Annotated in this window: 89 protein-coding genes; 49 read left to right on the top strand and 40 right to left on the bottom strand. The window is 69.7% G+C overall.

Translation table 11 applies throughout. The annotated features are described in order from the left end of the window. Window positions 1-160: 160 nt before the first annotated feature. The 8 genes from rplS (at window position 161) to dprA (ending at window position 7,076) form a co-directional block, all read left to right on the top strand. Window positions 161-514, top strand: coding sequence for a 50S ribosomal protein L19 (gene rplS / locus ABT352_RS31870; RefSeq protein ID WP_350948693.1), 354 nt, complete (start codon window positions 161-163; stop codon window positions 512-514). Window positions 515-670: 156 nt separating this feature from the next. After that, window positions 671-1,537, top strand: a complete 867-nt coding sequence (gene lepB, locus ABT352_RS31865) for a signal peptidase I (RefSeq protein ID WP_350948692.1) — start codon at window positions 671-673, stop codon at window positions 1,535-1,537. Window positions 1,538-1,546: 9 nt separating this feature from the next. Next, a complete protein-coding gene (gene lepB, locus ABT352_RS31860; RefSeq protein WP_350948691.1) occupies window positions 1,547-2,140 on the top strand; it encodes a signal peptidase I in 594 nt (197 codons plus the stop codon). Between the two features lie 64 nt (window positions 2,141-2,204). After that, the gene (locus ABT352_RS31855; protein ID WP_350948690.1) at window positions 2,205-2,891 is read left to right on the top strand and encodes a ribonuclease HII; all 687 of its coding nucleotides are present in this window, start codon (window positions 2,205-2,207) and stop codon (window positions 2,889-2,891) included. A gap of 39 nt (window positions 2,892-2,930) precedes the next feature. Then, complete coding sequence (locus ABT352_RS31850; RefSeq protein ID WP_350948689.1) at window positions 2,931-3,254, top strand: DUF2469 domain-containing protein; 324 nt, start codon at window positions 2,931-2,933, stop codon at window positions 3,252-3,254. A gap of 251 nt (window positions 3,255-3,505) precedes the next feature. Next, window positions 3,506-3,865 carry a YraN family protein gene (locus tag ABT352_RS31845; protein ID WP_350948688.1) on the top strand — a complete coding sequence of 120 codons (360 nt, stop codon included), beginning with the start codon at window positions 3,506-3,508 and terminating at the stop codon, window positions 3,863-3,865. 77 nt (window positions 3,866-3,942) lie between these two features. Further along, window positions 3,943-5,589 carry a YifB family Mg chelatase-like AAA ATPase gene (locus tag ABT352_RS31840; protein ID WP_350948687.1) on the top strand — a complete coding sequence of 549 codons (1,647 nt, stop codon included), beginning with the start codon at window positions 3,943-3,945 and terminating at the stop codon, window positions 5,587-5,589. Continuing rightward, window positions 5,586-7,076 carry a DNA-processing protein DprA gene (gene dprA / locus ABT352_RS31835; protein WP_350948686.1) on the top strand — a complete coding sequence of 497 codons (1,491 nt, stop codon included), beginning with the start codon at window positions 5,586-5,588 and terminating at the stop codon, window positions 7,074-7,076. The genes ABT352_RS31840 and dprA overlap by 4 nt, the downstream gene beginning before the upstream one ends. 85 nt (window positions 7,077-7,161) lie before the next feature. Here the strand turns inward: dprA and ABT352_RS31830 are convergent, their stop codons facing one another. Next, on the bottom strand, window positions 7,162-7,548 hold the full coding sequence (locus tag ABT352_RS31830; RefSeq protein WP_350948685.1) for a murein hydrolase activator EnvC family protein: 387 nt from the start codon (window positions 7,546-7,548) through the stop codon (window positions 7,162-7,164). Between the two features lie 491 nt (window positions 7,549-8,039). On the opposite strand from ABT352_RS31830, the gene ABT352_RS31825 reads away from it, so the two are divergent. Next, window positions 8,040-9,392: a CoA transferase gene (locus ABT352_RS31825; RefSeq protein ID WP_350948684.1), complete on the top strand. Its 1,353-nt coding sequence runs from the start codon at window positions 8,040-8,042 to the stop codon at window positions 9,390-9,392. 44 nt (window positions 9,393-9,436) lie between these two features. On the opposite strand, the gene ABT352_RS31820 is transcribed toward ABT352_RS31825, so the two are convergent. Then, a complete protein-coding gene (locus ABT352_RS31820; RefSeq protein ID WP_350948683.1) occupies window positions 9,437-10,783 on the bottom strand; it encodes an MFS transporter in 1,347 nt (448 codons plus the stop codon). Window positions 10,784-10,901: 118 nt separating this feature from the next. On the opposite strand from ABT352_RS31820, the gene ABT352_RS31815 reads away from it, so the two are divergent. The 6 genes from ABT352_RS31815 to ABT352_RS31790 all read left to right on the top strand — a co-directional run bounded on the left by ABT352_RS31815 (window position 10,902) and on the right by ABT352_RS31790 (window position 16,289). Then, window positions 10,902-11,522, top strand: a complete 621-nt coding sequence (locus ABT352_RS31815; RefSeq protein ID WP_350948682.1) for an ArsR/SmtB family transcription factor — start codon at window positions 10,902-10,904, stop codon at window positions 11,520-11,522. Between the two features lie 228 nt (window positions 11,523-11,750). Continuing rightward, window positions 11,751-12,683: a 30S ribosomal protein S2 gene (gene rpsB, locus ABT352_RS31810; protein ID WP_350948681.1), complete on the top strand. Its 933-nt coding sequence runs from the start codon at window positions 11,751-11,753 to the stop codon at window positions 12,681-12,683. A 111-nt stretch (window positions 12,684-12,794) separates the two neighbouring features. Beyond that, window positions 12,795-13,628, top strand: coding sequence for a translation elongation factor Ts (gene tsf / locus ABT352_RS31805; protein ID WP_350948680.1), 834 nt, complete (start codon window positions 12,795-12,797; stop codon window positions 13,626-13,628). Between the two features lie 50 nt (window positions 13,629-13,678). Continuing rightward, window positions 13,679-14,446: a UMP kinase gene (gene pyrH / locus ABT352_RS31800; protein WP_386201145.1), complete on the top strand. Its 768-nt coding sequence runs from the start codon at window positions 13,679-13,681 to the stop codon at window positions 14,444-14,446. Between the two features lie 359 nt (window positions 14,447-14,805). Next, entirely contained in the window at window positions 14,806-15,363 is a 558-nt protein-coding gene (frr, locus tag ABT352_RS31795) for a ribosome recycling factor (RefSeq protein ID WP_350948678.1), read from the top strand. 56 nt (window positions 15,364-15,419) lie between these two features. After that, window positions 15,420-16,289: a phosphatidate cytidylyltransferase gene (locus tag ABT352_RS31790; RefSeq protein WP_350948677.1), complete on the top strand. Its 870-nt coding sequence runs from the start codon at window positions 15,420-15,422 to the stop codon at window positions 16,287-16,289. 108 nt (window positions 16,290-16,397) lie between these two features. Here ABT352_RS31790 and ABT352_RS31785 read toward each other — a convergent pair whose 3' ends face one another. Beyond that, window positions 16,398-17,489 carry a suppressor of fused domain protein gene (locus ABT352_RS31785; protein ID WP_350948676.1) on the bottom strand — a complete coding sequence of 364 codons (1,092 nt, stop codon included), beginning with the start codon at window positions 17,487-17,489 and terminating at the stop codon, window positions 16,398-16,400. A 72-nt stretch (window positions 17,490-17,561) separates the two neighbouring features. Between ABT352_RS31785 and rlmN the strand changes: the two genes are divergently transcribed. After that, window positions 17,562-18,686: a dual-specificity RNA methyltransferase RlmN gene (gene rlmN, locus ABT352_RS31780; protein ID WP_350948675.1), complete on the top strand. Its 1,125-nt coding sequence runs from the start codon at window positions 17,562-17,564 to the stop codon at window positions 18,684-18,686. Window positions 18,687-19,198: 512 nt separating this feature from the next. Here rlmN and ABT352_RS31775 read toward each other — a convergent pair. The 3 genes from ABT352_RS31775 to ABT352_RS31765 form a co-directional block, all read right to left on the bottom strand. Then, on the bottom strand, window positions 19,199-19,870 hold the full coding sequence (locus ABT352_RS31775; protein ID WP_350948674.1) for a hypothetical protein: 672 nt from the start codon (window positions 19,868-19,870) through the stop codon (window positions 19,199-19,201). Then, window positions 19,867-20,754, bottom strand: coding sequence for an ABC transporter ATP-binding protein (locus ABT352_RS31770; protein WP_350948673.1), 888 nt, complete (start codon window positions 20,752-20,754; stop codon window positions 19,867-19,869). The genes ABT352_RS31775 and ABT352_RS31770 overlap by 4 nt, the downstream gene beginning before the upstream one ends. Before the next feature lie 199 nt (window positions 20,755-20,953). Beyond that, complete coding sequence (locus ABT352_RS31765) at window positions 20,954-21,448, bottom strand: Lrp/AsnC family transcriptional regulator (protein WP_329091340.1); 495 nt, start codon at window positions 21,446-21,448, stop codon at window positions 20,954-20,956. A 193-nt stretch (window positions 21,449-21,641) separates the two neighbouring features. On the opposite strand from ABT352_RS31765, the gene ABT352_RS31760 reads away from it, so the two are divergent. The 9 genes from ABT352_RS31760 to ABT352_RS31720 all read left to right on the top strand — a co-directional run bounded on the left by ABT352_RS31760 (window position 21,642) and on the right by ABT352_RS31720 (window position 32,495). Then, window positions 21,642-23,099 (top strand): gamma-aminobutyraldehyde dehydrogenase, encoded by a 1,458-nt coding sequence (locus ABT352_RS31760; RefSeq protein ID WP_350948672.1) that lies wholly within the window; start codon window positions 21,642-21,644, stop codon window positions 23,097-23,099. Window positions 23,100-23,124: 25 nt separating this feature from the next. Then, window positions 23,125-24,273, top strand: a complete 1,149-nt coding sequence (locus tag ABT352_RS31755) for an ABC transporter ATP-binding protein (RefSeq protein WP_350948671.1) — start codon at window positions 23,125-23,127, stop codon at window positions 24,271-24,273. 7 nt (window positions 24,274-24,280) lie between these two features. Then, window positions 24,281-25,525: an ABC transporter substrate-binding protein gene (locus tag ABT352_RS31750; protein ID WP_350948670.1), complete on the top strand. Its 1,245-nt coding sequence runs from the start codon at window positions 24,281-24,283 to the stop codon at window positions 25,523-25,525. A 42-nt stretch (window positions 25,526-25,567) separates the two neighbouring features. After that, window positions 25,568-26,419 (top strand): ABC transporter permease, encoded by an 852-nt coding sequence (locus ABT352_RS31745; protein WP_350948669.1) that lies wholly within the window; start codon window positions 25,568-25,570, stop codon window positions 26,417-26,419. Continuing rightward, on the top strand, window positions 26,416-27,276 hold the full coding sequence (locus ABT352_RS31740; RefSeq protein WP_350948668.1) for an ABC transporter permease: 861 nt from the start codon (window positions 26,416-26,418) through the stop codon (window positions 27,274-27,276). The genes ABT352_RS31745 and ABT352_RS31740 overlap by 4 nt, the downstream gene beginning before the upstream one ends. A gap of 270 nt (window positions 27,277-27,546) precedes the next feature. Further along, complete coding sequence (locus ABT352_RS31735; protein ID WP_350948728.1) at window positions 27,547-28,941, top strand: NAD(P)/FAD-dependent oxidoreductase; 1,395 nt, start codon at window positions 27,547-27,549, stop codon at window positions 28,939-28,941. Window positions 28,942-29,118: 177 nt separating this feature from the next. Then, on the top strand, window positions 29,119-30,006 hold the full coding sequence (locus tag ABT352_RS31730; protein WP_350948667.1) for an alpha/beta hydrolase: 888 nt from the start codon (window positions 29,119-29,121) through the stop codon (window positions 30,004-30,006). A gap of 5 nt (window positions 30,007-30,011) precedes the next feature. Next, complete coding sequence (locus ABT352_RS31725; protein WP_350948666.1) at window positions 30,012-31,067, top strand: N-acetylglucosamine kinase; 1,056 nt, start codon at window positions 30,012-30,014, stop codon at window positions 31,065-31,067. A 267-nt stretch (window positions 31,068-31,334) separates the two neighbouring features. Then, window positions 31,335-32,495, top strand: coding sequence for a DUF418 domain-containing protein (locus ABT352_RS31720; protein WP_350948665.1), 1,161 nt, complete (start codon window positions 31,335-31,337; stop codon window positions 32,493-32,495). 76 nt (window positions 32,496-32,571) lie between these two features. Here ABT352_RS31720 and ABT352_RS31715 read toward each other — a convergent pair whose 3' ends face one another. The 10 genes from ABT352_RS31715 to ABT352_RS31670 all read right to left on the bottom strand — a co-directional run bounded on the left by ABT352_RS31715 (window position 32,572) and on the right by ABT352_RS31670 (window position 51,142). After that, entirely contained in the window at window positions 32,572-34,845 is a 2,274-nt protein-coding gene (locus ABT352_RS31715) for a WD40 repeat domain-containing serine/threonine protein kinase (protein WP_350948664.1), read from the bottom strand. Between the two features lie 89 nt (window positions 34,846-34,934). Then, complete coding sequence (locus ABT352_RS31710; protein WP_350948663.1) at window positions 34,935-36,821, bottom strand: propionyl-CoA synthetase; 1,887 nt, start codon at window positions 36,819-36,821, stop codon at window positions 34,935-34,937. Between the two features lie 79 nt (window positions 36,822-36,900). Then, window positions 36,901-37,206 carry a hypothetical protein gene (locus ABT352_RS31705; protein ID WP_350948662.1) on the bottom strand — a complete coding sequence of 102 codons (306 nt, stop codon included), beginning with the start codon at window positions 37,204-37,206 and terminating at the stop codon, window positions 36,901-36,903. A gap of 327 nt (window positions 37,207-37,533) precedes the next feature. After that, window positions 37,534-38,232: an HAD family hydrolase gene (locus ABT352_RS31700; protein ID WP_350948661.1), complete on the bottom strand. Its 699-nt coding sequence runs from the start codon at window positions 38,230-38,232 to the stop codon at window positions 37,534-37,536. A 322-nt stretch (window positions 38,233-38,554) separates the two neighbouring features. Continuing rightward, the gene (locus tag ABT352_RS31695; RefSeq protein WP_350948660.1) at window positions 38,555-39,115 is read right to left on the bottom strand and encodes a hypothetical protein; all 561 of its coding nucleotides are present in this window, start codon (window positions 39,113-39,115) and stop codon (window positions 38,555-38,557) included. A 155-nt stretch (window positions 39,116-39,270) separates the two neighbouring features. Further along, window positions 39,271-39,897 (bottom strand): hypothetical protein, encoded by a 627-nt coding sequence (locus tag ABT352_RS31690; protein WP_350948659.1) that lies wholly within the window; start codon window positions 39,895-39,897, stop codon window positions 39,271-39,273. A gap of 105 nt (window positions 39,898-40,002) precedes the next feature. Beyond that, window positions 40,003-45,489, bottom strand: a complete 5,487-nt coding sequence (locus ABT352_RS31685; protein WP_350948658.1) for a ThuA domain-containing protein — start codon at window positions 45,487-45,489, stop codon at window positions 40,003-40,005. Between the two features lie 220 nt (window positions 45,490-45,709). Continuing rightward, window positions 45,710-46,999: an ROK family protein gene (locus ABT352_RS31680; protein WP_350948657.1), complete on the bottom strand. Its 1,290-nt coding sequence runs from the start codon at window positions 46,997-46,999 to the stop codon at window positions 45,710-45,712. A 443-nt stretch (window positions 47,000-47,442) separates the two neighbouring features. Further along, window positions 47,443-49,812, bottom strand: coding sequence for an alpha/beta hydrolase (locus ABT352_RS31675; protein WP_350948656.1), 2,370 nt, complete (start codon window positions 49,810-49,812; stop codon window positions 47,443-47,445). A 373-nt stretch (window positions 49,813-50,185) separates the two neighbouring features. Beyond that, window positions 50,186-51,142, bottom strand: coding sequence for a carbohydrate kinase family protein (locus tag ABT352_RS31670; RefSeq protein ID WP_350948655.1), 957 nt, complete (start codon window positions 51,140-51,142; stop codon window positions 50,186-50,188). 414 nt (window positions 51,143-51,556) lie between these two features. Here ABT352_RS31670 and ABT352_RS31665 point away from each other — a divergent pair, with 414 nt between their 5' ends. Next, window positions 51,557-52,579, top strand: a complete 1,023-nt coding sequence (locus ABT352_RS31665) for a LacI family DNA-binding transcriptional regulator (protein WP_350948654.1) — start codon at window positions 51,557-51,559, stop codon at window positions 52,577-52,579. A gap of 176 nt (window positions 52,580-52,755) precedes the next feature. Here the strand turns inward: ABT352_RS31665 and ABT352_RS31660 are convergent, their stop codons facing one another. Then, complete coding sequence (locus tag ABT352_RS31660; RefSeq protein WP_350948653.1) at window positions 52,756-55,542, bottom strand: PEP/pyruvate-binding domain-containing protein; 2,787 nt, start codon at window positions 55,540-55,542, stop codon at window positions 52,756-52,758. After that, window positions 55,514-55,996 carry a MarR family winged helix-turn-helix transcriptional regulator gene (locus ABT352_RS31655; RefSeq protein WP_350948652.1) on the bottom strand — a complete coding sequence of 161 codons (483 nt, stop codon included), beginning with the start codon at window positions 55,994-55,996 and terminating at the stop codon, window positions 55,514-55,516. Before ABT352_RS31655 ends, ABT352_RS31660 begins: the two co-directional genes overlap by 29 nt. A gap of 187 nt (window positions 55,997-56,183) precedes the next feature. Between ABT352_RS31655 and ABT352_RS31650 the strand changes: the two genes are divergently transcribed. Continuing rightward, complete coding sequence (locus ABT352_RS31650; RefSeq protein WP_350948651.1) at window positions 56,184-56,762, top strand: GNAT family N-acetyltransferase; 579 nt, start codon at window positions 56,184-56,186, stop codon at window positions 56,760-56,762. A gap of 234 nt (window positions 56,763-56,996) precedes the next feature. Here ABT352_RS31650 and ABT352_RS31645 read toward each other — a convergent pair whose 3' ends face one another. After that, on the bottom strand, window positions 56,997-58,607 hold the full coding sequence (locus ABT352_RS31645; protein WP_350948650.1) for an NsdA family TPR-like regulatory protein: 1,611 nt from the start codon (window positions 58,605-58,607) through the stop codon (window positions 56,997-56,999). Between the two features lie 325 nt (window positions 58,608-58,932). Here ABT352_RS31645 and ABT352_RS31640 point away from each other — a divergent pair, with 325 nt between their 5' ends. Then, window positions 58,933-59,634: an ATP-binding protein gene (locus ABT352_RS31640; protein ID WP_350948649.1), complete on the top strand. Its 702-nt coding sequence runs from the start codon at window positions 58,933-58,935 to the stop codon at window positions 59,632-59,634. Window positions 59,635-59,791: 157 nt separating this feature from the next. On the opposite strand, the gene ABT352_RS31635 is transcribed toward ABT352_RS31640, so the two are convergent. Continuing rightward, the gene (locus tag ABT352_RS31635) at window positions 59,792-60,424 is read right to left on the bottom strand and encodes a hypothetical protein (RefSeq protein WP_350948648.1); all 633 of its coding nucleotides are present in this window, start codon (window positions 60,422-60,424) and stop codon (window positions 59,792-59,794) included. Between the two features lie 106 nt (window positions 60,425-60,530). Between ABT352_RS31635 and ABT352_RS31630 the strand changes: the two genes are divergently transcribed. Beyond that, the gene (locus ABT352_RS31630; protein ID WP_350948647.1) at window positions 60,531-61,790 is read left to right on the top strand and encodes a hypothetical protein; all 1,260 of its coding nucleotides are present in this window, start codon (window positions 60,531-60,533) and stop codon (window positions 61,788-61,790) included. 9 nt (window positions 61,791-61,799) lie between these two features. On the opposite strand, the gene ABT352_RS31625 is transcribed toward ABT352_RS31630, so the two are convergent. Continuing rightward, on the bottom strand, window positions 61,800-62,498 hold the full coding sequence (locus ABT352_RS31625) for an alpha/beta hydrolase (RefSeq protein ID WP_350948646.1): 699 nt from the start codon (window positions 62,496-62,498) through the stop codon (window positions 61,800-61,802). Between the two features lie 74 nt (window positions 62,499-62,572). Then, on the bottom strand, window positions 62,573-63,475 hold the full coding sequence (locus ABT352_RS31620) for a hypothetical protein (protein ID WP_350948645.1): 903 nt from the start codon (window positions 63,473-63,475) through the stop codon (window positions 62,573-62,575). A 186-nt stretch (window positions 63,476-63,661) separates the two neighbouring features. On the opposite strand from ABT352_RS31620, the gene ABT352_RS31615 reads away from it, so the two are divergent. Then, window positions 63,662-64,429: a group II truncated hemoglobin gene (locus ABT352_RS31615; RefSeq protein WP_350948644.1), complete on the top strand. Its 768-nt coding sequence runs from the start codon at window positions 63,662-63,664 to the stop codon at window positions 64,427-64,429. A gap of 199 nt (window positions 64,430-64,628) precedes the next feature. Here the strand turns inward: ABT352_RS31615 and ABT352_RS31610 are convergent, their stop codons facing one another. Together ABT352_RS31610 and ABT352_RS31605 are read right to left on the bottom strand one after the other, a co-directional pair. Next, a complete protein-coding gene (locus ABT352_RS31610) occupies window positions 64,629-66,551 on the bottom strand; it encodes a TOMM precursor leader peptide-binding protein (protein WP_350948643.1) in 1,923 nt (640 codons plus the stop codon). Between the two features lie 191 nt (window positions 66,552-66,742). Further along, window positions 66,743-66,940 carry a thiazolylpeptide-type bacteriocin gene (locus tag ABT352_RS31605; protein ID WP_350948642.1) on the bottom strand — a complete coding sequence of 66 codons (198 nt, stop codon included), beginning with the start codon at window positions 66,938-66,940 and terminating at the stop codon, window positions 66,743-66,745. A 267-nt stretch (window positions 66,941-67,207) separates the two neighbouring features. On the opposite strand from ABT352_RS31605, the gene ABT352_RS31600 reads away from it, so the two are divergent. The 7 genes from ABT352_RS31600 to ABT352_RS31570 all read left to right on the top strand — a co-directional run bounded on the left by ABT352_RS31600 (window position 67,208) and on the right by ABT352_RS31570 (window position 81,252). Further along, window positions 67,208-69,391 carry a TOMM precursor leader peptide-binding protein gene (locus ABT352_RS31600; RefSeq protein WP_350948641.1) on the top strand — a complete coding sequence of 728 codons (2,184 nt, stop codon included), beginning with the start codon at window positions 67,208-67,210 and terminating at the stop codon, window positions 69,389-69,391. After that, window positions 69,384-71,327 (top strand): TOMM precursor leader peptide-binding protein, encoded by a 1,944-nt coding sequence (locus tag ABT352_RS31595; protein ID WP_350948640.1) that lies wholly within the window; start codon window positions 69,384-69,386, stop codon window positions 71,325-71,327. Before ABT352_RS31600 ends, ABT352_RS31595 begins: the two co-directional genes overlap by 8 nt. A 39-nt stretch (window positions 71,328-71,366) precedes the next feature. After that, on the top strand, window positions 71,367-72,986 hold the full coding sequence (locus ABT352_RS31590) for a SagB family peptide dehydrogenase (RefSeq protein ID WP_350948639.1): 1,620 nt from the start codon (window positions 71,367-71,369) through the stop codon (window positions 72,984-72,986). A gap of 189 nt (window positions 72,987-73,175) precedes the next feature. Further along, window positions 73,176-75,770: a lantibiotic dehydratase gene (locus ABT352_RS31585; RefSeq protein ID WP_350948638.1), complete on the top strand. Its 2,595-nt coding sequence runs from the start codon at window positions 73,176-73,178 to the stop codon at window positions 75,768-75,770. 19 nt (window positions 75,771-75,789) lie between these two features. Continuing rightward, window positions 75,790-76,890 carry a lantibiotic dehydratase C-terminal domain-containing protein gene (locus ABT352_RS31580; RefSeq protein ID WP_350948637.1) on the top strand — a complete coding sequence of 367 codons (1,101 nt, stop codon included), beginning with the start codon at window positions 75,790-75,792 and terminating at the stop codon, window positions 76,888-76,890. 191 nt (window positions 76,891-77,081) lie between these two features. Next, entirely contained in the window at window positions 77,082-78,236 is a 1,155-nt protein-coding gene (locus ABT352_RS31575) for an acyl-CoA dehydrogenase family protein (RefSeq protein WP_350948636.1), read from the top strand. 820 nt (window positions 78,237-79,056) lie between these two features. After that, the gene (locus ABT352_RS31570) at window positions 79,057-81,252 is read left to right on the top strand and encodes an AfsR/SARP family transcriptional regulator (RefSeq protein WP_350948635.1); all 2,196 of its coding nucleotides are present in this window, start codon (window positions 79,057-79,059) and stop codon (window positions 81,250-81,252) included. Window positions 81,253-81,321: 69 nt separating this feature from the next. Here ABT352_RS31570 and ABT352_RS31565 read toward each other — a convergent pair whose 3' ends face one another. From ABT352_RS31565 to ABT352_RS31555, 3 genes are all read right to left on the bottom strand, one after another. Further along, window positions 81,322-82,311 (bottom strand): AraC family transcriptional regulator, encoded by a 990-nt coding sequence (locus ABT352_RS31565; protein WP_350948634.1) that lies wholly within the window; start codon window positions 82,309-82,311, stop codon window positions 81,322-81,324. Window positions 82,312-83,011: 700 nt separating this feature from the next. Then, entirely contained in the window at window positions 83,012-83,509 is a 498-nt protein-coding gene (locus ABT352_RS31560; RefSeq protein ID WP_350948633.1) for an IS3 family transposase, read from the bottom strand. A 285-nt stretch (window positions 83,510-83,794) separates the two neighbouring features. Then, window positions 83,795-85,006, bottom strand: a complete 1,212-nt coding sequence (locus ABT352_RS31555; RefSeq protein WP_350948632.1) for a LacI family DNA-binding transcriptional regulator — start codon at window positions 85,004-85,006, stop codon at window positions 83,795-83,797. A 54-nt stretch (window positions 85,007-85,060) separates the two neighbouring features. Here ABT352_RS31555 and ABT352_RS31550 point away from each other — a divergent pair, with 54 nt between their 5' ends. After that, entirely contained in the window at window positions 85,061-86,440 is a 1,380-nt protein-coding gene (locus ABT352_RS31550) for an MFS transporter (RefSeq protein ID WP_350948631.1), read from the top strand. Between the two features lie 310 nt (window positions 86,441-86,750). Here the strand turns inward: ABT352_RS31550 and ABT352_RS31545 are convergent, their stop codons facing one another. Together ABT352_RS31545 and ABT352_RS31540 are read right to left on the bottom strand one after the other, a co-directional pair. Continuing rightward, complete coding sequence (locus ABT352_RS31545; protein ID WP_350948630.1) at window positions 86,751-87,485, bottom strand: SDR family oxidoreductase; 735 nt, start codon at window positions 87,483-87,485, stop codon at window positions 86,751-86,753. Next, complete coding sequence (locus ABT352_RS31540) at window positions 87,482-87,748, bottom strand: Atu4866 domain-containing protein (protein WP_350948629.1); 267 nt, start codon at window positions 87,746-87,748, stop codon at window positions 87,482-87,484. The genes ABT352_RS31545 and ABT352_RS31540 overlap by 4 nt, the downstream gene beginning before the upstream one ends. Before the next feature lie 190 nt (window positions 87,749-87,938). Between ABT352_RS31540 and ABT352_RS31535 the strand changes: the two genes are divergently transcribed. From ABT352_RS31535 to ABT352_RS31525, 3 genes are all read left to right on the top strand, one after another. Further along, window positions 87,939-88,784 carry a helix-turn-helix transcriptional regulator gene (locus tag ABT352_RS31535; RefSeq protein ID WP_350948628.1) on the top strand — a complete coding sequence of 282 codons (846 nt, stop codon included), beginning with the start codon at window positions 87,939-87,941 and terminating at the stop codon, window positions 88,782-88,784. A 183-nt stretch (window positions 88,785-88,967) separates the two neighbouring features. Then, on the top strand, window positions 88,968-90,203 hold the full coding sequence (locus tag ABT352_RS31530) for an MFS transporter (RefSeq protein WP_350948627.1): 1,236 nt from the start codon (window positions 88,968-88,970) through the stop codon (window positions 90,201-90,203). Window positions 90,204-90,395: 192 nt separating this feature from the next. Next, window positions 90,396-90,995 (top strand): dihydrofolate reductase family protein, encoded by a 600-nt coding sequence (locus ABT352_RS31525; protein WP_350948626.1) that lies wholly within the window; start codon window positions 90,396-90,398, stop codon window positions 90,993-90,995. Between the two features lie 407 nt (window positions 90,996-91,402). On the opposite strand, the gene ABT352_RS31520 is transcribed toward ABT352_RS31525, so the two are convergent. The 8 genes from ABT352_RS31520 to ABT352_RS31485 form a co-directional block, all read right to left on the bottom strand. Beyond that, on the bottom strand, window positions 91,403-92,335 hold the full coding sequence (locus ABT352_RS31520) for an acyl-ACP desaturase (RefSeq protein WP_350948625.1): 933 nt from the start codon (window positions 92,333-92,335) through the stop codon (window positions 91,403-91,405). 122 nt (window positions 92,336-92,457) lie between these two features. Next, a complete protein-coding gene (locus ABT352_RS31515; protein ID WP_350948624.1) occupies window positions 92,458-93,180 on the bottom strand; it encodes a DUF998 domain-containing protein in 723 nt (240 codons plus the stop codon). A gap of 118 nt (window positions 93,181-93,298) precedes the next feature. Further along, window positions 93,299-94,519: a glycosyltransferase gene (locus ABT352_RS31510; RefSeq protein WP_350948623.1), complete on the bottom strand. Its 1,221-nt coding sequence runs from the start codon at window positions 94,517-94,519 to the stop codon at window positions 93,299-93,301. Window positions 94,520-94,541: 22 nt separating this feature from the next. Continuing rightward, the gene (locus ABT352_RS31505; RefSeq protein ID WP_350948622.1) at window positions 94,542-95,360 is read right to left on the bottom strand and encodes a DMT family transporter; all 819 of its coding nucleotides are present in this window, start codon (window positions 95,358-95,360) and stop codon (window positions 94,542-94,544) included. Between the two features lie 317 nt (window positions 95,361-95,677). Beyond that, window positions 95,678-96,328: a DedA family protein gene (locus ABT352_RS31500; RefSeq protein WP_350948621.1), complete on the bottom strand. Its 651-nt coding sequence runs from the start codon at window positions 96,326-96,328 to the stop codon at window positions 95,678-95,680. A gap of 263 nt (window positions 96,329-96,591) precedes the next feature. After that, window positions 96,592-97,065, bottom strand: a complete 474-nt coding sequence (locus tag ABT352_RS31495; RefSeq protein ID WP_350948620.1) for a TspO/MBR family protein — start codon at window positions 97,063-97,065, stop codon at window positions 96,592-96,594. 197 nt (window positions 97,066-97,262) lie between these two features. Then, entirely contained in the window at window positions 97,263-97,961 is a 699-nt protein-coding gene (locus ABT352_RS31490; protein ID WP_350948619.1) for a response regulator, read from the bottom strand. Then, complete coding sequence (locus ABT352_RS31485) at window positions 97,943-99,151, bottom strand: sensor histidine kinase (protein WP_350948618.1); 1,209 nt, start codon at window positions 99,149-99,151, stop codon at window positions 97,943-97,945. The genes ABT352_RS31490 and ABT352_RS31485 overlap by 19 nt, the downstream gene beginning before the upstream one ends. Window positions 99,152-99,262: 111 nt before the next feature. Here ABT352_RS31485 and ABT352_RS31480 point away from each other — a divergent pair, with 111 nt between their 5' ends. After that, window positions 99,263-100,015: an ABC transporter ATP-binding protein gene (locus ABT352_RS31480; protein ID WP_350948617.1), complete on the top strand. Its 753-nt coding sequence runs from the start codon at window positions 99,263-99,265 to the stop codon at window positions 100,013-100,015. Next, a complete protein-coding gene (locus tag ABT352_RS31475) occupies window positions 100,009-102,402 on the top strand; it encodes an FtsX-like permease family protein (RefSeq protein ID WP_350948616.1) in 2,394 nt (797 codons plus the stop codon). Before ABT352_RS31480 ends, ABT352_RS31475 begins: the two co-directional genes overlap by 7 nt. A gap of 126 nt (window positions 102,403-102,528) precedes the next feature. Here ABT352_RS31475 and ABT352_RS31470 read toward each other — a convergent pair whose 3' ends face one another. Further along, the gene (locus ABT352_RS31470; RefSeq protein ID WP_350948615.1) at window positions 102,529-103,188 is read right to left on the bottom strand and encodes a VC0807 family protein; all 660 of its coding nucleotides are present in this window, start codon (window positions 103,186-103,188) and stop codon (window positions 102,529-102,531) included. Between the two features lie 292 nt (window positions 103,189-103,480). Between ABT352_RS31470 and ABT352_RS31465 the strand changes: the two genes are divergently transcribed. From ABT352_RS31465 to ABT352_RS31440, 6 genes are all read left to right on the top strand, one after another. Further along, on the top strand, window positions 103,481-103,828 hold the full coding sequence (locus tag ABT352_RS31465; RefSeq protein WP_350948614.1) for a luciferase domain-containing protein: 348 nt from the start codon (window positions 103,481-103,483) through the stop codon (window positions 103,826-103,828). Window positions 103,829-104,609: 781 nt separating this feature from the next. Continuing rightward, complete coding sequence (locus ABT352_RS31460) at window positions 104,610-106,448, top strand: cellulose binding domain-containing protein (protein WP_350948613.1); 1,839 nt, start codon at window positions 104,610-104,612, stop codon at window positions 106,446-106,448. A gap of 117 nt (window positions 106,449-106,565) precedes the next feature. Then, window positions 106,566-108,125 carry a cellulose binding domain-containing protein gene (locus ABT352_RS31455; protein ID WP_350948612.1) on the top strand — a complete coding sequence of 520 codons (1,560 nt, stop codon included), beginning with the start codon at window positions 106,566-106,568 and terminating at the stop codon, window positions 108,123-108,125. A gap of 270 nt (window positions 108,126-108,395) precedes the next feature. Next, complete coding sequence (locus ABT352_RS31450) at window positions 108,396-110,423, top strand: carbohydrate binding domain-containing protein (protein WP_350948611.1); 2,028 nt, start codon at window positions 108,396-108,398, stop codon at window positions 110,421-110,423. 208 nt (window positions 110,424-110,631) lie between these two features. Next, a complete protein-coding gene (locus ABT352_RS31445; RefSeq protein ID WP_350948610.1) occupies window positions 110,632-112,023 on the top strand; it encodes a putative hexosyltransferase in 1,392 nt (463 codons plus the stop codon). Window positions 112,024-112,140: 117 nt separating this feature from the next. Continuing rightward, window positions 112,141-112,980 carry a PhzF family phenazine biosynthesis protein gene (locus tag ABT352_RS31440; RefSeq protein WP_350948609.1) on the top strand — a complete coding sequence of 280 codons (840 nt, stop codon included), beginning with the start codon at window positions 112,141-112,143 and terminating at the stop codon, window positions 112,978-112,980. A gap of 54 nt (window positions 112,981-113,034) precedes the next feature. Here ABT352_RS31440 and ABT352_RS31435 read toward each other — a convergent pair whose 3' ends face one another. Then, window positions 113,035-113,757, bottom strand: a complete 723-nt coding sequence (locus ABT352_RS31435; protein ID WP_350948608.1) for a DUF6597 domain-containing transcriptional factor — start codon at window positions 113,755-113,757, stop codon at window positions 113,035-113,037. A 4-nt stretch (window positions 113,758-113,761) separates the two neighbouring features. Continuing rightward, window positions 113,762-114,868 carry an AI-2E family transporter gene (locus ABT352_RS31430; RefSeq protein WP_350948607.1) on the bottom strand — a complete coding sequence of 369 codons (1,107 nt, stop codon included), beginning with the start codon at window positions 114,866-114,868 and terminating at the stop codon, window positions 113,762-113,764. Between the last annotated feature and the right edge of the window lie 475 nt (window positions 114,869-115,343).

Genomic DNA, 115,343 nt, shown 5'->3' with positions numbered 1-115,343 from the left:
GCCGCCGACTGCCCATCCGGTCCCCAGACCGGTTTCATCGCGGCCGGTCGGCCGGCCAGTCCCGAGACATAGTCCACTTCAGCACGCGTGTCCATCGCGACGCCGCTCCGCCGCGGCCGGATGGACCTCCGGGTGCGTTCGTAAATGAGGTACCACTGCCATGCACACGCTGATCAGCGAGCTTGAGAAGTCCTCGCTCCGCACCGACGTCCCGGACTTCCGGCCCGGTGACACTCTTGAGGTCCACGTCAGGGTCATCGAGGGCAGCCGGTCCCGTGTCCAGGTCTTCAAGGGTTTCGTCCTGCGCCGTCAGGGCGGCGGCTCCCGTGAAACCTTCACCGTCCGCAAGGTCAGCTACAGCGTGGGCGTCGAGCGGACCTTCCCGGTGCACAGCCCGGTCATCGAGAAGATCGTCCTGGTGACCCGTGGCGACGTCCGCCGCGCCAAGCTCTACTACATGCGTGACCTGCGCGGCAAGGCCGCCCGCATCCGCGAGAAGCGCGAAGCCCGCTAGGCGCGTCAGCGCCCGTCGGCCTGGCCCGTGCCCCCTTCACCGGGGAGCGGGCCAGTCGCATGTAAGGAGGTTTGACCTCCTATGGCAATACGCATGGCTATGCGGTACCCCGTCACTCAAGCACTTGGTACCGCCCATCATCTAGGCTCGTCAGCGATGACTAGCGAAGACCGGGAGTACGGCGCGGTTTCGCGTCGACCTGTCGAGGACGAGGTGGACGTGGTCGCCGAAGACACTCAGAAGAGCGCCGAGGACGGCAAAGGCAAGAAGAAGGGCTCCTTCTGGAAGGAGTTGCCCGTCCTGGTCGTCGTGGCGTTGGTGCTCGCCCTCGTCATCAAGACCTTCGTGATCCAGGCGTTCTACATCCCATCGGAGTCGATGGAGAACACCCTCCTCACGAACGACCGGGTGCTGGTCAACAAGCTCGTCTACCACGTCCGTGACATCGAGCGCGGCGACGTGGTGGTCTTCTCCGGGGTCGACTCCTGGGACCCCGAGGTTTCCATCGAGGAGCCGTCCAACCCGGTCGCGGGGTTCTTCCGCTGGGTCGGCACCGCCTTCGGGGTGGTTCCCGGTGAGAAGGACTACATCAAGCGGGTCATCGGCGTCCCCGGTGACACCGTGAAGTGCTGTGACGACAAGGGCAGGGTGACGGTCAACGGGGTTCCCCTCGACGAGGACTACCTCTACCCGGGCGACGTGCCGTCCCAGAGCTTCTTCGAGGCCAAGGTCGGTGCGGGCCGTCTGTGGGTGATGGGCGACCACCGGATGGTGTCCCTCGACTCCCGCTCCCACCTCGGCGACCCCGGTGGCGGGACGATCCCGGTGGACAAGGTGATCGGCCGGGCCTTCGTGATCGTGTGGCCGTTCTCCAGGGCCACGACCCTTCCCATTCCCGACATCTTCGGCCAACCGGCCCTCAAGGCGGCCGCGGCCGTGGGAGGGGCGACACCGCTCCTCGCGGGTTTCGCGGGAGCCGTGCCGCTGGTGCTGTGGCGTCGTCGCCTGCTCTCAAGGCGGTAGCGGGATCTCATGACCGTCGAACCCGAGGCTGAGAAGAAAAAGAAGAACGGTAAGGGCGGTGGCCTGCGCGAGTCACTGTTCCTGCTGGTGTGCGGGGTGGTGGTGGCGCTGCTGCTGCAGGTCTTCGTCTTCCAGTCGTTCTACATCCCGTCCGAGTCGATGGAGAACACCCTTCTGGTGGGCGACCGGGTGGTCGTCAACAAGTTGCACGGTGACTCCGAGCGCGGCGATCTTGTCGTTTTCAAGGGCTGGAACAGCGAGGACACCATCAAGCGGGTCATCGCGGTCGGCGGTGACACGGTGAAGTGCTGCGACGCCAAGAAGCGGATCACGGTCAACGGGGTGCCGCTCGAAGAGGGTTCCTATCTCCACCCTGACGACTTCCCCTCGGGGGAGTCGTTCGAGAAGGTCGTTCCCAAGGGGCGGCTGTGGGTGATGGGCGATCACCGCACCGCCTCCGCCGACTCGCGTGCCCACGAGGAGAGGCTGGGGGAGGGGACGGTCGCCGAGAGTGACGTCATCGGCCGTGCCGTCGCGATCTACTGGCCGTTCTCCAGGGCCGCCGTTCTCAGCAGACCGGACAGCTTCCTGAAGGTGAGATAGCGGTACCGAATGCCCCGTAGGGGGCGTACTCTCTGGTCATGGTCGCTGTGCTACCCGTGGTGCCATGACGGTCGCGTTTCGCCCCAGACCCAGCGTGGTCCGGCGGGATTCGGGACTGTACGGCTATGAGCGGGCTCTCGGCCGCCGCGGGCTCGGTCCCGTGGCGGGGGTCGACGAGGCCGGTCGAGGCGCCTGTGCGGGGCCGCTGGTGGTCGCCGCCGTGGTGCTGGGCGGCGGGATCGACGGCCTGGACGACTCCAAGCTGCTCACGGCCTCCCGGCGCGAGTCGCTGTACGAGCGGATCACGGCGACCGCGCGGGCGGTGAGCGTGGTGGTGATCCCGCCGGGTGAGATCGACGCCCAAGGGCTGCACAGATCCAACATCGGAGGAATGCGCAGGGCGGTGGCGCGACTACCCTGTCACCCCGGCTACGTTCTGACCGATGGGTTTCCCGTCCCCGGCCTGCCCGCACCGTCGCTGGGCGTGTGGAAGGGAGATCAGGTGGCGGCCTGCATCGCCGCGGCCTCGATCGTGGCCAAGGTGACGCGGGACGAGATGATGGTGGCGCTGCACGAACGCCATCCCCGGTACGGCTTCGCCGTGCACAAGGGGTATGGCACCGCCGACCATCGCAGGGCTCTCAGAACCTACGGCCCGTGTCCGGATCACCGCTTCTCGTTCTCGACGGTGGCGCGGTCAGGAGCGGGCGAGGTGATGGGTGAGAATGAAGTGGGGGCCGGTGCCGTCTGATCGGGCGGGCCGGGGTGGGCGTTTAACAGGAGGACCGGTATGAGCGCAGAGGATCTCGAAAAGTACGAAGCCGAGATGGAGCTGCAGCTTTACCGTGAGTACCGCGACGTTGTCGGCCTCTTCACCTATGTCGTGGAGACCGAGCGGCGCTTCTATCTCACCAATTCCGTCGATCTTGACGTGCGCACCGCCGAGAACGGTGACGTGTTCTTCGACGTGAAGATGCAGGACGCCTGGGTCTGGGACATGTACCGCCCGGCGAGGTTCGTCAAGAACGTCCGTGTGGTGACCTTCAAGGACGTGAACGTCGAGGAGCTCGCCAAGCCCGACCTGGAGATGCCGAAGGAGGGTTTCTCCTCCTGAGCGGCTTTCCTCGACGGCCTTGAGGGGGTTCGCCCACGAAAGGTCGAGGGCTCCAGGGGGCTCCTGAGGCTCAGAGGGCTCTTGAGGACAGATGAGGGCAGCCGAGCGGCCTGAGGCGCCGTACGTGACCGAGCGGACACGAGAGGTTGTCCACAGGCGTGCGCGCTGCCCGGCCGGTTTTCCACAGATCCGCATTCGGTTCTTCGACGGTGCGGTGAGCTGAGCGAAGGTCTGGAACCGGAGGTGGTTCCATGGCCGCGAAGGACGAGCTCGGCAAACACGGCGAACAGCTCGCCGTCGACTATCTGCTCGCACACGACCTGCAGATTCTGGATCGCAACTGGCGGTGCCCCGACGGGGAGATCGACGTCGTCGCCCGAGAAGGGGACACGCTCGTCGCGGTGGAGGTGAAGACCCGCTCGGGTCGCAGTCACGGAACCGCCTTCGAGGCGGTCACGGACGCGAAGATCTCCCGCCTGCGCAGACTCGCGGCCAGATGGCTCGCCGAGTGTGAGGACCGGTGCCGGTTCGAGGCGATCCGCGTCGATGTCGTCGCCCTGGAGCGGTTCGCCGGGGATTTCGTCGTCCGCCACGAGCGGGGGGTGTGCTGATGCCTCCCCGACTCTCAGGGGCTCCGGAGGCTCCCGGCCTGTCATGGATCGTTCGCTCCCCTCGGGGGGTGAGGTGAGTGGCCGTCGCGCGCACGCGCTGTGTGGCCCTGGTCGGGGTGACCGGCCGTCTCGTCGAGGTCGAGGCCGATGTCGGCAGCGGAGTGGCGGGTCTCCACCTCATCGGGATGCTCGACACCGCGCTGAGCGAGGCCCGCGACCGGGTCCGTTCCGCGCTGGTCAACAGCCGATACGCCTGGCCAGACTCCCGGATCACGGTGAGCCTGTTCCCCGCCAGCCTGCCCAAACGCGGAAGCCTGTTCGATGTCGCGATCGCGATGGCCCTGCTCGCGGCGGCGGGATTCGTGCCCGCGGCGAGGGTCGCCGAGCCGTTCTTCCTGGGCGAGCTGGGCCTGGACGGCTCGATCAGGCCGGTGCGGGGCGTGCTCCCCGCCGTGCTGGCGGCCGTCGCCGCCGGTGCCCGCACCGTCGTCGTTCCGGCTCGTAACGCCGCCGAGGCCGGTCTCGTGCCGGGGGTGACCGTGGTTCCGGCGACCACGCTGAGCGCGCTGGTGAGCTGGTTGCGGACCGAAGGGCCGGTAGGGGGCCTCCCGCCCGGTTCTGGAGGAGCCGGTTCCGGTGGGGGCGGGGGAGGCGGGGCCGGTGCCACGGATCGCGATTCGAGGGCCGGGGGTCCTGCCCCGCGGGGACTTCCCGGAGCGGCGGGCCCCGAAGACGCCTGCGGTGCGGGGGAGGAGTCCGGTGACGTCCCCGATCTGGGAGACGTCGCCGGGCAACCTCTCGCCCGTCGCGCGCTGGAGATCTGCGCCGCCGGCGGGCACAACCTCTGGATGCTCGGTCCTCCGGGGACGGGAAAGACCATGCTCGCCGAGCGGTTGCCGACTCTGCTTCCCACCCTGGAGCGGGACCAGGCGCTGGAGGTGACCGCGATCCACTCGGTCGCCGGTGTGCTGCCCAAGGACCGTCCCCTGCTGGTCCGCCCGCCGTTCGTGGCGCCCCACCACACCGCGACCGTCGCGTCCGTCATCGGCGGGGGCAGTGGGATGATCCGCCCTGGGGCCGTCTCGCTGGCTCATCGGGGGGTGCTCTTCCTGGACGAGGCCCCCGAGTTCTCGACGACCGTTCTCGACGCGCTCAGACAGCCGCTCGAATCGGGGCAGGTGACGGTCTCCCGGGCGCTGGCCACGGTGACCTTCCCCGCCAGGTTCGTGCTGGTGCTGGCGGCCAACAGGTGCCCGTGCGCGCGGCCCTCCACCCCGGACGACCCGTGCGCGTGCGCTCCCGCGGCCCGCCGCCGCTATCTCGCCCGGCTCTCCGGCCCGCTGCTCGACCGGGTGGACATCAAGGTCGGCCTGTTCCGTTCGACCAGGCGCGAGCTTCTCGCCGACCGCCGGTTCATCGAGCCGAGCCGGGTGGTGGCCGAGCGGGTGCTGTTCGCGCGTGAGCGGGCCGCCAAGCGGTTCGCGAACACGCCGTGGCGCTGCAACGCGGAGATGCCCGCCCGTGCCCTCCATACCGAATACCGGCCACCGGCAGTGGCGATGTCCCCGCTGCTCGGGCATCTCGACAGCGGCCGGTTGAGCGCCCGGGGCCTCGATCGGATTCTCCGGGTGGCCTGGACCCTCGCCGATCTCGCGGGCAAGGATCGGCCGGAGCTCCACGAGACCCAGTCCGCGCTCGGGCTCTGGCTGGGGGAGGAACGATGAGCGACAGACTGGCACGACTCACCCTGATGCGCCTGGCCGAGCCGGGCGACACCGTGATGGGCGCCCTCGTGGCCCTACGCGGTCCCGAGGCCGCCGTCGCCCTGATCCGCGAGGGCGCCGCGGGCGCGGATCTCACCCGATGGTTCGCCGGCGCCCACGGCCGCCCGGCCGGAAACCCCGGTCCACCGGTCGGAGACCTCGGTGCGTCGGCCGGAGACCTCGGTTTTGGAGTTCTCGGTCCATCGGTTGCAGAGCCCGGCTCGGCTTTTGGAGGCCCCGGTTCTGGAGGCCCCCGCTCACCTGCCGGCAACCTCGGCTCGCCGGGTGGGGTCACCGGCCTATCGGTCGGGAGGCTCGATCCATCCGGCGGTGCCCCATCCGGCTGTGTCCCGTCCGGCGGTGTCCTGTTCGGCGGTCGCTCCGAATGCGGTCGCCCCGAAGGCGAGTGCTCTGAGGCGGGTGACGGCTCGGGGGCGGTGCGGGATGGGCGGCTCGCGGCCAGGATCGACAGGGCGGTCGCCTCCTGGGCGGCCAGGCTGAGGACGGCCGACCCTGGGCGCGACCTGGCCGAGGGCGAGCGGATAGGGGCGAGGCTGGTGACTCCCGGTGATTCCGAATGGCCGACCCAGCTGGACGACCTGGGAGACTCCCGGCCCCACGCCCTCTGGCTCCACGGTGACGCCGACCTGCGGTTCTCCTGCCTCAGATCCGTCGCGGTCGTCGGTTCCCGAGCCGCCACGCCGTATGGCGCGCACGTGGCGGCGGAGCTCGGAGCGGGGCTGAGCGAGCGAAGGTGGGGGGTCGTCTCCGGCGGTGCGCACGGCATCGACGGGGCCGCCCACCGGGGTGCCCTCGCCGGTGAGGGGCCGACCGTCGCCGTGCTCGCCTGCGGCGCCGACGTCGCCTATCCCAGCGCGCACCAGCAGTTGTTCGCCGCCATCCGGTCGCAGGGGGTGCTGGTCAGCGAGTGCCCCATGGGCGCGCACCCGACCAGGCCGAGGTTTCTCATCAGAAACCGCCTCATCGCGGCCCTGACCAGGGGCGCCGTGGTCGTCGAGGCGGCCGTGCGAAGCGGGGCGCTCAACACCGCCGGACACGCGATCGCGCTCAACCGTCATCTGGCCGCGGTGCCGGGCCCGGTGACCTCGGAGTTCTCCGTGGGGTGTCATCGGCTGATCCGCCAGGGCAGGGCCACCTGCGTCACCGGTCCCGAAGAGGTGATCGAGCTCGTCGGAACGATGGGCACCGACCTGGCCCCGGAGCCGCGCGGCCCGGTGCTTCCCCGAGATCGGCTCGACCCCGAGAGCCGGAAGGTCGTCGAGGTCATGCCCACCCGGGTCGGTGTGGGGCCCGCCACGATAGCCGTCGCCGCGGGCGTCGACCTGGAGACCGTGCTCTCCTGCCTCGGAGGTCTGGCCGCCGCGGGTTACGTCGAACGCGTCTCCCGGGGCTGGCGTCTCCGCCCCGACCGCCCTCCCGGCGGGTGAAGCCCTCTTCTCGGTGGGGTCATGGGAGCGGGGTGGGCCGGGTGGCTTCCGGCCGATGGTGACGGTCAGCGCGGTCTCGGTGGGGTCATGGGGGCGGGGCGGGCCACACGGGAAGCAGGCGGACCTGGCCGTGGCCGAGGAGGAGTAACGGGTCGAGATAGGCGCGGTCACGGAGCAGGCCCCAGTGCAGGCAGGTGGCGGGGCAGTGCCCGGGGGCGTCCTGAAGGGTGCCGATCACCTCGCCGACGGCCACCGCCTGCCCGCGCCGCACCGAGGCCTGGACGGGCAGGTAGGTGGTCCGCAGGCCACCGGGGTGGAGCACGGTCACCACGCCCCGGTCCGCGAGCGGCCCGGCGTAACCGACCGTTCCCGCTCCCGCGGCGCGCACCTCGGCTCCGGGAGACGCGGAGAGGTCGGTGCCCCGGTGACCGGCCAGCCACGGCTGGGCGGGTGGCGCGAAGCCCCTGAGCACCCGTGGCCGTCCGCTGAGCGGCCATTCCCAGAGGGAGGACTCAGAAGGAGGGGACCCTCCGGAAGGGGGAGCGGACTTCCTGGCACGGGATCCCCCTGGAGCCATGGAAGCGGACTCCCCGGAAGGGGAGGTGACGGGTGCTCCAGCGGGGGGTGTCGTTCCCGCGTGGCCGTGCGCGGCCGTGCGGGCGGTCGCGGGGGTGCTCATGGGAGCCGCCGTGCCATATGCGCGGCCGGTCGCGTCTACGGGGGGTGCGAGGGAGGTCACGCGGTGGGCGCCAGCCGGTGTGGCCAGGACCAGTGAGCACAGCAGGGCTCGCAGCCCCATGGGGTGGACGGTCTTCATGTCGGCAAGCATGAAGACCCGTGCCGCGGCGGAGATGGACCGAACGGGATTCTGTGGACAGTGGGCGGTAGACGTGGCCAAGCCGGGCGGCGTGACTGAGGATGGGGAGAAAGGACGGCCCAGGACGTCGTGAGAGCGGGGATCGCGTGGTCGAAGAGCGTATTCGCGAGCTGGCGGGGGAGGTGGGCGTCGAGTTGCCGCCGGTACGGGTGAGCGGGGACGATCCGGTACTGCCCTCCGTCTTCCGGGTGGGCACCGCCGCCGCCGTCGCCGTCGGGGCCGCCACCGGGGCGGCGGCCGCGCTCAGAGGAGGCGGAAGCCGGGCCGCCGTGGACGTGCGGGAGGCGGCGATCGCCTTCCTGGACGAGCGCCACTTCAGGATCGACGGAGCGGCCGTGGATCCGTGGGCGCCCCTTTCCGGTGACTACCGCACCGCCGACGGCTGGGTTCGGCTGCACTGCAACTTCGACCATCACCGTGACGCGGCCCTCGCGGCGCTCGGACTGCCCGAGGGGGCGGACGGGGACGCCGTCGAACGCGCCTGCGCGAGCCGTGGCGCCGTTGAGGTCGAGGAGGCGGTGACGGCCGCGGGAGGATGCGCCGCCGCCATGCGCGACCACGCCGGGTGGCGTGGGCATCCGCAGTCACGGGCGGTCGCCGCGTCACCGCCGGTCCACCTGACCCGGGTCGGAGCCCGGGGCGGTGCGAGGACCGGCGCCTCGAAAGGCGGGGAAGGGCGGGCGCTCGACGGGGTGCGGGTGCTCGACCTGACCAGGGTGATCGCCGGACCGGTGGCGACCCGCACTTTGGCCGCCCACGGTGCCCAGGTGCTCCGGGTGGGTGCCGGGCACCTTCCCGAGGTGCCGGGGCTGGTGGTCGGCACCGCGTTCGGCAAGCGCTCCTGTCATCTCGACCTGAGGACCCCGGCCGGGCGCGCCGCACTGCGCGACCTGGTGGCGGGGGCCGATGTGCTCGTGCAGTCCTACCGTCCCGGGGCTCTCGAGGCGCTGGGGTTCGGCCCCCGGAGGCTGGCGGAGATCAGGCCGGGGATCGTGTGCGTCGACGTCTCGGCGTACGGGGGGCAGGGGCCGTGGGCGGGCAGGCGCGGGTTCGACAGCCTGGTGCAGATGGCGTGCGGCATCGCTCACGAGGGCGGCGACGGAGCGCGGCCCCGGCCGCTGCCCGCCCAGGTCCTCGACCACGCCACCGGTTACCTGGCCGCCTTCGGCGCGATGGCCGCACTGCTCCGCCGATCCGCCGAGGGGGGCTCCTGGCGGGTGGAGCTCTCCCTGGCCCGGACCGCGCGATGGCTGGACGACCTCGGCCGGGTCGACGGAGCGGTCACGCCGGAGCCCGATGTCACCGGCATGATCGAGGAGATGGACAGCGCCTTCGGCCGTCTGACCTATCTCCGGGCGCCGGGAACGATCGACGGTGTGTCGCCGTACTGGTCGAGCCCGCCTCCGGAGAGGGGCGAGCACCCGCCCACCTGGTGGTGAGGTCTTCCGCGGGCTCTGGAAGGCGAGTCAGGGGGAGGGTGAGGTCATCGGGTTCGGGGGGCGGAGGGGTGGCGCAGCGGGGAGAGCCAGATCCACGCGGCCGCGGTCAGCACCCCGGCCGCGGAGATCCAGAACACCGGGCGCAGTCCGAGCAGTTCACCGGAGAGGCCGCCCGCGAGACCGCCGAGGGTGAGGACACCCTGGATCATGAAGGCCTGCGTGGCGTTGACCCGGCCGCGCAGTTCGGCAGGGGTCTCGCGCAGGGTGATGGCGCCCATGCAGACGGCGAAGGCCACGACGGCCACGCCGGAGATCACCGCGCTGACGGCCAGGAGAAGGAAGCTGCGCCACACCGGTCCTGAGGTGAGCGCGACGATCACGAAGTCGACGGGGAAGAGCAGTACGGAGCAGGCCAGTACGCGGTTCTCGCCGTACCGTCCGGTCAGGCGCGAGACGACGGCCGCGCCGAGCAGGCCGCCGACGCCGAAGAAGGCGGTGATGGCGCCGACCAGCCCTCCGGCCAGGCCGAGCTCGTTGAGCGCGTAGATCACGAACAGTGCCATGTAGGCGCTGCCGAAGAAGTTGATCGTGATACCGGCGCCGCAGAGCGCGCGGAGCGTCGGGTGCCCGGCCACCGTGGCCAGGCCCTCGCGGATCTCGGTCCACATGCCGCGCCGGGGAGCGGGGGTGTGGTTCTCCGGCGCCTTGATCGATCTGATCAGGAACGCCGAGGCCAGGAACGACACCGCGTCGACCAGGAGCGCGAACGGCGCCGTGATCAGCTGGACGAGCAGTCCGGCGAGACCGGGTCCGGCGACGGTCGCCACGGCGAAGGCCGACTGGAAACCCGCGAGGGCTTCGGTCCGCTGACTCTCGTGGACCACCGTGACCAGGTGCGGGAAGTTGACCGCTCGGAAGATCACCGAGCAGGTGCCGACGACGAACGCCACCGCGATCAGCCACGGCACGCTCAGCGACCCGGTGATCCAGGCCGCGGGGATCGTGGCCATGGCGACGGCCGAGACCGTGTCACAGGCGACCATGACCGGCCGGTGCCGCCTCAGCCGGTCGGCGAGGGCACCCGCCTGGAGACCGATCAGCAGGTAGGGCAGGGAGGTCGCGGCGGTGAGCATGCCCATCTGGGCCGGGGACGCGCCGAGCAGGACGGCGGCGGTCAGTGGTACCGCGAGCCGGGAGATCTCCGTGCCGGTCTCGGTGACGGCACGGGCGGAGAGCAGGAGCCGGTAGTCGCGTTGTCTCCGCAGGGGCCCCGGCTTGACCGCGGAGGACTCGGCAGCGGTGGGGGACAGGGAGGGCGCTGAGGGCTTAGAGCGCGCTGAGGGCGCTGAGGGCGCGGAGTCGTCAGGGGTGACGGGGGTGGTGGAGGTCACGGTGCCCCGTCCCCTTTCCGCCTCAGAAAATTCTGAAAGGAATGCTTCATAAGTGTGAAGATAACCCTTCATAGTTATGAAGGCAATGCTTCACGTATGGAGTGGGTACGGTCTGCACATGACCGAGGCATCGACGCGCAAGTCCCTCACCGATCCCACCGCGATGCGCGCGCTGGCGCACCCCGCGCGGCTCGCGATCCTGAACCGGCTCCAGGCCGAGGGGCCCTGCACCGCGACCGAGGTCGCCGAGGTCGTCGGGATCACCCCCAGTGCGGCCAGCTACCACCTGCGCATGCTCGCCAAGTACGGCTTCGTCGAGGACGCGCCCGTGCGCGACGACGGCCGCGGTGACGGCAGGGAGCGTCTGTGGCGCTCCAGCGCCACAGGCTTCAGCGTCAGCCCCGATCCGGACGACGGTCCGGACGTGCGTGGCGCCAAGGAGTTCCTGATCAAGGCGTTTCGGGAGCAGGCGGCGGACGAGGCGAGCAGGGCGCTGGAGAATCTTGAGCGGGAGTCGCGTGAGTGGCGCGACGCCGCGCTGTTCAGCCGGGTCCTCCTGCTGGTCGACGCCGAGGAGTTGAAGGCGCTGAACGAGCGGATCGAGGAGTTGCTCGCCCCCTACAAGACCACCGTCAGGGATCGAGAGGACGCCCCGCCCGGGGCTCGGGTCTCCGAGGCGCAGGTCAGCCTCTTCCCCCGGGCCCGGCGCCGGCCGCACGGCCTTCCACGCGACGCGTAAGGGGTGCTTGACGTCCCAAGGTCGGGGAGAGGCGCGGTTACGGGTACACTTTTTGGTGGCCTGTGAGTCATGGGCCGACTTCGCATGCCCCGTCAAGAACCGGGATCCCTCGGTCCGGGCGAGAGCTCGGCTGGATCCGGTTCGGGGCATCAGGGCGACAGCCGAGGGCTGTCGCGTCCAACCGAGAACAGCGCCCAGAGATGGGTGCCCCGATCTGGAGGACGATCAATGTCCACCCCCGTCGTCACCATGCGACAGCTGCTGGAAAGCGGCGTTCACTTCGGCCACCAGACCCGGCGCTGGAACCCGAAGATGAAGCGCTTCATCTTCACCGAGCGCAACGGCATCTACATCATCGACCTCCAGAAGTCGCTGGCCTTCATCGACAGGGCCTACGACTTCGTCAAGGAGACCGTCGCGCACGGCGGCACGATCATGTTCATCGGCACGAAGAAGCAGGCCCAGGAGGCCATCGCCGAGCAGGCCGCCCGTGTCGGCATGCCGTATGTCAACCAGCGCTGGCTGGGCGGCATGCTCACCAACTTCTCCACCGTGCACAAGAGGCTCCAGCGCCTGAAGGAGCTGGAGGAGCTCGACTTCGACAACGTGGCCGCCTCGGGGCTCACGAAGAAGGAGCTCCTCATGCGCCGCCGCGAGAAGGAGAAGCTTGAGCGCACCCTCGGCGGCATCCGGGACATGTCCCGGATCCCGAGCGCCGTGTGGGTCGTCGACACCAAGAAGGAGCACATCGGGATCAGCGAGGCTCGCAAGCTTCACATCCCGGTCGTGGCCATTCTCGACACCAACTGCGACCCCGACGAGGTCGACTACCCGATCCCGGGTAACGACGACGCGATCCGCGCCGTCGGTCTGCTGACCCGCGTCGTCGCCGACGCCGTCGCCGCCGGTCTCATGGCCCGCGCCGGCGCCAACCGTGGCGGGGACGACAAGCCGGCCGTCGCCGGTGGCGCCGAGCCGCTGGCCGAGTGGGAGCAGGAGCTGCTCGCGGGCGGCGCCGACAGCGCTCCGGCCGCCGAGGCCGAGACCGCGGAGGCCCCTGCCGAGACCGCCGAGGCCCCGGCCGAGGCTGCGGAGGCTCCCGCCGCCGAGGTCGCGGACGCTCCGGCCGCCGAGGCCGAGTCCACCGAGAAGCAGGCCTAGGTCACTTCCGTACGGCTCCTTCGGCCGTACGACCCGCAAGACCCTTCCGGGTGGGTGCCGCTCAGTTGGGGCACCCACCCGATCCACGACGATTCCCACGAGGAAAAGACAATGGCTTCCGTGAACATGGCCGACGTCAAGCGGCTTCGTGAGCTGACCGCCGCCGGCATGATGGACTGCAAGAAGGCTCTCGAGTCGTCCGAGGGCGACTTCGACCGCGCGGTCGAGATCCTCCGCCTCAAGGGCGCCAAGGACGTCGGCAAGCGTGAGGCCCGCACCGCCTCCAACGGCCTGGTCGCCCTGAAGCAGGAGGGTGACTCCGCCGCCGCGCTGCTCGAGCTCAACTGCGAGACCGACTTCGTCGCCAAGGGCGAGCGTTTCCAGGAGCTCGCGGCCCAGGTGGTCGACCACATCCTGGCCACCAAGCCGTCCGACGTGCCCTCGCTGCTCGACTCCGAGCTCGCCGGCAAGAGCGTCAAGACGCACCTCGACGAGGCCAACGCCGCGCTCGGCGAGAAGATCGAGATCCGTAGGTTCGCCGTGCTCGAGGGCGGTTTCATCGGCGCCTACATGCACAAGACCGACCCTCAGCTCCCCCCGGCGGTCGGTGTGCTCGTGCAGCTCGACTCCCCGAACGGCGACGTCGCCAAGGACATCGCGCAGCACGCCGCGGCGATGGCCCCGAAGTACCTCAGCCCCGCCGAGGTCCCGGCCGACGTCATCGAGAAGGAGCGCGCGCTCTTCGAGGAGATGACCCGCGAGGAGGGCAAGCCCGAGGCCGCCATCGGCAAGATCGTTGATGGCCGGGTCAACGGCTGGTACAAGGACTTCACCCTCCTTGAGCAGTCCTTCGTCAAGGACAACAAGAAGTCGGTCGCGAAGTTCGCGGACGAGAACGGCGTCAAGGTCCAGGCCTTCGTCCGCTTCAAGGTCGGCCAGGCCTGATCCCTGACATCCGCTCTTCAGGCAGAGCATCAAACGAGGAGGCCGCCGCCGTGCAGGAGAACACAGGACCCGCTACGCCGGCGGTTTCTTCGTACTCGGATCCGCTTCGCTGGAAGCGGGTGATGTTGAAGCTGTCCGGGGAGGCGTTCGCCGGCGGTGAGCCGCTGGGCATAGACCCGGGCGTCGTGAGCCACCTCGCGGACTCGATCGCCGAGGCCGTCCGCGGCGGTGTGCAGGTCTCGGTCGTCGTGGGCGGCGGCAACATGTTCCGGGGCGCCACCCTGTCCGAGCGCGGCATGGACCGCGCGAGGGCCGACTACATGGGCATGCTCGGCACGGTCATCAACTGTCTGGCCCTCCAGGACTTCCTGGAGAAGCGGGGGATCGACACCCGCGTTCAGACGGCGATCACCATGCAGCAGGTCGCGGAGCCGTTCCTGCCCCGCCGTGCCATCCGCCACCTGGAGAAGGGCCGCGTGGTCATCTTCGGGGCGGGGCTCGGCTCGCCGTTCTTCTCCACCGACACCTGCGCCGCCCAGCGAGCGCTGGAGATCGGTGCCGAGGCGCTGCTCAAGGGGACCCAGGTGGACGGCGTCTACGATGCCGACCCCCGTAAGAACCCCGATGCCGTCCGGTTCGACCATCTCGAATACGGTGAGGTGCTGACCCGTGGCCTCGGGGTCATGGACGCCACCGCCATCAGCCTGTGCATGGACAACAACCTTCCCATCGTGGTCTTCGACCTCATGGGTGAGGGCAACATCATGCGGGCGGTACGCGGTGAGAAGATCGGCACGCTGGTGAGCCCGGCACGGTGACGAGCCGGCACGGGGCCGAAACGGTGCCAGGACCGGCACGGTGACGAGCCGGTAGAGCAAGAAGCGAGCCCGACGTAGCCGCGGAGTGGTACGCGAGGTAGGAGCGTCCCGTGAAGCGAGCGAGGAGTGGTGAGCGACCAGAGGACAGGAAGCGAGCCCGACGTAGCCGCGGAGTGGTACGCGAGGTAGGAGCGTCCCGTGAAGCGAGTGAGGAGGGCGCGTGACCGAGAAGACAGGGTGCGAACCTGACGTAGCGAGCCGAGCGGTACGCCATTGTGGTGGTCCGGTGGACCTCCGGCGTGATGGCCTCCCGCGAAGTGCGTGAGGATGGGGAGTGACCGAGAAGACAGGGAGCCGCTGTGATCGACGAAACCCTCCTCGAAGCCGAGGAAAAGATGGACAAGGCTGTGTCGGTGGCGAAGGACGACTTCGCGGGCATCCGCACGGGTCGGGTCACCCCGTCGATGTTCAACAAGATCAGCGCTGAGTACTACGGGACACCCACCCCCATTCAGCAACTCGCCTCGTTCCACGTGCCCGAGGCGCGCATGGTCATCATCCAGCCTTTCGACAAGAGCTCGATGGCCGCGATCGAGAAGGCGATCCGCAACTCGGACCTCGGTGTGAACCCCGGTAACGACGGAGCGGTGATCCGCGTGGCCTTCCCCGAGTTGTCGGAGGAGCGCCGCAAGGAGTACATCAAGGTCGCCAGGAACAAGGCGGAGCACTCCAAGGTCTCCATTCGCAACATCCGGCGCAGCGCCAAGGAGACCCTGGACAAGATGATCAAGGATGGCGAGGCCGGCGAGGACGAGGTGCGCCGGGCGGAGAAGGAGCTCGACGACCTCACCCAGAAGCATGTCGCCAAGATCGACGAGCTGCTCAAGCACAAGGAAGCCGAGCTGCTCGAGGTTTGAGCCATGATCCTTGTCCCGCGCGGGCCGTCCGTGCGGGACAAGGATTTTGTGTAGGTATGAAAGTAGGACCCCCTGTGGAACCCGTGGCGGGCAGTAGCCGTACCGGCCGTAATCTCCCCGTCGCGGCGGCGGTGGGGCTCGCCCTGGCGGCGATCATCATCGCCTCCCTCTACTTCGTGAAGGTGCTCTTCCTCGCCGTGGTGGTCGCCGCGGTGGGTATCGGAGTGACGGAGCTGGTCCGCTCGTTCGAGGCCAGAGGCATCAAGGTCCCCCTCGTCCCGGTGCTGGCAGGCATGGCCGCGATGCTGGCCGCGGCCTACTGGGGCGGGGATCTGACCGGCTCGGCCTGGGGCGGGACGGCCTGGCTGGTCGGCGTCTTCGCGATGACCGTGCTCGGGCTGATGATCTGGCGGATGTTCCTGGGCACGGAGAACTACGTCCGCGACACCGCCGCGACCATCCTGGTCGTCGTCTACCCCTCCCTGCTCGTCGGGTTCGTGGCGTTGTTGCTCGCCAACCCCGACCAGGGGCCCGACCGGGTGGTCGTTTTCATCGCCACCACCGCCGCGAGCGATATCGGCGGATATTTCGCCGGAATCACCCTGGGCCGGCACAAGATGGCCCCGGTGATCAGCCCGAAGAAGACCTGGGAGGGCTTCGCGGGGTCGGCGCTGGCCTGCATGGCGGTGGGCGGCTGGCTGGTGGCGTGGCTGCTGGAGGCCGACATCTGGAAGGGCGTCCTGATCGGCGCGGTCGTGGTGGTCTTCGCCACGCTCGGTGACCTGATCGAGTCGGTGATCAAGCGAGATCTCGGTGTCAAGGACATGGGCAGTGTGCTTCCCGGCCACGGCGGCATGATGGACCGCCTCGACTCCCTCGTCGCCACGCTGATCCCGGTCTGGGTGCTGCTCACCCTGCTGGTCTGAGCCCGCCCCGATCCGGACCTGCCCTGCTCTGAGGCCGCCCGTGGCATCCCGCCCGGGCGCGGTGCGGCCGTCACCCGTCGCCACCCGTACGAGTCCGGGGGCATCCGATCATCCCGTCCCGGTGAGCCGGGTCGCGGACAGGCGCGGCAGCACCGCCCGGTAGCCCTCGGCGGAGACCAGGTTCAGCTCGTCCGGGGTGATCGGGACGAGCCAGAGCCACTGGACGGAGTCGCCGCCGAAGGAGAAACCCGACAGGTCAGGCAGTCCCGGCAGCCCGGTCAGCATCATCACACCGCCGTAGGCGGAGCCGAGCGGGAAGGTCTCAGGGCGGTGATACCACCTGGCGGTGTGGCCGTGACCCAGCCAGGTGACCGAGTGCCACGGATACTGTCCCAGCCACAGGAACAGCCGGGCCGCGTCGCGGGCGTCACCGGGGGAGGCGACGGCGAGCTCCACCCGGGCGTACGCGTCCGGGCGGTCGATGTACTGCTCGACGGTGGGCATCCGCTGGCAGCTCATCCCGACCGTGGACAGGATCGTGTGCTCCCTGCCGCGTTCCGGCGGGCGTTCCGTGATGCCCACCGCGGGCATCCGCTCGCCCCCCGCGTCCCAGAATCTGCCCGCGGTGCCGACCTTGCGGTCCAGATGGCCCATCACGAACTGCTGGAACGAGGCCCAGGCGCCGTCTCCGCCACGCCACTCCCAGTAGGCGCGCGCCTTGGCGATCCGAGGGGCCAGGCCGTCGTGGGCGTCCTCCAGCGACCAGGCGAACGGGGACTCGCCCAGGGCGTCACGGGAGTAGCCGGGCATTCCCCGGCTCATGTCCGCCCATCCAGGAATGACCGCGAGCAGCTCGTCGTTCTCGTACAGGGCGACGCCGTCGCCCTCCTCGAACCACAGCGATCGCAGCGCGCCCAGGGGCCCTCTGCCGCCGGGGTGACGGGTGTTCGCCCTGGGGGCGACCGGTGGCAGTTCGGCCTCCAGGCGGTCCTGGTCGATTCCGTCCGGGGCCGGGCCGTGGTTGGCCAGCCAGACGGCTCCGTGCACCGTCCCTCCCGGCCCGCACAGGTAAGCTACCGAGGAAGTCTCGTCACGTTCGACCACCAGGGTGCGGCTTCCGTAGGGATTGATGTCGGTAAGCACGACCTCGACGCCGTCTCCCCGCTCTCCTGCGGGGCCCGTGGGGCGGTTTGTCGCCATACCTCCGGACTCTAGATCACTGTCGGGCACCGCTTCGAGCAATCGCGTAACCGTTGAGAGAAGGCGTTGGACTTGTCGACCGTCAGCCCGTCCGGGACCCCCGCACCCGGCCAGCTCACCTTCGTGGCGCCGCGCAGGGCCAAGCCCGCCCGCCATCTGGCCGACCTGACCATGGCCGAGCGCCGCGCGGTCGTCGCCGAGCTGGGTGAGAAGCCGTTCCGCGCCGACCAGCTCTCCCGGCACTACTTCGAGAAGCTCAACGGTGATCCCGAGCTGATGACGGACCTTCCGGCCGCGGCGAGGGAGAAGTTCGCCACCGCGCTGTTCCCCACGCTGCTCACCTCGGTCAGGGAGATGACCACCGACGCCGGCACCACCCGTAAGACGCTGTGGCGGCTCTTCGACGGCGCGTTGGTCGAGTCGGTCCTCATGCGCTACAGCGACCGTACGACGATGTGCGTGTCGTCGCAGGCCGGATGCGGTATGAACTGCCCGTTCTGTGCCACGGGTCAGGCGGGCCTCACCCGCAACATGACCACCGCCGAGATCGTCGAGCAGGTCGTCGCCGGGGCTCGCGCGCTCGCGGCCGGTGACGTCCCGGGTGGTCCGGGACGGGTCAGCAACGTGGTCTTCATGGGGATGGGCGAGCCGCTGGCCAACTACAAGGCCGTGATCGGCGCCGTGCGCCGCATGGTCGAGCCCGCCCCCGACGGCCTGGGCATCTCCGCCAGGGGCGTCACCGTCTCCACGGTCGGCCTGGTCCCGGCGATCGGCAAGCTCGCGGCCGAGGGCCTGCCGGTGACGCTCGCGCTCTCGCTGCACGCCCCCGACGACGAGCTCCGCGACACCCTGGTGCCGATCAACACCCGCTGGAAGGTCGCCGAGGTCCTCGACGCGGCCTGGGACTACGCGGCCAGGACCAAGCGCCGGGTCTCCATCGAGTACGCGCTGATCAAGGACATCAACGACCAGGAGTGGCGCGCCGACCTGCTCGGCAAGCTGATCAAGAACAAGCTGGTGCATGTCAACCTGATCCCGCTCAACCCGACCCCGGGTTCCAAGTGGACCGCCTCCCGCCCGGAGGACGAGCGGGCCTTCGTCCGGCGCCTGGAGTATCACGGCGTGCCGGTGACGGTCCGCGACACCCGGGGCCGTGAGATCGACGGCGCCTGCGGCCAGCTCGCCGCCGCCGAGTAGCCCTCACCGTACGGTTGCGCCCCCCGGGGCACTCCCCGCCCGCGGGGAGCTGACCTCCCACCCGAGCCTCGGCTCTTTCGGCACCCCGGAAGGCGCCCGCCACAGCGGGCGCCTTCGTCGTTCCGCCCCCTTGCCGCGATCACGCCCCCATCGTCCGGTATCCCGTACGGCGGCGACCATCCCGCCGACGACCGTCCTGTCGGTGAGGCGGCGACCAATCCGTCAGCAACCCAGCGACGAAACCGTCAGCAACCCAGCGACCATCCTGTCAGCAGATCTCGGGCTGCGACAGCTTTTCCCATGTTCAGCGGCTTGCAGCCCTTCTCGGCGGGGGCGTTCCGCAACGTGCGGAAGGGCCCCGCCGAGAAGCCCTTGGCCGAACCCGAGTCATTCTCGCGACGGGGGCATGCCAGTGCGGCGAGACCACGCTGGTCCGAAACGGGAGCCGTCCGGCCGCGAAATACGGCGTCGGCGGGGGCAGGCCATACACGACCTCGTAGGAAAACCTCGGTTCAGGGGTTCAGGCGGCGCAGGCGTGTGTACAGCAGGAGGCTCGCGGCGGTCCAGAAGAGGGTGGCGGCGGAGACGGGGAGCAGGACCTCCCCGAGCAGGCCGGCGTTGGCGGCGCGCATCCAGGGCATGATCGGCACCGCGAGGTGGCCCGCGGGGGTGAGGCTGATCAGCAGCAGGGCGAGATAGCCGCCGAGGAGGGCGAGCATCGAGACGGCCGGGGAGGCGAGGATCGGGCGGCTGGTGAGGGCGCCCAGGGCCGTTCCCGCGCTCACGCCGAGCCCGTGCAGCGCGACGCCGCTCGCCAGGTCGGCGGGGGTGGGCATGGCGGCGAAGCCGTGCAGCAGCGGTAGCCCGACCGCGATCGCCGCCATGCCGAGGTTGACGGTGAGTGCGGCGAGCAGCCCGGCTCCGATCTCGCGGCCGGGACGTCCGGCGGCCGTCATGGAGATCAGCCGCTGTGTCGGAGGTTCGGTGTCGAGCAGCCCTCGGGCGGCCCAGGCGAAGACGAGGATCAGCAAACCGGCCGAGTCCGCGTACGCGGGCAGCTCCTTGCCCGGCGGGGCGAGCGTCGAGTAGAAGACGAACAGCATGGCGAAGAGCCCGATCGTCGGCTGGAACAGCCGGTGTGACCGGGCGTAGGCGGAGAGCTTGAAGCGGACGAGATGGATCACGATGACCGCCTGGTGAGGTAGCCGTCGGCACGGAGCTTCTGCTCCACCTCGTCGGCGTCGCCCGCGTCCACGATCACCTCGATCACCACCTGCGGGGACGAGCTTTCCGAGGGGGATCGAGGGGGCGGCGAGAGCTCCTTCGAGACGTCCGGGGAGTGCCGTGCTCCGGGGGTGTCTCGCGAAGTGGAGGCGTCCTGCGGAGGGGGGATGTCTCGCGGAACGGGAGAGTCCTGTGGAGCGGCGGTGGGAGGTGCCGCGGAGTCGCGGGCGCCGACGGTGACGTCGCCGTTCGCGACGAGCCAGTGATCGGCGCCGGGGAAGTGCCGAAGTTGGTTCTGGTGGTCGCTGACCACGACCGTACCGCCGCGGGCGGCGATCTCTTCGATGATCACGGGGAGTTCGGTGCGGGTCTGCTCGTCGAGCCCGGCGAAGGGCTCGTCCAGGATCAGCAGGTCCGGCGGGGCGAGCAGCGACTGGATGAGCCCGATTTTCTGCGCGCTGCCCTTGGACAGGTCACCGAGCGGCTGGTCCAGCAGATGGGCGGCGTTCAGTCGCTCCGCCAGGTCCCCGGCCGTGGAGGCGGAGGAGGAGAGCCCCCGGATCCTGGACATGTGGGCGAGGTAGGCGGCGACGGTGAACGGCTGCTCCACCGGGAACACGTCGGGGGCGTAGCCGATGACCTTGGGCCGGTCGGCGATCGAGCCTTGGGACGGGGGGACGAATCCCGCCATCAGCCGCAGCAGCGTCGATTTTCCGGCGCCGTTGCGGCCGGTTACCTCGATGACGGAACCGGGACGGACGGTGAGCTCGACGTCCCGCAGGATCCAGGGGCCGCGCCGCGAGTATCGAAAGGACACCGTGGAGAGCCGCATGAACCGCAACATTACCGGTGATCATGCCGGAGTTCGCCGTTGATCGCCGGCCGTGATGCGATCTGCCCCCTGGAAGCGGGCCCGACCTGATAAACAAGCAAATAAGAGGATTTCCAGGAAGCCGCGCTCGGCAGGTCACCCGGCTCACCACGCTCGACTTCTCGGCCTCTCCCGGTTCGCCGCCACACGGCGGGGGAGTGCTCGGGGCCTGTCAGCGGGTACCCCAGGAGTAGGTTTGCTTGTGAAGCTTGAGATAGACGAAGGTCTCGGTGGCCCTGACGGTCGGGATGGCCCGGATCTTGCCGAGGATCTCCAGAAGATGCTGGTCGCTCTCGCAGACGACCTCGACCATGATGTCGAGCGACCCCGCGGTCAGCACCACGTAGTCGATCTCCCTGATGGCGGACAGCTCGTCGGCCACCGTCTCCAGGTCGCCCTCGCACTTGATGCCGATCATGGCCTGACGGGGGAAGCCCAGGGTGAGCGGGTCGGTCACCGCGACGATCTGCATGACTCCGGCGTCGAGCAGGCGCTGCACCCGCTGGCGTACGGCGGCCTCGGAGAGCCCCACGGCCTTGCCGATCGCGGCGTACGGCTTGCGCCCGTCCGTCTGCAGTTGCTCGATGATCTGCTTGGAGATCTCGTCGAGGACGACGGGGCCGGGCCTGGCGTCGTTTTCGCGGCGAACCTTGGGCGGCGTCGTCATGGGCGCTCCCTGGCGTCATGTTGCGGGGCTGTTGCCGGCATGTTGCGGCTCCGATGCGACATGCTGTCAGTTCCGGCGCCTCTGTCAAGCGATTTCGTAGCAATTTGGTATCTTAACAACGAAATCCCTTGTCGTGGGACTCTCGCTCTGTAAGAGTCGCGACAACTCAGCCCCGATCCATAGGAGGCCGACGGTGACCACCCCGGTTGAGACCAACGAACTCCCCCGCCTGCGGAACTACATCGACGGCGAGCTCGTGGAGGGCAGGAGCGGCCGGTTCTCCGACGTCATCGATCCGTGCACCGGCGAGATCTACCTTAAGGCCCCCGTCTCGGGCACCGAGGACATCGACGCGGCGTACGCCGCGGCCGCCGCCGCGTTCGAGTCATGGAGTCAGGCCACCCCGGGCGAGCGCGCCAACCTCCTCCTCAAGGTGGCCGACGCGATCGACGCGAGGGCCGATGAGCTGAACGAGGCCGAGTGCCTCAACACCGGCAAGCCGCGCGCCCGGATGGCCGAGGACGAGACCCCGGTCGCCTCCGACCACTTCCGCTTCTTCGCGGGGGCCGCGCGCACGCTGGAGGGCCCGACGTCCGGCGAGTTCCTCGCCGACCACACCTCCGTCATCAGGCACGAGCCGATCGGCGTGGTGGGCCAGGTCACCCCCTGGAACTACCCGATGATGATGGCGGTCTGGAAGATCGCCCCGGCGCTCGCCGCGGGCAACACCGTGGTGCTCAAGCCCTCCGACACCACCCCCGTCTCCACGGTCAAGCTGGCCGAGATCATCGGAGACGTCCTGCCCAAGGGCGTCTTCAACGTCGTCGTCGGCGACCGGGAGACCGGCGCGCTGGTCGTCGGTCACCCGACCGCCTCGATGGTCGCGATCACCGGTTCCGTCGGCGCGGGAATGGCCGTGGCCAGGAGCGCCGCCGAGGACCTCAAGCGGGTCCACCTGGAGCTGGGCGGCAAGGCGCCCGTCATCGTGTTCGACGACGTCAAGGACCTGAAGTCCGCCGCGGAGTCCATCGCCACCGCGGGCCTGTACAACGCGGGGCAGGACTGCACCGCGGCCTGCCGCGTGCTGGTCCACGAGGACGTCCACGACGAGTTCGTGGCCGCGCTCACCGAGGCGGCGGCGAGCACCGTGACCGGAGACCTCTCCGAGGAGAGCGCCCTGTACGGCCCGCTCAACAACGCCGACCAGCTGGCCCGCGTCACCGGCTTCATCGACCGGGCCCCCGGCCACGCCAAGGTCCTGACCGGCGGGAACCGGGTCGGCGACCGCGGTTACTTCTTCGCCCCCACCGTCGTCGACGGCCTCAGGCAGGACGACGAGATGGTGCAGAACGAGGTGTTCGGGCCGGTCATCACCGTCCAGACCTTCACCGACGAGGCCGACGCGGTCGCCAAGGCCAACGGCGTCAAGTACGGCCTGTCCGGCTCGGTGTGGACCTCCGACCACGGCCGGGCGATGAGGGTGTCGAACCGCCTCGACTTCGGCGTGGTATGGGTCAACACCCACATCCCGTTCGTCTCGGAGATGCCGCACGGAGGCTTCAAGCACTCCGGTTACGGCAAGGACCTGTCCGTTTTCGGCCTGCACGACTACCTGCGCGTCAAGCACGTCATGCACTACATCGGCGAATAGCCGCGAACAGAGGGATAAGCCTGGCATGACCGAAATTCAGGCGGGCACGGAGACGGCAGACGCCGTCTCCCACTCGTCCCACGTGCCCGCGATCGAACTCGACGGGGTCGTCAAGGAGTACGTCTCCCACGGCGAGGTCGTCCAGGCGGTCAAGGGTGTCACCCTGTCGATCGCCGAGGGGGAGTTCTTCTCCCTCCTCGGCCCCTCGGGCTGTGGCAAGACCACCACCATGCGCATGATCGCCGGGTTCGAGGATCCCTCGGGTGGCACCGTACGGCTGCACGGTCAGGACGTCACCGACGTCCCTCCCAACCGGCGCGACGTCAACATGGTCTTCCAGTCCTACGCCCTCTTCCCGCACATGAACGTCTGGGAGAACGTCGCGTTCGGCCTGCGGCGCAAGAAGGTCGCCGAGGCCGAGATCAAGCGCCGGGTCGGCGAGATCCTGGAGATCGTCGACCTCACCGGGCGCGAGAAACGCCGCCCCAGGGAGATGTCCGGAGGCCAGCAGCAGCGGGTCGCCCTCGCCCGCGCCCTGGTGAACAACCCCCGTGCCCTCCTGCTGGACGAGCCCCTCGGCGCCCTCGACCTCAAGCTTCGCCAGGCCATGCAGATCGAGCTCAAGCGCATCCAGCGCGAGGTCGGCATCACCTTCGTGTACGTCACTCACGACCAGAGCGAGGCGCTCACGATGAGTGACCGCATCGCCGTCATGAACGACGGCGCGGTCGAGCAGCTCGGCAGCCCCAGAGAGATCTACGAGCGGCCCGCGACCGCCTTCGTGGCAGGGTTCATCGGCACGTCCAACCTGCTCAGCGGCACTGTCGACCGGTTCCAGTCAGGCTTCGCGGTGCTTAAGCTGGGTGAGGACGACCATGTCCTCACCGAGGGCGGATCGTCCGGAGCCGGGGAGCCGATCGCGATCACGGTACGCCCGGAGAAGATCAGGATAACCACGGAGGAGCAACCCGTCGGAGACCTCAGCGTCGTGCGCGGCACCGTCTCAGAGGTGGTGTACCTGGGGCTCTACACCAGTTACACGGTCTGCCTGGCACACGGCGAAGAGGTGACCGTCTTCCAGCAGAACGCACTGGACAGCGCGAGTACGGCGGAGCGTGGAGACGCCGTCTGGCTGTCGTGGCTGCCGCACCACTCGTACGCGATCGGAAGTTGAGCTCGATATGGACCCCCGCACGAACCCCGCCTTTCTGCGAGGCATGACGCAGAGCCGCTCCGTAACCCGCCGTGACGCCCTTCGCCTCGGCGGGATGTCGGCCGCCGGCCTCGCCCTCGCCGCCTGCGGTGTGCAGGGCAAGAAGGTGGAGGCCGTTCCCCAGAAGGACGCCCTCGCCGAATACTGGGGCTCCAAGCAGAAGAACAACACGCTGCGCTTCGCCAACTGGCCGCTCTACATCGACAAGGACGGCAAGCGGTATCCCTCGCTGGAGCTGTTCACCGCCGACACCGGCATCAAGGTGGAGTACCAGGAGGCGATCCAGGACAACAGCACGTTCTTCGGCAAGGTCCAGCCGCTGCTCGCCGCCAACAACGACATCGGCTACGACCTGATGGTCCTCACCAACGGCCTCCAGCTGAGCAAGGCCCTCGCGCTGGGCTATCTCGTCCCCCTCGATCACTCCAAGCTGCCGAACTTCGCGGCGAACGCGAGCTCCGCGGTGAAGAACCCCACCTGGGACCCGAACAACGCCCACACGATCCCGTGGACGGTCGGCGTAACCGGCATCGCCTACAACCCCAAGTACGTGGACGAGGTCAAGAGCATCCACGACCTCTGGAACCCCAAGTACAAGGGCAAGGTCGGCATGATGCTCGACACCCAGGAGGTCGCCAACTTCAGCATGTTCGCCCTGGGCATCGACCCCGACAAGTCGACCGAGGCCGACTGGAAGAAGGCGGGGGAGAAGCTCAAGGAGCAGCGCGACGCGGGTCTGGTGCGCAAGTACTACGAGAACGACTACGTCGACGCCCTCGCCAGGGGCGACATCTGGATCACCATGGCCTGGTCGGGCGACATCTTCCAGCAGGTCGCCGAGGGCAAGGACCTGAAGTTCGTGGTGCCCGAGGAGGGCGGCACGATCTGGACCGACAACATGTGCATCCCGAAGACCGCGCAGAACCCGGTCGACGCGCTCACCTACATGGACTACGTCTACCAGCCCAAGATCGCCACGATGCTGGTCGAGTACATCAACTTCATCACCCCGGTCTCCTCCGCGAAGGATCTCGTCCTCGCCGACGCGGCCAAGGCGACGGGGGAGGAGAAGAAGACGCTGGAGCAGATCGCCGAGAGCCCGCTGATCTTCCCCTCGGAGGAGGACATGGCCAAGCTGCGGTCGTACAAGACGCTCACCTCCGCGGATGAGAAGATCTTCGAGGACATCTTCCAACCCGTCACGCAGGGCTAGGCGGATGAGAGAGCGAATCGGACCGGAAGGGGTCATCGGCCGGTGAAGCGCCTCACCCCCTACCTGCTCATCCTGCCCGGCGGCCTCTGGCTCGCGATCTTCCTGGTGGTACCGATGGTCTTCATGGCCTCGGTGTCCACCCAGGAGGGCAACGTGGTCGACGGATTCATCCAGACGTTCAACTTCCCGGTGTACGGCGAGGCGCTGGCGCAGTACCAGACGCAGTTCCTGCGCTCGGCCGGGTACGGCCTGACCGCGACCGTCGTCTCCATCGCGCTCGCCTACCCGATGGCGTACTGGATCGCCTTCAGGGGCGGCAGCCGCAAGTCCACCTACCTGCTGCTGGTGCTGCTGCCGTTCTTCGTCTCGTTCGTGCTGCGCACGGTGTCGTGGAGGTTCCTGCTCGCCGACGACGGCATGCTGCTCGGGCCGCTGAAGTCGGTAGGGCTGCTGCCCGAGGACTTCCACGTGCTGCAGACGACGTACGCGGTGATCGGCGGGCTGGTCTACAACTACCTGCCGTTCATGATCCTGCCGATCTACGTCGCGCTGGAGCGGGTGGACCCCAAGGTGGTCGAGGCCGCCCAGGACCTGTACGCGGCCAAGCGGGAGGCGTTCACCAAGATCGTGCTGCCGCTCTCGCTGCCCGGTGTGTTCGCCGGGGTGCTGATGACGTTCGTCCCGATGACCGCCGACTACGTCAACGCGGGCATCCTCGGCGGCCCGGAGAACACGATGATCGGCAACATCATCCAGACCGAGTATCTGGTCAACAACGACTACCCGACCGCCGCCGCGCTGTCGTTCACGCTGATGGCGGCGATGCTGGTCGGCATCTTCGCCTACGCCAAGGCGCTCGGCACCGAGAACGTCCTGGAGGCGGCGGCCCGATGAGCGGCACCATCGACGTCACGGAGAGCCCGGAGAGCACGACGACGAGCGCGCCCGCCGGGCGGCGGACCCCGCGCAGCGGCAGGCGGCTCGGCGACCGGCTGCTCCTCGGCTACGTCTGGTTGATCATCGCCTGGCTGTTCCTGCCGATCTTCGTCATGATCCTGTTCGGCTTCAACGACACCCAGAGCAAGTCGAACGTGACCTGGCAGGGTTTCACCCTCCGGTGGTGGGGCCGCCTGGACGAGTATCCCCAGCTGCTGGAGGCGGTGCGCAACTCCATCTACATCGCGGTGCTCTCCACGATGATCACGACGGTGCTCGGCACGCTCATGGGGCTCGCCCTGGGCCGCTACCGGTTCCGCGGGCAGGGCGCGACCAACCTCGTGATGTTCGCCGCGATCGCCTCGCCCGAACTCGTGATGGGCGCCTCGCTGCTCTCGCTGTTCATCAGCGTCGGTGTGCAGACCGGCTTCGCGACCGTGGTCGTCGCGCACGTGCTGTTCTCGCTCTCCTTCGTGGCGATCACCGTGCGGGCCCGGGTGATCGGGCTCGACCGGTCGATCGAGGAGGCGGCGCGCGACCTCGGCGCGTCCACCTGGATCACGTTCTGGCGGATCACCTTCCCGATGATCCTGCCCGGCGTCCTCTCCGGCGCGCTGCTCGCCTTCGCCCTGTCCATCGACGACTTCGTGATCACCCAGTTCACCAGCGGAGCCACCCAGACGTTCCCGCTGTGGATCTGGGGGGCCACCCGTATCGGGGTGCCGCCTCAGGTCAACATCCTCGGAACGCTTATATTCGCGGTAGGCGTCGCCATCGCCGTGGTCAACACGGTCACCGCGCGCCGCCGCACCTAGCCGCCGTCGATCCCCGTGCCCTCACCGGGCGGCACGGGGATTCGGTGTACCCGGATCACCGGTGACGACGGCTCCGGCGGACAATGTCCCGCAGGAGAGCGAAATCCGGTAAAGACCAGAATCCGGCAGAGGCAGAATCCGGCAGAGTACAGATTCCCGGCACAGAACAGGGAGGCGAGATCGGACTCAGGCGGGGGGAACCCGCGCGTGATCTCCACGACCACGCGATACACACAAAGACAACCTGACTCACGTAGGGAAGTGAGATTTGTGGATCCGCTGAAGGCTCTTGCTGACGCGGAGCGCAAGCCGTACTGGCTCGACAGTCCGGCGAAACCCGAGCCGCAGGCGCGGCTCTTCGGCGAGACCGGCGCCGACCTGGCGGTGGTCGGCGGAGGCTTCTCGGGGCTCTGGACCGCCCTGATGGCGAAGGAACGCGACCCGTCGCTCGACGTCGTCCTCCTTGAGGGGCGCAGGATCGGCTGGGCGGCGTCCGGCCGCAACGGCGGCTTCGCGATGGCCACGCTGACCCACGGCATCGCCAACGGGCTGGAGCGCTGGCCCGAGGAGATCGACACGCTCGAACGCCTCGGCGTCGACAACCTCGACGAGATCGGCGAGGCGGTCGCCGCATACGGCATCGACTGCGGCTACGAGCGTACCGGCGAGCTGCACGTGGCCACCGAGCCGTGGCAGCTGGAGGAGATGAACCGCAACCTCGGCATCGCCCGCGACCTGGGCGTCCGCTTCGACGTCCTCGACACCGAACAGGTGCGGGCGGAGGTGAACTCGCCCACGTACATCGGCGGCCACTGGGAGCGCGACGGCTGCGCCATGCTCGACCCCGCCCGGCTGGCCTGGGGGCTCCGGCAGGCCTGCCTCTCGCTGGGCGTGCGCATCTACGAGCGCACGCCGGTACGCACGATGAGGGACACCCCGACCAGCCTGGACCTGATCACCCCGCACGGCAGCGTGCGGGCGCGCAGGGTCGCGCTCGGCACCGGCGTGTTCCAGCCGCTGCTGCGGCGGCTGAAGCACTTCCTGGTGCCGGTCTACGACTACGCCCTGATGACCGAGCCGCTCTCGGCCGACCAGCTGGCCTCGGTGGGCTGGCACAACCGGCAGGGGGTCGGGGACGCGGCCAACCAGTTCCACTACTACCGGCTGACCGAGGACAACCGGATCCTCTGGGGCGGTTACGACGCGGTCTACTACAACGGGGGCATGATCAAGCCCGAGTACGACCAGCGCGACGAGACCTTCGTCAAGCTGGCCGAACACTTCTCCACCACGTTCCCCCAGTTGTCCGGGCTGCGCTTCACCCACAGGTGGGGCGGGGTCATCGACACCTGCAGCCGCTTCAGCGCCTTCTACGGCCAGTCGCACGGCGGGCGCCTCGCCTACGCCGCCGGATACACCGGCATGGGCGTCGGCGCGACCCGGTTCGGGGCGAACGTCATGCTCGACCTGCTCGCCGGAGAGCGGACCGAGCGGACCGAGCTCAGGATGGTCAAGGAGAAGCCCGTCCCGTTCCCGCCCGAGCCGGTCCGCTCGGCCGGGATCCAGATGACCCGCTGGTCGATCGCCCAGGCCGACCTGCACCAGGGCCGCCGCAACCTCTGGCTGCGCACCCTGGATCGGATGGGGCTCGGATTCGACTCCTGAGGCCCGGAAGATCCTGGTAAGTCCCGTCCCCGTTCCCGCTTCCGGCTCAGGCCGGACGAGCGGGAACGGGCCGGCCCGGGGACACCCGGGGGTGTGGAGACAGCGGAGGTCCGCGGGTGTGCGGGGGCCGCGGGGGGCTCGTTGGCTTCCGCGGCGCGGACCGTACAGACTTGGAGCATGTCGGAAAAGGTGAAGTTCACCGCCGGAGGGATCACCCTCTTCGGCGACCTGCGGATCCCGGCGGGGCCGGGCCCGCACCCCGGCGTGGTCCTCACGGGCCCGTTCACCGGCACCCGCGACCAGGTCACCGGCCTGTACGCCGCCCGGCTCACCGACGCGGGATACGCGACGCTCGCCTTCGACCACCGCAACTGGGGGGAGTCGGGCGGACAGCCGCGCAACCACGAGGACCCCCAGGGCAAGCTGGAGGACCTGCGGGCCGCGGTCTCGCTGCTGCGCTCGCGCCCGGAGGTGGACGGCGACAGGATCGGCGCGCTCGGGATCTGCCTCGGCGGGGGGTACGCGCTCAGGTTCGCCGCCTTCGACCCCCGGGTGAAGGCGTTCGCGGGCGTCGCGGGGGCCTACAACAACCCCTACGGCATGCGCGCCGGAATGTCCCCCTCGGGATACCAGGAGGCGCTGGCCTCGTTCACGGAGGTGCTGGAGCGCCAGGACGGGGGCGGCGAGGTGGAGTATCTCCCCGCGGTTGCCGAGGAGGGGGAGGCGGCGATGCCGGGCGACGAGCCGTTCGCCTACTACGGCACCTCCAGAGGGGCCTCGGAGCACTGGCGCAACGAGGTCACCCGGGCCTCCATCCGCGAGTTGATCACCGTGGACAACATGATGGGCGCCGACTTCCTCTCGCCCAAGCCCGGTCTGATCGTGCACGGCCTGGTCGACCGCTTCTGCTCACCCGAGGGCGCCGAGGAGGCGTACCGGCGGATGGACGACCCCAAGCGGATCGTCTGGCTGGACGCTAGGCTGCACATCGACCTCTACGACACCGAGCCGCACGTCACCCGGGCGGTCGAGGCCGTCACCGCGTTCTTCGGCGAGCATCTCTGAGCGCGATGTACGTCCTCGGGCTGGACGTCGGCGGGACCTCCTCGCGGGCGCTGCTGCTCGACGCCTCGGGACGGCGGGCCGGGTACGGCAGGGCGCCGGGCGGCAACCCCGCGGCCCACGGCAACGCCGCCGCGGTGGCCAACATCGGCCGGGCGCTGGGGCTCGCACTGCGCGGGATCGACCCGGGCCTGGTGAGCGGGGCGGTCATCGGGCTGGCGGGTGGCGGGGCGCTGGACCGCCTGGTCTTCGACCCCATGTGGGCCGCCGCCGGTCTGCGCGTCCCGCCCCGGCTCACCGGCGACCTGGGCATCGCCTTCGCCGCGGGGACGGCGGAACCGCGCGGCACCGCCCTCATCGCCGGTACCGGGGCGATCGCCGCCAGGATCGAGGACGGCGAGCCGGTGATGATCGCCGACGGGCTCGGCTGGTTGCTGGGCGACGCGGGCTCGGGGTTCTGGCTGGGCAGGAAGGCGGCGTCCGCCGCAGTCCACGCCCTCAGCAGGGGCGACGCGGGCGGCAGGCTCACCTGCCTGGTCACGGGCGCCCTGCTGGAGGGCGAGCCGCTTTTCTCGAACACGGTTGACTCGGGCACGCTCGCCTCGGGCCCGGTGGAGTCGGGTGCGGTGGAGTCGGGGGCTCCCGCCTCGGGTGCGCCCGCCTCGGGCACGGTGGAGGAGCTGAGGGCGCTCGCGATCAGGCTGGTGGTCCGTGCGCAGTCGCGGCCCCCGCTGGAGCTGGCCAGGCTCGCCCCGCTCGTCAGCCGGGCGGCGACCGAGGGCGACCCGGCCGCCCTCACGATCGTGTCCGGCGCGGCCCGGCTGCTCTGCGAGACGGTCGCCGAGGTCCGCCGGGCGGGCGAGACGAGCCCGATCGTGCTGGCCGGGAGCGTGCTGACCAGCGAGGGGCCGATCGCCTCCGCCGTACGGGAGAGGCTGGGGCCCTCGGCGGTCCTGGCGGGCGACGGCGCGGGGGCGGCGGCGTGGCTGGCCGGCCGTGAGGCGTTCGGCTGGGACCCCGCGACCGCCGTCCGGCTGCACGCCCGCGTCGTCTCCGGCGACTGACGGGAGCCGCCGGGTCGGCTGCTCGGGCGGACCGGCCCCGTTCTCCACGGGTGCCGCGGGCCGGAGACGGCGTCCGGTGCGGCGTGTGATCACTCCGGGGCGATCGCGCACGCGCCGAGCACGGCGCCGACCGTACCGGCCGCGGGGCCCGGGTGGGGAGCACGGACCTCATGGACCGGAATCCGGGCCCGGTACATACATCGATGTACGTCCCGAATGGGTCTGCGAGACGATGTCCGCGGGCCCGCGGGACGGGATCGTGAAGGGGTGACAAGTCGTCGTATCGAAGTGCTCGACCTGCTCAGAGGCATCGCCATCGTCGGCACCCTGGGCACGAACATCTGGATCTTCACCGATCCCGGCGGTCCCGCCGACGTCATCGGGGCGCTGGGGCAGCCGGGAACCGTGGAGACCTTCCTCCGCTTCCTCACCAACGGCAAGTTCCTCGCACTGCTCACCCTGCTCTTCGGGGTCGGGCTCGAACTCCAGTACCGTTCGGCCGCACGCCGTGGCGTACCGTGGCCCGGCTGGTATCTGTGGCGGGCCGGGTTGTTGTTCGTCGAAGGTCTGATCCACTACCTGCTGATCTTCGAGTTCGACGTGCTCATGGGCTACGCGCTGACCTCGATCATCGTGGCGTACCTGATCGGCAGGAGCGACCGCGTGATCAGGGTCTGGATGATCACTGTCGGGTCGGTGTTCGCCGCGCTGATCGGCGTGCTCACCGTCGGCACCAGCTCGGCGAGCCTGGACACCGGGGCGGAGTCGTCCACGCTCTTCACCGACGGCACCTACCCGCAGCAGGTCGCCGCCCGGATCGAGATGATCGTCCTCTACCGGCTGGAGATCCTCCTCATCGTCCCGATGGGCATCGTGCTGTTCCTGCTCGGCTCCCAGCTGATGCGCGCCGGGGTGTTCGAGGACTCGGAGCGGGGCGCGGCACTGCGCCGGAGGCTCATGGTCGGCGGACTCGCCGTGGGCCTGCCGCTGAACCTGGCCACCGCGTTCGCCGGTCCGGGCTGGTTCCTGGTGGACCGGTATCTGCTGCCACCGCTGGTGGCGCTGGGACTGCTCGGTCTCGTCGCCACCCTCGCGCGGCGGGCGAGCGGTGCTCCCGGCGTGCTGAGACGAGGGCTGACCAACGTCGGTCGTACGGCCCTGAGCTCCTACGTCTTCCAGAACCTGGTCGCCTCGGCGCTCTGCTACGGCTGGGGGCTCGGCCTGGCCGCGACGCTCGACGGCCTGCGGCCGTGGTGGGTCGTGGCGGCCTGGGCGGGAATCTGCGCGCTCTTCATGACGCTGTCCACGCTCTGGCTGCGGCGCTTCGAGCGGGGTCCCGTCGAGACTCTCTGGCAGTTGGCGTACCTGGCGCCGCAGGGGCTTGCCAGGAGATCCGGCACGGCTCAAGAAACCCCGACAAGACAGTAGGGGGGTCTCCACGGACTACCCCCGCTCCCGCCCCCGCCTCCGCGATGACGAGCATGTTCGCTCCGACGAGCCGCGGTCACGGAAAAGCCGCGGCTCCGACCGGTGAGGACGTGTTCCACAGGATCACCGTCTTGTCGTCACTCGCGGTGGCGAGAGACTTGCCGTCGGGGCCGAAGGCGACCGACCACACCGACCCGGTGTGGCCGGTGAGCGGATCGCCGGCCGGTCGCCAGGTCCGCGTGTTCCACAGCCGGACGACGAGGCCGGTGCCGACGGCGAGGGTGTCGCCGTCCGGGCTGAACGCGAGAGCGTGGATCTCGCCCGGATGAGGGAGGGGGGCTCCGACCGGACGGCGGGTCGCGAGGTCCCACACGATCGCCGTCCTGTCGCTGCCGCCGCTGACGAGGGTCGTGCCGTCGGGGCTGAAGGCGACCGGCCACACCGGCCCCATGTGACCGGTGAGGGGGGCTCCGATCGGCTGCCAGGTCGTCGTGTCCCACAGGATCACCGTCGCGTCGTCACTCGCGGTGGCGAGGATCTTGCCGTCGGGACTGAAGACGGCCGACTGCACCCAGTCGCCGTGGCCGGTGAGAGGGTCGCGGATCGGCTGCCAGGTGGTCGTGTCCCACAGGATCACCGTCGCGTCGGCGCTCGCGGTGGCGAGGATCTTGCCGTCGGGGCTGAAGGCGACCGACCGCACCCAGTCGATGTGGCCGGTGAGGGGCTCGCCGACCTGCCGGCGGGTCGCCACATCCCACAGGATCACCGTGTGGTCGCCGGGTTCGGTCCCCTCGCCGTTGTTGCCGCCACCCGCCAGGAGCCTGCCGTCCGGGCTGAACGCGATCGAGTCCACCGCCCTGGTGTGGCCCTTCATCGGTTCGCCGATCGGTCGCCGGGTCCGCGCGTCCCACAGGATCACCGCGCCGTCACCGCCGCCGGTGGCCAGCGTCTCGCCGTCCGGGCTGAACGCCACCGTGTTCACCGTTTCCGTGTGCCCTCTGAGCTGTGCGAGAGCGGTCACCTTCCCGGGGCCCGTCACGGGCCAGAGCAGGTAGGTCACGACGGCGGCCGTGGCGAGGAGCGCCCCGGCCACGGCGACCACCGGGAGGAGTCGGCGCCGACGGGTACGCGCCGCGCTCTCCGCAGCCGTGACCTCGGACGCGGAGGCGGCCTCGGGGGCGGCCTCGGACACGGACGCGAGCGCGGGTGAGGTGGCCGGGGTGGTGGACGACAGGGTTGCGGGTGGCAGGGCCGAGGGGGACGCAGGCGACACCGAGGGCGACACAGCGGGTGGCGCCGTGGGTGACACGGCGGTGAACCGCAGGGTGTCGGGCCGTGCCTCCTGGGCCTCCTGGTCCTCCTGGGCCTCCAGGGCCTCTTGGTCCTCCTGGGCCTTTCGGGTCTCCTGGTGTGCCGCGGTGTACGGCTCGGTCGGCGGTGAGGGAGCCGATGCGCCGGGAGCGGGCCGATCGGCGATCCGGGTGTCGCCCTCGTCCGGATCCGGCCCGGTGGAGGATTCCCCGGGGTCCGGCGTGGCGGCGATCTCGGCGAGGACGGCGGCGGCCTGGGCTCCGGTGAGGCGGAGGGCGGGTTCCTTGCGCAGCAGTCCCTCCAGGAGGGGGGCGAGAGGACCGGCGTGTACGAGCGGGGCGAACGGCCGGGTGGCGATCGAGACGTAGATCGATCCATGCGTCGTACCGGCGAACGGCCGGCGGCCCTCGACCGCGGCGTACAGGGTGGCGCCCAGCGACCACAGGTCCGACGCGGCGGTGGCGGGGTGGCCGTTGATCTGCTCGGGGGAGATGAAGGCGGGGGTGCCCAGGGTGACGCCGGCGCCGGTGAGGGTGACGTCTCCCTCGACGGCGGCGATCCCGAAGTCGGTCAGCACGACCCGCTCACCTTCGAGCAGGACGTTCGCGGGCTTGATGTCGCGGTGGGTGATCCCGGCGGCGTGCGCGACCCGCAGTGCCGCGAGGATGTGCGCGCCGATCGCCGCCACCCGCCGGGGCGGCAGGCGCCCCTGGGTTCTCAGCAACTCGTCGAGGGAGGGCCCGTCGATGATCTCCGTCACGATCCAGGGGCGGCCGTCGGCCTCGACGACGTGGTCGTGGACGGTGATGATCGCCGGATGTTTCAGCTGAGCCGCGGCGCGGGCCTCGCGCCCCATCCGCCGGTAGAGGGTCTCACGTGCGGCAACGTCCAGGTAGTCGGGGAGGATGAGCTCCTTGATCGCTACCTGGCGCTCCAGGCTCTCGTCCCGTGCCCGCCACACCGTGCCCATCCCGCCGCGGCCCAGCACGTTCATCAGCCGATATCGCCCGGCGACCAGCATGCCCGCTTCGTGCGCCACGCTGAAACCTTAACGATGACACGGTGCGATAAGCCGTAAAAAGGAACGGATTGTGACCGTGATGATGCCGAGCGTCGGCCCTCCGGGACCTACCCGTCCGCCGTGGTGCGGCGTCCGATGACGGGGCGCAGCGCGTCCAGCACCGTCGCGTCCTCGATGGTCGATGGAACGGGCTCGTCGGAGCCCTCCGCGATCCCGCGCATGGTCTTGCGCAGGATCTTTCCCGACCGGGTCTTCGGCAGGGCAGGGACCACGTCCACCTGCCTGAAGGCGGCCACGGCGCCCACCTGCTCGCGAACGGCGAGGACCAGCTCGGCCCGCAGGGTCTCGGGGTCGACCTCCGTCCCGCTCTTCAGCACCACGAAGCCGCGCGGCACCTGCCCCTTCAGCTCGTCGGCGACCCCGATGACCGCGCACTCGGCCACCGCCGGATGCGCGGCCAGCACCGCCTCCATGGACCCGGTCGACAGCCGGTGCCCGGCCACGTTGATCACGTCGTCGGTGCGGCCCATCACGAACAGGTAGCCGTCCTCGTCGAGGTGGCCGCCGTCGCCGGTCAGGTAGTAGCCGGGGAAGGCCGTGAGGTAGGACCGCACGTAGCGCTCGTCGTCCTGCCAGAGCGTGGGGAGCGTGCCCGGCGGGAGCGGGAGCCGGATGCAGATCGCGCCCTCCTCGCCGGGGGCGCACTCCTCGCCCGAGGCGCGCAGCACGCGCACGTCGTATCCGGGGACGGGCACGGTGGGGGAGCCCGGCTTGACCGGCATGGGCTCCAGCCCGCGCAGGTTGGCGGCGACGGGCCAGCCGGTCTCGGTCTGCCACCAGTGGTCGACGACCGGCACGCCAAGCCTGTCCGCCGCCCAGTGGTAGGTGTCGGGGTCCAGACGCTCACCGGCGAGGAACAGCGTCCGCAGCGACGAGATGTCGTACCCGTCGAGCAGGGCCGCCTGCGGGTCGGCCCTCCTGATGGCACGGAACGCGGTCGGCGCGGTGAACAGCGCGTTCACCCGGTGCTCGGCGATCACCCGCCAGAACGCGCCCGCGTCGGGGGTGCCGACCGGCTTGCCCTCGTACAGCACGGTCGTGGCGCCGCGCAGCAGCGGCCCGTACACGATGTAGGAGTGCCCGACGACCCAGCCGACGTCGGAGGCCGCCCAGAACACCTCGCCCGGCGCGATGTCGTAGACGTTGGCCATGCTCCACAGCAGCGCCGTCGCGTGCCCGCCGTTGTCGCGCACGACACCCTTCGGCAGGCCGGTGGTGCCGCTGGTGTAGAGGATGTAGAGCGGATCGGTCGCGCGCACCGGCACACATTCGGCAGGGTCGGCCTTCGCGCTCGCCCAGTCGACGTCCCGCCCCTCCACCAGCTCGGCGGGGGACTGCTCGCGCTGGAGGATCACGCAGTGCGCGGGCCGGTGCCCGGCCAGGTCGAGCGCGGCGTCGAGCATCGGCTTGTACGGCACCACGCGCGAGGGTTCGATCCCGCAGGAGGCCGACACGACCACCTTGGGCCGCGCGTCGTCGATCCTGGCCGCCAGCTCCTTGGGCGCGAACCCGCCGAACACCACCGAGTGCACCGCCCCCAGCCGCGCGCACGCCAGCATCGCGATCACCGCCTCGGGCACCATCGGCAGGTAGACCACCACCCGGTCGCCCTGCTCCACCCCGAGCGAGCGCAGCACCCCGGCGAACCTCGCGACCTCGTCGCGCAGCTCGGCGTACGTGTAACGCCTGCCGGTGCCCGTCACCGGGCTGTCGTGGATCAGCGCGACCCGGTCACCGTGCCCGGCCTCGACGTGCCGGTCCAGCGCGTTGTGGCAGGTGTTGAGCTCCCCGTCGGGAAACCACCGGTAGAAGGGCGGCGCCCCGGCGTCCAGGACCTCGCGCGGCGGCCTGCTCCAGGTGACGGCCTCGGCGGCCTCGGCCCAGAAGTCCTCGGGGTCGGCGATGCTGCGGGCGAAGGCGTCAGCGTACGACATCCAGCCATCATGCTCTTTCCCGGACTCCCAGGTCGAGGCCCCTCTCCGCGTATTCTCCCGTGGCCGAGGCCGAGCTTGTTCAGTCGACGCACATCGCCTCGTGAGTGGACCGGAAGACCCACGTGCCGCCACCCGGGGACACATAGGTGGTAATGGTGTAATAGACCCCAGGGGTGCAGTCGTGGCCGACCGCGAGGACGGCCGCCCGGGCCCGTTGTTCGGTCGCCGCCAACCCCTCCGCGTGGGTGTTGCCCGCCCCCACGACGGTGGCGCTGCGGGGAGTGTCGTAGCCGTCGGCGTGCGCGGCCACGGGCGTGCTCGCCAGGCCGACCGCCACCACCGCTGAGACGAGACCGAGCCGGCGGAGCCGAGTACCTTTTCGCATGATTCTCCTACAAGGCCGGATCATTGGATCGACCGAGGATAAATTTCAAACGGACCCAGGTAAAGACGGCATTGACCACTTGGTCGCCAGAATATGGCCTGTCGTGCGGTTTCTTCGTGATAGGGAATGTAATTTACATTCTTCGTGGTGGGGCATGTAATTTGCGGCCGCACGAAGATTGAATCGCGCCGGAGTACGTCAAAGTCTCCAGCGACCCCGGTGCGGTTCGCCCGAAGGAACACTACGGAGCCTGCAGAAGGCGGAAACCGTCAAGGAAAGGGCGTCCTCCTTCGTGCAGCCCCGGCACCGCGGAGTTCGCAATGCGTGTCAGCGGTGGTGGCGTGTCACGTCCACGTCGGCCAGGTCGTTCTCCAGGATCCGGTCGATCAGCTCGACGACCCCGGCTCCGTGCTCTCCCTCGGTCACCAGGTCACACCGTTCCTTGACCGCGGGCAGCGCGTTGGCCACCGCCACCGCGCACTCGCAGGCGGCGAGGAACGCGTGGTCGTTCTCGGCGTCGCCCACGCCGATCGTGCTGTGCGCCGACATCTCCAGCTCCGCCAGGGCGGCGGTCAGGCCGGTGGCCTTGTTGATCCCCGAGGGCAGGACCATCACCGCGCCTTTGTTGAAGATGACCTGCATCTCCAGGCCGAGTTCGCGGATGGCGTCGAGAACGGTCTCTGCGTGCGGTTCCGTGGTGGCCACGATCGCCGAGCCGACACTGAGCGGCTCCACGTCCAGCTCGCGCAGGCGTTCGACGAGGGTCTCGGGCGGTGCCTCCGCGAGGGGCGAGCTCTCCTGCTCCTCCGGGTTGTGGAGCACGGCTCCGTTCTCGGCGACGACCAGGTCGAACAGGTCGAGTCGCGGGAAGTCCCGGGTGAGGGAGTCGACCTGCCGGCCGGTCACCATGACCAGTCGCCGCCCCGAGCGTGCGAGGCGTTCGAGTGCGTCCGGGGTGTCGCCGTCGACGCGGCCCTCGGTGGCCAGCGTCTCGTCGTAGTCACAGGCCAGAACGTGATAGCGCATGCCGGGTCGACTACCCCGCGTCGGCGGGGGAAACGGGACGTGGGCCGGGACTTCTCAGGGCCGGGAACGTTCCGGCGGCGGGCCGGGGCCGGGCGGGGTACCAAAGCCGGCCCCGCCCCGCAGGGCGGAAAAGCCCACGTGAGATCAACAGAGACCCACACACAAAACGCGGGGGAGCCCGGCTGGCCGCTGTTGTTCCCGCACCGCGGGGTCCCGCCCCGGGGGGGGCGGCGCCCGGGGGGGGGGGGCCCGGGCCGGCCCGCCGCCGGAACGTTCCCGACGCGCGCTGTCCTCGGCTCTCAGACCCTCAGGTCCTGCAGGGTCAGCCGGAAACGTTCCTGCGGCGTACGAGAACGAACATGACCCCGATGGCGGCCAGCGCGGCGGCGGCGATGACGCCGATCTGGAGGAACAGGTCGTCCGACGAGCTCTCCTGGGCACGCTCGGCCAGCTGGGCGCGCTGGGCCAGCTCCGTGCTGGACGCCGGCTGGATGTCCGGGGGAAGCACGATGTCCTGTACCTTCACGCTCGCCGACTTGCTGACCTTGGCGGGCTTGGTGACGGTCACGGCGACCTTCCACTCACCCACAGGGAGCGGTTCTGCCGCGTTGTAGAGGTTCTGTCCCTCGGGCGCAGACTTCAGCGGGATCGGGCCGAAGGTACGGCCGTCGGGTGCCGTCGCGAGCAGGGTCGCCGCGACGATCTCGGTGACCGGGCGGCTGTCCTTCTTCCAGGTGACCAGCACGTTGACGTTGCGGCCGCCGTCTCCGACGACCTCCAGCTTGAGGGGTGACTTGGGTGCGGCGGAGGCGGCCGGGGCGCCGAGCAGCAGCCCGAGCCCGGCCAGCATGATGGCCGCGGCGTATCTGAGGGCCTTGTTCACGGGTCGTGATTCCCTTCCGGGGGTGGCGGCGGGGCACGGCGGGTGCCCGCCACCGAAGCGCGAATGTCTCATCGTGAACATCCGGGACGTACGCCAGGTTCGCACACGTCCCGGACACGCACAGCGGGCGGTGGCGTCCTGCCTCCGCCGTTGGTTCAGGACTGGTTGAACAGCGAGAGCGTGAGGGTGGAGTTGTACTCGCCGGCGGTGACGTCGACGGGGGTGCGCAGGGCGAGGTCGGCGTTGACCTCCCAGGTGCCGATCTCGTCGGCGGAGTTGGCGGTGGAGACGAGGAGTTCCTGTCCCTGGAGACCGACGTTGGGGGCGCCGGTGCCGTCGGAGATGACGCTGGAGACGGGCTCGCCGGCGGCGACGGCTCCGGTTTCGGTTTCGCTGATCAGGCGGGGGGCCCAGCCGAGGTACTCGGGGCCGATGGTGGCGGTGCCGCCGGTGGCGGTGAACTGGCTGGCCTGGCCGACGACGGCCCAGAAGTCTCCGGCGGGGATCTCCGCGGGCTGGCGGGTGTCGGTGACGGTGACGGTGGGCAGGGTGCCGGTGAACTGGCGGGCGGCGGCGTTGGTGCCGTTCTCGGTGAGGGTGACGCCGTTGTTGTCGGCGACGGTCATGGAGACCTCGCCGGGGGTCTGGACGGGGGCGATGTTGACCGAGACCTCGATGCCCTCGTCGGGGTCGGCGGAGGCCATCGCGGGGGCGGCGGTGGCGGCGAGGGCGAGGCCGAGCAGGGACGCGGCGATGACCCGGGTGGTGCGGGTGGTTTTCATGGGCTTGCTCCGTTTATGGGGGGCGGGGCCGGCCGGTCTGTCGGCCGGCCCCGGTTGATCAGGGCGGCGACCGCGGCGCGTACGCCGTGGTCGCCGCCGGTCAGGTCAGCCGCAGTTGAGCGCGGTGTAGGCGGTTTCGTAGTCGGTGGTAACCGGCTGGCCGCCGATGGTGGCGGTGCCGCTGGTGGTGACGGTGCCGGCGGCGAGCTGTCCGGTCCGGGTGTTGAAGGACTGGTAGGCCTGCTTGCCCGGGGCCACGTTGGCGACCGTCTTGGTGCCGTAGGGGGTGGTCAGGGTGATGTTGGCCGGCACGGTGCCGTTGTTGACGGCCGTGACCGCCAGGTGCACCGTGGTGCCGATGCAACGACCCTGAGCCGTAACGGTGAGCTGGACCGTCGGAGCGGCCGACACCGTGACGGTCTGGGTCTTGATCTCCTCGACGTTCCCGGCCTTGTCGGTGGCGCGGTAACGCAGCTCGTGGTCGCCGTCACCGGTGACGTTCACCGGCGCGGTGTAAGGCGTCCAGTCGCCGCCGTCCAGGGAGTACTCGATCTTCTCCACACCGGACGTCTCGTCCGTCGCGGAGAGGGTGACCGGCACCCCGCCGTTGTCCTGCGAACCGACCGTGGAGGTCGTCGTCGGAGCCTTGGCGTCGACCTTGACGGCGAGCGTCTTGGTCGCCTCGACGTTGCCCGCCTTGTCGACGGAGCGGTAGGCCAGCGAGTGCGAGCCGTCGCCGGTGATGGCGACCGGCGCGGTGTACGTGGTCCAGGCGCCGCCGTCGAGCTGGTACTCGGTCTTGTCGACGCCGCTGCCCTGCGCCTCGTCGGCGCCGGCCAGCGTGACCAGGACCTGACCGGTGAACCATCCGCTCGCCGGCTGGGCCGGGTTCGGGGTGGCCGTGGTCACCGGGGCGGTCGTGTCGGCCGTTCCACCGCCGGTGAGGCGGAAGTAGTCGAACTTGACCGTCTTGGACGCCTGCTGCGCGGTGCCGATGGTGAACACGCCGATCTTGCCGTTGCCGACGGCGGTGTTCGCCACCGTCTGCGCGAGGTCGGTCCACGTGGTGCCGTCGGCGGAGTAGGAGCCCTTGAAGGTGGTGCCCTCCTTCTTCAGACGCAGGTGCCAGACGCCCTGGGTGAGCGTGCCGGTCTGCGGCTGCGGGTTCTGGACGGTCCCGCCGATCTCGCTGCGCAGCTCGATCCGGCGCGACACCGCGGAACCCGCGGTGTTGCCGGTGACGTAGTCGAGCTTCACGTAGTTGTCGTCGTCGGCGTAGACCATCAGGCCGCCCTGCTGGTACTGCTCGTTCAGCGCCGACCCGTCGACCTTCGTCTCCAGCGTCCAGTCGCCACTCGGCGCCGTCTGCAGGATGAAGTTCTTCGGAGTGCCGTTGGTGCTGCCGTAGATGTCACCGGTGGTGGTGTCGATCTCCAGGTTGCCGCCGGTCACCCGGAGGGTCGGGCTGTCGGGACGGACGATCGCGTCCCAGCGGCAGGTGTCGAGGGACGAGCCGTTGAACTCGTCGTTCGGCGCCGGCCTGCCCGCGGTGTCGTCGGGGCTGATCTGGAACCAGTCGAAGGAGGCGTCGACGATCGGGCGGGTGCCCGTGTTCGCCAGGGAGATCAGGCCGATCCTCGGGTTGGTGATCCCGGCGAGGGCCTTGGTCTGCGGCATCGCCGTGAAGGTGGTGCCGTCCGAGGAGTAGTGGGCGGTGATGTTGGTGCCGTCGCTGATGAACCTCACGTACACCGTGTCGGGGTAGGCGTCCCCGAGGGCGGCCGTGTTGCTCTGCGTCACCTCGTTGGGCGTGCCGTTCTCCTCACGGATGAACTGGAAGACGCGGTTGGCGTGGTCGTTCGTCCCCCGTGCCTGGAGCACCATCTTGGCGTAGTTGTCGTCGTTGCCGTAGATGATCAGACCCGCCTGCTGGTACATGTCGCGGGCGTTCAGCGTGACCTTGGTGGTGGCCGTCCAGGCACCCTGCGGCATCGGCTGGAGCACGATGTTGGTCGTGGTTCCGGTACCGGTGCCGTAGATGTCGGTGAGCGACGTCGGCAGGACGAGGTTGCCGCCGGCGACCTTGAGGTTCTGGTCCTCACGGACGACCGACCAGCGGTTCCTGTCGAGCTCGGTGCCCAGGAAGTCGTCGGAACGACCGCTCAGACACACGGTGGTCGGCGGGTCGACCTTGATGGTGAGCGTCTTGCTCGCCGCGGCGCCCTTGGAGTCGGTCACGGTCACCGTGGCGTTGTACGTGCCGGGGGCGTTGTAGGTGTAGCTGGCGTTGGCGGTGGTCGGCTGCGGCGAGCCGTTCACGCCGAAGTTCCACTTGTAGGTGAGCGGGGTGTTGTTGTCGGGGTCGGTGGCGGTCGAGGTGAAGTCGACCTTCAGCGGGGCGACGCCCGTGGTCGGGGTGGCCGTCGCGTCCACCGTCGGACGCTGGTTGTCGGTGACGCCCTGGCCGATGAAGTCGACCCAGTTGAAGTTGAGCAGGTAGGCGTCGTTGGCCGCGCTCGCCGGCTTGCGCACGATGAAGAACACCGGGCCGGTCGTCGTCGGAACGTTGTTCAGGTCGACCGTGACGTCCTGGAACGTCTGCCAGCCGCCGGTGGGCGCGATGTCGACCGAGCCCAGCAGGGTCCCGGTGTCGGCGTTACCCGCCTTGATCTGCACCGTGCCGCCGGCACCGCCCGAGGAGGCGCGGAACCGGACCTTGGAGATACCGCTCAGGTTGAGCGGGCTGTAGGACCAGAAGTCGCCGTCGGTGGTGAAGCCGATGCTCTGGGCGCCGCCCTGAGGGTCGGTGGTCGTCTCGGTCTGGACGCCGGCGGCGTCCGTTCCCGTGCCGTCCGCGACCCGGCCGGTCGACGAGAAGTGCTCGGCCTGCTTGCGCTTGGGCTGGAGGATGACCTCGGCCCGCCCGGTCAGCGACTGAGCGCCACCCTGGCCGCCCTTGTCGGTGTAGCTCGCCTCAAGGATGTAGAACAGGTTGTCGTCGATGCCGTGGCCGCTGTCGGACAGCGTCTGGATGGTGCCCTCACAGCCCTCGTGCTGGTCGAGCGGGTGACCGTGACTGTCGTGGCCCAGGTACGCCTGGATCTGGACGTCGTCACAGTCGATCGTGCCGTCCTCGGGGTCGGTGACGACGATCTTGTACTTCACCTGGTCGCCGAACTCGAAGAACCCGCCGTTCGGGGGCAGTTCGAGGGTCACCGTCGGACGGGTGTTGCCCACCGTGATCGGCAGGTTCGCCGTGGCGGTGACGCCGTCGGCGTTGCTGACGGTCAGGACCGCGCTGTACTGCCCGGCCTGGGTGTAGGTGTGCGAGGGGTTGGCCTCGGTCGAGTCGGCGGTGCCGTTACCGTCGAAGTCCCACGAGTAGGTGAGCGGCTTGCCGTCCGGGTCGCTCGATCCCTGGCTGGAGAACTGCACGGTGAGCGGGGCCGGGCCGTCGGTCTTGTCCGCGGAGACGCGGGCCGTCGGCGGGCGGACGCCCTTGGTGTACTCGATGCGGTAGATGCCGGAGTCGGCGTTGTCGCCGCCGAAGCCGGAGCCCCACTCGATCAGGTACAGCGCGCCGTCGGGACCGAACTTGATGTCCATGGGGCGCTTGAAGCTCATGGACCGCAGGATCTGGTTGATCTTGATCTGGGCGGTGCCGGCCTCGTTGAGCTGGAACGAGAACATCTTGTTCGTGTTCCACTCACCGAAGATCGCCTTGCCGTCCCAGTAGGCTGGCCACTTGACGGCCGACGCGAGGTCGGCGTCGTAGCGGTAGACCGGACCGGCCATCGGCGCGCCGCCGTTGAGCTCCGGGAAGGAGTTGGCGTTGGTGGCGCTGGTGTACCAGATCTTCGCCGGGATCGCCGGGGGCAGCGTGGTCAGACCGGTGTTGTTGGGCGAGTCGTTGGTCGTCGCGGCACAGTTGAACACGGCGCCCGACGTCCTGGTGGCGAAGTTGTAGTCGTTGTACGGGGTGTTGTCGCCCACGCAGAACGGCCAGCCGTAGTTGCCCGGCTTGTCGACCAGGTTCCACTCGACGGTGCCGCGCGGACCACGGTTGGCATTCGCGGAGCCGGCGTCGGGTCCGTAGTCGGCGACCATCGGGAAGCCGGTCTTCGGGTCCAGGCCCATGCGGAACGGGTTACGGAAGCCCATGGCGTAGATCTCGGGCTTGGTCTTGGCCGTGCCCGCGGGGAACAGGTTCCCGCTCGGCACGGTGTAGGTGCCGTCCGGCTTCGGGGTGATGCGCAGCAGCTTGCCGCTCAGGTCGTTGGTGTTGCCCGAGGTGCGCTGGGCGTCCCAGGAGGACCGGCCGGACTGCTCGTCGATCGGCGTGTAGCCGTCCGAGGCGAACGGGTTGGTGTTGTCACCGGTGGCCAGCCACAGGTCACCCGTCTTGTGGTCCATGAGCATGCCACCACCGTGGTGGCAGCACTCGGCCCGCTGCACCGGCACGTCGAGGACGACCTTCTCGCTGGAGAAGTCGAGCGAGTCGCCGTTGACCGTGAACCTGCTCAGCCGGTCGACGTTCTGGCCCACCGGCGAGTAGAAGAGGTACAGCCAGTTGTTGGTGTCGAAGTTCGGGTCCAGCGCCAGGCCGAGCAGACCGCTCTCGTTGGCGGTGAACACGTTCAGACGACCGGCCGTCACGGTCGAGCCGTTGGTCTTGATGACCTTCACGTCGCCCAGGCGGTCGATGTAGAAGACCCGCCCGTCCTTGGCGATGTCGGTCATCATCGGGTTCGACGTGTTGTCGTCGAGCGTGATCTTCTCGAAGCTACCGCTCTGCGAGGCAGAGCAGTCGGCCTTCTCGACGCCCGCGGCGGTCTTGATTCCGCCGAGGAGCATCTTCAGGAAGTTCGGCTCGACGAAGCTCGCCTTGGTGTGGCCGAGGCCGGTGTACCAGGAGCGTCCACCGTCGTAGTCCTGACACCACACCGTCGGGTGGTCGGCGCCCATGGTGGCACCGGTGTAGGTCTTCTCGTCCATCGACGCGAGCACGTGCACGTTGGCACGCGGGTTGGTCGTGTAGTCGTACCACTCGTCGGTGCGGGTCCACGAGGTCGGCAGGTGCGCCGTCGAGGGGTGCGCGGGGTCCTCGACCTTGACGGTGGCCTGCTGGATCGCCGGGTGCGACTTGAAGTACGCGCCGACGAGCTTGCCGTACCACTCCCAGCTGTAGCCACTGTCGGAGGCCGCGTGGACGCCGGCGTAGCCGCCGCCACCCTTGATGTAGCGCTCGAAGGCGGCCTTCTGGTCCGGCGTGCTCACGGGGTCGCCGGTCGTGGACATGAAGATGACGGCCTTGTACTGAGCCAGGTTGGCGTCAGTGAACTTGGCGCTGTCCTCGGTCGTGTCGACCGCGAAGTTGTTCTCCAGGCCGAGCTGCTGGACCGCCGCGATTCCCTCGGGAATCGAGTCGTGCCGGAAGCCGCTGGTCTTGGAGAAGACCAGGACCTTGAAGTCGGGATCGGCGACGTTGGCCGCCGATGTCGCGCTGGTCGAGGCGGAGCCGGTGGTGGCGTTCGCCGGTGATGTCAGGAATGTGAAGACAGGGAGCAGGGGCGCGACAACGGCCAGAGCCATCATCGCAGCCGTCCGACGTAGGGAGCGGTTTTCTGTTAACGGCAGGCTCTTGGAGAGCCCGGCCCACGTTCGAGAACGTGGTGACATGGTGATCCCTTTCCTGACTGGGGGGTCGTCAGGCAAAGCGCGCGCCGCCGCGCTGGTGCCACTTGTTACATGGGGATGAGGTTGGGTACTGCGGTGATCTGGAGGGTGCCGCCTCCAGGCTTGTGGGGATCCGTTAGCCGGTCGAGAGCTGGGGTAACGGATCCGTGATCATGGTTGGATGGTCGATGAGCCGGTTGACCACCATGTTCGCCGCGCCTCGTGAGGCGGCTCCGAAGCCGAGGTCGGAGGCGACGAACCTGCACCGGTTGGCGGAGCCGGCCACGACGAGCCGCTCCAGCTCCGCCTGGGCGTGGGGTAACAGCCATTCGGCGAGCGTGGCGAAGTAGCCGCCGACGACGATCACTCGCGGGTTGAACAGGTTGGCCAGGATCGAGCCGCCGAGCCCGAGCCACCGCCCCACCTGTGCGACCGCGTCCGTCATCTGCCGGTCGCCCGCGACCAGTCCTCTGGCGATCTCCGTGGCGTGCTCCTCGGGGTCGGATACCGGCAGGTCGGCCGGCCTGCGTGCCTGATCTGGCTCGGTCGCCCGTACCAGCGCGGCCAGGCCCACCTTGGTCTCCCAGCAGCCGTGCCGCCCGCAGCCGCAGCGGATGCCGCCCGGGTCGACCGGCAGGTGGCCGACCTCGCCGGAGAAGCCGTCCGCGCCGCGCAGCAGCTTGCCGTCGACGAAGATGCCGCCCCCCACGCCGACCTCGCCCGTCAGGTAGACGAGGTGGGGGGTACCGGCGGCGACGCCGACGGTGTGCTCGGCCACGGCCGCGAGGTTGGCGTCGTTGTCCACCGAAACTGGAACGTTCCCCGTGCCGAGCGCGTCGGAGAGGCGTTCCGCGAGGGGCAGGTCGTGCCAGCCCAGGTTGGGGGCGAACGTGACGACGCCACGCGCCACGTCGACCAGGCCGGGGACCGCCACCCCGAGACCGGCGGGGACGGCTCCCGCGAGTCTCATCGCCTCGATGGCCTCCAGGGCCATCCGGCCGAGCATGCGCAGCGCGTGATCCGGTCCGCCGGCGATCGCGTCGAAGCCGATCCGGCGCTCCACCAGGACCCGGCCGCTGAGGTCGGATCCGTGGACCGAGATGTAGTCGACGTTTATCTCCAGGCCCAGCGCGCCGACGTGCGTGCCGTGCAGGGCCAGGGGCCGCCGTGGGCGGCCGATCGCGCCGACGTGCTCGGTGTCGACCTCGCGGACCAGTCGCCGGTCGAGCAGTTCGGACACCAGGTTGGAGACCGTGGCCCGGTGCAGGCCGGTCGCCTCCGCGATGTCGGCCCGGGACTGGGACACGTTGTCGCGCAGGTGGCGCAGGACCAGGGAGAGGTTTGTCTGGCGCACCATGGGGGAGCTGGTCGGCAAGGCGGTGCCGGTCGCGTGGGTGACGCTGTACCCGTGGGTCACGCGTGCCACCGCCTTCTTTTGTCTCGGCAATCAACTAATGAGGTTTGTAACACGCGAGTGTCCGGTGTGCACCTTGTTGCGAGGTAACGAGTTGACATCTTCGCGTATGCGCAGGTGAGAGAGCTACCTCATGTTACGTACTGTTACGTTTCTCGCCGCGCGTCTCCTCCGAGCCGGACGGTCCCGGCTCCGGCCGGGCCACGTGGAGCCGCTGAGACCCCCGCGGTCCCGGCGCCCGCACCGCGTCGAGCCGCCGAGGGGACGGGCCGACCGAGAACGTCGCAGCGGCCCCGCGGGGCAGGGTGCCCGCCGGACCCACGAGGACGGGCACGAAAGAAGCGGGCACGAAAGAAGCGGGCACGAAAGAAGCGGGCACGAAAGAAGCGGGCACGAAAGAAGCGGGCACGGCCCGACGGGCCTGCCCGCTTCGTTGGTACCGGTTGTGTTCGAGGTCAGAGCGCGTCGTCGTCGGTGACGACGAGGCGGGCGAACCCGTTTCCGATCGTCGCGTTCGTCGGCACGGACGCGACCACCTGGTATGACTGGGCGGTCGTCGCCGGTGTGGTGTCGCCCACGATCGGCACCTGGAAGGTGGCCGACCTCGCCCCGACGGGGATGACGACCTGCTGGGCCAGCGCCGTGATCACCGGCGCGACGCCGGTGACGATCGACTGGACGTTGACCGTCACCGGTTTCTTGCTCCGCCCCGAGAGCGTCAGCGTCATGGTGGCGACGCCGGGGCCGTTCCCTTCGGGGACCGTGAGACTCTGCAGCGAGACCTGCGGCAACTCGTCCAGTTCGGACTTGCCCACGCGGACGTCGGAGAACGCGAGGTCGCCCAGGTACACGCCGCCGGTCGGGCTCGCGCCGGTGAGGCGGACCTCTCGCACGTCACGCAGGTTGACCTCGCCGAAGGACGACGTCGGGATGCGCACCGTCCGCAGCCACGTCTTGGGCAGCGGCGAGGTCGTACCGGGGAACGGCGTGAGGGCGTCACTCACGCCGGAGACCGGCACGGTGCCGGTCCTGCCGCGGCCGTCGACGACGGTGACCGCCAGGTCGACGTTCCCCGTCGCGTTCTCGTCGAGGGCCGCGCGGAAGGTCAGGGCGTCGCGGCCGTTGACGTTCCGCGACCCCGGGGGCAGCGGAACGCTCACCTCGCCGCTGGTGTCGGTCCAGGAGAACCGCAGGACCGGCGTGGCGGTGACGTTTCCGGCGTACGTCGCGGGTGTCCAGGACGGTGCCTGCGACGTGGTCAGCCTGGTGGCGCAGGTGGGCAGGCCGCTCTGCGGCGAGCGGTCCAGCATGCCGGCACAGATCACGCCGGTCGCCGCGCCGGAGACGGTGAAGGGGGACGACGGCGAGGTGAAGGGAGCCACATCGACGCGCTTGTCGAACTCGGCCTGCGCGACCGTGTGGACGACCGCACGCCCGGCGGACTCGGGAACGGCACCGCTGCCGTCGAACAGCGGGAGCAGCGCGTGCTCCTTGCCCTGGACGAGACGGAAGAACCCGGCGATGTAGGCCGTGCCCACCGCGTACTGCTCGGCCGGGGTGAGCCGGCCGGGGGCGGCCGTGCTGCCGCACACCGGGTCGTTCCGGTTGCTCCAGTCGTCGGACGCCGGCGCGACGGCCACGCCCGGTGTCCACTCGGTGTTGAAGAAGTTGTGGTTCGTTCCCATGATCATGAGTGAGGAACGGAACGCCTCGTCCTTCTCGAAGGCGTACAGGGAGTCGTCGTAGAAGTGCTGTCCCTGCTGGTTGGAGACGTCCCCGTCGCAGTACGGCAGGAAGACGGACATCGGGATGTTGGGCAGGGTGGCACGGGCGAAGTCGGTGGGCGCGAGCGGAAGGACCGCCTTGATCCCGTACGGCTTGGGGCGCCCGGCGTTGAGCAGCGCCGCCTTGACAACACCCTCACCTCCGCGCGAGTGGCCCATCAGGCCGACGTCGTCCATGTCGAGACGGCCCTTGAAAAGCTCGACGAGCTTGGCCTCGCCCTTCCCCTTCGTCGCGTCGGCGAGCAGGTCGAGATGGCGCATGACGACCTCGCCGCGCGCGAGCGCGCCCCGGTCCTCGCTGAACGGGTTGTCGGCGGCGTTGACGCCGTTGGCGCTGACCGACACGACGGCGTACCCGTGACTGGCGAGCACGTCGGCGGGGCCGTCGTACCCGGTGAAGCTGAGGATCGGCTGCTGCCCTGCCGGGCACGGCCAGGTGGTGTTCGACGTCTGGCGCGTGACGGGGCTGTAGCACGCGGAGTGGCGGCCGTGCTGGAAGACGACCAGGGGAAGCCTGCCGGTGGCCTCCTTCGGCAGATACGTCTTCGCGCGGATCTCGGCCTGCCTGCCGCCGAGGCCGGCCAGGGTGATGGCGGTGTCGCCGAGGTCGTACTCGTCGTGGACGACCGTGTAGCGCCCGGGAGCCGCCGGGTCGACCGGCGGGGCGGGGGTACCCGGCTTCCCCGGCCGGGAGGGCGCCGGTTCGGGAGCGATCCTCCCGGTGGGGGCGGGCTCCGAGGGGACTTCTCCGTTCCAGGCCACGTCGACGGACGTCGCACCGGAGACGCCGGGGTCGGTCGTGGTCACCGTCAGGGTCGTGCCGTCCGGCGACTCCACGGCGGGGCCGAGGGAGGTGCCGTCGACGGCGAGTTCCGGTATGGCGTCCCGTACCGGAAGCGGCTCGGCGAGTCGAAGCGTGATCTTGTAGCCACCGTCGACGGTCTCGATCGACCAGGCGCCGTCCTCACCGGTTCCGGAGACGGGCGGGTCGGCGTGGGCGGAGCCCGCGAAGAGCATGGTGGAGATCATCGCGGCGGTCACGGCTCCGACGAGAGTCCGTGTCCTGAATTGCGCATGTAAGCGCATGTCTTTCCCTTCGAGCGCAATGCCCCCAAGGCGGTGCTTACGTCCGCTGTTGGTGGGGTTTTTGCATGTACGGCCCGAATCAGATCGTGCGGGATCGCCTGCGAGGGTTACGAGGTTTTTGCGAGTCTGTAAATGACATTCGGTGATGACCGTTGGAAAACCGCTCGCTGGAGCCACCTGGTCGTCCGGCGACCGCGGTGTGGACTCGGCCGCCGGATCCCAGGTCGCCGCCCCCGCTCGGCCTCGTCGTGCTCACGGGGGTCTGGCGCGGAGGGTTTCAGGAGCGAGGGGGTTTCAGAGGTGAGAGGGTCTCGGGGACGAGAGGGTTTCAGGGGCGAGAGGCGACAAGCCCGTCGGGCCCGCCCGCCCACGGAGGGTTGGCGCCGGCCACCGAGCAGGTGAGCGAGGCGACCCGGGCGGCGAAGGTCGCGGCGTCCACCGCCAGGTCGAGATCGAGCCGGTCGAGCCGCCCGCCGAGCAGGCCGGAGGCGTCCAGCCGGTGCAGGAGCCCGGCGGTGAAGGAGTCACCGGCGCCGACGGTGTCGACGACCTTCGTGGGCGGGGTGGGGACCGTGGCGCGCTCACCGTCGACGGACAGCAGCGCCCCCCGCGGGCCGCGGGTCACCACGACCAGGCGGACCCCGGCGTCGTGCCAGGTGTCGCAGACCCGCTCGACGGGCTCGCCGGGGTGAATGTGCTCCAGGTCGTCGTCGCTCAATTTGATCATGTCGGCCAGCGTGCACCACCGGGGCATCCGCTCGGCGTAGACGGCCGCGTCGACGAGCGCGGTCCGCACGTTGGGGTCGATCGAGATCGTGGCGCGGGCGGCGGCCGCCGCCAGTGCCTCCTCGACGGCCTCCGCGCCCGGCGCACGGACCAGGGCGAGCGAGCCGGTGTGCAGGCACGAGACGTCGCCGATCCGTCCCGCGGTGAGCTCCGCCGCGCTCCACCCCCAGTCGGCGGCACCGTTGGCGTGGAAGGAGTAGCGGGCCTGTCCCGACTCGTCCAGGGTGGCCACCGCCAGGGTGCTCGGCTCCACGGCGGCGACACAGCCGTCGAGATCGACCCCCGAGGCGGTGAGGTGCGCGCGGAACAGGGCGCCGAAGGAATCGCCCGACAGGCGTCCGAGAAAGCGGGTGGGGGTGCCCAGGCGCGCCAGGGCCACCGCGGTGTTCGCGGGCCCGCCACCTGGGAGAACGCGCAGGGTGAGCTCGTTCTCCGAACTGGCGGCGGTGAACGCGTCGGCGACGCACTCGCCGAGTACGGCGATCTGGGTGGAGGGCATGGTCCCTGCCTTTTCTGGAGACGCTTTCGAGGAGACTCGCCTGGGCGCTTCGGCCGGATCGCCGGTTCGTCGCGGCGGTGGGATTGACGTTTCCCGCCGGGGAGTCCATCATCCGTGGCAATGGATGTCAACGTTGACATGTGTCGACGTTGACATCGAAGCCCGGCGACAGGCGGGGTGTTCGAGACCGGTGCTCGCGCCGTCACGACCACGTCGGCCGGCCGTGGGGGAAAGGCGCGGCCGGCTCGCTGTTTCGTACCTGATCTCCATCGGCCCAGTGCGATCACCCGTCGCCCCGGACCGGGCACGGCCGCTCACCCGCGACGACGCGGTACGTGCGGGAAACGGGGCTAGCCTGTTCGCGGCGCCGTGCCGCCGACAGACCGACGAGCCGAACACGAGGAGCGGTGATCCATGCCCAAGGTTCGCCGCGCCACCATGACGGACGTGGCCCGCGAGGTCGGCGTGACGGCGAAGACCGTCTCACGGGTGGTCAACGACGACGGCCCGGTGGCCAGGGAGACCAGAGAGCGCGTCCTGGAGGCGATCGGAAGGCTCGGGTTCCAGCCCAACCTCATGGCCAGGAACACGCGCGTGGGCGCCCGGGACTCCACGGTCGGGCTCGTCATCCCCGACATGGGCAACCCGTTCTTCGGCACGGTCGCGGGAAGTCTGGAGAACGAGGTACGGGCCCGGGGTCTCACTCTGATCGTCGGCTCCTCCGACGAGACCGCCGAACGGGAAAGCGCGCTCATCTCGACCCTCCTGGCCAGGAGGGTCACCGCGCTCATCGTGGTGCCCTCCGCGGGAAGCGACCACAGCCACCTGCGCGCGGAGCGGGCCGCGGGGCTGCCCCTGGTGTTCCTGGACCGCCTCGCCTCGGGGCTGACCGCCGACTCCGTCGTCAGCTCCAACCGCGAGGGCGCCCGTACGGGGGTGGCGCACATGATCGCCCACGGTCACCGGAGGATCGCCTTCGTCGGAGACCTGCCCGCGCTCCACACCCGCAGGGAGAGGTTCCTGGGCTACCGCGACGCGCTCGCCGCGGCCGGGATCGGCTTCGACCGGACCCTCGTGGAGACCGGGCACGACCACGAGACCGCCGCGGCGGCCGTCACCAGGCTGGTCGGCGGCGAGGACCCGGCGACGGCGGTCTTCGCGGCGAACAACGTCGCCGCGACCGGCGCGATCCTCGGACTCGCCCGGCTCGGCCGCGGGGACGTCGCCCTGGTCGGCTTCGACGACCTGCCACTCGCCGAGGTGCTGAAGCCCGCCCTCACCGTCGTGGCCCAGGACCCCGCGGCCATCGGCAGGGCCGCCGCCGGGTTGCTGAAGGGCCGGCTGGACGGCGAGCGCTCCAGGGCCAGGACGGTCGTCGTCCCCACCCGGCTGATCGTCCGAGGCTCCGGGGAGATCCCCCCCGCGGCCGTGCCCTGATCCCGGAACGCGGTCTCGGCTCTCGCCCGGGTCTCGGCATCCGCCCTCGGGTCTCGGCACCCGCCCGGGTCTCGGCTCCCGGCTGTGCCCCGCCGGAGCACGGCTGCGACGGGGCGTTTCCCGCCGGTCGCCGCGACGGCCCGCGGAGTCGCCCCCGGCTGGAGCCGAGCCCGAGCTCAGGTGACGGTCGCGACGGCGAGGACGGTGCCGGAGGCACCGTCGACGGTGATCTCCTGGCCGGTGACGATGTGCTCGGTCGCCCCCCTCACCCCCACCACCGCGGGGATGCCGTACTCGCGGGCCACCACGGCACCGTGGGAGTTGGCGCCGCCCATCTCCATCACCAGGCCGCCCGCCGTGAGGAAGAGCGGGGTCCAGCCGGGGTCGGTGGAGGGACAGACCAGGATCTCCCCGGGTTCCAGGTGCGCGCCGACCGGGTCGAGGACGACCCTCGCGACACCGGTGACGGTGCCGGCCGAGGCAGGGGTGCCGGTCAGCGCGCCGTCCACCGGTGCCGGTACGCCGACGGCCTCCGGCTCGGTGCCGTCCGACAGCAGGACGCGGGGGACGTGCCTGCGGCGCAGCTCACGGGCGGCCTCCTCGCGCCGCCGCGCCACGAGCTCCGCCGGTGCGGGGCGCGTGGCCCCGCCGGACGAGGGGAGGTCGAGGGCCTGCCTGGCCTCGCGGAAGGTGAGGAAGAAGACGTCGTCGGCATCGGCGAGCAGCCCGCGCGCCGCCAGCTCGACACCGACGGCGAGCAGCTCGGCCCGCATCGCGGCCAGGGCGGTGATGAGGGCGTACTTGGGCATCTCCCGCAGACCCGCCAGTGCCCGGGTCCTGCCGAGCGCGAAGCGGACGAAGCGCCCGCGAAGCCCTCCGGCGCGCCCGCTCAAGGTCTTGATCATGAGGGTGGCCTCGGCGGCGCCCGTGGCGAACAGCGCGTCGGGGGCGAGCGCCGGGTCCTCCAGCCGCAGATAGTTGGCGAGAACGCCGATGATGTGGGTCGGGTCCTCCGACCAGCGCGGCAGCCCGAGGTCGATCTCGGCGACGGCCCTGACGCCGTAGACGGAGAGGAAGTCCGCCAGGCCCTTCTGCGCCACGCCTGGAAGCGATCCGGCACGGAAACGCTCGGTCAGCTCGGCGGCGGGAGTGCCCAGCAGCAGGGAGGTGGCCTCGCGGTCCTCGCGGACGCGGACGGCCACCCGCCACAGCGCGAGATCCATCTCGGTGGTCACGTTGTGCGGCAGCCCGCGCAGGACCGTCTGCAGCTCGCCCGGCCTGGCCCGTTCCCCCAGCGCCTTGGCGGCGAGGCCGAGCATCGCGAACCCGGCCACCGCGGCCGGAGCGATCGTCGGCAGCAGCGGGAAGATCTGGCGGCTCAGCACCCGCTCGACGTGGTCGAGACGCTGGATCGGGGTGGAGCCCCCGGGCGCGCTCAGCTCCCCGCGCAGGCGCGCGTTCAGCAGTTCCACGTCCCGGTGCGCCGACGCGGGGTTGAGCAGGGCCTTTACGGCGCGTCGCGGGGCGCGGAAGCGGGACGCGATCCGCACCGCCCGGCGCAGAGGCGGGCGGAGCGAGGGCTGGGTGACGCTGAACCGGGGATCGTCGAGCAGCCCGCGCAGCACCTTCGCCGACCTGGCCTCCATCACGTCGAGCAACCTCGGGAAGGCGACGCGGCCCACCCTGCCGCGCATGAAGCCGGTGATGTCGAAGAACAGCCGCCCGCCCGACTCCGCGACGACGGGGGCACCGGCCACCCGGTCGGTCACCGGGATCCCCACGATCTCCATCGCCGACGACGACAGCAGCCTGAAGGCCGACATGCCCATGGGGGTGATCGGCCGGTAGAGCCCCTGGGCGAGGCTGAAGCAGAAGTAGATCCGGGTGCCTTCGCCGGGCGGCTCGTCCGGGGAGCCGCCTTCTCCAGCGCCCGCACCGCCGGCGTTCGCGCGACCCGCCACGGGCGGCGGGCTCGCGGACGGCTCCGCGTGACGGGGGATCGGATAGAGCGTGGTGATGGGACGCGACTGGGTCAGCCACAGGACACCATCGGCGTCGATCGCCCACTCGGTGTCCTGAGGCGCTCCGTAGTGCCGCTCGACCCGGTCGCCGAGTTCGGCCAGCGCCCGCACCTGCGCGTCCGTGACGCAGGCGTCCTCGGCGGAACCCGCCCGGGACGCGGGATTCACGGGCGGCGCCTCGACGTGCTCGACGCCGCCGCCCGGCAGCGACCGTACGGCGAGCCGTTTGTCGCCGAGGCGACGCTCGGTGATCTCGCCGGTGGCGGTGTCGACCACGAAGTGGTCGGGGTTGACCGCGCCGGAGACCACGGCCTCGCCGAGCCCGGGAGCGGCGTCGATCACCGCCTCGCGCCGCCGCCCGGTGACCGGGTTGGCGGTGAACATCACCCCCGCCACCTCCGACTGGACCATCTCCTGAACGACCACCGCCAGGCGCACCGCGCCGTGGTCGATGCCGTTCGCGGCCCGGTAGGCGACGGCCCGGTCGGTCCACAGGGAGGCCCAGCAGCGCCGGACCGCGTCCAGCACGGCGTCGGCGCCGATCACGTTGAGGTAGGTGTCCTGCTGCCCGGCGAAGCTGGCGTCCGGCAGGTCCTCGGCGGTCGCGGAGGAGCGGACCGCGACGGGACCGGCCGCACTGTCGCGTACGGCGCTCGCGATGTCGTCGGGGACCGGCGCGGCGAGCACGAGCTCACGAGCCTTCGCGGCCAGGGCGTTCAGGGCGGGGACGTCCCCGGCGGACGTGGTGGCGAGGGCCGCGAGCACGTCCTCCAGCCCGGCTCGCTCGGTGACCCTGCGGTACGCCTCGGTGGTGACGCACAGACCGGGGGGAACGGGAAGCCCGGCGGTGGTGAGCACGCCGAGATTGGCGGCCTTGCCGCCGACGAGGGGCAGCATCTCCGCCCCGATGTCGTCAAACGTCAGGATGAGGGGATCGGGCATGGGCGCGTCTCCTTGAGGCTTCGCCGAGAAGCGTCGTGGCCCGCATCACGAGCTCGCGTTCTCCGGCGGTCAGATAGGCCATGACTTCGAGCTGGGCGTCGGCACGGACGCGCTCGAACGTGCGCAGGAACTCCGCTCCGGCCGGGGTGAGGGCGATCCGCCGCACCCGCCGGTCACCGGGGTCCTCCCGGCGGTCGGCCAGCCCGCGCCGTACGAGCTGGTCGACCAGGCGGCTGGTGGCCGAGACGGACCGGCTGACGCGCCCGGCGAGTTCGCGGAGCGTCGGGGGAGCCGGGACGTCGAGGGTGTAGAGCGTGGCGACCTGGATCATGGAGGGCTCGTCGCCCTCGAACCCGCTCAGCAGGTTGAGCAGCAGGCCGGGGATGAGCGCCCGCCGGAGATCGCCGATGTCGTCGGCCAGCCGATCGCGCTCCGCACCGTCCACGGGGTCCATCGGACAACTCCTTGCATCACTGCAACTAATGCGTCACCACAACGTTAAGCCGGAGAAACCAGGAAGTCAACAAGTGATGAAATAACCGTGCGGGCGTGAGCGCTTCCCTCCGGGTGAACCGGAGTGGCTACCGTGCGCGTCCACGGGTAAAGAGCCCTTCGGGGGAGGGCGGCGAGAGGAGACAGGCATGGCCGACACGCCCACCACCGACGAGATGACCATAGAGACACACGGACGCGGAGAGGCGCTCGCCCTGGCCGGGACGATCTGTGATCTGTACGAGGCGGTGTTCTCGCTGCCGCCCTTCGACGGGGACGCCGCCGAGTTCGCCAACCAGCGCTCCTACTTTCCCAAGCTGGCCGAGCGGCCGGGGTTCCGGCTCACCACCGCGCGATCCGGACCGGAGTTCATCGGGTTCGGGTACGGATACCCGTTGCCCGCCGACACCCGCTGGTGGAGCACGCTGGCCGACCCGGTCGACGAGGAGTTCGCGGCCGAGACCGGGACCAGGACGTTCGCCCTCATCGACTACGGAGTGCTGCCCGAGTGGCGGGGCGCCGGAGTCGGGCGCCGGATCCACGACGAACTGCTCTCGGCCTCCGGGACCGAACGGGCCACCCTCTCGGTGCAGCCCAAGGCCGTGAGGACCCGCGAGATATACCGGAGGTGGGGATGGCGGAAGGTGTCCCACAAGCTGATGGACCCGCCGATCCCCGCCCCCGTCTTCGAGATCCTGGTGCTGGAGAAGATGCCCCGGACATCCTGATCGATCACGGACGCCCGGCGTACGTCGATCGACCGTGAACGCCCGTGACGCGCTGATCGACCGCGACCGAACCGCAGGCCGTCGAACGAAGAACCGCGAGCCGTCAGGCGAAGAACCCGACCCGTCAGACGGAGAGCCGCAGGCCGTGCGGCGATGAACCCGACCCGTCAGGCGAAGAACCGCGAGAGTCGTACGGCGAAGGACCAAAACGGTCAGCCGATGGGCGGGAAGCCGTCAGGCGATGAGCTGGAAGGCGTGCAGCTTCTCGTCCAGGGCGACGACCTGACGGGTCCTCGCCCACGGATTCAGCGTCTCGCGGACCTCCACCACCGAGCGCGCCAGCCGCGGCGAGGTGTTTCTACAGGTCAGACGGGCGGCCTTACCGATCTGCTCGCACGCCTCGTCGATGGCGCGCAGCCGCAGGTGCCCGCGCGCCAGATCCAGGTGGATGAACGCCATGTTGCGGACGAACGCCGGATCGATCCGGGTCAGGGACCGGGCGGCCATCTCGATCGCGGTCTGGGCGTCGTCCATGTCCAGCAGGCACTTGGTCTTGGTCGACAGATACTGCCCGTCGCCGTAGAAGTAGAGCAACTCGGCCCCCACGTCGCCCTCGCCCGCGTGACCCAGCTCGCGACGGGCCTGGTCGAGGCTGGTCATGCACCGGGCATGGTCCTTCTGACGGTCGCTCTTGCCCGAGCGGCGCAACACCGCCGAGTAGGCGCGGGCCCCCACGTCACACGCGTACGACACCAGCAGCTTGCTGTTGGCGCGCTGCCCCCAGGCCAGCGCGCCCAGCGCGTGCTCGACACCCTGCCTGGGGTCGCCCCGCCAGGTCGCGAGCTGCGACCAGTTGGCCAGGACGAAGCTGTTCATCGCGTCGTTGTCGGCCTGGTGCGCGGCCGACTTGGCCTGCTCGTAGTAGTGGTTCGCCCCGTTGAAGTCGTTGAGGTTGAACAGCACCCAGGCGGTGAACCTGCAGATGTTGGCCAGCAGCGACAGCAGCCGGTCGCGCACCTCGTCGGTCGACGCGGCCGGGATCAGCGAACGCACCAGGTGGTGCTGTGCGAGCACGGTCCCCAGCACCGACTGCGGGCCGAGGGTGTCCTCCTGGCGCATGCAGTGGTGCAGCACGGCGTCGATGTGAGCGACGGTGGCCTCGTCCACCCGGGACGGTTCCGCGGCGATCAGGGCGAGCCGGTCGAGCTCGTCGCCGTTGAGCCTGTCCAGCAGCGGAGAGGCCGCAGCGGCCGCGGCGGCGGCCCTGATCAGGGCCAGGACGTCGCGCCGTTTCATCGCCGCCGCCCACCGGGCGAGCGCCTGCACCAGGGCGTCGTACTCCTCGTCGCGCGGCGTCCCGAACGACACGGGTCCCATGGACAGGGTGGGCAGGGCCGCCAGCACCCCCTGGATGTCCTCGGGATCGAGGCTGCCCGCCGCCCCGGCCGCCACCAGCGCCCGCCCCCGGGACCGGACGGCCGCCGCGTTGTGCTCGTCGGCATCGCGGTGATCTTCACCGTCGACCAGGTCGGCGGTGCGGCACTGGTAGATGCGTGCCAGCCGGTTGAGCCCGGCGATCGGCGGCTCGTTGCCGGTGGGGCCGGGCCACGCTTCCCACGACCCGAGTTTCCGGGTCGTCAGTGGCTCGTTCGGCCAGTATTCGTTCCATAGATGGCAGACCTTGGCTTGTGTCAGGCGATGCGCCTCACGGAAGCCCTGGCGGGAGTTCAGGCGCCAACGTAGCTTGAACTCAGCGGCGACCTCGGCCCACGTGCAACCACGTTCGCGAAGCTCAGCGCTGAAGGCGTCCATCTGCTGCTTGACGCTGCGCGGTGCACGTGGCATCGTCTCAGCCCCTCCCGGCGGGTTCTCCGGCGGCAATTCTTCGGGCTGAACGTTACTGGTCAATCACGTTCGGTGACTACCGAGTGCAGAAACCGGCGACCAGATCGCCGCTACTTGCCGCGTCGTCGCTCTACGAGACGAGACGGCCCCCCAGGGTGACGAACAGACTCGCTGCCGTCGCCTGTTTCCTGCACACTCCGTGCAGCAGGCTTGAGACAACGCCGGAGCCGTCGGATCCATGTGGTCTCACCGCTCGGGCGGGGGCGTCCCTTCCTGCGCCGGGGACGCGCGACCGAATCTCCGTTGAACCTCCCTGGAGCCAGCAATGACCGTGCTCCCCGTCGAACGGCTGGGACCGATGCACTCACCGTTTCACCCTGATCCGGACGCCGCCGACCACCTGTCCCCGGACTCCCAAGGCTCCCCGGACTCCCCGGACTCTCTGGACACGAACGAGTTGCGGCTGGCGGCGCAGCCGGTCGCGGCCTCCCAGGCACGCGACTTCACCCGCGCGCAACTGCGGACATGGGGCCTGGAGGAGCTGTCCGAGCTCTGCGTCCTGGTCGTCTCCGAGATGACCACCAACGCCATCAAGGCCACCGCGACCCCGCCGGTCCCGTACGGCTACACTCACCCGCCGGCTCCAGGCCACCCGCACGCCTCCGGCCACTCACCCGTGCTCGGCCACCCGCACACTTCCGACCGGCCGCCCGGCAGCGGCCACCCGCGAACCGCCGGCCCGTATCCGATCCTCCTGCGGCTCCACCTCACCACCGAAGGCCTGCGCGTGGAGGTATGGGACAGCTCCGACGACTCGCCCGAGGTCACCGAGGCGGGGGAGGACGACGAGAGCGGCCGGGGCCTGCTGCTCGTCGGCATGTGCGCCGACGAATGGGGCCACCACCCCTCACCGGACGGCGGAAAGGTGGTCTTCGCCCGCTGGGACCTGCCGCCCGCCCGGCGCACCCCGGCCACGCCGCCCTCGCGGCCGTACGCCTACTCCCGGACCCGTGTGACGCGGGGGTGACCCCTCTCGGCACACCTGGTCAACACCCGCTCCGTCCCATGTCCACGTCCCGCCCCGCGTCCACGCGGAGAACCGCGTCGGCGCGGTCGCCGTCCCGCGGGGCGAGCGGTCCACCGTGACCGTCCGGCGGGGCGATCGGCTCACCGCGCCGGCATGGTCAGCGTTCGGAGGACGATCGCCCCACGGCGCCCTGGGCGCTGACCACCGAGAGCACCGAGTCGACCAGCTCCGCGACGGACCGACCACCACCTGTGTCGATGCGATCCAGCCCCAGCCTGTCGACGACCTCCAGCATGAGCAGCTGATAACGCTCCGTGCGGGCCAGGAAACTGTCCATCAAGTGTCGTTCGTCGCCGGTCGCCACCTCGTAGCGGCCGGCCGCGCGCACCCGAGCACGCACGACGGCGTCGTCCGCGGTGAGCCACACGGCGGCCGTGCGCGAGACATTCAGCTCCGCGACACGGGCGGGCCAGAGCGCCGACCCCTCCAGGACCAGGCCCGTGCCGGTGCCGGACGAACGAGCCGTGATCAGCTCCTCGATGCGAGGCCACAGCCGTTCGTAGTGGCCGAGCACGGACGCGATCAGCTCGTCGACCGTGAGCGTTCTGTAGTGCTCGGCGACGTGCGCCGGCACCTCCCACTCCGGGGTCCGCCAGGGCCGTCCGGGGTGCCGCGCGAGCTTGTCCGTCGACAGGCACTCGAAACCGAGCCGGTCGGCCACCGCCCGGCCGATGGTCGACTTCCCGACGTTCGACGTTCCCCCGAGCAGCACCACCCGTACACCGCTCATACCGGCGACCTTACTGCGCGTGCCGAACTAAGATCATCGAATGCTCAGGCCGCCCTCCGCAGCGCGGGTGACACCGCCTCAGAGAACGCGTGCACCGGTGCGCCGGGTGCTGCGACGAGTGATCGCCGTCGTGGTCGGTGTCTGCGCGCTGCTGGGCGCGGTGCGGCTCGTCGTGCCCGCCACGGCGGGCACGGCCGATGAGCCGCCCGGGGTCCGGCGGCAGCTGACGTTCCTGCGCGCGGCACTCGACGGCGGCGCCGGAGACCAGGCGCAGAACCTGTTCCCCGAGGGCTACGTCTTCCTGCACGTGCTGTACGGCCTGAGCTGGGTCGAGCTCGGCATGCGCGAACCGGCCGGCGAGCGGTCGGCGGCGCTGCGGGAGGCGCGCTGGGCGCTGGCCCGGCTGGAGTCCCCGTCCGGCCGCGCCCCGTTCAGCGCGGACCTCACCCCGCCGCACGGCGTCTTCTACCGGGGCTGGACCAACTGGCTGCGCGGCGGGACGCTCGCCCTGCAACCGTCCGAGCGGCGCGACCCGGCCGAGCTGCGCCGGTTCGCCGACGACTCCGCCGCGCTCGGCGAGGCGTTCGGCGCCTCGGAGTCGCCCTACCTGGAGGCCTACCCCGGGCAGGCGTGGCCGGTCGACTCGATCGTGGCCATGGCGTCGCTGCGGCTGCACGACACGCTGCTGCCACCCCGGTTCGCCGGTACCGCCGACCGATGGCTCCAGGCGGTACGCCAGCGGCTCGACCCCCGCACCGGCCTGCTCCCGCACCGCGCCGACCCCGGCACCGGCGCCCCCGCCGAGGTGGCCAGAGGCAGCTCGCAGAGCCTCGGCCAGCGCTTCCTCGTCGAGATCGACCCGGCCTTCGCCGCCGAGCAGTACCGGCGCTTCCGCGACCTCTACGTCGTCTCCCCGCTCGGCCTCGGACCGGCCGTACGCGAGTACCCCGTAGGCATGGACGGCCCGGGCGATGTCGACTCCGGCCCGCTCCCGCTCGGCGTGAGCCTGTCGGCGACCGCGGTGGCCCTCGGCACCGCCCAGATCCACGGCGACGCCCCGCTCGCCGAGGCCCTGGCGAACTACGGCGAACTGGCCGGCCTGCCGATCGACACCCCCTGGACCAAGAGGTACGCCTTCGGCCTCCTCCCGATCGGCGACGCCTTCCTGGCCTGGGCGAAGACCGCCCGCCCCTGGGTGACGCCACCCCCCTCACCGCCCCCGGCGACCATCTCGCCCTGGTGGCGCACACCGCTGCTGGCGTTGCTGCTCGTCATCGGTCTCGCTCCCTGGACGCCCGCCCTGGTGCGGCGCCGTCGAAGCCGTCGTGCCCGTCCCGTACCGGCGGAGGTGACGGGCGAGGCGTGACCTTTGGCGTCATCCGCCGGCTCGACGAGCCGCAGCATAGCCTTCCAGGATTTCCGCCAGTTCCCTCGGCCGGCTGAGCGCGACGCAGTGCCCGGCGGCGATCTCGTCAGGGGTGATGTTCAGGCGTTCGGCCGCCAGGCGGCGGAAGAAGTCAGGCGGGAAGGAACGATCCTGTTCGCACAGCACGAATCTCGTCGGCACGTCCGGCCACGCGTCGAGGGGCCAGGGCTCACCCATCCGGGCCTCCGCCTGCGGGCGCTCCCTGCGCATGGCCTCCTCGGCCAGCTCACGCGGCACGTCGTGATAGAAGTCGGCGTACGGATCCCCGGTGCCGCCGGTGCTTTCACCGTCACTTCGTGCCTGCTCCCGTTTCGCTTCCTGGAAGCCGGTGTTCTCCCACCACTCCACCGGCGACTCGCCGGGCGCCGGAATCATCGCGGCCACCAGGACCAGCACACCGACCGGCAACCGAGCGGCGACCAGGGGAGCGGTGAACCCTCCGAACGACTGACCGACCACGACGAGGTCCTCGCGGTCACCGACGGCCTCGATCACCACGTCGGCGTACTCGTTCAGCCCCGCGGAGTCGTCGTCGCAGGGAAGGTCCGGAGCGACCACGTCGTGCCCACGGGCCCGTAACTCGGCCTCCACCAGGTGCCAGTACCAGCCGACGTCTCCCGCGCCATGGATCAAAACGAAGGTACTCATAGCCGGCGACCGCCTGTCATCTCATCGTGTCGGGACTCATTGGACGGGACTCATTGGACCGGTCGTTCCCTCCGTCAGCCGAGGTCGAAGGCGACGTCGGTGAGGTTGACCGTCCGCACTTCCGGGTCGTCGAGCAGCTTGCGCAGGTCGGCGAGTGTCCAGCCGTCGATGACGAGCCCGTACACGACGCCCTCCTTGGCCGTTTCGGTGAGCGAACCGTGGCTCAGCCCGAACTCCTCGAGGTCGTCCCCCGACCTGAGCAGCCCGACCCACCTGCGGAACTCCGCCAGCGCCGCCTCGGGCTCGGTCTCGCACTGGTAGGTGAAGTCCTCCCATGGCTCCTTGGGCATGCCACGGTTCCAGACGACCGCGCTCAACGGGGGATCGCCGCTGGAGTCGTCGTAGTAGTACGGGGAGTAGATGTAGGAGACGTCCCCTCCTCCGCAGAGTTCGTGCCTCCGGTTGAAGGCGACGAGCTGCTCGGTGGTCATCGAGTGCGTGAACTCCAGGACCGCGACGGCCCGAAGCGTCTGGGGGAGCGCGTCGATGGCCTTCCTGGCCTCTTCCGTCAGCTGCCTGTCGGTGCCGAGTTCCCATTCCACCGAATCGACCGTGCCGGCGAGGCTGCCGGACGGTCCGTCGAAGGAGGGGGCCCGGACGGCGCCGAACAGGTCCTCCGTGATCTCGTACTCCTTCCGGTCCTCGCCGGGACCGGCCCGGCGCGGCTCGCCCCGCAGCGTGTAGGTCGTCCCCAGCAGTCCTCCGCCATCGCTGTAACCGTAGGTCAGGCGCTTGTCCGGATTCACGACGCGGGCCGCGGTGCCGTACACCAGAGCCGTCCGCTCGTCGTCGAAGCCGACGAACACCCACAGCACTCGCTCGGCGACGACGAGGGTCAGGAACAGCGCCGAGGCGACGGCCAAGACCTTGACGAGGGACCTGGTCACGTACGCCCAGTCGGGCTCACTCACGTTCACCGGCGCGCGCTCCTGCGACCTAGATCAAATCGGGTACGGCGCACCATAACCGCTCGGAAACGGCGCGGGTGAGAGAACGCGGGAGGAAGGTAGGTTCCGGATTGAACCGGATGTCGGCTCTCCACCGATCGATCATCGACGCGTATGATGATTACATACTTACTTGATCACTCGAAGGCGGAAACGATGATCGTTGAGTATGTCCGCTACCGCGTCCCCCGGCCCGACGAGTTCGAGGCCGCCTACCGCCGCGCGGTGGTGCCGCTGGGCAGGGCGCCCCAGTGCCTGGACTACGAGCTGTCGAGATGTGCGGACGAGCCGGGCGTCTACATCCTGCGCATCGTCTGGACCTCGGCGCAGGGTCACCTGGAGGGCTTCCGGGGCAGCGAGCACTTCACGGAGTTCTTCGCCGAGATAAAGCCGTACGTGGCGGACATCGAGGAGATGCGGCACTACGAACCGGTGATCGGAAAGACCGGGCCGGTGCTCACGAAGACCGAGCCGACGCTGTTCGACTGGGCGGGCGGCGCGTCGGCGTTCGAGCGGCTGACCGAGACGTTCTACGGCCACGTCCGCGAGGACGAGGTGATCGGCCCGCTGTTCGCGCACATGGACCCGGACCATCCCCGGTACGTCGCGCTGTGGCTGGCGGAGGTCTTCGGCGGCCCCGACCGCTACACCCGCGAACGCGGAGGCTATCCGCACATGCTCTCCCAGCATCTCGGCAAGCGCCTCACCGAGCGGCAGCGCCGCAGGTGGGTGAGCCTGCTGATGGACGCGGCCGACGAGGTGGGGCTCCCGGCCGACCCCGAGTTCCGGGCGGCGTTCGCCGGATACGTCGAGTGGGGCACCCGCCTCGCGGTGGAGAACTCCCAGCCGGGCGCCACCCCGCCACTTCAGGCACCGGTCCCCCGCTGGGGCTGGGGAGTCGCCCCGCCTTACCACGGCGGATGAACCTCACCTCGTCCGCCCGGCACGCCGGACCGGCCGGGGGAGTCAGGTGATCCCGCTCGGTTCGGCGGGGACGGTGTGGCGGGCATCGATGAGCTCGCGGATGGCGCCGAGCGCGGTCCCGGCGTGGGGTTCGGAGGTGGCCACGACCACCGAGCCTCCCGCCGGACCTCCGAGACCATCGAGCCCGGGGAAGCTCACACTAGGCGAACGGGTGTGGCACCTGATGCAGCTCCGAATCATCCAGGTCGGTGGTTCGCCATCCGGCGCGGCGGAACGCACTACGGGTTCGGGGCATGTGCAGGGCGCGCTGCCGCGACCAGCCGAAGTCCATGGGCAGTAGTCCCGGCGCGATCACGCGCACTGTCCGCAGGCCCAGCAGTTCCTGTTCCGGTGCCGTCTGGTCGACGACAAGTACGTCCAGCCCGGCATCGACCAACCGGTCGCGGCAGTACAGCAGGTCCGTCAGCAGGTCCGTGCCCCCGGGCCGAGTCTGTTCCCACTCCCGGTACAACTCGGCCATCGGGGTCAGGTGTCTGTTCGACAACAGGAAGCCGGCATGGTGCGCCATCCTCGGCGACGCGAAGAGTGCCGGATGGTCGATCAGCGTGCGGACCTTGCCGAAGTCCTCGGTCATCGCCTGGACCTCGTCAGCACGTGTGGTGAACTGATCAGGCATGGTCGGTGCGAAAGAGGCGACCTCTGACAGCGCGGATGCGACAGCCTGCTCCGGATCCAGGGACGCGCCGGACGCGAAGGTCAGCGTACCGGGACCGCCATCTCGGCGAACCGCCACCGCGAGCACGGCAGGCACCGACAGGTCGATTCTCATGTCGAACAGGCGCACGTCGTAGCCGCAGAGCCGCAGACGGTCGATCATGAAGAGGGACTCTCCGTGACACGTGGCCGGATCGATTTCGGGCAGCGATGCTCTGCCGTACCACGCGAGCATGAAAGAATCGCGCTCGATCAGCTCAAGCATCCCGTGCAGAATCGCCTCCTCGACACTCGCACCGCTCGCGCAGCCGCTGGAGCACTCCATCACGAAGTTGTGGGTGCGATCCGCCCCGCCGTAGTAGACGGTGCGCTGCGGCACCAGAACCGCCCGTTGGTCACGCAGTGAGTAGCCCCAGACCCATGGAATCGGCTGATCGGGGTCGAATCTCGAGTACGCACCCGATTCGTAGACCTTGTCCGCGTAGACCCCGCACTCTCGGGGGTCGAGCGCTTCCGCGGACAATTCGGCATAGGTGTTCACCGTGACTGTGGCCCAACGCCGTTGCTCAAGTCCGGCATAACGTTCAAGTGCTTCGAACAGCCCGCTGATCTCGCTGGTCTCGAACGAATTGGTCTGGCCGCTCCATTGGATCTCCTGCAGGCCGTCACCATCGTGAAATCGGAACATGCCGAAACTCGGCGACATGGTAGGAGACAGGTCGTCGCGGTGCGCATAGCGGCCGACCGCGCCGCAGACTGGATTTGTCAGTGCCGAGATCGGCAGGTCGTAGTCCTGTAGGCGATGTTCCCGGTAGCGGTCCGGAGCCGGTTTCGATATCGAGCGCAGGTCGAGGACGGCGCGAGTCGCAGTATCCGGTTCACGCGGTAGACATACGGAACATGCGGCGTCCATCAGCAGGTCGAACCGGGACACTCGCAGGGTCCGCAGATTCAGCTCGTAGACAGGGGCGATCCCCGGGCGCTGACTTCGGCTTTCCATGGCGTGCGTCTGCAAAAGGTTCCATAATTGCCAGATCGATTCAAGTGCGAACGGCGTCAGGTATGGCGAGGAAGCCATCGACCGCGGCTGCCGCCCACGCTCGATCGCATCACGTTCCGGTGCGGCGCGCAGGCGCTGCCATCGCAGGGCCAGACATTGCCCGCACGGGGCTGAGCGGCTACGTCCGGCGACCACCGGTCCGAGGATCGCCGACCCCGCAGCGAAATAGATCGGAACGAGGCCGTGACCCTTTTCCACTTCCGGTGGGTACGGGTGAGTCGCGTCGCGCAGGCCGAGTACCGCCACGTCGGGCAGCGCTCCCTTTCTCGGCCGCGAATTCAGATAGCGTAGAAGCCTGCCCGGCGCCGATTCGCAGGCCTCATTGTCGTGCTCCGCCGATAATGCCACCTGCTCCGCCTTTCACACGAGAAAAAACGAGCTCTTCCGGCGTACGCCGCCACCGGCGCCATGATTGAGCAGAGTCGGCTACCTGTGGAGTCCACAGGTAGCCGACGGGAATCAGCGAGAATTCAACGGGCAGAGACTAGATCTGCGACGTCGCACTGATTCCGTGTCGCAGGCAGCCCTGCTAGAGATTACTAGCACTCTCCGCTCTGGGTCCCGCTGCTGCAGCTCGTGCTCGTGGTGCTGGTGGACCCGCAACAGCTCGTGGCGGCTGCGACAGGGGACAGGTGAATGTCGACGTCGGTGTAGTCCGAAACCTCGAAGGTCTCCGACCCCAGCTGTTCCAGCTCCTGGAACAAGTCCGATAGTGGCTTCTCGACGATGGTCCGCACTGTGGACTTCCTTTCGTTCGCGCGGTTGGGCTGAACAGGCAAAGTATTACAACGGCTGCTTTCACGCCGCTGTCACCCGCTGCGACAGCGGAAAGGGAAGTGAAAGGACCTGCGGCCATACTTCTGATGCGGGGCGTACGGCGCCCGACATCAAATGCCAAGGAAGTGATCTCGACGATGACTGCTACCGAGCTCGGGCCAGGAGGGGGACAGGGGAATCCTTCTAGGGCCGATGATTTCTCCGTCCGGCCCAGGCTGGGCCATGACGTGCTTTTCTACGACGTCGGCGACAAAGTCGTGGTGCGCAACACCGAGAAGGTGTACGTCGTCAAAGGACAGTCGGCGTACCGTTTCATGTGCTCGCTCGCGCCGTATTTGACAGGCGAACACACGGTCGCCGATCTGTGCGCGGACCTTGCGCCTGAACGGCAGGAAATGGTCGTCTCACTCGTGCGTTCGCTGATCGACAGTGGTTTCGCGCGAAACGTACGCCGGGCGGGCGACGTCGATATGGACCCCGCCGTCGAGCAGGTGTTCGCCTCGCAGCTGAACTATGTGGAGCACTATGTCGACGAGGCCAAGGCGCGGTTTCTGCGCTTCCGTACGGCAAAGGTGCTGATGCTGGGTACCGGCCGCGTGAACCGGGCGGCGGCCGAGAGTCTGCTACGCAACGGACTCGGTTCACTGAGCCTGGTCGCGTCTTCGCCGAAGAGCGCGGCCGGGGACACCGCCGTGGCCATGGCGGGACTGGCCGAGTGCGTTGCGGACCTGACCGAGGCCGGATGTCCCCCGCAGGTTCGGCTGTCGGACCTCACCCTGGACGACGCCCTCGCGCCGCACGCCCTGACCGGATACGACTTCGTGGTCGCGTCCGGCGACGACATCGGTATGGCCGCGCTGCGGCGACTGGTCGACGCCGGAGTGAACGGCGGTCCAGTGGTGCTGCCCGCCACCTCGATCGGTTCGAAGGTGGTCATCGGTCCGGTCACCCGCCCGGCGACCGCGGGATGTTGGATGTGCTCCATGCTCCGCTACGGAGCCAACGCCGAGCCGCGCGATGCGGCCGCCCTGTGGCGCGGCATCGCGTGCGGAGTTTTCGGTCCAGAAGCTCCAAGGCTCAATCCGCAGCTCGCGGCGATGGTGGGCAACATGCTCGCCTTCGACCTGTTCCGGCTGATCACCGGTTGCTTCGACGCGGAGACGGACCACGGCGTCCTGATCCAGGACATCTCAACGCTGGAGGCCAGGCGCGAGCGGCTGTGGCCCCATCCGCTCTGCCCCTCCTGCGCGGAGCATCAGGACCTCGACGCCGCCACGCCCGTCACGCCGGCCGTCGTCCACGAGGAGGCGCCGCGATCGTTCGGTGGCGATCACGATGACAAGGAGCGGCTCAGAACACTGCTGAAAGAGGCCGATGAGCTGGTCGGCCTCTACACAGGTGTGCTGTCGTCGTTCGACGATGTGGCACTGGACCAGTCGCCGCTCAAGGTCGGCAGGGTCCGCCTCGGAGCCCAGGCCGGATCCGACGTGCGCCCCCGGCTGATCACGGCGTTCGATCTGCACTATGTGCCCGTCGCGCGCCGAAGCGCGCTGCGCGCCGCGCTGCTCGCTTATGTCGGCCAGGTGGCGAACGTCCGGCATGCGGTTACCGGTTCGATGGAGATGCGGCACACGCTCGCCCCTGCCGGCCTGTCCACCTTCACGGGGCTCGCGGTCGAGGGACGCGAGACGCTCCCGTGGCTTCCCGCGACCTCTCTGGTGACCGGGGAGCAGCGGCTGGTGCCCGCCGCAGCGGTTCACCCGATGTCGGCGCTCAACGCCGACTCGTTGTTCGAACGAAGCGGGGCGGGTGATGGAGCCGGAGAGAGCATCGGTGAGGCCGTCCGGACGGGCCTGTTGTCAGCGATCGCGTTCGAGGCTCTGCGTGAGGCCGTTTCGGGACGGGGTGAACCCCGTCCGATCCACTGCGGGGATCCTGAAACCGGTTCTGAGCTGGAGTTCTTGCTGAGGACCTTCGGCAACCTGAACGTCTGGCCGGAGGTGCTTGAGATCTCCCGCTGGCGGAACGTCGGCGTCGTCCTCGCTCGAACCCCGGACTCTGCGGACAGGCCCCTGTGGACCGTACAAGCCGCGTTGTCCCAGCGGGCCGCGCTCGTCGGAGCCCTGAGAGATCTTGCCGGACTGGTTCAGATGCGTCATCTGGCGAAGATGGATGAAGTCGACCTCGGTGAGCCGCTGTTGCCCGGATTCGACGCCCGGGCCGTGCACGCATCCGAGGATCCGCTGCCGGCCACGACGGACAACCCGCCCGGCGACGTCGCCGCCCTCGTCGGCGAACTCACCGACGAGGGCCGCGACGTTCTCGTCGTCGACACCACGCCCCCAGAGCTCAGGTCTCAGGCGGCTGTGGTGACCTGCCGGGTCCTCCTGGGGCGATGCAAGAGTGAATGACCGGGTCCCACAGGTGCTCGCGCACGGTCAACGACTGGTCGCCGACTACCTTCACGACCGATTGACCCGGACCGCCGGGCAACTCGACCGTCCCGTGACGATCCGCGTGGCGCTCCTCGGCGCACAGGACATGCTGCGGCAGCTCGACGCACCGGATACGGACACGGCAGGCTTACTGCCTGTCCATCTGCACGGCGGTGCCGTACTGCTCGGCCCGTTCGACAGCGAGCGCCCCTGTTTCCACTGCTTGGCAAGACGGTGGCAACAGGTGCGGACCGGAGTGGAACGCGATGCGCTGGGGAGCGGACGATCGGTCGTCGCGCACCACGCGTCTCCGTTCCTCGCACGGTTCGCGTTGGAGGCGATCTGGCAGACCGTCCAGCGGATCGTCCAGGTTTCGCCAGGGCGAAAACCCACCGACCGGCATGGCCATCCGTTCGTGCACGAGCTACGGCTGAAAGACCTGACAGTGCGACGTCATTCGATCGTCGCGGACTCGCAGTGCCCTCGATGCGGCGTTCCGGCCGAAGACAGTGCCGACGCCGCTCGCATCGTTCTGCGCAGCCGACCAAAACGATCGATCAATGACTTCCGGATCAACCCGGCCGCTGACTACGACCTGGAACCGGACGCGTACGCGAACCCTGTCTGCGGGATGGCCGGCACCGGTGCGGACCTGAGCATGACGAGCACGACGACGGCGAATGTGAAAGGCCGTATCGACATTCCAGGTGGCGAGTACGTCCATGAAACGTTCTGGGCCGGTCACTCCGACAGCTACGCCCGCAGCACGATCCTGGGACTACTGGAAGCCCACGAGCGGATCGCCGGCACACAGCCTCGACGATTTTCGAAGCCGGTGGTCGACACGTACCGGAACCTGCAGGGCTCAGCACTGGATCCCGCCGAATGTGGCCTGTACCCCGCAGAGTTTTACGCCAGTACCCGGCATTACACGCCCTACCATCCTGATCTGGCGATTCCGTGGGTGTGGGGCTTCTCGCTGCGCGATGAGCGTCCCCTTTTGGTCCCCGCGGCGATCACCTATTACCACCTGATCGACCAAATCGGCAGATTCGTCCAGGAATGCTCAAACGGGTGCGCATCCGGTAGCTGCCTGGAAGAGGCGATCCTCCACGCCATCCTCGAACTGATCGAGCGTGACGCGTTCCTGATCGCCTGGTACACCAAGCTGCGGCTGCGCGAGATCGACCCGTACAGCAGCGCGACGGTCCGCAGCCGTCTGATGATGGACCGAATCTCGATGTACGGGTACGACATCCGGCTGTTCGACGCCAGAATCGAATTTCCGATACCGGTCGTGGTCGCTGTCGCCCAACGCAGAGACGGCGGCATGGGCAGGCTGCTCTTCGGTGCCGGGGCCAGTTTTGATCCCGAGGAGGCGATCGCCTCCGGCCTGTACGAGGTCGCGTCCGCGATTCCGGATTTCGCCGACTACACGAAGCTGCGCGCCGAAGAGCTCACCACGAAGGCGGCCGACTTCGACAGGGTTCTTTCGCTGTCCGATCACGCCCCGCTCTACGGGCTGCCCGACATGGCCCGGTATGCCGCGCATCTGCTCGGAGACAACGGCCGTCCCGCCGATCTGCCCTCGGTGGAGGCGGTGTTCCGGGGCTGGCAGCACGACCGGCCGCGAACCCTCGATCTGCTCGACGACCTCAGGCTCTGCGTTCGGTCCGTGGTCGAGGCCGGCTTCGACGTGATCGTGGTGGACCAGACATCACCGGAGCAAGCAGAAATCCCCCTTCGCACGGCGAGCGTGGTGATCCCCGGCATATTGCCGATCGACTTCGGGTGGAGCCGCCAGCGCGCCTTGCACATGAAGCGGACCCGCACTGTCCTGCGCCGGGTCGGACTCCGCGACAGCGATCTCGAAACCTCGGAGCTCAACAGGGCTCCGCATCCATTCCAATGAACCGGCTCGCCGGTACGGCGCGGACTTGAGGAGTCATGTATGGACACGGAGCAGGCCATCGAAACGGCGAGCGACTATGTCGCCGCGATCATGCGCCGCAATCGATCGCCGACGGAGGACTGGGGCCTCAAACCCGATTGGGCTGACCAGCCACGAATGCACAACGTCTATCCCGGCGTCACCCCCATCCCGTTACCGGCCGCGAAGGTCGCGCTCGCCTCTCTCGAAGGGAGTCTGGCCGGGCAGGTGCCCGAGAACGGCGGTGCGTTCACCATGCCGATGCTCTACGAGATGCTGCGGGACTCCTACGCGTACGGCGGGCGGCGACTGGCGGTGACGGTCAACGACGACACAGTGGCTCTGCCGCATTACGCGCGTGCGGTCTGGTCTCGTGGCACGGCGTCCGGCGGCGGCCTGTATCCGCTCGAGATCTACTGGGTCTGTGGCCCTGGCGGACCGATGTTGCCGGGCGTCTACAACTACTCGCCGGCACAGCACGGTGTCCAGAGACTGCTGATCGGTGACGTGACGAGTCAGGTGCGTCGGGCGATCGCGCCGGCGGAGGCCGCGGGCGACCAGTTCCTGCTCGTGACCGTCAAGTTCTGGAAGAACGCTTTCAAATACCGGACCTTCAGCTACCACGCGGTCACCATGGACGTGGGCACGGCGCTGGGGACCTGGCAGTTGTGGTCACGGGCGGCGGGAATTCCGCTGCGCCCGCTGCTCGATTTCGATGAGGAAGCACTCAACCGGTTGCTGGGCGTGCGGACGCACGAGGAAAGTGTGTTCGCCGTGGTGCCGCTGCCCTGCGGCGAAGGCTCCTCTTCGGAGGGCCGGCACGAACTTCGAGTCACCGCCGTCCCCAGGGAGAGGTCACGCACCGTCGTCCGGCATCCCGCGGTCGAGCGGGTACACGCCTCGACCGTCACCACCCGGTCGCCCGGTGATTCACCGGCTGAGCGGTTGAAGGCGGCGAGGCCAGGCCACGACGGTGGCAGGGGCGACGGAATCAAGCTGGCCGATCCGCTTCCGCTCGACGCCACCGTACGGGAAGCCCTGCGCAGTCGTCGGAGCAGCTTCGGCAGATTCAGCGCGCAATACAGTCTTGGGCAGGCCGAGTTGGGTGCGGTGTTGCGTGCGGGCACACTCGGAGCCCGGCTCGTGTCGGATGTCAAACATTCAGACGGCACACCGGAGCTGACCAGGCTGGCCGTTCTCGTCAACCACGTCGACGGTGTCCCCGCGGACGCATACGACTACGACGTCGCCACCAACACGCTGCTCCCCCTCGGCGTCGGGGTGAGCACATCATTCCTGCAGCGCAACTACTTCTTGAACAACTACAACATGGAACAGGTCGCCGCCGTCGTCACGGTGCTGGCACGGCCGCATGCGGTGATCGACGCCACCGGCCAGCGAGGTTATCGGTTCCTCAACGCGGAGGTCGGCGCCGCCGCCCAAGCCATGTATCTCGCCGCGGCCGCGGCGAACATCGGCTGCGGGGCCGCGCTGGGCTTCGACAACGTGTCGTATGTCGAGCACATGGACAGGCAGCGAGACCTGAGCCGCGACGACGACGACCAGGAGTGGCCGTTGCTGATCGTGATGCTGGGGCACGAGCGCCGGAAAGCTCCCGACTTCCACTTCCGCCTCAGTTGATCTCGCCGACCCGAAGAGGTGATGCCGGTGATAGACCGTGATTTCAGGCTTGGCATTGGTGCCCCGGTGGGCCGGGAGAACGGCAGGCAGTGGATAGTCACACCGCAGTTCATGCTGCGGGTGGCCGGGATGCCCATCGATGCCGTGGCCCCTCTGGGCAACCCGCGGGGGGTGCGATGGGCCGACGCCGTGCTGGCGGCCGAGACCGCCATGGACACGGCGAAGCAGGTGATCGCCGACGCACTGCAGGATTCCATCGCGGACAACGACGACGAGCATCAGCGTCGTCAGCTCCTTACGCTGAGGCGCGATGTCTTCAACCGACGGCTCCCCAAGAACATGGCATCGGCCAGGGCGCTCGCCGAGCATCTCGGCGATCAGGGGCGCGCCGCCTTGCTCGGCTGGCTGGATCAGCGCGCCGCCTATGACGAGGAACTCCGGCAAGGCACCGCCGTCCTGGCCGAGGAAACCGAACTGGCGCGCGCTCACTTGCGTGAACTCGCACGCGATCCGAGACTGCGCAACGGCGTCTTGCTGGCGTCTCCTTCGCTGGACCGCTACCTGCCGGCCTATCTCGACGCCGGGGCCGGCCCGCTGAACAAACGTGCGCGCCGTATCGAGCGGTCGCTGCTGGAGTACGTGTACCGCACCGCCTGCAAGACGAGCCCTTTCAGCACGTTCACCGCGGTCGCGCTCGGGCGGTTCGTGCCCGGCAGCGGGTCCCTCTTCCCGGAGATCGACCTCGATGTCGTCTGGCGTAGCCACGCCCGCCTCAACGTCGCGGCGCTGGCGCGCTTGATAGACGTCATCGTCGACCAGCTCGCCCTACGCCCGGAACTTCCGGTGCGCCTGACGTCGGGCTCGCGGGCGGATACGGAGCGGGTGCGCTATGTGCGGCGGGTCCGGGTGGTCGGTGACGACGACACCCCGATGGGCGTGGACAGCATGCGCGAGAACCTCTTCTACCTCCCCCAGGGCAACCTGCTGCAGGAGGTCATGCGCATCCTGGGTGAGCGGGCAGAGGTGTCCTTCGGGCACCTGGCCGAGCTGCTCAGCGCGGCCGACCGGCCGAACCGTTCCCCTGAGGACGTGCGCGAGTATCTGAGGCGCCTGCTCCGGCTCGGCCTGCTCGTGGCGCCGACCGTGCATTTGGACGTCCACAGCACCGACCCGGTGGAATCGTTCCGGCATGGCCTGGTACGGCTGGAAACGCCATGGGCGCACGCGGTTGCCGACAGGCTCGGCGACATCTCGGAGCTGGTGAAACAGTACCCGTCAGCCGATCACGAGGCCCGCAGAAAACTGATCGGCGCGATCCGGTCGATCTTGGAGGAGGCGCAACGCGAGCTCGGCGCGGTGAAGCCCAGCATGCCGAGCAACCTGGTGTACGAGGACGTGTGCGTCCCCGGCACCGGCGCGGTGGCCGACCCGGAGGCGTGGCGGCGGTCGTTGACCCCCTCCCTGTGCCAGGTAGCGCGGTTGTTGCCGCTGTTCGACTCCACGGTGCCGCAACGGCTGAGCCTGCACGGATTCTTCACCGCTCGCTACGGAGTCGGTGGACGTTGTGATGACGTGCTGCGCTTCGTGCACGAATTCCACCAGGACTACTACACCTACTACCTGAAGGTCACCTCGCGGCCGAGTTTCGACGAGGACGGTGCGTTCGTCCCCGACCCGAACTGGTTGCGGTTGCCCGAGGTGGAGGCGATGGCCGAAGCACGGAAAGAACTGATACGCCGCATGAAACTGGCAGCGGCATCCGACACCGACGTGATGCTCGACGATGAGTTCGTCGACGAGGTCTCCGGCCTGGTGCCCGATCATCTGCTTGACCTGGAGCCGAGGAGTTTTTTCGTTCAGCTCGGCGACGACGACGGTGAACCGTTCGCCGTGGTGAACCAGACATACAGCGGTCTGACCCTGTTGTTCTCTCGCTTCGTGCACTGCTTCGACGACGTCGAACGCGGTGGACTGGCCGCTGAACTGCGTGACGAACTCGCCAAGCTGCAACCGGCCGACGCGGTGTTCGCCGAGGTCACGGGTGGGTACGACACCACGAACCTGAACCTGCATCCAGCGATCACACCGTACGAACTGGTCTGTCCCGGCGATGTGAGTTTCCGGAGCGAGTCCGAACAGATCATGGTGGACGAGCTCAGCGTGCTCCACGACGAGGAGACCGGCAGGCTGCGGCTGTACTCCTGGCGCCTGGGCCGCGAGGTCATCCCGGTCTACCTGGGCTTCATCATTCCACCGGCACTGCCCGAAGTGCAGCGGGCGATGCTGCTGTTCTCCCGGACCATATTCGCCACGATCGACATGTGGGGCGGCACGCGTGCGCACGAGCGGATCAAGACGATCAGGAGCCAGCCGAGAGTCCGCTTCGGCGACCTGATCGTGTCAAGACGCAGGTGGACCGTACACCCTGATTTCCTCCCCGCACGCACCACCGCGGACGGCGACGCGGAGTCGTTCCTCGCCTGGCGGCGCTGGCGGCGGGACCACGGCCTGCCACAGCGGGTTTTCGCCTCACTCGGCGCAGTGCCGCTCAGGCCCGACGCGAGCAACGCCATGCCGACGTTCAAACCCCAGTACGTCGACTTCGGCAGCGTTCTCTCACTCCATTTGCTGGACCGGTTGGCGCGTGAAGGCAATCGCCTGATCGTCCTCGAAGAGATGCTGCCGGACATCGAGCAGATCTGGCTGAAATCGGCTGAAGGACGGTACGTGGCCGAGCAGACCATCGAGATCACCGGCACGAACCGGCCGCTGCGCGGTCATTGATCAGACAGGGGAGACACGGATGACATCAGAGCCGTACATCGTCGACGATCCTCGGGCGCGACCTGCCCGTTCGCCGGGTGAGTGGCAGGCGCTGCACATCTTCTACAGCGCCAATTCCCAGCCGATCCTCACCGACTGCGTCGCACCGCTGGTGCGTGACCTTCGTGATCGCGGACTGCTGGAGAGGTACTTCTTCATCAACTACTGGATGGAGGGCCCGCACGTCCGGCTGCGGCTGAAGCCGGCCACGGAGGCGGCCACACCCGCGGTCCGCGCGGCGGCCGAGACCGCCGTACAGGAGTTCCTGTCGAGCCGGCCGGCGCTTTACGAGTTCGACCAGGACATGCTGAAAGCGCAGGAAGACCTGTTCATCATGGAATATCCCGACGAGAATGAACGACGCCGGATGTACCCGGACGGCCGGATACCCGTCCAGGGCAACAACACATTCCACTACCGCCCCTATCATCCGGAATACGATCGCTACGGCGGGCCTGTCGGGATACCTCTCGCGGAGCGGCACTTCGAATTCTCGAGCGACCTGGTGATCAAACTGCTGCAGACGGCCAACGTGCATGTCCGGCCGGTGCTGCTGGGCCTGGCCGCCCAGCTCATGATGATCAGTGTTTCCACTTTCATGCGGGACACCCGTCAGATGGCGCGCTTCCTGGAGCGTTATCACGACTACTGGAACTCGTCGTTCGGCCTCGACTACTGGAGCTCGACGACCCGCATCGTCGAAGACAGTACCGCCAGCTACCGCGTGTGTTACGACTCGATGAAGGACGTGCTCACGACCCGGTTCATGGACACGCACAACAGCATCCAGCGAGGAGAGCCGGACCGGTTGACCGGCTTCCGGGCGATGTGGGCGCGACACTGGGAGACCCTGCGTGAACAGGTGCTGGAACTCGGGACCGCCGGCAAGCTCACCTTCGTCAAGGCAGGCACCTCCAGAGCGCCCAAGGTGATCTCCGATCCCGAGATCCTGCTGCCGCACCTGCTCGCGTCATACATCCACATGACGAACAACCGGCTCGGCCTGCCGATAGCCGACGAGGCCTACTTGGCGTACATCCTGGCGCGTACCCTCCAGGACAACGTGGGATCCGCGCCCTGACATCGTGAAAAGGCGGTGACGCGGCCGATCGCCCCGTTCCGCCGCCCGCGAGAACCGATCGAGGCGCATTCGGTGTGATTCAGGTGCTCTGGTGCGGCGGCGAGGCTGTCGCTCATCCGCTGTTTTCCCTGGAATTCGGCTCTCTCGTCAACAAGAAGATGTTCTTCGTCCCCCACGAATGAAGTGAGCACATGACCATGCAGACAGCCCACCTGCTGGATCTTCCCGCGCAACTGGAGCCCGCCATCAGCGCGGCCACCGGCGAGATGGAAGCCGGGCGGGATCTCCCCGAGAAGCTGGTGCGGGAGTTGCGGGACAGCGGCGCCTTCCGCCTGCTCACGCCGCGGGAGCTCGGCGGCTTCGAGGCCCCGCTGGAGACCGTACTGAAGGTGTACGAGGGGTTCGGCCGGCTCGACGCCTCCGCGGGGTGGATCGTGTGGAATGCCAATTGGGGGTTCATCGGCGCGCTGCTCGACGAGCCGGGTAACGCCCGGATCTGGGGACCGGGTCCCGAGCCGGTCTTCGCGGCATCGAGCATGTTGGGGATCGCCGTCCCGTGCGAAGGGGGTTACCGGCTATCCGGTTACTGGAAGCTCGTCAGCGGTATCAATCACGCCGACTGGTTCGCCGCGGCCGCCTACATCAAAGAGGGCGACGACGTGCTCCTGACAGAGGAGGGCATGCTCGACGTACGGTTCTTCATGCTGCGCCGGGAGCAGCTGTCAGTCAAGGACACCTGGCATGCCGGCGGCCTGCTCGGCTCGGGAAGCCACGATGTCGTGGTCGAGGACGCCATGGTGTCCGACGAACTGGTCGTGCGCGTGGACGTGCCGGCCCGCGTCCAACGGCCCCGCTACCAGGGCTACATACCCTCGCTCGTCGTCCCCGGCTGCTCTGCCGTCGTCCTCGGGGTCGCCCAGACCGCCATCGAGGAGACGGTGGCCCTCGCGCTCTCCAAAAGGACGATGACCGGCGGCACGCTTGCCAAGTCGGCACACACCCAGGCGGTCATCGCACGGTCCGAAGCCGCGCTGCGGGCCGCCCGGCTGCTGCTGCTGTCCACGGCGCGAGACCTTGACCTCGCCGGAGAGAACGCCGAGCCCGTCACCCTCGAGCGACGAGCCGCACTGCGCGCCGCGATGAGTCACGCCGCGCAGGTCAGCCGTGAAGTGCTGACGGCCATGTACGAGCTCGGCGGCTCCACCTCGATCTATCGGGGCAACGCCGTCGAGCGGCTCTTCCGCGACGGGATGGTGGCGCTCCAGCACCACAACCACTCCGCAGGCTTCTTCGAATCCGCCGGACGTGTCCGCCTCGGCATGGCCCCCGCCCTGCCTGTCTTCTGACGGCCCCGGTACGGGCTTGGCACGGCCCGGATCGGTGGATCGGCAGGCTGAACACATCCGCTGATCCACCGATCACACCCTGGTCGGTGCGACCGGTGTCGGCGATCGCCTCCTGGCCGCGCAACGTGACGTTGCCGCACCCTGGATTTTCCCCCTCCGCCCTCGCCTGCTTCGACCAGGCTGCTGAAGGCGTGAATCCGTCCATCCATGAAGCGAATCCGAACGCCAGGAAAAGGACATCTCCTACCCGCGCCCGTGCAGGAGACCGCTGCCGGGTCGCCAGGGGGGCGGGTTCCGTGTGACATGGCGCGACGACCTCTGCGGACCGGCGTGACCATGTGCGTCTTGAAAGCGTCCCCGGTGATGCTTCCGCTATCCCGAACGCGCAGCGGATAGCACGTGACATGGATATTTCCTGTGATTGTGCGTAATTAGGCTTATCCGCGCACCTCATACGATGAGGCGGAAATCGACGCAGGAGGTGCACGGCCCGCGCGATCGGGACCGCATCCGTTCCGCCACCACCGGATTCGGAACGCGCGGGTGTGCTGTTCCATGACGAGGACTTCGCGGAAGGATTTCTTCACACGGTGCCGCCCTGCCCTGTCTCTCGCGCGCCTGGCGCGGGTTCCGGTCCTGCAGTTCCAGCAGGCCGACCACCCGTGCGAGGCCGTAACCGTCCGTCAAGACCACAGAGTCGCCCGTACCACCTGGGGACGAAGAGCCGCAATGAGTGGATGCTCGTCCACCGAATGACCGAGGGTCGTCGAATTCCGAAAGGCCGGTTCGCATGAACACGGGCGCTGGGAGGGGGCTGCACGTGGCCGTACTGGGTCCCTTTGAAGTGCGAATAGGGGCGGACCAGGTCGAACTGGGTTCGAACCGCCTGCGGACGCTGCTGGCCGTCTTGGCACTGTCGGCAGGCGAGACGGTGTCGGTGGACCGGCTGGCCTCGGTGGTATGGGCGGGGGGTCTGCCGGACAACGTCCGGCGCAGCGTCCATACCTATATAGCCCGGCTGCGCAACACGCTCGGCGCCGAGGTGATCAAGACGACGTCACTGGGCTACCAGATGCAGGTGGCCCATGATCAGGTCGACGCGCTGCTGTTTCGCCGGCTGCTTGCCGAGGCGACGCCGGTGCGGGGCACCGAAGCCGAGCTGGCGCCCCTGGAGCAGGCGTTGGCCCTGTGGCGGGGGCAGCCGTTCGAAGGGATCGACTCCCCGGCACTGCACGGTGCCGACGCCTCGCACCTGCTGGAGCTTCATGTGTCGGCTGCGGAGCGGTGGATCGACCTGGGACTGGCCGCGGGGCGCCACAGCGCGTTGGTGCCCGAGGCCCGCAAGCTGGCAGCCCATCATCGACTGCACGAGCCGTTGTGGGGGCGCCTGCTCCTGACGCTGGACGGCTGTGGCAGACGAGCTGAAGCCCTGTCGGCATACGAGCGGCTCAGGCGCAGGCTGAGCGAGGAACTGGGCACCGCCCCATCCGCGGAGCTGCAGCGTATTCACGCCGACCTGCTGCAGGATCGGGCGGTGTGGGGGGTGCCGATCACGCCACGCCAGCTCCCGGTGGACGTAGCCGAGTTCACCGGCCGGGACGAGGAGCTGAAGCGGCTGGACGGGTTGCCCAGCGGGAGCAGCAGGGTCTGCGTCATCACCGGCACCGCCGGCGTCGGCAAGACCTGCCTGGCCGTGCACTGGGCACACCTGGCCACTGAGCGCTTCCCGGGCGGCCAGCTGTACGTCGATCTCCAGGGATTCGGGCCGGGCGAGAGCGCACTGGACCCGCACGAGGCTCTGTCCGGTTTTCTGCAGACCTTGGGCGTGCCCAAACCCCAGATCCCGGTGGATCCACAGGCCATGATCGCGCTGTATCGGACACTGCTGGCAGGCCGGCGCGCGCTGGTGCTGCTCGACAATGCCCGCGATGCCGAGCAGGTACGGTGGCTGCTGCCCGGGGGTACCGAATGCATGGTTGTGATCACCAGCCGGCAGGGGCTCAGCAGCTTGGTCAGCCAGCACGCGGCTGCGTTGCTCACGCTGGACGTTCTCACCTATCGCGAGTCCCGGCAGTTGCTCACCCGCCGGCTGGGCCGTGAGTGCATCGAGGCCGACGCGCGCGCCACCGATGAGATCATCGATTTGTGCGGGCGGCTTCCCCTGCCCCTGGCCATCGCGGCGGGCCGCGCGACCGCGACGCCGTCCGTCCCGCTCGCGGCGCTCTCGGCCGATCTGCGTCGTGTCCGTACCGATGTCAGTGTGCTGGCCACCCGGGATGCCCGCACCGACATGCGCACCGTGTTCTCGCGCTCCTACGACCTCCTGCCCTCCGATGCAGCCCGCCTGTTCTCGTTGCTGGCGATCCATCCGGGGCCGGACATCGCCCGAGCGGCTGTGGCCAGTCTGGCGGCCGTCGACCGGTTGCAGGCCGACCGGCTTCTGGATGTTCTCCTGGAAGCGCACCTGGTGGCCGAGGCCGTTCCCGGCAGGTTCATGCTGCACAACCTGCTTCGCACTTACGCGCATGATCTGGCCTGCGTCCAGATCCGTCAGCAGGCGGCACGGCGGGTGATCGAGCACTACTTGCACACCGCATGCCGAGCCGCGCGGCTCCTGGCGCCGGAGGCGCTCCTGATCGTTCCCAACCCTCCGGCGCCAGGCGTACGGCCGGAGCGTCTTGTGCACCGCCGGCAGGCGCTGGATTGGTTTCGGGCCGAGCACGCGGTCCTGTCCACCGTTCTGCGCCAGGCGCTGACGAACGACTTCCCCTCCCATGTCATCCAGTTGGCGGCGGCGTTGACGCCCTGGTGCGATCACCAGAGCGACTGGCACACGAAAGCCGACATTCAGCGGCTCGCTCTGAAAGCAGCCGAACAACTGGGCGACATCGCGGCCATGATCAGGGTGCGGCAAACTATCGCAGCGGTAACGATCAACCTCGAACGAGCAAACCAGGCCCCCGCTTCCGGCAGCACGGTGATCAGCCTCGACCGGATCGAAGTGCCCGGCGGATGAAGCCGCTGATCGCCGAGTTCCCTGTCACCACCGGCCGACCGGCCTACTCGGGTGGAGCGGCTGTCACGCTCACCGACGTCCTTGCCGGGTGCTGGACGGCGGTCGGCCGTAGGTCTGCCGGTACAGGGCCGCGAAACGGCCGAGATGGGTGAATCCCCACCGGAGGGCCACATCCGTGACGGTTGTCTGGCTGTCCGTCTCAGCGATACGGACCAGATCGGCATGGGCGTGAGCCAGCCGTACGGAACGGAGATAGGCCATCGGGGTGGTCTGCAGATGCTCGCGGAAGCCGAGCTGGAGGGTGCGGACGCTGACCCTGGCCGCGGCGGCGATGTCACCAAGACAGATCGGTTCGCCGGCGTGATCTTCGCAATAGCGGGTCGCACGCCGAAGAGCGGCGGGGATCCACGAGGCGGGGAGCTCGCCGAGTTCGTGGGAGTAATTGTGGGACTGGGAGGAGAGCAAGGTGTGCAGCAGGAACTGTTCGAAGTGGTGCTCGGCCAGCTTCGAGGCCGCGAAGGGCAGCGTACCGCCGGTACCGGCCGACGACAGCATTCTGAACGTGTGACCGAGCGCGCTGGTGGTATTCACCCCTGGTTCGAACCGCAGTCGCTCTTTGGGAGGATCACCCAGGTAGGTCTCAAGCGCCTCCTGCAGGAATGCCGAAGGAATCTGCATCACTATCACTTCGTGATCGAGGCTCCAATGCATGTCGATCTTCTGCTGGGGGCCTATGAGGGAGATCGGTGCGGTGACGTCCCCTCCGTTGAGTGTCACCTCGCCGCCCCCTCGCAACGGCATGATCGCGTAGAAGTTAAACGACTCCGACGTCCCGGTACGAATCTCTGCCCCGTACGACGCGGTGTACAGAGCGATCTTTCCTCTGTGGAGAAGCTGGTATCGAGCGCCGTGCGGGTGTGACTTGACAATCTGAAGGTAGTAGGACGGGTAATGCTGCTCCAGCAGTTCTCGCAGCTGATCGGTGCCTGCGGTAACAGCCGGATGGTTTGTCGACGGGCCTGGGGTGCACCCCGACCCCTGTGAGTTCAAATCCTTCATCGCGCTGATCTCCCCTGCAGGCTCTGCCGACCGCCACGTCGGCGCGAGCGGTCGCGCCTGATACTCGGTATGGAGACTGCGTCGATCTGATCGTTGATACGAGGCAGGGGGGCTGAGTTCGGCGGCATGATGACGTGGATTCCGAAATGCGGGTATCCGTGCCATCTCCGCGGCGGAAGGAGCATGAACTCTTCCCTCTGCGGGAAGCAGATCGGCGACAGGCCACGATATTGCAAATGTGGATCAGGGCCTTTATGGGGCCTTTTAAATAAATAGCGCCTTGGTGGGTTGTGGATAAATTTTCCCCTCGACTCGCGGAACTCCTGGCACCTGGGCCGCCCCGGCGAAGTCGGAGGCTGGATCGCTTGGTTTTCGATCGCCAGGCAGGTGTCGGGGGTTGACCGGTGGAACGTCCCCTCGTACTCGGCCGGAGGAACATTCCCGTAGTAAGAATGTAGCCTTTCGGAATTATATCGGGCAACCCACTCCATGGTGGCAATCGTCGCATCCCATGACGCCTTTCCGGCCGCCATGAAACTCGATGAGCTCCTTCTTGCAGAGACTGTTCAGCGACTCCGCGACGGCATTGTCATACGAATCACCCTTGCCGCCCACAGAACGAGCCGCACCAACCTTATCAAGCCGTTCCGCATAGCGGATGGAAGTGTATTGAACACCCCTATCGGAATGGTGAACAAGGTCATCGACGACGCCTCCACGCGCCCAGATCGGTACCCAGGTGATCGGCGACCTGCCGGCCGACGATCCAACGGGAGCACAGGTCCTGGACGAACGCGGTGTACACCCAGCCGCAGGCGGTGGCGACGTGGGTGATGTCCGCGACCCACCGCAGGCCCGGCCGCTCCGCGGTGAAGTCGCGTTCCAGCAGGTCACCAGGTCGATCGGCGCCGGGGACGGTGGTCCGGGGCCGTCTGCGCGACCACACCGCCCCGCACGGGCTCAGCTCGCGCATCAGCCGCTCGACCGTGCACCGGGCGACCGTGACACCCTGGCGGTTGAGCTGACCCCACACCTTCCGCGCCCCATACAAGCCACGCCCCGCGCCTTTCCAAACGATCAGGATCTCCTTTCTCGGCTCTTCGCCCCGGACCACACGAGCCGACGGATCCGACTCCCGTTTCTTCGCCGCCCAGTACATGGGCGGCGCGAACTCCAGCACGGCACAGATCGGCTCCACGCCGAACAGCTCGCGACGGGTATCGACTGATCCACTTCGCCACCTGGCGGACGCTACCAGCACAAACCCCTACCTAAACGGCATTGGGTTGGCAGTGTGTTCGCCCACGTCGACACTCCGTCCTCGGAATTGTTGGGTGTTTCCGGGTTGCGATGGTAGCGGGCAAGAGATGGAAAAGTCGGGAAATAAGAAAAATAGAAAAAACAGTCATCCGTACACGACACCTACGTACCATTCCTACAGAGAAGCCATGTTTCCTGGGTCGTCCGGGGAGAAAAAGCCCACTCAAGGTCGTCGGGTGGAGGTACGGCTGATCAGGTGCCAGGCGACGTCGGTGTCCCGGTCGGCCGGGGTGAGGTGGCCGAGGGCGGTGCGGGCGCAGCGGGCGCCCTGGTCGCGTAGGGACTGGGCGATCGTGGTGAGCCCGGCAGGTGCGGCGGCGTCGGAGTCGTCCCAGCCGCTGAGGGTGAGGTCGCCGGGCACGGTGAGGCCCAGGCGGGCGGCGGCGCGCAGGACGCCGAGGGCCAGTTCGTCGCTCATCGCGGCGATCGCGTCGCAGGCGTTCGGGCCGGTGAGCAACTCGGCCGCGAGTGTCTCGGCCTCTCGTGCGCTGTTGGTGGAGCAGACCGCCACGCGGACCTGTGACCAGTCGCCGCCGGTCTCCGCCCAGGCGTCGCGGTAGCCGCGCAGACGCCTGCGGGTGACCCGGAAGGTCGAGGTGTCGGGGTCGATGCCTGGGGACGCGTCGGCCGAGGTGGTTCGGGAGTCGGGGGCGGTGACGCCCGGAGTGCTGACGGCGGTTCCGGAAGCGGTGCCGGCGGTCTGGGGAGGCCCGCTTCCGGGGGCGTCGCCCGCTTCCGGAAGCACACGACTGCCGGGGACGCCGAAGGCGACGCGGGAGACCCTCGCGCGGTCGAGAGGAAAGCTCAGCACTCCCGGGTGACGCGCTCCCGCGAAGACCTCGCGGCCCATGGCCGCCGCCGCGGCGCGGTCGTCGGCGGCGACGAAGGAGAGGCCGTCGCGGCGCGGGCCGCCGTGGACCACGGCGGGCAGACCGGTGGCGGTGATGGCGTCGACGACGGGGTCGTCGTCGGCGGTCGTCCAGACCACGAAGGCGTCGACGGCGGCCTCGGTGACCCGGTCGACGTCGGAGGGGCTTCCCGTGACAGGTACGAGCGTGAGTGCCATGCCGTGGTCGGCGCAGACCTGGGCGACACCGGACAGGAAACGGGTGGCCTGCGGGTCGTCGAAGGCGTAGGTGAGGTGCTCACCGAGGACGACGCCCAGGTTGCCGGTCCTGCCGCTGCGCAGTGAGCGCGCGCCGGGGTGCGGGCCAGGGTAGCCGAGGCGTTCGGCGGCCTCGCGGACCTTGGCCCGCGCCTCGTCGGAGACCCGGCCCGGTTGGCCGTAGGCGTACGAGACGGTCATCATCGACACGCCTGCCGCGCGGGCGACCTCGGCCATGGTCACCCTGCGTCGTGTCGTCCGTCCGCTCATGGTCCGAGGGTATCTGTGTATCGATACACAGATGATTTGTGTATCGTTACACATGTGGCAGGCGGAAAGGGCGGAATTCGGGCGCGTGCGGCTTACATGGGGTTCGCCGCGTTCGGTGCTTTCTGGGGAGTGTGGGGTGCCTCGGTGCCCGCGATCCGTGCCCAGGCCGAGCTCGGCGACGGGCAGCTGGGCACGGCGCTGCTGTTCGTGGGGGCGGGAGCGCTGCCCGCGATGCTCGTCACCGGAAGGGCGGTCGATCGCTGGGGGCTGCGGGTGGCCGCGTTCCTGCTGGTGACGCTCGGCGCGGTGGGGACGCTGGTGGCCGTGGCGGGCCGCGACTTCTGGAGCCTGTCGGCGGGGCTGGCGCTGCTCGGGGCTTCTTCGGGGGCGGCCGACGTCGCGATCAACGCGGCGGCGGCCTCGGCGGAGCGGGCGTCGGGCAGGCCGGTCATCACCCGCGCGCACGGCACCTTCTCCGCGATGGTGGTGGTCGGCAGCCTCTCCGCAGGGCTGCTGCTCGGCGGTCTGGGGGTGCCGGTCGTCGTACCGTTCCTGCTGGTCGCGGCGACCTCGGCCGGTGCGGCACTCACCGTCGCGGCCGACCGGCGAACCGCCTCGGTCGCCGAGGGAGCCGTCCGGGAGGCGGCGGGGGTTCCCTTCGTTGGCGGGAGTGCCGCTCCGGACACGCTGAAAGCCGCTCCGGTCAACGAGAAAACCGCACCGGTTCCGGCGAGGACCGCTTCGGCTGCGGAAAATGCCGAGGATGCCGAGGATGCCGTCCCGGACGCGGCGGGGGCCGCCCGAGGACGGCACGTCATCCGCCTGTTCCCGTTGCTCGTGGTCGGTGGCCTGGGCGCGCTCGCCTTCGCGGTGGAGAACGCCCACCAGAGCTGGGGCGCGGTCTACCTCGCCGACGTGGCAGGCGCCGGTCCCGCGCTCGCCTCGGCCGGTCCCGCGGTCTTCGCCGCCGTCGTCGCCCTCACCCGCTTCGCCGCCGGCGCGTTCGGCTCCCGGTACGCCACGATCGTGCTGATCTCCGGCGCGGTGACGGCCACGGCCGGAACCCTGCTGGTGTCCGGGGCGCGGTCCGTCCCCGTGGTCCTGCTCGGGCTCGCCCTGGCCGCGGCCGGTACGGCGGTGCTCTTCCCCACGCTGATGGGCGTCGTCGCCGCCCAGGTCGGCGAGGCCGCCAGGGGGAGGGCGACATCCGTGGTGGCCACCGTGGCCTACCTCGGCTTCCTCGCCGGTCCCGTCTACGTCGGGCGCTGGGCCGAGGCGACCGGCCTGTCAGGGGCGATGGTGGCCGTCGCCGCCCTCGCCGTCGCCCTCGCGGTCCTGTCCTGGCCCGCACTGCGAACGGCCGTCCGCACCGGCTCCCCGTGGGACCGCGGTGACCTTCACCATACGGAGAAGATCAGCGGTCGAACCCCATGACGTCCGTCCGGCCCCTGCCGATTCGCCCTCGCGGCCTGCGTACAAGGTTTTCCTGGCACGCGAGCGCTCGATGGAAAAGATCGTTTACTGCCGGTCATCACTTTCAATCTGCCGAAGGGTTGCCTTTCGATCTGCCGAAGGGGTGCCTTTCGATCTGCCGGGCGTCTGCCTTTCGATCTGCCGAGATTTCGAGGTGGCCGGACGGCGCTTGGAAGTTCTGCCTCGGTGCCGCCGTGCACCCCATCCGCCCGCCCGCCCGGCCGCCGGAGCCCGGTCGCCCGTTTCCGGATCAGGCTCCGGCGTGACGCCGTCACTGGGCGCCGGCGGCCGGGCGTATCACGATCTCGTTGACGTCGACCTCGGCGGGCCGGCTGATCGCGAAGGCGATGGCGTCCGCGATCGCCTCGGCCGGGATGGCCACCGACCGGTAGGTCCTCATGGCCTCGCGGGCCACCGGGTCCGAGATGGAGTCGGCGAGCTCGGACTCGGTGACGCCGGGGGAGACGACGCTCACCCGGATGTCGCCCGCGGACTCCTGGCGCAGCCCCTCGGAGATCGCGCGCACCGCGAACTTGGTGGCGCAGTACACCGCGGCGGTCGGCGACACCTCGTAGGCGCCGACGGAGGCGATGTTCACGAAGTGCCCGCCGCCCTGTTCCCGCATGACCGGCAGGGCTGCGGCGATGCCGTGCAGTACCCCGCGGACGTTCACGTCGATCATCCGGTCCCACTCGTCGACCTTCAGTTCCGCGAGCGGTGACAGCGGCATCACGCCGGCGTTGTTGACCATCACGTCCAGCCGCCCGTACCGCTCCCGCGCGGTGGACACGAAGGCCCGCACGTCGGCGGCGTCGGTGACGTCCAGCCGCTGGAACGAGGCGCTGCCGCCGTCGGTGGTGATCTTCGCTGTCAGCTGTTCCAGCCGGTCCGTACGCCGCGCGCCGAGGAGGAGGTGATGGCCGTCGGCGGCCAGGCGGAGCGCGGTCGCCTCGCCGATCCCGCTGCTCGCCCCGGTGACCGCGATGACCTTGGCCGATGCCCTCATGCCCGCTCCTTCTCCCGGTACAGCACGAGGTGCTCGTGGTAGAGCACACCGTCGCGGATGTCACCCGTGGCGGTGAACCCGGTGTCGTCGACGTAGTCCAGGTGGCCGCCGGTCACCGTGTACCGGCCGGTGTACGCGCTGCGCCGACCGCCGCGTGCCTCGTCGTACCGGCCGTCCGCTCGCAGTTCCTGGCGGATGTGGCCGTCCGCGGTCACCCACATGCCGACCACGTCCACCTTTCCGTCATCGGTGGTTCTCGTCATGCTCTTCTCCCGTACGTGGTGATCTGTTCTTCGGCACCGAGTCTGGGCCGGGTGCGGGCCGTCAACCAGGACGCCCGCCGCCCGGGTGCGACACACCCAGGCGGCGGGCGTCCTCGTTGCGGCGCACCCGGGCAGGTCCTGGGTGTGACACACCCGGGCAGGCCGCCGTCCGCCCGCCTAACCTGGGGACATGGCCAACAACGAGCTGGGAGACTTTCTGCGCGCACGCCGTTCGGGCCTGCGGCCGGAAGACGTCGGCATGGCGACCTACGGGGTCCGCAGGGTCGCCGGACTGCGGCGCGAGGAGGTCGCCGTTCTGGCCGGTATGAACGCCGACTACTACACCCGCCTGGAACAGGGGCGCGAACGCCGTCCCTCCCCCCAGGTGCTCGACGCGCTCAGCCGTGCCCTGCACCTGGACGCCGAGGCCCGCGCGCACCTGTACCGGCTGGCGGGCGCCGTGCCGGACGAGCGGCCGGGCCGGATCCCGGACACGGTCAGTCCCGCGCTGCGCCAGCTGATGGACGGCTACCCGAACACTCCCGCGTTCGTCATCAACCGCACCCTGGACATCCTCGCCGCCAACGCGCTGGCCGACGCCCTGTTCTCGCCCTTCGAGCCCGCCGACAACCTGGCACGGATGGCCTTCCTCGACCCCGCCGGGCGGCACTTCTACACCCGCTGGAACTGGACCGCCCAGGCCACCGTGGCCAACCTGCGGCAGGCGGCCGGCTTCGACCCCGAGGATCCCCGGCTCCGCGAGCTCGTACGGACCCTGACCGAGCGGAGCGGCGAGTTCGCGGCCCTGTGGAGCGCGCACGAGGTGCGGGGCAAGACCCGGGACGCGAAACACCTCATGCATCCGGACGTCGGCCCTCTGATCCTTACCTACCAGGCCTTCGACGTGCGCGACGCGCCCGGCCGGCAACTGATCATCTACCACGCCGAACCCGGTGGTCCCAGCGCCCAGGCACTCACCCTGCTCGGCAGCATCGGCGCCTCCCGGCGACGGTCACTGGGCCGTTCGGCCGGTTGACCCGCGACCTCGGCCGGAGAGAGGCCGGCTGCGGAAGGCGGCGGTTCGTGACGTAAGGTAAATGGCTGTCGCGTTCCGCAGGGACGCGAGCGATGACCGCTCGGCGGCCGCGAGAGCGGTATCACCCCGGTCGAAGCCCACCACCCCCGGTGGGCTCCCGAGCCGGGCGGAGCCTCCGTCTGGATGTTGGACGGAGATCTGTTGAAGTCGTACCTCGCCGTGCTCAGTACGCCCGGAGCCTGGCGGTTCATCCTCCCCGCCTTCGCCGCGCGCCTGCCGAACGCGATGCTCCAGCTCGGCGTGCTGCTGCTCGTGCACTGGTCCACCGGCTCCTACGGTGTGGCGGGGGTGGCCGCCGCGGTGGCCGCGGTGGCGCCCGCGCTGGTCGGTCCGCGGACCGGGCGGCTCGCCGACAGGTACGGGCAGGCGAGGGTGCTGGTCCCGCAGATCCTCGTGCACGCGGTCGCGCTGGGCGCGCTGCTGGTGCTCGCCTCGGCGCACGCCTCCGCGGTCTCGCTGGTGGTCGTCTCGGCGCTGGCCGGGGCGACGATGCCGCAGGTCGGCTCGATGGTCCGCGCCCGCTGGGCGCATGTGCTCGGCAGGTCGGGCAGGCTGGACACCGCCTTCGCCCTCGAATCCATCACCGACGAGCTGACCTTCACCCTCGCCCCGGTGCTGCTCGTCGCGATCTCGACCGGGTTCTCTCCGGTGTGGGCGCTGTCGGGGTCGCTGGTCATGGTCGTGGTGGGGACGCTCGTGTTCGCGGGGGTGCGCGGCGGAGCGCCGGAGCCGATGCCGGTCCGGGTCCGTTCCCGGCGCGGGGTGCTGCGGCTGCGCGGGGTGGCCGTGCTCGCGGGGGCCTTCGTCGCCCTGGGCACCGTCTTCGGCAGCCTCCAGGTGGGCGTCACCTCCTACACCGCGGCGCTCGGCCAGGCCGGTGCCGCAGGGCCGGTGTACGCGTGCTTCTCCGGCGCGAGTTTCGTCGGCGGCCTCCTCTACGGCGTGGTCCGCTGGCGGATCGGCGCCCCGGCCAGGCTGGCCGCCGCCCTCGGGCTGCTCTCCGCGGCCACCGTCGCCCTGACGTTCGCCGGATCGCTCCCGCCGCTGTACGCCGGAGCCGCCGTGGCCGGGTTCGTCATCGCCCCGGCCGTCATCACCGGCTACACCCTGGTCGAGGGCCTCGTGCCCGCCGAGGTGAGGACCGAGGCGTTCACCTGGCTCAACGGCTCCGTGGGCATGGGAATCGCCGCGGGAGCGGCCGTCGCGGGCCAGCTCGTGGACCGTTTCGGCGCGACGTTCGCCTTCCTCGTCCCCCCGGTCACGACCGGCCTGGCCGCCCTGCTCGTGCTGGTCTTCCTGCGCAGCCTGCGGCCGACGGCCGACCGCTCCCCGGTCCGCGAGCTGGTCGCGGCGGCCTGAACCGGCCGGAGAGCGGGCTTGAGCCTGAGGAAGCCTGAGGGAGTACGCGCAGTCGCCTCGGCCGCGACATCGATCGCACGACCCGAACGTGTCGACTCGAACCCCGCCTCCGAAGTGGTTGCAATCTGCTACCGGTTTGGCCTAGCGTTCGCCTACCGATTGCAGATCGCAAGCAGATGCGGGAGGCGAAGAATGGGCGACACCGAGCCGCAGACCGCGGGCGGGAAGGTGCTCTGGCACTTCACGATGTCCCTGGACGGATTCGTGGCGGGGCCGAACCACGAGATGGACTGGATGATGACCGGGATCTCGTTCCGCCCTGACCTGGTCGAGGAGTATGTCGAGACCACGGGCGCCGTGCTGGGAGGGCGAGACGGCTGGGACGCCTTCCCGGACGCGGGCAACACCTATGGCGGTGCCTGGAAAGGGGCGACCTTCGTGCTCACCCACCACCCCGAGGACGCCGAGCCCGCCGACGGGGTCACGTTCCTGAGCTGCGACCTGGCCGAGGCGGTCCGGATCGGGCTGGCGGCGGCCGGCGGCAAGAACCTTGAGGTGCTCTCGCCGACCATCGGCCGCCAGCTTCTCGAACTCGGCCTGATCGACGAGATCGACCTGCACATCGCGCCGGTCCTGCTCGGCGAGGGCATCCGGCTGTACGACAACCCCGGCGGTGAGCCGGTACGCCTTCGCCGAGTGGGCGAGGGCGACCCCACGTCGGTCGTGAACGTGCGGTACCGGCCCACCGTGACGGCGAGGAAGGCCGCGGCAGAGAGCGGTCAGGACAACTGAACGACAGCGGTCGATGCCGGCCGGGCCACCGCCTAGCCGATCGACCGGGTGCCGGGCTGCGGCGACCGGCCTGCCGGAGTGATGGGGCGGCCCGATCAGCGGGTGAGCGTCTCCTCGGACCTTCGACGGGCGGGGACGAGCGGCGATCACCGCTGAGCGGCGCCGGGGAAGACACGTCCAAACGGACACGGTGGGTACGTCCAGAGGGACACGGATCATGCGGCTGTTCGGACACGGTGAGTGCGTCTGATCGGACACGGATCATGCGGCTGTTCGGACACGAAGCACTCGTCTGAGTTTCGGTCCCAGGCTGAAGGCGTTGCCGGTCAGTGCGCTCTGGCGACTGCGGCTCTGGTGAATCGCGGAGAGGGACCGCGCCGGGGCGGCCCCTCCGGAGAAAAGGCGCCTCAGGCGCCGGCGGCCTGGCGGGCGCGGCGGGCCTCGCGGCGCTCGACGAAGCGGGAGGCGGTGGTCTCCAGCCGGTCGAGGAAGTCGTAGAGCTCCTCGCGGGCCTTCTCGCCCTCGGCGCCGAGGCCCTTCATGTTGGCCACGTCCCACTGGCGCAGGACCGGCTGCAGGACGTCGTCGATGTGCAGGCGCAGGTCGTAGATTCCGGCGTTGGCGATGGTCATCGCCTTGCGGGTGAAGCCCTCGATGCCGGTGCCGGGCATCTGGAAGGTGGTGACGACGTCGGTCACCGCGCGCATGGTCTGGTCGGGGGTGAGCTGGAAGGCCGCGTTGAGCAGGTTGCGGTAGAAGAGCATGTGCAGGTTCTCGTCGGCGGCGATCCTGGCGAGCAGCCGCTCGCAGTTCGGGTCCTCGGAGGCCTTGCCGGTGTTGCGGTGCGAGATGCGGGTGGCCAGCTCCTGGAAGGAGACGTACGCCACCGAGGCGAGCACGCCCTCGTAGGAGTTGGTGAAGCCCTCGCTCATGTGCACCATCCGGGCACGCTCCAGCGCGACCGGGTCGACCGCGCGGGTGACCGTGAGGTAGTCGCGGATCGCGGTGCCGTGGCGGCCCTCCTCGGCGGTCCAGCGGTGCACCCAGGTGCCCCACGCCGCGTCGCGGCCCAGGGTTGTGGCGATCTCGTGGTGGTAGCTGGGGAGGTTGTCCTCGGTCAGCAGGTTGACGATGAGGGAGATGCGGGCTTCCTCGGGGATCTTGGTGTCGGTCTCGACCCAGGCGTCCCCGCCGTAGAGGCCGTCGTAGTTGCGCCCCTCCGACCAGGGAACGTACTCGTGCGGGAACCACTCCTTGGCCACCTTGTGGTGCCGGTCCAGCTCCCCCGCGACGACAGGCTCAAGTTCGAGCAGCAACTCGGTCTCACTGAACTCTCGCATCAGGTTTCTCCCTCGAAGACTACGGAACCGTAACCTACGTTAGCGTAGGTAAGGTCGCGATCGGTACGTGCCACATGTCTCGTTTACTCGACCATGAGCGATTCAAGGGAGCCGCTTCGCCGTCAGCCGAGCTCGATCGGCTGGCGAGGACGGCGGGTGTCGTCAGGGCTGTCGCCAGGGCTGGGCTGGGCGGGAATCGCCAGGTCACGCGCCTGTACGGCCGACCGGTGAGCGGACGCGTCGTCGCGGTGACCCGCCCAGAGGGCGGCCATCAGGATCAGCGTCATCTGGGAGAGCACCAGCAGGCGTTGCGCCAGGCCGTAGTGGTCGGCGCCCTCGATCAGCTCCGAGACGAGCGAGCCCGGGTGGGCGGCGAGGAACCAGACGAGCAGCCCCGTCGAGAAGACGGAGACCGCCGCCAGGGGGCCGTTCCCCGACCGGCGGCCGAGCATCCAGCCCGCGCAGGGCAGCGCGGTGAGGACCACGGCCGCCGACCAGCGGTGGATCTCCCCGGCGACCGAGACGACGCCGGGCGCCGCGTCGGTGGGGAACGCGGCGGTGAGCAGGAGTCCCAGCGCCGAGGCGACGAACAGCGCCCGCGCCGCCGCGCCGCGCACCGGCTCCACCCGGACGAGCAGGTACGCGACCCACAGACAGCCCATGGCCAGGGCGATCGTGCCGACCACCATCGCCCAGGCGCTGCCGTCACGCAGCGCGTAGTCACTGATCAGGCCACCCATCGGGTTCACCGTGTCCGCCGCGACCAGGTGCGCGTAGCCCATCGCCGCCAAAGCGACCAGCGGCCCGGCCACCCCCGGCCAGGCGGACGGCGGGCGCTCGTTCACCGCCGCACCCCCCGGCCGGTCGTCTCGGAGTCCGTCACGCGGCCTTCCTGAAATTCGAACGTGGAGTTCGTCGCGGCGCCTCCCCGCGGACCGTCTCCGAGCGCGATCGCCCCGGACCTCATCGCGCCACCTCCTGGTAGATCCTCTCGAACCGGGCGAGGGATGCCTGGTGGTCGTGGGTCAGCGCGATGGAACGGCTCGCGGCGCCCATCGTGGCCCGCTCCCGGGGCGAGACGAGCAGGGCGGTCAGGTGCCTGGCCAGCTCCTGGACGTCGCCGGGCTGGAACAGGTGGCCGTTCTCGCCGGGCCGCACCAGGTGCGGCAGGGCCATCGCGTCCGCGGCGACGACCGGCAGGCCACTGGCCATCGCCTCCAGCGTGGCGATGCTCTGCAGTTCCGCGACGCCCGGCATGGCGAAGACGTCGCCGGCGGCGTACACCTGGGGCAGCGTCTCGTCGGGTACGAACCCGAGGAAGGACACCCGGTCCCCGACCCCGATCCGGTCGGCGAGCCTGGCGAGCGCGGCCCGCTGCCCTCCGGTGCCCGCCAGCGCGATCTGCGCGTCGACGTTGTTGAGCACGTGCGGCAGGGCGCGGATGAGCTCGTCCAGCCGCTTCTCCTCGTCCAGCCGGCCGACGAACACGATCGTGTCCCGGTCGGGCAGGCCGAAGGCCCCGCGGGACCACGCCTTCGGCTCGGGGCGCGGCTGGAACCTCGCCAGGTCGATGCCGCAGGAGATGGGCTCCACCGGCGGGCCGAAACCCTTGGCCGTGAGCAGCCCGGCCGCGATCCGGGTGGGCGTGGTGACGCGGTCGGCCCTGGAGTAGACGCGGTTGAAGTCCCTCCAGGCCAGCGCTCCCGCTCCCTCGCGGAGGCGGCCGGGGATGTGCGCGAACTGGAAGAGGTTGTCCGGCATGAAGTGGTTGGTCGCCACGACGGGGACGCCCGCGCGCCGGGAGGCGGAGATGGCCGCGCGGCCGACGACGAAGTGCGCCTGCACGTGGACGACGTCGGGGGCGATCCTGTCGATCAGCCGGTCCAGCCGGGTCGGCACCGTGACCCGCATGGTCGGGTGGACCAGCACCGGAGCCGAGCGCAGCCGGTGCACGGTCACCCCGTCCAGGTGATCGGTCCTGGCCGGTCCCTCGTCCGAGGCGCACACCACGTGGACCTCGTTCCCCCGCTCGGCCAGTCCCTGGGCGAGCCGGTGGGCGAAGTAGGCGGCACCGTTCACGTCCGGCGGGTAGGTGTCGGCCCCGATCAGCACCCGGCGGGGCCGGGTGGGCAGGAGGGCGGGACCCGCTACCGAGGGCTGCAGGGTGGTGGCTGACATGGCCATCAAGGCTCCGTTCGTCGTGCTGTCACGTCATGTGGGGGGACATCGGGGTGGTACGGGCCAGCGCGACGGTTCCGCCCGCGACGAGGGCGGCGGCCACCAGTGCGGTGAGCGCGCTCGCCGCGCCCGTCGGCAGGGGTTCGCCGAGCAGGAGGGCACCGAAGGCGACGGCGGTGAGGGGGTCGGCCACCTGCAGGGCGGCGAACGCCACGCCGAAGTGGCCGACGGCGTAGGCGCGCTGGAGCAGTACCAGCGCGATCAGGGCGGGCATCGGGACGGCGAGCAGGAACCAGAACTCCCAGTCGCCGTCGACCAGGACGCGGGTGAGCGTGGCGGTCGCGCCGTACAGTACGCCCGCCCCCATGGCGAGCAGGCAGGCCCGCGCGGCGGGGGAGACCCGCCTGGCGAGGGCCCACAGCATCAGGGCGGCGGTGGCCGCCCCCGCGAGCAGGGCCACCGCCTCCCCGGTGCTGAGGTGGGGTTTGCCCGCGTGCTCGGGCACGACCATCACCAGGCCGATCAGCCCGACGGCGATCACCGCGGCCGAGGCCAGCTCGCCGGGCCGTGGCCTGCGGTGTCGCAGGGCCGCGGCGCAGGGCAGGGCGAACAGGAGGCTGGCCACGCCCAGCGGCTGCACCAGCGTGAGCGGGCCGTATTTCAGCGCGACGATGTGCAGGGCCGTGCCGCCCGCGATGGCCAGGCCGCCGAGCAGCCATCGGGGGCGCCGGGCGAGACGGCCGAGGCCGGCGTGGGGCGTGCCCGCCGCCTCGAACTGCTGCAGCGCGGCACCGAGTGCGAAGAACAGGGATCCCAGCAACGCCAGGCCGACCGCCAGCACAGTCATGCGCACTCCTCCCAAGCAGATGAAGCCATGGCGAGATGACCGGATCACCTCGTGGAGGCGTCCGTTCAGGGGCTTGTGGTGAACAGTCGAAGCGTCCCGCGCGGGCGGGCAGCGGAGCCATAGGGGTTCTCCCTGACTTCGCAGGGGATTCCCCGAGATTCGCGTCGGGGCCTTCGCCTCGCGGGCCGCTCCTGAGCGGGCTCGACCAGGCCGGGAACGCCTCCCTCACCGCCGAATCCGAATCCGAACCCGAACCCGAGGACCCGAGACCGAGGCCGACGTCGCCGACGGCATCCTCGTGTCCGGACGCCTCCGCGTCAGGCGGTCGCGCCGCCGCGTCGCTCACCCGAGGTGACCGGCGCGCTCTCCACGCGCGGCGCGGTACGGCGGTGGCGGAGGTGGCGGACGGCCTCGACCACGACGGTGATCGTCAGGGCGATGCCGAGACCGAGGAGCAGACCCTTGATCGGGTCGTTCTCGAAGGCCGCGCCGCCCACGTAGCCGATCAGTCCCGAGTAGATCGCCCAGCTCACCGCGGCGAGGGCGTCGAAGAGGGCGAACGAGCGCCGGGGATAGGCGACCGCGCCCATGGTCAGCGTGCAGGCGGTCCGGCCGCCGGGGATGTAGCGGGCCACCACGAGGACGAGCCCGCCCCGCTCGGCCAGCGCACCCTCCGCCCAGGCGAACGCCCGGCGGCTGCGCCTGCCGTTGCGCAGCCGGTCGTTGGTGGTACGCCCGATGGCGTACGAGACGTGGTCGCCCACGAACGCGCCCAGCGCGGCCACCACGATCACCAGGAGCAGGTCGGGGGCCCCGGTGGCGGCGGCGAACACCCCGGCGGTGATGACGGACGTCTCCGCCGGGACCACGGGAAAGAACCCGTCGAGCATCGCCAGCGCGAACAGCGCCAGGTAGATCCAGGGAGATGTCATCACATCGTGCAGGGCGTCGAGGATGGCCTGTGTCACGTCGGGCTCCAGCCGGGGGTCGCGGATGTCTCACCCAGCAGGCTGACGGCCCGGTACTTTCCGGACATCGGGGAGCACCCCGGTGTTCCTCATGACACGTCCCTGAAGAGCACCAGGGTCCTGTCTCCCCGCCCCTGAGAAACCGTCCGGGAAAGCCCTCGGGAAGCCGACCTTGGAAACCGGACAGAGCCGGTCACATCGCACGAGGACGATCGTGTCCCCACCGGCTCACGGCGCCCCTCGGGAAGAGGGCTCAGGTCCCATTAGTTGAGCTGCCAGACGGCGAAGTTCAGCGAGGCCGCGTACGTCACCCAGAGCAGGTAGGGCACGAGCAGCCAGGCGGCCGGGCGGCTGATCCGCCGGAACATCACGATGTTGAGCGCGATCGCGAGCCAGAGGACGACGATCTCCGCGAACGCCAGACCGTACTGCCCGGCGCCGAAGAACAGCGGCGTCCAGGCCGCGTTGAGGACCAGCTGGACCGCGTAGACGCCGAGCGCCGGGGTGAGGCCGCCCGCCGACCAGGCGAGCCAGCCGGACAGGGCGATCAGGATGTAGAGGAACGTCCAGGCCGGGCCGAACAGCCACTGCGGCGGCGCCCACGGCGGCCGTTCCAGCGACAGGTACTCACCGCCGGCGTTCCCGGCCGCCAGCGACCCCACCACCGCCACCAGCACGAGCGCGACGACGAACACCGGCAGGCCGGCCCAGCGTTTCGGTTGCTGTGTGATGACCATAGAACCTCCCTGCCCGCTTCTTCGCGGAACTACCGCGCGGCGGTTTCGCGTCCGGGGGAGCGGGGTTCGATCGGCGTGGGGCACGAGGGATGGGAAGCGCCTTCCGGGGAGCCGTCTCTCCCCGAGCTCTCCGGCCGTATCGAGGAGACGCGGTCAGCGCCGGAGCTCCCCGCACCGGCCGTATCGAGGAGGCGTGATCAACGGCGGAGCGGTCGCCGCGGTCGCTCCGCCTCCGGGCCGCCCGGCCGGCCCCGGAGATAGGCGAGGACGGCGAGGACACGGCGGTGGTCGTCCTGCGCGACGGGCAGGTCGAGCTTGGTGAGGATGCCGGCGATGTGCTTGGACACCGCCGCCTCGGTGACCACCAGCGCGCGGGCGATGGCGGCGTTGGAGCGGCCCTCCGCGACCAGGCCGAGGACCTCCCGCTCACGCGGGGTGAGCCGGGACAGCGGCCCGCGCCGGAGGCCGAGCAGTTGCCGCACCACCTCCGGGTCCACGACCGTGTGCCCCTCGGCGACCCGCTCCACCGCGTCCACGAACTCCCGCACCTCGCCGATCCTGTCCTTCAGCAGGTAGCCGATCCCCGCGCCGCCGTCGGAGTCGAGCAGCTCGGCCGCGTAGGTCTGCTCGACGTACTGGCTGAGCACCAGGACGGCGAGCCCGGGGTGGGAGGCGCGCAGCGCGAGCGCGGCGCGCAGTCCCTCGTCGGTGAAGCCGGGCGGCATGCGCACGTCGACGACGACGATGTCGGGTTCGTGCTCGGCCACGGCGGCGATCAGCGCCTCGCCGTCGCCGACCGAGGCGACCACCTCGTGGCCGAACCGGTCGAGGAGCCCGGCGAGCCCTTCGCGGAGCAGCACGCCGTCCTCGGCGAGGGTTATCCGGAGACGGGACACGGGATCTCCACACGTAGCGACGTCGGCCCGCCGGGCGGGCTGGACAGGGTCATCACGCCGTCGGTCACGGCGACCCGGTCGGCGAGCCCGGTGAGCCCCGACCCGGCGGCCGGGTCGGCGCCTCCCACCCCGTCGTCGCCGATCTCCAGCACCAGCGTGCCGTCGAGGAGCCGGCCGTACACGAAACCGCGCCGGGCCAGGCTGTGCTTGGCGATGTTGGCGAGCGCCTCCGACACGACGTAGTAGGCGGTCACCTCGATCGGGGACGGCAACCGGCAGGGCAGCGAGACGTCGACGTGGACGGGGAGGGGAGAGCGGCCCGCCACATCGCGTACCGCCGCGCCCAGCCCCCGGTCGGTGAGCACCTGGGGGTGGACGCCCCGGATCAGCTCGCGCAGCTCGGCGAGGGCGCGTTTGGCCTCCTCGTGCGCCTCGACGATCTGCGCCTCGGCGGGCGACCCCGGCGGCAGGTCGAGCCGGGCGAGGCCGAGTCTCATGCTGAGGGACACCAGTCGCTGCTGGGCGCCGTCGTGCAGGTCGCGCTCGATCCGGCGGCGTTCGGCCTCGAACGCGTCGACGAGCCGGGCGCGAGAGCGGATGATCTCCGTGTGGCCCGGCGCGAGGACGGCCCGCGTGATCAGGGCCCGGGTGCCCGCCCACGCGGCCGTCATGTAGGCGAAGAGCGGGAACAGCAGCAGCCCGGCGACGAACAGCGGCACGCCGTCCAACGGGTCCATGCCCGGCTGGAAAGGCCCGGAGATCAACAGCAGCGGCAGCCAGAGCGCCGACGAGACCAGTCCCAGGTCCATCAGCCACATCACGGACACCGCGACGACCGTGAACCCCAGCTCCCGCCAGGTCGCCTGCTCGCGCAGGCGGGTGGTGAGCCAGGCCCACGGCCCCGGGCGCGGTGGCCTCAGGTGCGGATCGGGCACGGGCGCGCCGTCCACCAACCGGAGCCGCCATCGTTCGAACGCCCCCGACGGCAGGGTGAGCACGATCACGGCGAACAGCCCGGCCACGGTCGCGAACCCGACGCCGTAGGCGTAGGCCGCGTAGATCATCACGCACGCGGCCACCGCGTGGATCGCGCTGCACAGCAGGTAGGCGAGCGAACGCCAGGGCCATGAGGAGCGGAGGAACACCGACGGCCTGCGGGTCATCGCCGCCAAGGCAGTACGGGCGAACACCCTCCGACGTTAACCGATCCGGGGGTGCGGGCGCGGTAGTGCCAGGTCTACCCTCACCTCTCGCCCCTGCGCCAATGCGCCGGCACGGCACGGGCGGCTTTGCTGAACGGCATGCACTCGACAGATCACAGGGAGACCGTGCGGCTGCGGGCGGTGCGCCGGCTGTACGGCACGGCCGCCCACCCGGTGAAGGCCCTCGACGGGGTGACGGCGAGCTTCCGCGCGGGCACGCTGACGGCGATCATGGGGCCTTCCGGATCAGGGAAGTCCACCCTGCTGCACTGCGCGGCGGGCCTGGACCGGCCGACCGACGGCACGGTCGCCATCGAGGACACCGACCTCGGCTCGCTGAACGAGAACGGCCTCACCCTGTTGCGCCGCGAGCGGGTGGGGTTCGTCTTCCAGGCGTTCAACCTGGTGTCCGCGCTCACCGCCGAGCAGAACGTCGCGTTGCCGCTGCGCCTGGCCGGCCGCGCGGCCCCGGCCGGCCTGATCCGGGCGGCGCTGGCGGAGGTCGGCCTCGCGGACCGGGCGGGGCACCGGCCCAGCGGCCTGTCCGGCGGCGAGCAGCAGCGCGTGGCCATCGCGCGGGCGCTGATCACCAGGCCCGCCGTGGTGTTCGCCGACGAGCCGACCGGCCAGCTCGACACCAGGGTGTCGCACCAGGTCCTCGGCATGCTGCGCGGGCTCGTCGACGACCACGGACAAACAATGATCATGGTGACGCACGACCCGGTGACGGCCTCCTACGCCGACCGGGTGCTCTTCCTCGCCGACGGGCGCGTGGTGGACGAGTACACCGGAACCGTCACCGCCGAGATCGTCGCCGCCCGGATGGCCGCACTGGAGGTCGTGCCGTGCTGACCTTCGCGACATCGCGGGAGCGGTGGCACTCCTTCGCCGGGGGGTTCGTCGTGCTCTTTCTCGGCATGACGACGGTGTCGATGAGCGTCCTCGCCCTCACCTCGGCCGGGGCGAGGGTGCCCGACCGGCTGGCGGGGGCGCCCGTGTTCGTCTCGGTGCCGGCGATCGAGCGGGGCGACGGTAACTTCGCCCCGGATCCTCCCTGGTCGCCGGAGACGGTCGCGTCGCTGCGGGAACGGCTGGGCGCGATCCCCGGGGTGGCACACGCCGTACCGGATCGGATGTTCTACGCGCAGCCGGTCGTCGACGGCAGGCCGGCGGCGGGTGACCGGGGGTACGCGTGGTCGGCGGCGGCGCTGGCGCCGTACACGCTGACGGCGGGCGCCGCGCCACGGGAGGGCGAGGTGGCGCTGGACCGGTCGCTCGGGCTCGCGCCGGGGGCGCGGGTGCGGGTGCTGACCGCGCACGGGCCGGTGACGTACACGGTGTCCGGCACGGTGAACGGGCCCGGGGTGTACCTGAGCGACACCGAGGCGGCCCGCGTACCGGCGGGGGTGCGCGCGATCGGCCTGGTCACCGAGCCGGGGGCGGACATTTTCGCGGTCGCCGCGGCCGCACGGACGGTGGCCGGCGCGTCCGGGGTGGTGCGCACGGGGGAGGGGCGCGACGTCCTGGAGACGCGGGAGCACGAGCGGACCCGATGGATCGGCCTGCAGGTCCTCACCGGGATGGCCACGCTGTCGGTGTTCGTGTCGATCCTGGTCGTGGGCTCGACGTTCGCGGTGGGGGTGGCGCAGCGGCGGCGCGAGTTCGGCCTGCTGCGCGCCGTCGGCGCGACGCCGCGCCAGGTGCGGCGGATGGTGTACGGCGAGGCGCTGCTGGTCGGTGTGATCGCGACGGCGGCGGGGGTGGCGGCCGGAGCGTCGCTCGCTCCCGTGCTGGGGGACGTGCTGGTCACGGCCGGGTTCGAACCGCCGGGCTTCGCGGTGCGGTTGTCGGTGCCGCCGCTCGCGGGTTCGTTCGCGATGGGGGTGGTCGTCACGCTGGCGGGGGTGTGGTCGGCGTCCGGGCGGGCCGCGCGCGTGCGTCCGCTGGAGGCGTTGCGCGAGGCCGAGGTGGACGACCGGCCGATGCCGCGCGCGCGGTGGATCGCCGGGGCGGTGTGCTGCGCGCTGGGACTGGTGGCCGCGGTCGACGCGTGGGGCTCGGACGGCTCTGAGGCGTTCGCGCTGTCGGGCCTGGTCGCGGCGATGGGGGTGATCGCGGGGGTGGCGCTGCTCTCGCCCGCGATCGTGCCGCCGGTGGCGCGGCTGGTGTCGTGGCCGCTCGCCCGGGGCCGGGGCGCGACCGGGACGCTCGTCAGGGAGAACGCGCTGACCGCGGTCCGCCGCACCGCGGCCACGGCCACCCCGGTACTGGTCACGGTGGGCTGCGCGATCCTGATCACGGGAATGGTGCGGACGACGGCCGCGGCGTTCGCCGAGGTGCGCGCCACCACGATCCGGGCGGACGCGGTGATCGTGCCGGACGGTACGCCGGGGCTCACGGACACGGCGGCGTCGGCCTCAGGCGCACGATCGTCCCTGTTCGGCGCCCTGTTCGAGCCGGACGGCGGTGTTTTGAGCGCCATCGGTGCCACCCCGGAACTCCTGGAGTCGGCGGGTGACGTCCAGGTGGTGTCCGGCTCGCTCGACGCGCTCAGGGACGCCGACCGGGTGCTCGTGGCGGACTGGCTGGCCGAGGACCGGGGGCTGCGGCCGGGCTCGCCGCTGCCGGTGTCGTTCGAGGACGGCACCTCGGCGTCACCGACGGTGGCGGGCGTGGTCCGGGAGGCGGGCGCCGACGTCCTGCTGTCCCGCGAACTGTTCAGAAGGCACGACGCGACGACCCTCGCCAAGGAGGCGTACGTCGCGGGCACCCCGGCACCGCCGGGTCCGGGGGCACGCGCGGTGGACGTCCGCACCTACTCGGCGGAGGCGGACGCCGAGGAGGACCGGCTCGTGTGGATCGCGACCGTGCTCCTCGTCGTGGTGTCCACGGCCTACGCGGGCGTGGCGATCGTGAACACGATGGTGATGTCGGCGGCCGGGCGCGTCCGCGACCTCGCGGTGCTGCGCCTGTCGGGCGCGACGGGACGGCAGGTGCTCGGGACGGTGGCCGCCGAGTCGGCGCTCGTGGTGCTGCTCGGCGCGGGGCTGGGGCTCGTGGTGGCGTTGCCCGCGCTGATGGGCATGCGAGGCGCCCTCGCCACGGCGATGCGCGCGGACGTCCCCCTCGTGGTGCCGTGGCCGCTCATCCTGGGGGTGATCGCCGCCTGCCTGGCCCTCGCCGTCTGCGCCGCCGTACTCGCCGCCCGCCCCGCCGTACGGCTCCCGGCGAGGCGCTGACCGTTCCGGACGCTCCGAACACCGTGCGTCCACCCCGCCCCGGACACCGGGTGACCGGCGCGGCGACGGCCGCGCGGGGCGGGAACCCGAGCGGTCAGGGGGCAGGGGCGGGCGGGAGTCCGGGCGCTAGGCGGGCGGGGCGGCGATGGCCGGGGTGGCGACGGGGTCGTGGTGCAGGCGGCTCAGCATCCGGCGGAAGGCGTACAGGGAGAAGGCCACGGCCAGGCCGCTGATCACGGCCACGGCGCTGGTGCGGACCAGCAGGTAGGTGCCGATCGACTCGTGCAGCAGGAGCCAGATGCTCACCGCGGAGTTGGCGAGCAGCACGAAGGCCCACAGCAGGGTGATGCGGGCGAAGAAGCGGCGGACCCGCTCGTGTCTCAGCACCGCGGAGGGCAGGTGGATGTAGTCGAGGGTGAGCCTCTGCACCAGCGGGCGGTTGAGGCGCACCGAGGCGAGGAAGAGCACGCTGATGCAGATCGTCCCGAGCTCCGGCTGCAGGAAGTAGATCACCGCGCTCCCGGTCCAGAACCCCAGCAGCGCCCGCACGGTGATCGCGACGGTGGCGAGGATCATCGTCCCCGGCACGGGGACCCGCCGGACCAGCCGCCACCCCACCCCCGCGTACACCCAGGCGACCGCCGCGATCAGCGCGCCCTTGAGGCCGAGGAGGGCGAGGGCGGCGTAGAAGACGGCGAGGGGGGCGACGACGCCCTCCAGCAGTCTCGGCGCGGCCTGCCTGGCCAGAGCGGCGAGACGCGGGAGGACGATGGGCTGGTGGCTCATTGACGCTCCACGGGCTGGTGCGACGGCAGACGCTGGACGCTCACGCCTACCCCGGCATGACACGAACATGTCAGTCGTCGCAGGGGGTGCTGGAAAGGGCTACCTCCGGTGTTCACCGGGCACTCACCGTACCCGACGCCGGTTCGTGCTCTCGCGAAAACAACTCAATAACACTGCAATAACGGTTGAGAACGGTGAGGATCATTACGATTCTCCAGAAGGATCACTACGCCGGTAACGGTTATGAAACAGGAGCTTTCCCGATCGTGTCCGGTCCGCGACGATGAGAGACATGGCAGTGCTGCGCACGCACGCGTCCCGCCGTTCCACCGAGGGTGTCGAGAATGTGGCGGCCCAGCTCCTCCGCTGGCCGGCCCTGGCGCTGAAGCGCACCAGAAAAGGGCTCGGGTTCCGGGCCGATGGCCGGGAGATCGTCAGGATGTCCGGCGACCACACCGCGGAACTGCTCCTCACCAAACCCGTGATCGACCGATGGGCGCGGGTGCTCACCGACTGCCGCCGGGTCACCCCCGGAGCCGACGACGGGTGGGTGGCCATGTCCATCGAGGGCCGGGCCGACGCCGAACTGTTCCTCTCGCTCGTCAGCGTCGCGATCAAGGCGAACCAGACCTCGCGATAGCCGATCTCGGGCCACTCCTCTCGCTCGTCGGTGTCGCCGTCGCGACCCGGAGTCCTTGATAGCCGGCCTCGCGCCGAAGTCGACGAACGGCGCCCCCGCGCCCGTCGGCGGCCGACGCCCTTCCTCCCCCGTGTTTCCCGGACGGCGTGAGCGTCCGGCGTTTTTTTGGGCCTTGTGTCAGGGGTGTGTCAAGGCTACGATCACGACAACTCTTAGGAAACTTTCCTAAAAGAAGTGCCGACCGGGGGTGCCCATGGCTCGCGCGTCCCCTCCCCTCGACCCCTAGCTGCGACAACCCGACGGCGGCAGCCGTCGCCACCGAAGGTCCGACCGTCCGGACGCCTCACCCCCCAGGTTCCACGTCCATCGGAGCGATCATGCGGCGCGCCCTTTCCCCACCCGTCCTGACTGCGGCTGCAAGCCCTCGCCGAGGCCTGCCCACGCCCGGCGTCACGGCCGTCCCCCTCCTCGCCGTCACGGCCCTCGCCACGCCCGCCATCGATACGGGTGTCCGCACGGCGCTCATCGGCGCCGCCGTCGCCCGCCCCGAGGACTCAGGCCGGCGCCCGCGAGCCACGGCCGAGCACCGCCGTCCGGGAGCCACGAGCCGGTGACGCCCCGCCGATCCCGGCGGTCCCCGGCGCCCCGCGCCGATCAACGGAACGGTCCCCGTCCCTGGGCGAGACCGAGCCCACCCCGCCGTACGGCCCGCGCCACATCCGCGCACCCCCCTCGCGCGGCGCGGGCCGTACGGTCACCCCACGAAACGCATGAGGTCAACGTGAAACCACACGCCATCGCTCGTTCTCTCGTCGCACTGGCGGCACTGCTCCTGTCGATGACGGTCGCGCTACCCGCCCAGGCCGCCTCGGTCACCGCCGTCTTCACCAAAACCTCGGACTGGGGTACCGGTTTCGAGGGCAAGTACACGATCACGAATGGTGGTACGACGGCGATCAACGGCTGGTCGGTCGCCTTCGATCTGCCCTCGGGGGCGAACGTCGGGTCTTTCTGGGACGCGGCGATGAGTCGTAGCGGGCAGCGTTTCACCTTCAGCAACGTCGGCTGGAACGCCACCATCGCTCCGGGGGCGACGGCGAGTTTCGGTTTCAACGGCAGTCCGGGTGGGGTGGTCCCGTCGAACTGCACGCTCAACGGCGTGGCCTGCGGTGGCGGTACTCCCACCATCCCGGGTACGCCAGGCACTCCGTCGGTGACGGGGACGACGAACTCGTCGATCTCGTTGTCGTGGGGTGCCTCCAGTGGCACCGTGACGGGGTATCGGGTTTATGAGGGGTCGACGCAGCGGGCGCAGGTGAGTGGTACGAGTGCCACGATCGGTTCGCTGGGGACGTGCACCTCGCACACGTACACGGTCAGGGCGTACAACGCGCAGGGTGAGTCGGCCGCGAGCGGCGCGGTGAGCGCCACCACCACCGGCTGCACCGGCGGCGTCCCCGGCAAGCCGGGCGCGGTGGCCGCGACGGGCGGCGCGAACAGCGTGGCGCTGTCATGGGGCGCGTCCTCGGGAACGGTGACCGGCTACCGGGTGTACGAGGGGTCGACGGTGCGGGCGACCGTGACCGGGACGAGCACGACGGTGTCCGGGCTGGGTGTGTGCGAGGCGCACACCTACACGGTGGCGGCGTACAACTCCGCGGGCGAGAGCCCCAAGAGCGACCCGGCGAGCGCGACCACGACCGGCTGCACCGGCGGAGGCCAGCTGCCCAAGCACTTCCTCACCGGCTACTGGCACAACTTCGACAACCCGGCCGTCGAACTGCGGCTGTCGGCGGTGCCCAACGAGTACGACCTGGTCGCGGTCTCCTTCGGAGAGGCCACCGCCACCCCCGGTGAGGTCGTCTTCGCCGTGGACCCGGGCCTGTCCGCCTCCCTCGGCGGCTACACCGACGCCCAGTTCAGGGCCGACGTGCAGACCCTCCACTCCCGTGGCAAGAAGGTCATCCTCTCGGTCGGCGGCGAGGCGGGCCGCGTGCAGGTGGCGAGCGCCGCCGCCGCGACCAAGTTCGCCGACACCGTCTACGCCCTGATGCAGAGCTACGGCTTCGACGGCGTCGACATCGACCTGGAGAACGGGCTCAACTCCACCTACATGGGCCAGGCACTCCGGTCGCTGCGGGCGAAGGCGGGCGCGAACCTGATCATCACGATGGCGCCGCAGACCATCGACATGCAGTCCACCGGCGCCGAGTACTTCAAGCTGGCGCTGAACATCAAGGACATCCTCACCGTCGTCCACACCCAGTTCTACAACTCGGGCTCCATGCTCGGCTGCGACCAGACGTTCGCCTACTCGCAGGGGTCGGTCAACTTCATGACCGCGCTCGCCTGCATCCAGCTGGAGAACGGGCTGCGTCCCGACCAGGTGGCGCTCGGACTGCCCGCGGGACCCGGCGCGGCGGGCGGCGGGATCGTCGCCCCCGCCCTGGTGAACCAGGCCCTCACCTGCCTCGCCACCAGGACCGGCTGCGGCAGCTTCGTGCCGCCGCGCGCCTACCCCGGGATCCGCGGCGCGATGACCTGGTCGATCAACTGGGACGCCAGCAACAACTGGAACTTCTCCAGGACCGTCAAGCCGCACCTCGCGACCCTGCCCTAGCCCCCGCACCTCAGACCCCGGACCCGCCCGGCACCTCACCGTCCACGACGCGCCCGGGCGGGCCCGAGACCCCCGACCCCGCACCTCCGATCTCCTCCCCCCAACCGAGGAAGTGCCATGAGATTTCGACGAACGCTGACCGCGGTCCTCGCCGCGCTCGGCATGTCAATCGGCCTGTCAACGGTCGCGACCCCCGCGTTCGCGGCACCCACCACCGCCGTCTTCACCAAAACCTCGGACTGGGGTACCGGTTTCGAGGGCAAGTACACGATCACGAATGGTGGTACGACGGCGATCAACGGCTGGTCGGTCGCCTTCGATCTGCCCTCGGGGGCGAACGTCGGGTCTTTCTGGGACGCGGCGATGAGTCGTAGCGGGCAGCGTTTCACCTTCAGCAACGTCGGCTGGAACGCCACCATCGCTCCGGGGGCGACGGCGAGTTTCGGTTTCAACGGCAGTCCGGGTGGGGTGGTCCCGTCGAACTGCACGCTCAACGGCGTGGCCTGCGGCGGCGGCAGCGTCCCGGGAACCCCCGGCACACCTGGCACCCCGTCGGTGACGGGGACGACGAACTCGTCGATCTCGTTGTCGTGGGGTGCCTCCAGTGGCACCGTGACGGGGTATCGGGTTTATGAGGGGGGTACGCAGCGGGCGCAGGTGAGTGGTACGAGTGCCACGATCGGTTCGCTGGGGACGTGCACCTCGCACACCTACACGGTCAGGGCGTACAACGCGCAGGGTGAGTCGGCCGCGAGCGGCGCGGTGAGCGCCACCACCACCGGCTGCACCAACCCCGACCCGGGCGGCAAGATGGCCGGAGCCCCCTACCTCTACATGGGCTGGGGCAACCCGCCCAACCCGGTGACCGTCATGAACGCCACCGGCGTGAAGTCCTTCACCATGGCGTTCATCCTGTCCAGCGGCGGCTGCAACCCCGCCTGGGACGGATCGAGGCCGCTCACCGGCGGCGCCGACCAGGCCGCGATCAACCAGATCAAGGCCGCGGGCGGCAGCGTGCAGATCTCCTTCGGCGGATGGTCGGGCAACAAGCTCGGCCCGAACTGCTCCACCCCGGCGGCCTTCGCCGGAGCGGTGCAGCAGGTGATCAACGCCGTCGGTCCCGCGGTCGTCGACTTCGACATCGAGAACACCGACGAGTTCGAGAACTACACCGTCCAGGACCGCATCCTCAACGGCCTGAAGATCGTCAAGCAGAACAACCCGAACGTCAAGGTCGTCGTCACCTTCGGCACCTCGACCACCGGCCCGACCTCCCACGGCATCCGCCTGATCAACCAGGCCAAGGCGCTCGCCGTGCCGATCGACAACTACACGATCATGCCGTTCGACTTCGGCGCCTCGAACATCTACACCGCCACCGTCAACGCCTCGGAGGGCCTGAAGAACGCGCTCAAGGCAGCCAACGGCTGGACCGACGCGCAGGCGTACGCCCGCATGGGCATCTCCGGCATGAACGGCCTGTCCGACCAGCAGGAACTGACCACGGTCGCGACCTGGACCCAGATCCGCGACTGGGCCAAGTCCAAGGGCCTGACCCGCTTCGCCTACTGGTCGGTCAACCGCGACCGTCCCTGCCCGGGCGGCGGCGTGACCTCCAACTGCAGCGGGATCGCCCAGAGCGACTGGGACTTCACCCGCGTCACCGCCGGCTTCTGACCCGCGCGGAGCGGGCCCGCCCAGGACGAGAACGTCCGGCGCGGGCCCGTCCGACGCGGAGCACGCGCCGGGCGAAGGCGCCCGGCACGTGCGCGGAACGGAACCGCGTGCCACGTCAGGCCCGAACGGTCCCACCGGACGCCCGGCGCTGGCGCGGAACGGAAACGCTCCGCGCTTCCCGCACGACCCGTCCGGCACGGCCCGCACCCCGCCCGGGGGCGGGCCGTGCCCCACGAACACCCTCCTAAAGATCCTTGCGGGGTAAATCGGATGTACCTCAGGAAACTCGCGGCGATCGCCGTACTGGCGCTGGGCGGGACGACGCTCGCCGCGTCACCCGCCCACGCCGCCAACATCGCGGTCAACCCCGGCTTCGAGAGCGGGCTGACCGGCTGGACCTGCACGGCGTCCTCCGGAGCCACGGCGGTGTCCACTCCGGTCCACAGCGGCACCAGGGCACTGCAGGCCACACCGGCCGGGAACGACACCGCCCGCTGTCAGCAGACGATCAGCGTCAGACCGTCCTCGGCCTACACCCTGTCGGCCTGGGTGAGGGGCGGCTACGTCTTCCTCGGCGCGACCGGCACCGGTGGCACCGACCCCAGCACATGGGCGTCCTCACCGTCGTCCTACGTCCAGCTGTCGACCTCGTTCACCACCGGCGCCTCGACCACCTCGGTCACGATCTACGTCAACGGCTGGTACGGCCAAGGCGTCTACCAGGCCGACGACGTCGTCCTCGACGGAGCACCGGGGCAGGGACAGCCTCCCGCGGCGCCCACCGGGCTCACCGGCACCGGCAACGCCACCACCGCCTCGCTGAGCTGGAGCGCCTCCTCGGGCGCGACCGGCTACAACGTCTACCGCAACGGGACGAAGGTCGGCACCGCCACCGGGACCACCTACACCGAGACCCCCGGTGCGGGGACGCACAGCTACCAGGTGAGCGCGACCAACGCCTCGGGCGAGTCCGCGAAGTCCGGCGCGATCTCCGTCACGGTCGGCGGCAGCCAGCCACCCCCGTCCGCACCCTCGGGGCTCGCCGCCACCGTCAGCGGCACGAGCGTCGCGCTGAGGTGGAACGCCTCCTCGGGCGCGACCGGTTACAACGTCTACCGCAACGGGACGAAGATCGGCGCACCCACCGCGACCTCCTACACCGACAGCCCCGGTGCGGGGACGCACAGCTACCAGGTGAGCGCGACCAACGCCTCGGGCGAGTCCGCGAGGTCCGGCGCGGTCTCCGCGACCGTCACCGGCACACCCCCCGGCAACCTGCCCAAACGGGTGCTGGTCGGCTACCTGCACGCCTCCTTCGCCAACGGCTCCGGCTACACGCGGATGGCGGACGTACCCAACGCCTGGGACGTCATCAACCTCTCCTTCGGCGAACCCACCTCGGTGACCTCGGGAGACATCCGCTTCACCCAGTGCCCGGCCGCCGAATGCCCCAACGTCGAGTCCGAGGCCGAGTTCATCGCCGGAATCCGGGCCAAGCAGGCACTCGGCAAGAAGGTGCTGATCTCGATCGGCGGCCAGAACGGCCAGGTCCAGCTGAGCACCACCGCCGCACGCGACAGGTTCGTCCAGTCGGTGAGCGCCATCATCGACAGGTACGGCCTCGACGGGCTGGACATCGACTTCGAGGGCCACTCCCTCTATCTCGACAACGGCGACACCAACCTGTCCGCCCCCACCACCCCGGTCATCGTCAACCTGATCTCCGCGCTCAAGACCCTCAAGGCCAGGTACGGCACGCGGTTCGTGCTGACCATGGCCCCCGAGACGTTCTTCGTCCAGCTGGGCTACCAGTTCTACGGTCCCGGCCCGAACGGCTCCGCCGACCGGCGGGCCGCCTCGTACCTCCCCGTCATCCACGCGATGCGCGACGACCTGACCCTGCTGCACGTCCAGGACTACAACTCCGGGCCGATCATGGGGCTGGACAACCAGTACCACACCATGGGCGGCCACGACTTCCACGTCGCCATGACCGACATGCTGCTCGCGGGCTTCCCCATCGCGGGCAACCCGAACAACGTCTTCCCCGCCCTGCGCCAGGACCAGGTCGCGATCGGCCTGCCCGCCGCCCCGTTCGCGGGTAACGGTTTCACCACGGTCGCCGAGGTTCAGAAGGCCTTCGACTGCCTGGCCAAGGGGACGAACTGCGGGACGTACCGGCCCAGAGGGGTCTACCCGAACCTCCGGGGCCTGATGACCTGGTCGATCAACTGGGACAGGTACAACGCCTTCGAGTTCTCCCGCAACCACCGGGCCTATCTCGACGGCCTGGGCTGATAACCCCTCGCCGCCGGAGGAGACGGACCTCCGGCGGCGAGGTTCCACCCCGGTGTGCCCCGCGGGTTCTCCTGCGCGCGCCCGCGCCCCGAGACGGTCACCCGTCGTGACGGCCTTGATCCAGAAAGCCGTAAAACTGGCAGAGTGGTCTCGTTTTGGGAATGCGGGTGGCTGGCTGGTCGCCAGGTCGGGCAGGCTAGGGGCCGTCATGGACTACGCAATTCTCACGGGGTTCGTCCTCGTCACCGGTGTCGTGCTCGCCCTGGTAGCGCAATGGAAAGGCTGGAGACCCTCCCTCCTGGTCGTGCTGGGAGTGGGAATCGCCTTCAGAGTGCTCATCATGGCCACATCGGCGGTGGACACCTGGCAACCGGTCGACTTCATCAACAGCTTCAAGCCCGCCGGCGAGGCGGTCCTGAACCGTGAGGATCCCGTGCTGGGCAGCTCGGGAGGCTGGCACTTCCTGCCGACCATCCCCTACGTCTACGGTCTCCTGCTCTGGCTGGGCATCCCCTGGGAGGTCGGCGGGCGCCTGGTCACCGTGGTCGCGGACATCGTGCTGATCCCGCTGGTCGGCAAGCTCGCCGGGGGGCCCAACGCCTCGCTGCGCGCCTTCCAGTACGCCTGCAACCCGCTCGCCATCCTCGTCGCCTCCGTCCACGGCCAGGTCGAGCCGGTCGCCCTGGTCTTCGGCGTCGCCGCCTTCGTCGTCGCCCGAGGCCCCGGCGACCCCCACCGGCCGGGCATGACCACCAACCCGGTCGCGATGGTGCGGCAGAGCGTCGCCCTCCACGGCCTCGCCGGCGCCGTACGGCACGCCTTCGGCCCGGACGGGGTGCTCCGAGCGGCGCTCACCCCGCGCGAGGGCGACCGGCAGTCGCTGCGCCGGGCCCTGTTCGCGGGACTGCTGATGGGGCTCGCGCTGTGCGCCAAGAGCTGGCCGATCTGGCTCATCCCCGGCCTGCTCCTGCTGCTGCCCACCTTCCGCGCCCGCGCCGTGGCGTTCGTGGCCACGGGCATCGCGCCGATCTTCTTCCTCGTCACCCTGCCGATCTTCGCCGGTACCTCGCTGAGCCAGATCCCCGAGGTCATCCGGGTGATCCAGGACATCCGCCCGATCGTCGGCCAGTGGGGCTACAGCGCCATCCTCATGAACGGCGTCAACGACCTCAACCAGGGGATCGCCACCTTCGGCACCCGCCTGATCTACGTCACCATGCTGATCACGGCCTTCCTGTGGCGCCGTGCCGACCCGATCGACCTCACCACGGCGCTGCTGCTCGCCTTCATGGTCACCACCCCCAGGCTCGGCGCGCAGTATCTCCTGTGGTTCATGCCGTTCCTGATCGCCCGCCCCACCCGCTTCGCGTGGCCCGCGATCATCGGAGCCTCACTCTGGGCGGGGTACGGCTACCTCTACATGACCCAGTTCGACTCCGCCACCTGGCGAAGTCTCCACGTCGTCTGGTCGCAGGCGTCCATCGTGCTGCTGCCGATCCTGGCGCTCGCCATGCCCTGGGAGCGCCGGGTCTTCCGCGCACCCGCCACCCCCTCCTCCGAGGGGCCACCGCCGTCGACACCCGTCTCCGCCTCCACCTGAGCTCCCGCATCGCCTGACCTCCGTGTCCGCGTCCCCGTCACAGCCGCGTGGCGGGGCCCCGGCAGGCTCCGGCGAGCCCTGGCCTGGCTGATAGGTTCCGGTCCTGTGACGAGCACCGTGGAAATCCTGCGATACACCGCTTTCACCCACGATCCCGAAGGAGGAAACCCCGCCGGGATCGTTCTCGACGCGGCCGGCCTCTCCGACGCGGAGATGCTGGCCGTCGCCGCCGAGGTCGGATACTCCGAGACGGCTTTCCTGACCGCCCGCGACGACGAGCGGCGCGCCTTCACGGTCCGGTATTTCGCCCCCTCGGCCGAGGTGGCGTTCTGCGGGCACGCCACGATCGCCACCTCGGTGGCGCTCGCCGAACGCCTCGGGATCGGGCGTCTGGCCTTCGACACCAGGGCGGGTGAGATCGTCGTCGACACCGAGATCGTCGACGACGCGCTCCGCGCCACGCTCACCAGCGTTCCCACGTACTCCAGGCCCGTCGCGGAGGACGCGCTGGAGGAGGCGCTCACCGCCCTCGGATGGTCCCGCGACGACCTCGATCCGGCCTTCCCGCCGCACGTCGCGTTCGGCGGCGTCGATCACCTCATGATCGCCGCGGCCTCTCGCGAACGCCTGGCCGACCTCGACTACGACTACGAGCGGCTGAAGGCGGTCATGACCCGCGAAGGCTGGACGACGGCGAACCTGTTCTGGCGGGAGAGCGACGAGCGGTTCCACGCCCGCAACCCGTTCCCGGTCGGGGGCGTCGTGGAGGACCCCGCCACCGGGGCCGCGGCCGCCGCGTTCGGCGGCTACCTGCGAGTCCTCGGGACCGGCTCCTCGGAGTTCACGGTCATCCAGGGGGTGGACATGGGACGGCCCAGCACGCTGAAGGTCTCGATCGCCTCCGTGGACGGCCGAAGCCGGGTGAGCGGCGGAGCGGTCGCGATGGAGACCGCCTGACCCCGAGCCGCGGGCACCGCGCGCGGGCCGGGGTGACGGCCCGCGCGGACCCGGTCAGGTGCTCTCGCCACCGGACCGATCGAGCAGCCGCTTCAGGGGCACACCCGCCAGCCGCCGTACCTCGTTCGCCATGTGGGCCTGGTCGGCGTAGCCGCTGAGCGCGGCGACCTCGGCCGCCGTGACCCCGCGCCTGGCCAGGCCAAGCGCCCGCTGAAACCTGACCACCCGCTGCAGCACCTTCGGCCCGTAGCCGAAGGCCCGCACGGACCGGCGCAGAAGCTGTCGCTCACCGAGTCCCAGCTCCCAGGCCACCTCCCGCACGCTCCGCCCGGCCCGCAGTGCCTCGGCGATCGCGGGCGCCGAGGGGTCGGGCCCGGGCGTCGTGCGCAGCCGTACGACCAGAGCCCGCTGTACGCCGTCGAAGAGCGGCTCCGACGGCCGGAGTCCCGCGAGGGGCTCCAGATCGGACAGTTCCGAGAGGGATTCGAGGTCGGACAGCGGCACCCGCAGGTCGCGCAGGCTGTCGAGCGGCACACCGAACAGTTCGCCCACCGCGCCGGGCCTGAACCGGACCCCGGCGTATCGGTCACCCGGCACCATCCGGACGGGTTTCGGCCCCGTGTCGGGTCCCGCGACCTGCGCTCCCCTCGGACCCCAGATCAGGTCCACACAGCCGTCGGGCACGACCGGCTGCGTCGCGGCCGAGGACGACTCGTTGACCCACAGGCAGGCCACCCGCCCGGCGAGGCGAGGATCCGGCGCCCACTCGCGATACATGGCCTCAGGGTACGGGCGGCGAGGACTTCACCTCGTCCCCGCCCGGCTTCCTCTCCGGCGCGGGCCTCTCGTCCTCGGGAACCTCCCCGGAGACGAGGGCGACGGCCCACTTGCCGTCGGGGTCGCTGTCGAGCAGCAGCGCGCGGGTCAGCAGGCTGAGGGGGATGGCGAGCAGTGCGCCCAGTGGGCCGAGGACGAACGTCCACAGGATGAGCGAGAGGAAGGTGACGGTGGTGGACAGACCGACGGCGTCACCGAGGAACTTCGGCTGGATCAGCGACTGCACCACGAAGTTGATCAGCATGTAGGCGACGATCACGAGGATCATGGTTTTGGGCCCGCCCTCCAGGAGGCCGAGCAGAGCGGGCGGAATCAATCCCAGGACGAAGCCGATGTTGGGGATGTAGTTCGTGATCAGCGCCAGCACGCCCCAGAGGAGGGGGAGTGGCACACCGAGAATCCAGAGCGCGGCCACGTCCAGCGCGGAGCAGATCAGCCCGAACCCCGTCGAGACCAGGAGGTAGCGGCGGGTCTTGTGGGCGAAGTTGTTGAGTGCCTCAATAAGCAGGGGCCTGCGCTCCGCCCCCATGGCGAGGATCCTGGAGAAGGCCTGAGCGTCCAGGCACATGGCGAGGAGCAGGACGATGATGAGGACCAGTCCGGAGAAGACGCCCAGCAGCCCCGAGACGAATCCCTGCGCGAGCGCGAAGATCTTCCCTGGGTCGAAGGAATTGATCGCCTCGTTCATCTGCTGGGTGCCGAAGCCGAGCCTGGCCGCCTGCTCCTGTGCCTCCGCGACGAGCCGGCTGAACTGCGCGTCGTAGGTGGGCGCGAGTGCCGCCATCTGCGCTATCGCCACGGTCAGGATCGCCACCATGCCCAGGAGGACGAGCAGCACGATCACCAGGGGGATCGCCACCAGCGTCCACCCGGGAGCCCCGCGTCCGCGAAGCCAGGTCCTGACCGGGGAGACCGCGAGGACCAGGACCAGGGCGAGCAGTACCGGTCCGACGATCGACCCGATCTCCTTGATGCCCGCCAGGGTGACCACGGCCCCCGCGGTGCAGAGGAGTACGACGAGCGCCCTGGGCAACACTCTTTGGTCCGTCATAACGGACCCTCTACCCAGCAGCCGGGAAACACGTCACGGCAGGGCGCGCACTTCGATTTGACGGAGTGCGGCGACGTACATAGAGTTCACAGGCCCGAGGGGGTCGGCGGAGATCGCCAGAGCCTCGGGACCCTCCTTCTGATCATCTCCCTTCGTCGGGGCGCATGCGTCACGCCGAGATCCGGTTGGACAACGATCGGATGTTGGAGTAAGTTAGAGGGGTTGCCCTGGAAACGGGGTGGCCGCAATCCTAGCGGGTTCGGCGGGTTCGAGTCGAGGGTCGGAAAATCCGACAGTTTGACACGAAACCGACACTCCTGATAAGATAGTGATACGAAATGGAACGCCCCGGAGTTCTGCCGGACCGGTTGGTCGGGTGTGGGTGATGGTGTACGCGTCCGTTTCTTGAGAACTCAACAGTGTGTTAAAAGCCAGTGCATGAAGCACAACCCCGTCCTACCCGCTTCGGTGGGGG

Origin of the sequence: Streptosporangium sp. NPDC000563 (assembly GCF_040299985.1) — a bacterium.
Classification (GTDB): domain Bacteria; phylum Actinomycetota; class Actinomycetes; order Streptosporangiales; family Streptosporangiaceae; genus Streptosporangium.
The sequence above is the reverse complement of the archived record's forward strand: the minus strand, read 5'-3'. Positions and strand labels throughout refer to the sequence as shown.

Excerpts from the sequence above, each read along its gene's own strand:
- rplS (WP_350948693.1), top strand. The coding sequence starts at position 161 with ATGCACACGCTGATCAGCGAGCTTGAGAAGTCCTCGCTCCGCACCGAC.
- lepB (WP_350948692.1), top strand. The coding sequence starts at position 671 with ATGACTAGCGAAGACCGGGAGTACGGCGCGGTTTCGCGTCGACCTGTC.
- lepB (WP_350948691.1), top strand. The coding sequence starts at position 1,547 with ATGACCGTCGAACCCGAGGCTGAGAAGAAAAAGAAGAACGGTAAGGGC.
- ABT352_RS31855 (WP_350948690.1), top strand. The coding sequence starts at position 2,205 with ATGACGGTCGCGTTTCGCCCCAGACCCAGCGTGGTCCGGCGGGATTCG.
- ABT352_RS31850 (WP_350948689.1), top strand. The coding sequence starts at position 2,931 with ATGAGCGCAGAGGATCTCGAAAAGTACGAAGCCGAGATGGAGCTGCAG.
- ABT352_RS31845 (WP_350948688.1), top strand. The coding sequence starts at position 3,506 with ATGGCCGCGAAGGACGAGCTCGGCAAACACGGCGAACAGCTCGCCGTC.
- dprA (WP_350948686.1), top strand. The coding sequence starts at position 5,586 with ATGAGCGACAGACTGGCACGACTCACCCTGATGCGCCTGGCCGAGCCG.
- ABT352_RS31815 (WP_350948682.1), top strand. The coding sequence starts at position 10,902 with ATGACCGAGGCATCGACGCGCAAGTCCCTCACCGATCCCACCGCGATG.
- rpsB (WP_350948681.1), top strand. The coding sequence starts at position 11,751 with ATGTCCACCCCCGTCGTCACCATGCGACAGCTGCTGGAAAGCGGCGTT.
- tsf (WP_350948680.1), top strand. The coding sequence starts at position 12,795 with ATGGCTTCCGTGAACATGGCCGACGTCAAGCGGCTTCGTGAGCTGACC.
- ABT352_RS31790 (WP_350948677.1), top strand. The coding sequence starts at position 15,420 with ATGAAAGTAGGACCCCCTGTGGAACCCGTGGCGGGCAGTAGCCGTACC.
- ABT352_RS31785 (WP_350948676.1), bottom strand. The coding sequence starts at position 17,489 with ATGGCGACAAACCGCCCCACGGGCCCCGCAGGAGAGCGGGGAGACGGC.
- ABT352_RS31770 (WP_350948673.1), bottom strand. The coding sequence starts at position 20,754 with ATGTTGCGGTTCATGCGGCTCTCCACGGTGTCCTTTCGATACTCGCGG.
- ABT352_RS31765 (WP_329091340.1), bottom strand. The coding sequence starts at position 21,448 with ATGACGACGCCGCCCAAGGTTCGCCGCGAAAACGACGCCAGGCCCGGC.
- ABT352_RS31755 (WP_350948671.1), top strand. The coding sequence starts at position 23,125 with ATGACCGAAATTCAGGCGGGCACGGAGACGGCAGACGCCGTCTCCCAC.
- ABT352_RS31750 (WP_350948670.1), top strand. The coding sequence starts at position 24,281 with ATGGACCCCCGCACGAACCCCGCCTTTCTGCGAGGCATGACGCAGAGC.
- ABT352_RS31740 (WP_350948668.1), top strand. The coding sequence starts at position 26,416 with ATGAGCGGCACCATCGACGTCACGGAGAGCCCGGAGAGCACGACGACG.
- ABT352_RS31730 (WP_350948667.1), top strand. The coding sequence starts at position 29,119 with ATGTCGGAAAAGGTGAAGTTCACCGCCGGAGGGATCACCCTCTTCGGC.
- ABT352_RS31725 (WP_350948666.1), top strand. The coding sequence starts at position 30,012 with ATGTACGTCCTCGGGCTGGACGTCGGCGGGACCTCCTCGCGGGCGCTG.
- ABT352_RS31710 (WP_350948663.1), bottom strand. The coding sequence starts at position 36,821 with ATGTCGTACGCTGACGCCTTCGCCCGCAGCATCGCCGACCCCGAGGAC.
- ABT352_RS31705 (WP_350948662.1), bottom strand. The coding sequence starts at position 37,206 with ATGCGAAAAGGTACTCGGCTCCGCCGGCTCGGTCTCGTCTCAGCGGTG.
- ABT352_RS31700 (WP_350948661.1), bottom strand. The coding sequence starts at position 38,232 with ATGCGCTATCACGTTCTGGCCTGTGACTACGACGAGACGCTGGCCACC.
- ABT352_RS31690 (WP_350948659.1), bottom strand. The coding sequence starts at position 39,897 with ATGAAAACCACCCGCACCACCCGGGTCATCGCCGCGTCCCTGCTCGGC.
- ABT352_RS31685 (WP_350948658.1), bottom strand. The coding sequence starts at position 45,489 with ATGGCTCTGGCCGTTGTCGCGCCCCTGCTCCCTGTCTTCACATTCCTG.
- ABT352_RS31670 (WP_350948655.1), bottom strand. The coding sequence starts at position 51,142 with ATGCCCTCCACCCAGATCGCCGTACTCGGCGAGTGCGTCGCCGACGCG.
- ABT352_RS31665 (WP_350948654.1), top strand. The coding sequence starts at position 51,557 with ATGCCCAAGGTTCGCCGCGCCACCATGACGGACGTGGCCCGCGAGGTC.
- ABT352_RS31660 (WP_350948653.1), bottom strand. The coding sequence starts at position 55,542 with ATGCCCGATCCCCTCATCCTGACGTTTGACGACATCGGGGCGGAGATG.
- ABT352_RS31655 (WP_350948652.1), bottom strand. The coding sequence starts at position 55,996 with ATGGACCCCGTGGACGGTGCGGAGCGCGATCGGCTGGCCGACGACATC.
- ABT352_RS31650 (WP_350948651.1), top strand. The coding sequence starts at position 56,184 with ATGGCCGACACGCCCACCACCGACGAGATGACCATAGAGACACACGGA.
- ABT352_RS31645 (WP_350948650.1), bottom strand. The coding sequence starts at position 58,607 with ATGCCACGTGCACCGCGCAGCGTCAAGCAGCAGATGGACGCCTTCAGC.
- ABT352_RS31640 (WP_350948649.1), top strand. The coding sequence starts at position 58,933 with ATGACCGTGCTCCCCGTCGAACGGCTGGGACCGATGCACTCACCGTTT.
- ABT352_RS31635 (WP_350948648.1), bottom strand. The coding sequence starts at position 60,424 with ATGAGCGGTGTACGGGTGGTGCTGCTCGGGGGAACGTCGAACGTCGGG.
- ABT352_RS31625 (WP_350948646.1), bottom strand. The coding sequence starts at position 62,498 with ATGAGTACCTTCGTTTTGATCCATGGCGCGGGAGACGTCGGCTGGTAC.
- ABT352_RS31615 (WP_350948644.1), top strand. The coding sequence starts at position 63,662 with ATGATCGTTGAGTATGTCCGCTACCGCGTCCCCCGGCCCGACGAGTTC.
- ABT352_RS31590 (WP_350948639.1), top strand. The coding sequence starts at position 71,367 with ATGGACACGGAGCAGGCCATCGAAACGGCGAGCGACTATGTCGCCGCG.
- ABT352_RS31580 (WP_350948637.1), top strand. The coding sequence starts at position 75,790 with ATGACATCAGAGCCGTACATCGTCGACGATCCTCGGGCGCGACCTGCC.
- ABT352_RS31575 (WP_350948636.1), top strand. The coding sequence starts at position 77,082 with ATGACCATGCAGACAGCCCACCTGCTGGATCTTCCCGCGCAACTGGAG.
- ABT352_RS31565 (WP_350948634.1), bottom strand. The coding sequence starts at position 82,311 with ATGAAGGATTTGAACTCACAGGGGTCGGGGTGCACCCCAGGCCCGTCG.
- ABT352_RS31555 (WP_350948632.1), bottom strand. The coding sequence starts at position 85,006 with ATGAGCGGACGGACGACACGACGCAGGGTGACCATGGCCGAGGTCGCC.
- ABT352_RS31545 (WP_350948630.1), bottom strand. The coding sequence starts at position 87,485 with ATGAGGGCATCGGCCAAGGTCATCGCGGTCACCGGGGCGAGCAGCGGG.
- ABT352_RS31540 (WP_350948629.1), bottom strand. The coding sequence starts at position 87,748 with ATGACGAGAACCACCGATGACGGAAAGGTGGACGTGGTCGGCATGTGG.
- ABT352_RS31535 (WP_350948628.1), top strand. The coding sequence starts at position 87,939 with ATGGCCAACAACGAGCTGGGAGACTTTCTGCGCGCACGCCGTTCGGGC.
- ABT352_RS31530 (WP_350948627.1), top strand. The coding sequence starts at position 88,968 with ATGTTGGACGGAGATCTGTTGAAGTCGTACCTCGCCGTGCTCAGTACG.
- ABT352_RS31525 (WP_350948626.1), top strand. The coding sequence starts at position 90,396 with ATGGGCGACACCGAGCCGCAGACCGCGGGCGGGAAGGTGCTCTGGCAC.
- ABT352_RS31520 (WP_350948625.1), bottom strand. The coding sequence starts at position 92,335 with ATGCGAGAGTTCAGTGAGACCGAGTTGCTGCTCGAACTTGAGCCTGTC.
- ABT352_RS31510 (WP_350948623.1), bottom strand. The coding sequence starts at position 94,519 with ATGGCCATGTCAGCCACCACCCTGCAGCCCTCGGTAGCGGGTCCCGCC.
- ABT352_RS31505 (WP_350948622.1), bottom strand. The coding sequence starts at position 95,360 with ATGACTGTGCTGGCGGTCGGCCTGGCGTTGCTGGGATCCCTGTTCTTC.
- ABT352_RS31495 (WP_350948620.1), bottom strand. The coding sequence starts at position 97,065 with ATGGTCATCACACAGCAACCGAAACGCTGGGCCGGCCTGCCGGTGTTC.
- ABT352_RS31480 (WP_350948617.1), top strand. The coding sequence starts at position 99,263 with ATGCACTCGACAGATCACAGGGAGACCGTGCGGCTGCGGGCGGTGCGC.
- ABT352_RS31470 (WP_350948615.1), bottom strand. The coding sequence starts at position 103,188 with ATGAGCCACCAGCCCATCGTCCTCCCGCGTCTCGCCGCTCTGGCCAGG.
- ABT352_RS31465 (WP_350948614.1), top strand. The coding sequence starts at position 103,481 with ATGGCAGTGCTGCGCACGCACGCGTCCCGCCGTTCCACCGAGGGTGTC.
- ABT352_RS31455 (WP_350948612.1), top strand. The coding sequence starts at position 106,566 with ATGAGATTTCGACGAACGCTGACCGCGGTCCTCGCCGCGCTCGGCATG.
- ABT352_RS31450 (WP_350948611.1), top strand. The coding sequence starts at position 108,396 with ATGTACCTCAGGAAACTCGCGGCGATCGCCGTACTGGCGCTGGGCGGG.
- ABT352_RS31445 (WP_350948610.1), top strand. The coding sequence starts at position 110,632 with ATGGACTACGCAATTCTCACGGGGTTCGTCCTCGTCACCGGTGTCGTG.
- ABT352_RS31435 (WP_350948608.1), bottom strand. The coding sequence starts at position 113,757 with ATGTATCGCGAGTGGGCGCCGGATCCTCGCCTCGCCGGGCGGGTGGCC.
- ABT352_RS31430 (WP_350948607.1), bottom strand. The coding sequence starts at position 114,868 with ATGACGGACCAAAGAGTGTTGCCCAGGGCGCTCGTCGTACTCCTCTGC.